This is a genomic window from Pseudonocardia sp. ICBG1293, assembly GCF_020131355.1.
GTDB lineage: Bacteria > Actinomycetota > Actinomycetes > Mycobacteriales > Pseudonocardiaceae > Pseudonocardia.
This window is the reverse complement of sequence record NZ_JAHLEL010000057.1, coordinates 1-114,844: the sequence shown is the minus strand read 5'-3', so window position 1 is coordinate 114,844 and position 114,844 is coordinate 1. Positions and strand designations below refer to the sequence as shown.

At 74.1% G+C, this 114,844-nt stretch carries 103 protein-coding genes, 3 tRNA genes and 6 pseudogenes (1 of these 112 cut by a window edge); 49 read left to right on the top strand and 63 right to left on the bottom strand.

From position 1 onward, the window contains the following. Positions 1–2,467: the 3' portion of an MFS transporter gene (locus KPF47_RS33400; protein ID WP_224392717.1), read on the top strand. Its footprint begins 350 nt before the window's first position; 2,467 of the gene's 2,817 nt are visible here — the last part of the coding sequence; its start codon lies beyond the left edge, outside the window; its stop codon occupies positions 2,465–2,467. A gap of 68 nt (positions 2,468–2,535) precedes the next feature. Here KPF47_RS33400 and KPF47_RS33395 read toward each other — a convergent pair whose 3' ends face one another. Together KPF47_RS33395 and KPF47_RS33390 are read right to left on the bottom strand one after the other, a co-directional pair. After that, positions 2,536–4,353: a gamma-glutamyltransferase family protein gene (locus KPF47_RS33395; RefSeq protein WP_224392716.1), complete on the bottom strand. Its 1,818-nt coding sequence runs from the start codon at positions 4,351–4,353 to the stop codon at positions 2,536–2,538. 39 nt (positions 4,354–4,392) lie between these two features. Next, positions 4,393–6,120 carry a TM0106 family RecB-like putative nuclease gene (locus KPF47_RS33390; RefSeq protein WP_224392715.1) on the bottom strand — a complete coding sequence of 576 codons (1,728 nt, stop codon included), beginning with the start codon at positions 6,118–6,120 and terminating at the stop codon, positions 4,393–4,395. A 156-nt stretch (positions 6,121–6,276) separates the two neighbouring features. Here KPF47_RS33390 and KPF47_RS33385 point away from each other — a divergent pair, with 156 nt between their 5' ends. After that, positions 6,277–7,164 carry a DUF6474 family protein gene (locus tag KPF47_RS33385; protein ID WP_224392714.1) on the top strand — a complete coding sequence of 296 codons (888 nt, stop codon included), beginning with the start codon at positions 6,277–6,279 and terminating at the stop codon, positions 7,162–7,164. 51 nt (positions 7,165–7,215) lie between these two features. On the opposite strand, the pseudogene KPF47_RS33380 reads toward KPF47_RS33385, so the two are convergent. The 3 genes and pseudogenes from KPF47_RS33380 to KPF47_RS33370 form a co-directional block, all read right to left on the bottom strand. Continuing rightward, positions 7,216–8,611, bottom strand: a pseudogene (locus tag KPF47_RS33380) (NAD(P)/FAD-dependent oxidoreductase). Between the two features lie 53 nt (positions 8,612–8,664). Then, entirely contained in the window at positions 8,665–9,324 is a 660-nt protein-coding gene (locus tag KPF47_RS33375; protein WP_224392713.1) for an NAD(P)H-binding protein, read from the bottom strand. A 26-nt stretch (positions 9,325–9,350) separates the two neighbouring features. Next, positions 9,351–9,806: a DUF4442 domain-containing protein gene (locus KPF47_RS33370; protein WP_224392712.1), complete on the bottom strand. Its 456-nt coding sequence runs from the start codon at positions 9,804–9,806 to the stop codon at positions 9,351–9,353. 188 nt (positions 9,807–9,994) lie between these two features. Here KPF47_RS33370 and KPF47_RS33365 point away from each other — a divergent pair, with 188 nt between their 5' ends. The 3 genes from KPF47_RS33365 (at position 9,995) to KPF47_RS33355 (ending at position 12,914) form a co-directional block, all read left to right on the top strand. Further along, complete coding sequence (locus tag KPF47_RS33365; protein WP_224392711.1) at positions 9,995–11,023, top strand: NAD(P)-dependent alcohol dehydrogenase; 1,029 nt, start codon at positions 9,995–9,997, stop codon at positions 11,021–11,023. Positions 11,024–11,106: 83 nt separating this feature from the next. Continuing rightward, the gene (locus tag KPF47_RS33360; protein ID WP_224392710.1) at positions 11,107–12,174 is read left to right on the top strand and encodes an amidohydrolase family protein; all 1,068 of its coding nucleotides are present in this window, start codon (positions 11,107–11,109) and stop codon (positions 12,172–12,174) included. After that, positions 12,171–12,914: an iron-sulfur cluster assembly protein gene (locus KPF47_RS33355; RefSeq protein WP_224392709.1), complete on the top strand. Its 744-nt coding sequence runs from the start codon at positions 12,171–12,173 to the stop codon at positions 12,912–12,914. The genes KPF47_RS33360 and KPF47_RS33355 overlap by 4 nt, the downstream gene beginning before the upstream one ends. Before the next feature lie 305 nt (positions 12,915–13,219). Here KPF47_RS33355 and KPF47_RS33350 read toward each other — a convergent pair whose 3' ends face one another. The 4 genes from KPF47_RS33350 to KPF47_RS33335 form a co-directional block, all read right to left on the bottom strand. After that, on the bottom strand, positions 13,220–13,972 hold the full coding sequence (locus tag KPF47_RS33350; RefSeq protein ID WP_224392708.1) for a class I SAM-dependent methyltransferase: 753 nt from the start codon (positions 13,970–13,972) through the stop codon (positions 13,220–13,222). 46 nt (positions 13,973–14,018) lie between these two features. Beyond that, positions 14,019–14,363: a TfoX/Sxy family protein gene (locus tag KPF47_RS33345; protein WP_224392707.1), complete on the bottom strand. Its 345-nt coding sequence runs from the start codon at positions 14,361–14,363 to the stop codon at positions 14,019–14,021. A gap of 17 nt (positions 14,364–14,380) precedes the next feature. Next, positions 14,381–15,523 (bottom strand): 5-methyltetrahydropteroyltriglutamate--homocysteine S-methyltransferase, encoded by a 1,143-nt coding sequence (locus KPF47_RS33340; protein ID WP_224392706.1) that lies wholly within the window; start codon positions 15,521–15,523, stop codon positions 14,381–14,383. A gap of 79 nt (positions 15,524–15,602) precedes the next feature. Continuing rightward, positions 15,603–16,382, bottom strand: coding sequence for an IclR family transcriptional regulator (locus KPF47_RS33335; protein ID WP_224392705.1), 780 nt, complete (start codon positions 16,380–16,382; stop codon positions 15,603–15,605). Positions 16,383–16,433: 51 nt separating this feature from the next. Here KPF47_RS33335 and KPF47_RS33330 point away from each other — a divergent pair, with 51 nt between their 5' ends. Next, positions 16,434–17,060: a uridine kinase gene (locus tag KPF47_RS33330; protein WP_224392704.1), complete on the top strand. Its 627-nt coding sequence runs from the start codon at positions 16,434–16,436 to the stop codon at positions 17,058–17,060. Positions 17,061–17,199: 139 nt separating this feature from the next. On the opposite strand, the gene KPF47_RS33325 is transcribed toward KPF47_RS33330, so the two are convergent. Next, positions 17,200–17,285 (bottom strand) — tRNA-Leu (locus KPF47_RS33325). Positions 17,286–17,547: 262 nt separating this feature from the next. On the opposite strand from KPF47_RS33325, the gene KPF47_RS33320 reads away from it, so the two are divergent. From KPF47_RS33320 to KPF47_RS33275, 10 genes are all read left to right on the top strand, one after another. After that, on the top strand, positions 17,548–18,759 hold the full coding sequence (locus tag KPF47_RS33320) for a DUF3662 and FHA domain-containing protein (protein WP_224392703.1): 1,212 nt from the start codon (positions 17,548–17,550) through the stop codon (positions 18,757–18,759). A 110-nt stretch (positions 18,760–18,869) separates the two neighbouring features. Beyond that, complete coding sequence (locus tag KPF47_RS33315) at positions 18,870–19,334, top strand: FHA domain-containing protein (RefSeq protein WP_224392702.1); 465 nt, start codon at positions 18,870–18,872, stop codon at positions 19,332–19,334. A gap of 134 nt (positions 19,335–19,468) precedes the next feature. Further along, positions 19,469–20,809 (top strand): PP2C family serine/threonine-protein phosphatase, encoded by a 1,341-nt coding sequence (locus KPF47_RS33310; RefSeq protein WP_224392701.1) that lies wholly within the window; start codon positions 19,469–19,471, stop codon positions 20,807–20,809. Next, entirely contained in the window at positions 20,809–22,296 is a 1,488-nt protein-coding gene (locus tag KPF47_RS33305) for an FtsW/RodA/SpoVE family cell cycle protein (RefSeq protein WP_224392700.1), read from the top strand. Before KPF47_RS33310 ends, KPF47_RS33305 begins: the two co-directional genes overlap by 1 nt. Beyond that, complete coding sequence (locus KPF47_RS33300) at positions 22,293–23,762, top strand: penicillin-binding protein 2 (RefSeq protein WP_224392699.1); 1,470 nt, start codon at positions 22,293–22,295, stop codon at positions 23,760–23,762. The genes KPF47_RS33305 and KPF47_RS33300 overlap by 4 nt, the downstream gene beginning before the upstream one ends. Before the next feature lie 40 nt (positions 23,763–23,802). Then, the gene (locus KPF47_RS41175) at positions 23,803–25,539 is read left to right on the top strand and encodes a protein kinase (RefSeq protein ID WP_374108934.1); all 1,737 of its coding nucleotides are present in this window, start codon (positions 23,803–23,805) and stop codon (positions 25,537–25,539) included. After that, on the top strand, positions 25,536–27,506 hold the full coding sequence (gene pknB, locus KPF47_RS33290) for a Stk1 family PASTA domain-containing Ser/Thr kinase (RefSeq protein WP_224392698.1): 1,971 nt from the start codon (positions 25,536–25,538) through the stop codon (positions 27,504–27,506). Before KPF47_RS41175 ends, pknB begins: the two co-directional genes overlap by 4 nt. A gap of 20 nt (positions 27,507–27,526) precedes the next feature. Beyond that, positions 27,527–28,162 (top strand): aminodeoxychorismate/anthranilate synthase component II, encoded by a 636-nt coding sequence (locus KPF47_RS33285; RefSeq protein ID WP_224392697.1) that lies wholly within the window; start codon positions 27,527–27,529, stop codon positions 28,160–28,162. Positions 28,163–28,365: 203 nt separating this feature from the next. Beyond that, a complete protein-coding gene (gene crgA / locus KPF47_RS33280; RefSeq protein ID WP_224392696.1) occupies positions 28,366–28,626 on the top strand; it encodes a cell division protein CrgA in 261 nt (86 codons plus the stop codon). A 62-nt stretch (positions 28,627–28,688) separates the two neighbouring features. Continuing rightward, positions 28,689–29,165, top strand: a complete 477-nt coding sequence (locus KPF47_RS33275; RefSeq protein WP_224392695.1) for a PH domain-containing protein — start codon at positions 28,689–28,691, stop codon at positions 29,163–29,165. Between the two features lie 279 nt (positions 29,166–29,444). Here the strand turns inward: KPF47_RS33275 and KPF47_RS33270 are convergent, their stop codons facing one another. Then, positions 29,445–30,530 carry a rhomboid family intramembrane serine protease gene (locus KPF47_RS33270; RefSeq protein ID WP_224392694.1) on the bottom strand — a complete coding sequence of 362 codons (1,086 nt, stop codon included), beginning with the start codon at positions 30,528–30,530 and terminating at the stop codon, positions 29,445–29,447. A gap of 34 nt (positions 30,531–30,564) precedes the next feature. Further along, the gene (locus KPF47_RS33265) at positions 30,565–31,110 is read right to left on the bottom strand and encodes a peptidylprolyl isomerase (protein ID WP_224392693.1); all 546 of its coding nucleotides are present in this window, start codon (positions 31,108–31,110) and stop codon (positions 30,565–30,567) included. Positions 31,111–31,153: 43 nt separating this feature from the next. Between KPF47_RS33265 and KPF47_RS33260 the strand changes: the two genes are divergently transcribed. Next, positions 31,154–31,546 carry a hypothetical protein gene (locus KPF47_RS33260; protein WP_224392692.1) on the top strand — a complete coding sequence of 131 codons (393 nt, stop codon included), beginning with the start codon at positions 31,154–31,156 and terminating at the stop codon, positions 31,544–31,546. Here KPF47_RS33260 and KPF47_RS33255 read toward each other — a convergent pair. Further along, complete coding sequence (locus tag KPF47_RS33255; protein ID WP_224392691.1) at positions 31,540–32,733, bottom strand: S9 family peptidase; 1,194 nt, start codon at positions 32,731–32,733, stop codon at positions 31,540–31,542. The genes KPF47_RS33260 and KPF47_RS33255 overlap by 7 nt on opposite strands. 233 nt (positions 32,734–32,966) lie before the next feature. On the opposite strand from KPF47_RS33255, the gene KPF47_RS33250 reads away from it, so the two are divergent. Further along, positions 32,967–33,554 (top strand): hypothetical protein, encoded by a 588-nt coding sequence (locus tag KPF47_RS33250; protein ID WP_224392690.1) that lies wholly within the window; start codon positions 32,967–32,969, stop codon positions 33,552–33,554. Positions 33,555–33,661: 107 nt separating this feature from the next. Here the strand turns inward: KPF47_RS33250 and KPF47_RS33245 are convergent, their stop codons facing one another. The 6 genes from KPF47_RS33245 to KPF47_RS33220 form a co-directional block, all read right to left on the bottom strand. Then, positions 33,662–34,222 carry a GNAT family N-acetyltransferase gene (locus tag KPF47_RS33245; protein WP_224392689.1) on the bottom strand — a complete coding sequence of 187 codons (561 nt, stop codon included), beginning with the start codon at positions 34,220–34,222 and terminating at the stop codon, positions 33,662–33,664. Positions 34,223–34,284: 62 nt separating this feature from the next. Then, on the bottom strand, positions 34,285–35,043 hold the full coding sequence (locus KPF47_RS33240) for a dihydrofolate reductase family protein (RefSeq protein WP_224392769.1): 759 nt from the start codon (positions 35,041–35,043) through the stop codon (positions 34,285–34,287). A 2-nt stretch (positions 35,044–35,045) separates the two neighbouring features. After that, a complete protein-coding gene (folP, locus tag KPF47_RS33235; protein WP_224392688.1) occupies positions 35,046–35,912 on the bottom strand; it encodes a dihydropteroate synthase in 867 nt (288 codons plus the stop codon). A gap of 85 nt (positions 35,913–35,997) precedes the next feature. Then, entirely contained in the window at positions 35,998–36,999 is a 1,002-nt protein-coding gene (locus tag KPF47_RS33230; RefSeq protein ID WP_224392687.1) for a triacylglycerol lipase, read from the bottom strand. Between the two features lie 139 nt (positions 37,000–37,138). After that, positions 37,139–38,347, bottom strand: coding sequence for an acyl-CoA dehydrogenase family protein (locus KPF47_RS33225; RefSeq protein ID WP_224392686.1), 1,209 nt, complete (start codon positions 38,345–38,347; stop codon positions 37,139–37,141). Between the two features lie 32 nt (positions 38,348–38,379). Next, entirely contained in the window at positions 38,380–38,910 is a 531-nt protein-coding gene (locus KPF47_RS33220) for an SCP2 sterol-binding domain-containing protein (protein ID WP_224392685.1), read from the bottom strand. Positions 38,911–39,009: 99 nt separating this feature from the next. Here KPF47_RS33220 and KPF47_RS33215 point away from each other — a divergent pair, with 99 nt between their 5' ends. Then, a complete protein-coding gene (locus KPF47_RS33215) occupies positions 39,010–39,615 on the top strand; it encodes a TetR/AcrR family transcriptional regulator (RefSeq protein WP_224392684.1) in 606 nt (201 codons plus the stop codon). A gap of 48 nt (positions 39,616–39,663) precedes the next feature. Here KPF47_RS33215 and KPF47_RS33210 read toward each other — a convergent pair whose 3' ends face one another. Together KPF47_RS33210 and deoC are read right to left on the bottom strand one after the other, a co-directional pair. Next, positions 39,664–41,439, bottom strand: coding sequence for a hypothetical protein (locus KPF47_RS33210; RefSeq protein ID WP_224392683.1), 1,776 nt, complete (start codon positions 41,437–41,439; stop codon positions 39,664–39,666). Positions 41,440–41,521: 82 nt separating this feature from the next. Then, on the bottom strand, positions 41,522–42,244 hold the full coding sequence (gene deoC / locus KPF47_RS33205) for a deoxyribose-phosphate aldolase (protein ID WP_224392682.1): 723 nt from the start codon (positions 42,242–42,244) through the stop codon (positions 41,522–41,524). A 165-nt stretch (positions 42,245–42,409) separates the two neighbouring features. On the opposite strand from deoC, the gene KPF47_RS33200 reads away from it, so the two are divergent. Next, positions 42,410–42,874, top strand: coding sequence for an STAS domain-containing protein (locus KPF47_RS33200; RefSeq protein ID WP_224392681.1), 465 nt, complete (start codon positions 42,410–42,412; stop codon positions 42,872–42,874). Here KPF47_RS33200 and KPF47_RS33195 read toward each other — a convergent pair. Continuing rightward, positions 42,850–44,298: an NAD(P)/FAD-dependent oxidoreductase gene (locus KPF47_RS33195; protein WP_224392680.1), complete on the bottom strand. Its 1,449-nt coding sequence runs from the start codon at positions 44,296–44,298 to the stop codon at positions 42,850–42,852. The genes KPF47_RS33200 and KPF47_RS33195 overlap by 25 nt on opposite strands. 113 nt (positions 44,299–44,411) lie before the next feature. Between KPF47_RS33195 and KPF47_RS33190 the strand changes: the two genes are divergently transcribed. Then, positions 44,412–45,359: a calcium/sodium antiporter gene (locus KPF47_RS33190; protein WP_224392679.1), complete on the top strand. Its 948-nt coding sequence runs from the start codon at positions 44,412–44,414 to the stop codon at positions 45,357–45,359. A 227-nt stretch (positions 45,360–45,586) separates the two neighbouring features. Here the strand turns inward: KPF47_RS33190 and KPF47_RS33185 are convergent, their stop codons facing one another. From KPF47_RS33185 to KPF47_RS33175, 3 genes are all read right to left on the bottom strand, one after another. Beyond that, the gene (locus KPF47_RS33185) at positions 45,587–47,299 is read right to left on the bottom strand and encodes a SpoIIE family protein phosphatase (RefSeq protein WP_224392678.1); all 1,713 of its coding nucleotides are present in this window, start codon (positions 47,297–47,299) and stop codon (positions 45,587–45,589) included. A 65-nt stretch (positions 47,300–47,364) separates the two neighbouring features. After that, positions 47,365–48,549 (bottom strand): RNA polymerase sigma factor, encoded by a 1,185-nt coding sequence (locus KPF47_RS33180; protein ID WP_224392677.1) that lies wholly within the window; start codon positions 48,547–48,549, stop codon positions 47,365–47,367. Further along, positions 48,546–48,953 (bottom strand): YciI family protein, encoded by a 408-nt coding sequence (locus KPF47_RS33175; RefSeq protein WP_224392676.1) that lies wholly within the window; start codon positions 48,951–48,953, stop codon positions 48,546–48,548. Before KPF47_RS33175 ends, KPF47_RS33180 begins: the two co-directional genes overlap by 4 nt. 122 nt (positions 48,954–49,075) lie before the next feature. Between KPF47_RS33175 and KPF47_RS33170 the strand changes: the two genes are divergently transcribed. Continuing rightward, positions 49,076–49,504, top strand: coding sequence for an SRPBCC family protein (locus KPF47_RS33170; protein ID WP_224392675.1), 429 nt, complete (start codon positions 49,076–49,078; stop codon positions 49,502–49,504). Between the two features lie 19 nt (positions 49,505–49,523). Here KPF47_RS33170 and KPF47_RS33165 read toward each other — a convergent pair whose 3' ends face one another. Beyond that, a complete protein-coding gene (locus KPF47_RS33165; protein WP_224392768.1) occupies positions 49,524–50,393 on the bottom strand; it encodes a helix-turn-helix transcriptional regulator in 870 nt (289 codons plus the stop codon). A gap of 185 nt (positions 50,394–50,578) precedes the next feature. On the opposite strand from KPF47_RS33165, the gene KPF47_RS33160 reads away from it, so the two are divergent. Then, complete coding sequence (locus KPF47_RS33160) at positions 50,579–51,283, top strand: DUF3159 domain-containing protein (RefSeq protein ID WP_224392674.1); 705 nt, start codon at positions 50,579–50,581, stop codon at positions 51,281–51,283. 38 nt (positions 51,284–51,321) lie between these two features. Beyond that, the gene (locus KPF47_RS33155) at positions 51,322–52,308 is read left to right on the top strand and encodes an SDR family oxidoreductase (protein WP_224392673.1); all 987 of its coding nucleotides are present in this window, start codon (positions 51,322–51,324) and stop codon (positions 52,306–52,308) included. A 72-nt stretch (positions 52,309–52,380) separates the two neighbouring features. Here KPF47_RS33155 and KPF47_RS33150 read toward each other — a convergent pair. From KPF47_RS33150 to dnaA, 11 genes are all read right to left on the bottom strand, one after another. Further along, positions 52,381–52,456, bottom strand: a tRNA-Ala gene (locus tag KPF47_RS33150). A gap of 36 nt (positions 52,457–52,492) precedes the next feature. Then, positions 52,493–52,603 (bottom strand): DLW-39 family protein, encoded by a 111-nt coding sequence (locus KPF47_RS33145; protein WP_020628481.1) that lies wholly within the window; start codon positions 52,601–52,603, stop codon positions 52,493–52,495. A 38-nt stretch (positions 52,604–52,641) separates the two neighbouring features. Then, positions 52,642–52,715 (bottom strand) — tRNA-Ile (locus tag KPF47_RS33140). Between the two features lie 96 nt (positions 52,716–52,811). Beyond that, positions 52,812–53,540, bottom strand: coding sequence for a DUF3566 domain-containing protein (locus KPF47_RS40610; protein ID WP_224392672.1), 729 nt, complete (start codon positions 53,538–53,540; stop codon positions 52,812–52,814). A 99-nt stretch (positions 53,541–53,639) separates the two neighbouring features. Continuing rightward, positions 53,640–56,150, bottom strand: coding sequence for a DNA gyrase subunit A (gene gyrA, locus KPF47_RS33130; protein ID WP_224392671.1), 2,511 nt, complete (start codon positions 56,148–56,150; stop codon positions 53,640–53,642). Positions 56,151–56,199: 49 nt separating this feature from the next. Next, on the bottom strand, positions 56,200–58,266 hold the full coding sequence (gene gyrB / locus KPF47_RS33125; RefSeq protein WP_224392670.1) for a DNA topoisomerase (ATP-hydrolyzing) subunit B: 2,067 nt from the start codon (positions 58,264–58,266) through the stop codon (positions 56,200–56,202). A gap of 498 nt (positions 58,267–58,764) precedes the next feature. Beyond that, the gene (locus KPF47_RS33120) at positions 58,765–59,481 is read right to left on the bottom strand and encodes a DciA family protein (protein ID WP_308015561.1); all 717 of its coding nucleotides are present in this window, start codon (positions 59,479–59,481) and stop codon (positions 58,765–58,767) included. Positions 59,482–59,538: 57 nt separating this feature from the next. Then, positions 59,539–60,726: a DNA replication/repair protein RecF gene (gene recF / locus KPF47_RS33115; RefSeq protein ID WP_224392669.1), complete on the bottom strand. Its 1,188-nt coding sequence runs from the start codon at positions 60,724–60,726 to the stop codon at positions 59,539–59,541. A 64-nt stretch (positions 60,727–60,790) separates the two neighbouring features. Next, positions 60,791–61,732 (bottom strand): phosphogluconate dehydrogenase (NAD(+)-dependent, decarboxylating), encoded by a 942-nt coding sequence (gene gnd / locus KPF47_RS33110; protein ID WP_224392668.1) that lies wholly within the window; start codon positions 61,730–61,732, stop codon positions 60,791–60,793. Positions 61,733–61,848: 116 nt separating this feature from the next. Further along, the gene (gene dnaN, locus KPF47_RS33105; RefSeq protein ID WP_224392667.1) at positions 61,849–63,003 is read right to left on the bottom strand and encodes a DNA polymerase III subunit beta; all 1,155 of its coding nucleotides are present in this window, start codon (positions 63,001–63,003) and stop codon (positions 61,849–61,851) included. Positions 63,004–64,046: 1,043 nt separating this feature from the next. Next, the gene (gene dnaA / locus KPF47_RS33100) at positions 64,047–65,792 is read right to left on the bottom strand and encodes a chromosomal replication initiator protein DnaA (protein ID WP_224392666.1); all 1,746 of its coding nucleotides are present in this window, start codon (positions 65,790–65,792) and stop codon (positions 64,047–64,049) included. Positions 65,793–66,296: 504 nt separating this feature from the next. Between dnaA and rpmH the strand changes: the two genes are divergently transcribed. The 8 genes from rpmH to KPF47_RS33060 all read left to right on the top strand — a co-directional run bounded on the left by rpmH (position 66,297) and on the right by KPF47_RS33060 (position 71,674). Next, positions 66,297–66,434, top strand: a complete 138-nt coding sequence (gene rpmH, locus KPF47_RS33095) for a 50S ribosomal protein L34 (RefSeq protein WP_020622600.1) — start codon at positions 66,297–66,299, stop codon at positions 66,432–66,434. A gap of 27 nt (positions 66,435–66,461) precedes the next feature. After that, entirely contained in the window at positions 66,462–66,848 is a 387-nt protein-coding gene (rnpA, locus tag KPF47_RS33090) for a ribonuclease P protein component (RefSeq protein WP_208820459.1), read from the top strand. Beyond that, entirely contained in the window at positions 66,845–67,255 is a 411-nt protein-coding gene (yidD, locus tag KPF47_RS33085; RefSeq protein ID WP_308015560.1) for a membrane protein insertion efficiency factor YidD, read from the top strand. Before rnpA ends, yidD begins: the two co-directional genes overlap by 4 nt. A 40-nt stretch (positions 67,256–67,295) precedes the next feature. Further along, complete coding sequence (yidC, locus tag KPF47_RS33080; RefSeq protein ID WP_224392665.1) at positions 67,296–68,423, top strand: membrane protein insertase YidC; 1,128 nt, start codon at positions 67,296–67,298, stop codon at positions 68,421–68,423. A 112-nt stretch (positions 68,424–68,535) separates the two neighbouring features. Next, on the top strand, positions 68,536–69,066 hold the full coding sequence (locus tag KPF47_RS33075; RefSeq protein WP_224392664.1) for a R3H domain-containing nucleic acid-binding protein: 531 nt from the start codon (positions 68,536–68,538) through the stop codon (positions 69,064–69,066). Beyond that, positions 69,063–69,737 (top strand): 16S rRNA (guanine(527)-N(7))-methyltransferase RsmG, encoded by a 675-nt coding sequence (rsmG, locus tag KPF47_RS33070; protein ID WP_224392663.1) that lies wholly within the window; start codon positions 69,063–69,065, stop codon positions 69,735–69,737. The genes KPF47_RS33075 and rsmG overlap by 4 nt, the downstream gene beginning before the upstream one ends. Before the next feature lie 70 nt (positions 69,738–69,807). Beyond that, positions 69,808–70,701 carry a ParA family protein gene (locus KPF47_RS33065; RefSeq protein ID WP_224392662.1) on the top strand — a complete coding sequence of 298 codons (894 nt, stop codon included), beginning with the start codon at positions 69,808–69,810 and terminating at the stop codon, positions 70,699–70,701. 1 nt (position 70,702) lies between these two features. Next, positions 70,703–71,674 (top strand): ParB/RepB/Spo0J family partition protein, encoded by a 972-nt coding sequence (locus KPF47_RS33060; protein ID WP_224392661.1) that lies wholly within the window; start codon positions 70,703–70,705, stop codon positions 71,672–71,674. 2,504 nt (positions 71,675–74,178) lie between these two features. Here KPF47_RS33060 and KPF47_RS33055 read toward each other — a convergent pair. Both KPF47_RS33055 and KPF47_RS33050 read right to left on the bottom strand, forming a co-directional pair. Next, entirely contained in the window at positions 74,179–75,129 is a 951-nt protein-coding gene (locus KPF47_RS33055) for a D-alanine--D-alanine ligase (RefSeq protein WP_224392660.1), read from the bottom strand. Between the two features lie 86 nt (positions 75,130–75,215). Continuing rightward, positions 75,216–76,586: a PLP-dependent aminotransferase family protein gene (locus KPF47_RS33050; protein ID WP_224392659.1), complete on the bottom strand. Its 1,371-nt coding sequence runs from the start codon at positions 76,584–76,586 to the stop codon at positions 75,216–75,218. A gap of 272 nt (positions 76,587–76,858) precedes the next feature. Here KPF47_RS33050 and KPF47_RS33045 point away from each other — a divergent pair, with 272 nt between their 5' ends. Further along, positions 76,859–77,548 (top strand): GNAT family N-acetyltransferase, encoded by a 690-nt coding sequence (locus tag KPF47_RS33045; protein WP_224392658.1) that lies wholly within the window; start codon positions 76,859–76,861, stop codon positions 77,546–77,548. Between the two features lie 86 nt (positions 77,549–77,634). Here KPF47_RS33045 and KPF47_RS33040 read toward each other — a convergent pair whose 3' ends face one another. The 8 genes from KPF47_RS33040 to KPF47_RS33005 all read right to left on the bottom strand — a co-directional run bounded on the left by KPF47_RS33040 (position 77,635) and on the right by KPF47_RS33005 (position 86,762). Further along, a complete protein-coding gene (locus KPF47_RS33040) occupies positions 77,635–78,795 on the bottom strand; it encodes an N-acetylmuramoyl-L-alanine amidase (RefSeq protein WP_224392657.1) in 1,161 nt (386 codons plus the stop codon). 202 nt (positions 78,796–78,997) lie between these two features. Further along, positions 78,998–79,324, bottom strand: coding sequence for a thioredoxin (trxA, locus tag KPF47_RS33035; protein ID WP_224392656.1), 327 nt, complete (start codon positions 79,322–79,324; stop codon positions 78,998–79,000). Between the two features lie 51 nt (positions 79,325–79,375). Next, the gene (trxB, locus tag KPF47_RS33030; RefSeq protein ID WP_224392655.1) at positions 79,376–80,389 is read right to left on the bottom strand and encodes a thioredoxin-disulfide reductase; all 1,014 of its coding nucleotides are present in this window, start codon (positions 80,387–80,389) and stop codon (positions 79,376–79,378) included. A gap of 191 nt (positions 80,390–80,580) precedes the next feature. Next, positions 80,581–81,381: a hypothetical protein gene (locus KPF47_RS33025; RefSeq protein ID WP_224392654.1), complete on the bottom strand. Its 801-nt coding sequence runs from the start codon at positions 81,379–81,381 to the stop codon at positions 80,581–80,583. Further along, positions 81,378–81,890, bottom strand: coding sequence for a sigma-70 family RNA polymerase sigma factor (locus tag KPF47_RS33020; protein WP_224392653.1), 513 nt, complete (start codon positions 81,888–81,890; stop codon positions 81,378–81,380). The genes KPF47_RS33025 and KPF47_RS33020 overlap by 4 nt, the downstream gene beginning before the upstream one ends. A 77-nt stretch (positions 81,891–81,967) precedes the next feature. Next, positions 81,968–83,719: a protein kinase family protein gene (locus KPF47_RS33015; RefSeq protein WP_224392652.1), complete on the bottom strand. Its 1,752-nt coding sequence runs from the start codon at positions 83,717–83,719 to the stop codon at positions 81,968–81,970. Positions 83,720–83,949: 230 nt separating this feature from the next. Continuing rightward, a complete protein-coding gene (locus KPF47_RS33010) occupies positions 83,950–86,217 on the bottom strand; it encodes a DUF6049 family protein (protein WP_224392651.1) in 2,268 nt (755 codons plus the stop codon). Further along, positions 86,214–86,762 carry an NUDIX hydrolase gene (locus KPF47_RS33005; RefSeq protein ID WP_062399002.1) on the bottom strand — a complete coding sequence of 183 codons (549 nt, stop codon included), beginning with the start codon at positions 86,760–86,762 and terminating at the stop codon, positions 86,214–86,216. Before KPF47_RS33005 ends, KPF47_RS33010 begins: the two co-directional genes overlap by 4 nt. A gap of 194 nt (positions 86,763–86,956) precedes the next feature. Here KPF47_RS33005 and KPF47_RS33000 point away from each other — a divergent pair, with 194 nt between their 5' ends. The 3 genes and pseudogenes from KPF47_RS33000 to KPF47_RS32990 all read left to right on the top strand — a co-directional run bounded on the left by KPF47_RS33000 (position 86,957) and on the right by KPF47_RS32990 (position 89,777). Next, positions 86,957–88,441 carry a CCA tRNA nucleotidyltransferase gene (locus tag KPF47_RS33000; protein WP_374108936.1) on the top strand — a complete coding sequence of 495 codons (1,485 nt, stop codon included), beginning with the start codon at positions 86,957–86,959 and terminating at the stop codon, positions 88,439–88,441. Positions 88,442–88,581: 140 nt separating this feature from the next. Next, positions 88,582–89,179 (top strand): annotated as a pseudogene (locus tag KPF47_RS32995) (YqgE/AlgH family protein). Between the two features lie 88 nt (positions 89,180–89,267). Then, entirely contained in the window at positions 89,268–89,777 is a 510-nt protein-coding gene (locus KPF47_RS32990) for a DUF427 domain-containing protein (RefSeq protein WP_224392650.1), read from the top strand. A gap of 44 nt (positions 89,778–89,821) precedes the next feature. On the opposite strand, the gene KPF47_RS32985 is transcribed toward KPF47_RS32990, so the two are convergent. Next, positions 89,822–90,307, bottom strand: coding sequence for an SdpI family protein (locus KPF47_RS32985; RefSeq protein WP_224392649.1), 486 nt, complete (start codon positions 90,305–90,307; stop codon positions 89,822–89,824). Positions 90,308–90,516: 209 nt separating this feature from the next. Between KPF47_RS32985 and leuS the strand changes: the two genes are divergently transcribed. Further along, complete coding sequence (leuS, locus tag KPF47_RS32980) at positions 90,517–93,360, top strand: leucine--tRNA ligase (protein ID WP_224392648.1); 2,844 nt, start codon at positions 90,517–90,519, stop codon at positions 93,358–93,360. 46 nt (positions 93,361–93,406) lie between these two features. Next, entirely contained in the window at positions 93,407–94,165 is a 759-nt protein-coding gene (locus KPF47_RS32975; RefSeq protein ID WP_224392647.1) for a hypothetical protein, read from the top strand. A 31-nt stretch (positions 94,166–94,196) separates the two neighbouring features. Here KPF47_RS32975 and KPF47_RS32970 read toward each other — a convergent pair whose 3' ends face one another. The 6 genes and pseudogenes from KPF47_RS32970 to KPF47_RS39390 form a co-directional block, all read right to left on the bottom strand. After that, on the bottom strand, positions 94,197–94,652 hold the full coding sequence (locus tag KPF47_RS32970; protein ID WP_224392646.1) for a HEPN domain-containing protein: 456 nt from the start codon (positions 94,650–94,652) through the stop codon (positions 94,197–94,199). Continuing rightward, complete coding sequence (locus tag KPF47_RS32965) at positions 94,649–95,404, bottom strand: UPF0158 family protein (RefSeq protein ID WP_224392645.1); 756 nt, start codon at positions 95,402–95,404, stop codon at positions 94,649–94,651. Before KPF47_RS32965 ends, KPF47_RS32970 begins: the two co-directional genes overlap by 4 nt. A gap of 50 nt (positions 95,405–95,454) precedes the next feature. Then, positions 95,455–95,772 (bottom strand): hypothetical protein, encoded by a 318-nt coding sequence (locus KPF47_RS32960; protein WP_224392771.1) that lies wholly within the window; start codon positions 95,770–95,772, stop codon positions 95,455–95,457. A gap of 63 nt (positions 95,773–95,835) precedes the next feature. Beyond that, positions 95,836–95,934 (bottom strand): annotated as a pseudogene (locus KPF47_RS40605) (DUF1707 domain-containing protein); the annotation flags it as partial. 127 nt (positions 95,935–96,061) lie between these two features. Further along, positions 96,062–96,928: pseudogene (locus KPF47_RS32950) on the bottom strand (DMT family transporter); the annotation flags it as partial. Next, the gene (locus KPF47_RS39390; RefSeq protein WP_255661375.1) at positions 96,925–97,059 is read right to left on the bottom strand and encodes a hypothetical protein; all 135 of its coding nucleotides are present in this window, start codon (positions 97,057–97,059) and stop codon (positions 96,925–96,927) included. The pseudogene KPF47_RS32950 and the gene KPF47_RS39390, both read right to left, overlap by 4 nt. An 81-nt stretch (positions 97,060–97,140) precedes the next feature. Here KPF47_RS39390 and KPF47_RS32945 point away from each other — a divergent pair, with 81 nt between their 5' ends. Then, a complete protein-coding gene (locus tag KPF47_RS32945) occupies positions 97,141–98,055 on the top strand; it encodes a LysR family transcriptional regulator (RefSeq protein WP_224392644.1) in 915 nt (304 codons plus the stop codon). Here KPF47_RS32945 and KPF47_RS32940 read toward each other — a convergent pair. The 6 genes and pseudogenes from KPF47_RS32940 to KPF47_RS32915 all read right to left on the bottom strand — a co-directional run bounded on the left by KPF47_RS32940 (position 98,024) and on the right by KPF47_RS32915 (position 102,524). Further along, positions 98,024–98,776, bottom strand: a complete 753-nt coding sequence (locus KPF47_RS32940) for an SDR family oxidoreductase (protein WP_224392643.1) — start codon at positions 98,774–98,776, stop codon at positions 98,024–98,026. The genes KPF47_RS32945 and KPF47_RS32940 overlap by 32 nt on opposite strands. Positions 98,777–98,847: 71 nt before the next feature. Then, positions 98,848–99,096 carry a C40 family peptidase gene (locus tag KPF47_RS32935; protein WP_224392764.1) on the bottom strand — a complete coding sequence of 83 codons (249 nt, stop codon included), beginning with the start codon at positions 99,094–99,096 and terminating at the stop codon, positions 98,848–98,850. Between the two features lie 6 nt (positions 99,097–99,102). Continuing rightward, positions 99,103–99,450, bottom strand: a complete 348-nt coding sequence (locus KPF47_RS32930) for a hypothetical protein (protein ID WP_224392642.1) — start codon at positions 99,448–99,450, stop codon at positions 99,103–99,105. Between the two features lie 277 nt (positions 99,451–99,727). Then, a pseudogene (locus KPF47_RS32925) lies at positions 99,728–100,585 on the bottom strand (IS5 family transposase). A gap of 213 nt (positions 100,586–100,798) precedes the next feature. Then, on the bottom strand, positions 100,799–101,878 hold the full coding sequence (locus tag KPF47_RS32920) for an inositol-3-phosphate synthase (RefSeq protein ID WP_224392641.1): 1,080 nt from the start codon (positions 101,876–101,878) through the stop codon (positions 100,799–100,801). A 1-nt stretch (position 101,879) separates the two neighbouring features. Beyond that, a complete protein-coding gene (locus tag KPF47_RS32915) occupies positions 101,880–102,524 on the bottom strand; it encodes a PadR family transcriptional regulator (protein ID WP_224392640.1) in 645 nt (214 codons plus the stop codon). Between the two features lie 194 nt (positions 102,525–102,718). On the opposite strand from KPF47_RS32915, the gene KPF47_RS32910 reads away from it, so the two are divergent. The 4 genes from KPF47_RS32910 to KPF47_RS40600 all read left to right on the top strand — a co-directional run bounded on the left by KPF47_RS32910 (position 102,719) and on the right by KPF47_RS40600 (position 108,291). Next, positions 102,719–103,114 (top strand): DUF5318 family protein, encoded by a 396-nt coding sequence (locus KPF47_RS32910; protein ID WP_224392639.1) that lies wholly within the window; start codon positions 102,719–102,721, stop codon positions 103,112–103,114. Continuing rightward, complete coding sequence (locus tag KPF47_RS32905; protein ID WP_224392638.1) at positions 103,107–103,259, top strand: hypothetical protein; 153 nt, start codon at positions 103,107–103,109, stop codon at positions 103,257–103,259. The genes KPF47_RS32910 and KPF47_RS32905 overlap by 8 nt, the downstream gene beginning before the upstream one ends. 113 nt (positions 103,260–103,372) lie before the next feature. After that, positions 103,373–105,832, top strand: a complete 2,460-nt coding sequence (locus tag KPF47_RS32900; protein WP_305080492.1) for a transglycosylase domain-containing protein — start codon at positions 103,373–103,375, stop codon at positions 105,830–105,832. A 131-nt stretch (positions 105,833–105,963) separates the two neighbouring features. Then, positions 105,964–108,291 (top strand): glycosyltransferase 87 family protein, encoded by a 2,328-nt coding sequence (locus KPF47_RS40600; protein ID WP_308015558.1) that lies wholly within the window; start codon positions 105,964–105,966, stop codon positions 108,289–108,291. A gap of 43 nt (positions 108,292–108,334) precedes the next feature. On the opposite strand, the gene KPF47_RS32885 is transcribed toward KPF47_RS40600, so the two are convergent. Beyond that, the gene (locus KPF47_RS32885; protein WP_224392636.1) at positions 108,335–109,321 is read right to left on the bottom strand and encodes an FAD-binding oxidoreductase; all 987 of its coding nucleotides are present in this window, start codon (positions 109,319–109,321) and stop codon (positions 108,335–108,337) included. Then, the gene (locus KPF47_RS32880) at positions 109,222–109,704 is read right to left on the bottom strand and encodes an FAD-binding oxidoreductase (RefSeq protein ID WP_224392635.1); all 483 of its coding nucleotides are present in this window, start codon (positions 109,702–109,704) and stop codon (positions 109,222–109,224) included. Before KPF47_RS32880 ends, KPF47_RS32885 begins: the two co-directional genes overlap by 100 nt. Positions 109,705–109,893: 189 nt before the next feature. Here KPF47_RS32880 and KPF47_RS40595 point away from each other — a divergent pair, with 189 nt between their 5' ends. Then, the gene (locus KPF47_RS40595) at positions 109,894–111,015 is read left to right on the top strand and encodes a response regulator transcription factor (RefSeq protein ID WP_224392634.1); all 1,122 of its coding nucleotides are present in this window, start codon (positions 109,894–109,896) and stop codon (positions 111,013–111,015) included. Between the two features lie 7 nt (positions 111,016–111,022). On the opposite strand, the gene KPF47_RS32870 is transcribed toward KPF47_RS40595, so the two are convergent. Then, complete coding sequence (locus tag KPF47_RS32870) at positions 111,023–111,790, bottom strand: deoxyribonuclease IV (RefSeq protein WP_224392633.1); 768 nt, start codon at positions 111,788–111,790, stop codon at positions 111,023–111,025. Positions 111,791–112,117: 327 nt separating this feature from the next. Between KPF47_RS32870 and rpsF the strand changes: the two genes are divergently transcribed. The 5 genes and pseudogenes from rpsF to KPF47_RS32845 all read left to right on the top strand — a co-directional run. After that, the gene (gene rpsF, locus KPF47_RS32865; RefSeq protein ID WP_224392632.1) at positions 112,118–112,432 is read left to right on the top strand and encodes a 30S ribosomal protein S6; all 315 of its coding nucleotides are present in this window, start codon (positions 112,118–112,120) and stop codon (positions 112,430–112,432) included. An 11-nt stretch (positions 112,433–112,443) separates the two neighbouring features. Further along, complete coding sequence (locus KPF47_RS32860) at positions 112,444–112,968, top strand: single-stranded DNA-binding protein (protein ID WP_224392631.1); 525 nt, start codon at positions 112,444–112,446, stop codon at positions 112,966–112,968. A 54-nt stretch (positions 112,969–113,022) separates the two neighbouring features. After that, on the top strand, positions 113,023–113,259 hold the full coding sequence (gene rpsR, locus KPF47_RS32855) for a 30S ribosomal protein S18 (RefSeq protein WP_020623471.1): 237 nt from the start codon (positions 113,023–113,025) through the stop codon (positions 113,257–113,259). 14 nt (positions 113,260–113,273) lie between these two features. Further along, entirely contained in the window at positions 113,274–113,720 is a 447-nt protein-coding gene (rplI, locus tag KPF47_RS32850) for a 50S ribosomal protein L9 (RefSeq protein ID WP_224392630.1), read from the top strand. A gap of 640 nt (positions 113,721–114,360) precedes the next feature. Continuing rightward, positions 114,361–114,844 (top strand): annotated as a pseudogene (locus tag KPF47_RS32845) (DnaB-like helicase N-terminal domain-containing protein); the annotation flags it as partial.

Here is a 114,844-nt window from a genome sequence, read left to right as displayed (position 1 = left end):
GGCCGCGTTCCGGGCGCTGCAGGGCCTCGGTGCCGGTGGCCTGATGTCGCTGGCGCTGACCATCCTCGGCGACATCGTGCCGCCGCGTGAGCGTGCCCGCTACCAGGGCTTCTTCCTGGCCGTGTTCGGCACGTCCAGCGTGATCGGCCCGGTCATCGGCGGCCTGCTGTCCGGTGTGGACAACATCGCCGGCATCGACGGGTGGCGCTGGATCTTCCTGGTCAACGTGCCGATCGGGCTCGTCGCGCTGGTGGTCGTCCAACGGGTGCTGAACATCCCGCACGTCCCGCGGCCGGCCCGGATCGACTGGCCCGGCGCGCTGGCGCTGGCGCTGTGCCTGGTGCCGCTGCTGATCGTCGCCGAGCAGGGTCGCGAGTGGGGCTGGGGTTCCACCTCGTCGATCGTCTGCTACGTCATCGGCGGTGTCGGCCTCCTGCTGTTCCTGCTGGCCGAGCGCGCCTACGGCGACGCCGCGCTGCTCCCGCTCCGGCTGTTCCGCACCGGCATCTTCTCGCTGTCGGCGGTGCTGAACCTGCTCATCGGTATGGCGATGTTCGGGGGCATCGCGCTGCTGCCGCAGTTCCTGCAGATCGTGCACGGCGCGACACCGATCGAGGCCGGCTTCATGATGCTGCCGCTGGTCGGCGGGATCATGGTCGCGTCGATCGCCTCCGGTCAGCTGACCTCGCGCACCGGCCGCTACAAGATCTTCCCGGTGATCGGCACCGCGTTCATCACGATCGCGATGGTGCTGCTGTGGCAGACCGTCACCCCGTCGATCCCGATCTGGCAGCTCGACCTGACGATGGCCCTGCTGGGCCTGGGCCTCGGCCTGTGCATGCAGACCCTGGTGCTGGCCGTGCAGAACGCGATGCCCGCCCGCGACATGGGCGTCACCACGTCCTCGGTGACGTTCTTCCGGCAGATGGGCGGCACGCTGGGCACCGCGATCTTCCTGTCGGTGGTGTTCTCCACCGCCGGCGACAAGATCGCCGACGCCATCCGGTCCGCGCTCGGCACGAGCTCGTTCCAGGCCGCGCTGACCGACCCGGCCGTGGCCGCCGACCCGGCCAACTCGCAGGTCGTCGGCGCCCTGCAGTCCGGGCAGGCGGGCGGTCTGTCCAGCTCGGTGCTGGCCGACTCCTCGTTCCTGCAGCGGATCGACCCGCGGCTCGCGGCGCCGTTCCAGGAGGGCTTCACCAGCGCGATGACGCTGGCGTTCCTCATCGCGGCCTGCGTCATCGCGGTGGCGTTCGTCCTGGTGCTGTTCGTCAAGGAGCTGCCGCTGCGCACCATGTCCGGTGCGCAGGCCGCCCGGGCCGAGGCCGCGGGGGAGGGTGCCGCCGCAGCGTCGGTCCCGACCGAGGCGCTGGCCACGGTCGCCCCGTCCCCCACCCCGGCCACCCGGGTCGACGGCGGCGGACGCGGGGCCGACGTCGCGCCGGCCACCACGCCGCTGCCCGTCGGCGCCCGGCAGGATCCACAGCCGGAGGCGTCGCACCCGGCGCCGCCCCGGCCGCGTCCGCGCAACGGCACCGTCGGTGACGCCGCCGCGGCCGCGGGTCTGGACCACCTGCACTCCACCGGCGGCGACGGCCCCGCCGTCACCGGCAGGGTCCAGGGCGGCACCGGCGCTCCGGTGCCCGGTGCGGTCGTGACCGTCACCCGACTGTCCGGTGACCAGGTCGGGCGCACCACCACCGACGGCGACGGCCACTACCGCATCGCGGTCGACCAGCCCGGGCGCTTCCTGGTCGTCGCGGCCTCGTCGGCGCTGCCGCCACACGCCGCCACCGTCTCGGTCGGCACCGAGCCGGTCCGCCACGACGTGCGGCTGTCGGTCAGCAGCGGCATCCGCGGCACCGTGCTCGACGCCGCGGGCGCGCCGCTGCCCGGGGTCACCGTCTCGCTGATCGACCACGGCGGCGACGTCGCCGCGGCAGGCCGGTCCGGTGAGGGCGGCCGCTGGGTGCTCGACGGCGTCCCGGCCGGCCGCTACACCCTCACCGCGGCCGGCGAGGGTGTCGACCCGGTGGCGGTCGGGGTCGAGGTGCCGGGGTCCGGCACCGCCGTCCAGGACCTGCGGCTGCCGCAGCGTTCCCGGCTCACCGGCCGGGTCACCGCGGAGCCGGACGGGCACCCGGTGGCGCACGCCCTGGCCACGCTGATCGACGCCGAGGGCGCGGTCGTGGGGTCGCGGCTGTCCGGCCCGGACGGGACCTTCGCCTTCGAGGGACTGCCCGCGGGCAGCTACACCCTCGCGACCAGCGGCTACGCCCCGGTCGCGAACGTGGTCTCCCTCGAGCCGGGCCGGGTGACCCACTCCGACGTGGAGTTCCCGCTCCCGCTCGACGGGCAGGCGTCCACGAACGGCGGCGGTTCCCCGGCGGCCAACGGCAACGGGTCGCCGAACGGCCGGCACGTCCGGGACGGCGAGCAGGGCCTGCGGGACGAGGCACACCGCTGACCCACCCGTTCGTGTTCCACGTGGAACGCCCCGGTCCCCCGTCACGGGGGGGCCGGGGCGTCCGGCGTCTACAGCGCGATCGCCGCACCGACCCCGGACCGCGGGTCGACCGCGGCGTGCAGCGTCCCCGGGCCACCGCCCCCCGGGACGGCGGCGCCGGTCCCGACCGCGCACATCCGGCCCAGGGCCCACGCGCCCGCGTCCTCCACGGCGTGCCCCCGACGGGCCAGCCCGGCGAGGGTGTCGGGCCCCAGCCGGGACTCGACGACGAGCCCGTGCAGCTCCCAGCCGCGCGGCGCGAACGATGCCGGGAACGCCGTCGAGTGCCAGGTCGGCGCGTCGATCGCGGCCTGCAGGTCGAGTCCGCCGTGCATCAGCGCGAGCAGGAAGGCGAGCTGCCACTGGTCCTGCTGGTCCCCGCCGGGCGTCCCGAAGGCGAGGGCGGGCTCGCCGTCACGCAGCGCCAGCGACGGCGACGGCGTGGTGCGCGGCATCCGCCCGGGCGCCAGGGTGCTCGCCAGGCCGTCCTCCAGCCAGAACATCTGGCCGCGGGTGCCCAGGCAGAAGCCGAGCTCCGGGATCGTCGGCGACGACTGCAGCCAACCACCCGACGGCGTCACCGAGATCATGTTCCCGGCCGCGTCGACGACGTCGACGTGCACCGTGTCCCCGCGGGCGACGCCGTCCCGCGACACTGTCGGCTCGCCGGGGCCCGGCCCCTCCGTACCGGAACCGCGACCGGCACCCGGGGTCGCCGCGTGGTCCCCGATCCGGGGAGTGCGTCCACCCGGCGAGCCGGGCCGCAACCCGCCGTCCGAGGCCGGGCCGATCAGACCCCGCCGGGCGGCGGTGTAGTCCTCGGACAGCAGGTCGGCGACGAGGTCGGCGGGTGCGGCGGGTGCGCCGTCGCCGTACCAGGCCTCCCGGTCGGCGAAGGCGAGCTTCGCGGCCTCGGCGGCGGCGTGCACCGTGTCGAGGGTGGCGACACCCCCGGGCAGCTCCAGGTCCAGACCCGCGAGCAGGCGCAGCTGCTGCAACAGGACCGGGCCCTGCGACCACGGGCCGCACTTCGCGACCGACCACCCGGCCCCGGCGTCGGCGACGAGTGCGTCCTCGTAGTGCGCCGACCAGCCGGCCAGGTCGTCGGCGGTGAGCAGGCCGGTGTGGTCGCGACCGGTCTCGTCCCGGACCGGGGTGGCGGCGAACCGGCCGATCTCCTCGGCGACGAACCCGCGGTACCAGGCATCCCGGGCGGCGTCGATGCGCGCCTCCCGGCTCGGGCCGACGGCCTCGCCGAGCAGCCGGCGCCAGGTCCCGGCCAGCACCGGCAGCCGCACCAGCTCGCCCGCGGCGGGGACCCGGCCGTCGGGCAGCCAGGTCGCCGCCGACGACGGCCAGTGCGCGCGGAAGTGGTCGGCGACCGTGCCGATGGCCGCCGGGACCCGCGGGACCAGCGGGAACCCACCCGCGGCGTAGCCGAGCGCCGGTGCGAGGACGTCCTCGAGCTCCCACGTGCCGTGGTCGCGGAGCAGGGTCAGCCAGCCGTCCCAGGCCCCGGGGACCGTCGCCGGCAGCAGACCGGTGCCGGGCACGATCGCGCAGCCCAGGTCACGCAACCGGTCTGCCGTCGCGGCGGCCGGGGCCACGCCCTGGGCGCACAGCACCCGCGGGACCGGGTCGGTCGCGGTGACGAACACGGCGGGCAGCTCACCGCCCGGCCCGCACAGGTGCGGCTCGACGACCTGCAGCACGAAACCGCAGGCGACGGCGGCGTCGAAGGCGTTCCCGCCCCGCGCCAGCACCGTGGCCGCGGCGGCCGTGCCGAGATGGTGGGTGCTGCTGACCGCGCCGTGCGGCCCGATCCGGTCGTGTCCTCTGGGTGCCACGACCCGGATCCTCACACGGTCGGGGCCGCCACGCGGACCTCAGGCGCGGTCACGCAGCTCGCTGACCAACGGGACCTCCAGCACCCGGTCCGAGGACATCCACTCGCGCAGCGCGTGGGTGGCCAGCACGTCGTCGGTGTTGTAGCCGAGCAGCCGCTCCCGCTGCACCGGGTCCGGGTCGCCGCCGTCCAGCGCGACGGCGTCGCGGTACCAGCGCATCGAGTTCTCCCCGCCCGCCTCCGGGTCCCGCCAGGAGAACCCCGCGGCGGGGGCGATCTTCTTCAGCCCCTTGCCCTGCGCGCACAGGAACCAGGTGGAGACCACGCCGTAGAGGTCGACCCAGCACGGGTCCGCGACGAACGCGCGGACCTCCGCCTCGGTCGGCACCCCGGGCATGCCGGCGAACCGCTGCGCCGAGGCGATCATCCAGCGGTTCTCGGCCTGCTCGTTGTAGCAGTACGCGGCGAACGTGCGCCCGGACGCGAGGGTGGCCGCCCGCAGACCGGCGAACCACGTCCAGAACTCGCCGAACGAGCGGCCCTCGTCGCGGGTGGGCAGCGGGTCCCAGGTCGCGAACGCCCGGTAGCCGGGCTCGGGATCCCCGGCACGGGCACCGCCGGGCAGCGTCAGCAGCGCACCCCACAGGTAGGCACCGGACTCGCCGAAGCTCTCCATGTCGACGTCCACCTCGACGTCGGCCCGGGTGACCGGCACCCGCGGCACCCGACGGGCGACGGCGAGACCCCGGCGACGCGCACGCGCCAGCGCGACCAGGTCGGTGAACGGCGGCCCGGGCAGCGGGCCGGTCAGCTCGGCGGGCGGGGCCGCCGGATCCAGCGCGGCCAGCCCGGCGACGGTCGCCACGCCCGACTCCCGCAGCAGCCGCGCCGTCTCGCCGTGGGCGACCAGGCTGACGTCGTCGACCTGCTCCAGCTCGGACTCGCACGTCGGCCACCAGGGGCAGCGACGGCACTCGGTGATCCGCGAGGGGGTCGCGAGCGCGGGTCCGCCGGTCGCGGCCGCCCGGGCGACGGCGGCCCGGTCGGTGAACCGGGCGTCGTACTCCTCCAGCGTGGAACGGCCGCCGGGCCAGTGCCCGGCCCGCAGGTCGTGCCAGACGACCACGTCGGCGTCGAGCCCGATCACCCCGCCGAGCCGGGGGGCCGACTCCGGCGGCGCCCAGCCCGCGGCCTCCAGCAGCCGGGTCAGCTGGGCCAGGGCCAGCAGGTCGCGCGGCTGGGAGCGGACCTTGCGGTCCGGGTCGTACCGGGCGCGCTGCGGCCACGGGTCGGTGACCGCGGTCGTGCGCGCACCCTCGCCCGGGTCGGTGATCCGCCGGCGCACCACGAGCAGCGGGACGTAGCCGCCGGTGGGTGTGCGCACGAGCAGCTCCGCGGTGCCGCGGCGGTCACCGTCGACCGGCAGGACCGCGCCCCAGACCAGCGGCGCACCGGCGGCGACGAGCTCGGCCGTGCGCTCCGCCCGGGCCGCCCGGGATCCGGCGCCGGTCTCGGCGGGCCCGGCCGCGCCGTCCGGCCAGGTGCCGGCCCAGTCCGGGCCCCAGGTGTGCGCGAGCAGCTCGCCGATCCGCACCCGGTGCGCCGCCGCGTCGGCCCGGCGCTGCTCGATCGCCGGGTCCGGCAGCGCCCGCGGCAGCTCCGACGCCGACGGGTCGTGGTCCAGGTGCACCCGCCGGCGGCACCCGCTCAGCGCCGCCGCGTCCAGCAGGACGCCGGGCGCGGTACGGGGTCCGGTCGAGGTGCTCACGGCTCCCGAGGGTAGAGACCACCCCCGACAGGACCGGATCCGCGTGACGCCCCGTTCCCCCACCCGGGTGGTGTCGGTCCTGCGCGTGCGGTGCACGGGGCCCTAGGCTGCGACGACACGGCGATCATCTGCCGAGCCGACCCGGGAGGACACGACATGGGACTGCTGCGCAGGAAGCCGAGCGCGGGCGAGCGCGCCGCGGCGGCGACCAGGGAGGCGGCGGTCGATGCGTCGGAACGGGTGCAGTCGGCCACGGTCCAGACCCTCGAGTACACCCGCGAGACCGCCGACAAGGCCGCCGAGAAGCTGCACCAGCGCGCGGTGAAGGCCCGGAAGAAGGCCGAGACGGCGTCGCGACGGGCGGAGAAGGCGGGCCGCAGGGCCGCGTGCAGCACGCGTCGCGCCGTCGGGGAGGGCACCGCCTCCGCGAACGCCCTGCTGAGCTCGGCCGACCTCAAGGCCCGCTCGGCCGACCGGAAGGTCGCCAGGGCCGCCGCGAAGGCCGACGCGAGCGCCCGCAAGGCCGAGGCCAAGGCCTCGCGGGCCACCGAGAAGGGCAGACTCAAGAGCGAGACCCTGGCCGCCAAGCAGGCCGAGCGCGACCGCCGGGCCCACGAGTGGAACGCCAAGAAGGTCCAGCGCTACCTGGGCATGGCCAAGATCGTCGCGCCGCTGCTGGCGCCGTACGCGATGGCCGCGGCCGGGTCGCTGCGCCACCGTCTCGACGACCACCGCTCGCGGCGCCTCGGGGTCTCGCCGGACGAGCTGGGCGGCTACTCCGGCCCCGGGGGCCGGCTGCACGCACGGCTGTCGCGGGTCGCGCGGACCATCACCGAGCTGCGCGAGGACGGCACCGTCGACCGCGACGAGGCCGCCAAGCGCTTCGCCGACGAGACCGAGCCGCGGCTGCACGACCTGGCCGCCGCCGTCCGGGCCGCCGAGAACATGCCCGCCGCCCGCCGCAAGGCGGCCTACCGGACCGTGTCCGCCGACCTCGACCGCATCGAGGTCCGGCTGCTCGACCACCTGGGCGTCCGTTCCTGACCCCCTGTGGGCCCGGCCCCGGCCGGGCCCACAGCAGGACCGGGGACACCGCTAGGCGCGGTAGTCCTCCAGCACCCGCAGCCACACCTCGCTGATCGTGGGGAACGCCGGCACCGCGTGCCAGAGCCGTCCCAGCGGCACCTCGCCGACGACGGCGACCGTCGCCGCGTGCAGCAGCTCGGCCACCCCCGGGCCGACGAAGGTGACCCCGAGCAGCACCTCCCGGGCCGGGTCGACCACCGCGACCACCCGGCCCGACCAGCCGTCGGCGGTGAGCGACGACCCGGCGACCGCGATGTCGATGTCCACCACCCGCACGTCCAGTCCCTCGTCGCGGGCGGCCGCGGCGGTGCGCCCGACCCACGCCACCTCCGGGTCGGTGAACACGACCTGCGGTACCGCGTGGTGGTCGGCGGTGGCCGCGTCCTCGCCCCAGGGGCCGTCGGCGAGCGCCCGGCCCGCGGCGCGGGCGGCGATCGCGTGCGCGGCGATCCGCGCCTGGTACTTGCCCTGGTGGGTCAGCGGAGCACGGCCGTTGACGTCGCCGACGGCGTAGAGCCAGTCCCCGGCGGCCAGCCCCGAGTCGTCGACGACGATCTCGCCCCGCCGCCCGAGGGCGACCCCGGCCGAGTCCAGGTCCAGCCCGTCGGTGGCCGGACGACGCCCGGTCGCGACGAGCAGCCGGTCCACCTCGACCTCGTCGCCGCCACCGACCAGCACGGTCGCGTCCCCGGACCGGCGGACGGCGTCCAGGCCGGTGCCGAGCCGCAGATCGACGCCCGCCTCCCGCAGCCCGGCCGCGACCCGCTCGGAGGCCTGCGGCTCGGCACCCGGCAGCACCCGGTCGCCGTGGTTGAACAGGGTGACCCGCGCGCCCAGCCGGGCCCAGGCCAGCGCCATCTCGCAGCCCACGACCCCGCCGCCGAGCACGCCGAGCCGGTCCGGGACCTCCCTGGCCGAGGTCGCGTCGCGCGAGCCCCAGTACTCGACGGTGTCGAGCCCGTCGACCTGCGGCACCACCGGGCCGCTGCCGGTCGCGACCACGACCGCCCGGGCCGCCGTCACCACGGTCTCGCTGCCGTCCGCCGCCGTCACGACGACCCGCTTCTCGCCGGCCAGCCGGCCCCGCCCGCGCAGCACCGGCACCCTCGGCCCACCGGACCTGGCCGCTGTCGTCCCAGTCGGAGGTGAACGACGTCCGCCTGGCCAGCACCTCGGCCGGGTCGAACTCGGCGCGCACCCCCGGCAGCCGCCGCGCGTCGGCGACGGCCTGCGGCGTGCGCAGCAGCGCCTTCGACGGGATGCACGCCCAGTAGGAGCACTCCCCGCCGACCAGCTCGGCCTCCACCAGTGCGGCGGACAGGCCGGCGTCCACCGCGTAGCCCGCGGCGTTCTCACCGACCGGACCCGCCCCGATCACGACGACGTCGTAGCTCAGCTCGCTCATGGCACCGAGCTTCCCGCTCCGGACCGGTCCCATGTCACCCCGGGGCCGGTCCGTCACCCCAGGGCGGCGACCGCGTCCCCCAGCTCGGTGTCACCGTGGCGCAGCTCGAGGGTCAGGCCCGCCGACCGCGGTGCGGCCAGCAGCGCGGCGACGGCCGCGGCGGAGTCGTCGCGGGTCACCTCGCCGTACTCCACCGGCGGCGGGGCCAGGGTGACGCGTCCGGTACCCGGGTCGTTCGTGAGCTTGCCCGGGCGCAGGATCGTCGCGTCGAGCCGCCCGTCGGCGCGGATCGCGTCCTCGGCGGCCTTCTTCGCCCGGATGTAGGCGGCCCACACCTCGCCACGCGCCGGGTCGGGCTCGGCGTCCACCCCCGGCGAGGAGACCAGCAGGTAGCGGCGGACGCCCGCCCCGGCGGCCGCGTCGGCGAGCAGGGTGGCCCCGTCGCGGTCCACGGTCTCCTTGCGCTCGACACCGCTGTCCGGGCCGGCGCCCGCCGCGAAGACGACGGCGTCGGCGCCGGTGAGGTGCCCCGTCAGGTCCGCGGCGGAGATCTTCTCCAGGTCGGCCACGACGGGACTCGCCCCGGTGGCCGCCACGTCGTCGGTGTGGTCGGGGTTGCGCACGATCGAGCGCACCGTGTGCCCCTGACCCGTGAGCAGGGTGGACAGTCGCAGCGCGATCTGTCCATGGCCTCCGGCGATCACCACGTCCATGCGGCCACGCTAGGCCGGACGGGGGTTCAGCGCCTGTTCGGCTTGAGCGTCCAGACGATCGTCATCGCTCCGGTCTGCACGCCCTGGGCGTCGGTGAGGGTCACGTCGACGGAGAACTCCGGGCGGTCCCCGGCGTCGAGCTCGGCGAGCACCTCACCGGCCGGACGGGTCAGCACGGCCTCGGCGCGCAGGTCGCCCTTCGCGAGCTTGAGGTAGCGGATCTCGGACCGGACGACCAGCGGCACGGCCCGGTCGCCCACGGAGGCGAACGCGGCCAGACCCACCGCACCGGAGGCCGTCTCGCCGAGGCCGAACATCACCGCGGCGTGCGGCCCGCCGACGTGGTTGTGCTGGTCGGACCGGTCGGGGAGGAACGCCTCCACCCGGTCCGTGGTGATCGCCCCGAAGGTGATCCCCGCCGTGCCCACCCACGGCACCGCCTGCGTCATCGCGTCGGCCACCCAGCTCGCGTCATCAGCCATGGGCCGACCCTACTCGCCGGTAACCTCCGAGGAAAGCGACGCCCGGTTCCTCACGATTCTCATCGTGCGAGAACGAACCCCCTTGTCCGTCGTGCACAACGGGGATGAGATCGGTGTGACAGCAGGCACACCAAGTCCCACCACCACGACGCGCAACGTCGCGCGTCCGAGGCTCGGAGGTACCGCCAGTGAAGGCCGTGCGGGTGCACGCGTACAAGCAGGACCCACAGATCGACGAGATCGCAGAACCCACGATCCAGGGTCCGCTCGACGTCATCGTCAAGATCGGCGGTGCCGGCGTGTGCCGCACCGACCTCCACATCATCGACGGGGACTGGGCCGACATCCAGAACCCCGACCTGCCCTACGTGATCGGCCACGAGAACGCGGGCTGGGTGCACGCGGTCGGCGACGGCGTCACCAACGTGCGGGTCGGCGACACCGTCATCCTGCACCCGCAGCCGTCCTGCGGTCTGTGCACCATGTGCCGCTACGGGCGGGACATGCAGTGCACCGGCGACGCGTTCTTCCCCGGGCTGTCGAACAACGACGGCGGTATGGCCGAGTACCTGCGCACCACCGCCCGGTCCTGCGTGAAGCTCAACCCGGACACCAACCCGGCCGACGTCGCCGCACTGGCCGACGCGGGCATCACCGCCTACCACGCGGTCCGCAAGGCCGTGCCCCATCTCTACCCGGGCACCACCGCGGTCGTGCAGGGTGCGGGCGGGCTCGGGCACATCGGCATCCAGGCCCTCGCCGCGCTGACCGCCACCAAGATCATCGTCGTCGACAAGAACCCGGACGCCCTGGCGCTGGCGAAGCAGATCGGCGCCGAGGAGACCGTGGTGGCCGACGGCAACCAGGTCGAGGCGGTCCAGGAGCTCACCGGCGGCGGCGCGACCGTGGTCTTCGACTTCGTGGCCGAGCAGGGCGCGGAGAACGACGCCTGGGCGATGACCGGGCCGGCCGGCTACAACTTCGTCCTCGGCTACGGCGGCAACCTCTCCGCGCCCACCCTGGACTTCGTCGCCGGCGAGAAGAACATCATCGGCAACATCGTCGGCACCTACAACGACCTCGCCGAGCTCATGGTCCTGGCCCAGGCGGGCAAGGTCACGCTGCACACCGTGCAGTACAAGCTCGACCAGGCGCTCGACGCCCTGCACGACCTGGACGCGGGCAAGGTCCGTGGCCGGGCGATCCTCGTTCCGTGATCCGGTCGTACGTACGTATGAGACGAACGTTCTTTCCCTGACCCACCACCGATCAGCAGAGCTGCTGACGCAGGAGGAACCACATGTACGAGAAGGACGGCGAGAAGTACTTCATCGTCGACTCCCACAGCCACTTCTGGGACGCCTCCCGGGAGAACTGGGTCGAGGGTCGCGAGCAGTACGCCAAGGGCTGGATCGACTGCTTCTACGGGTACCACCAGCTCGGCCCGCCCGAGACCCACTGGGACTGGGAGCACTACCTCAAGGTCTCCCAGGACGACTTCGAGCGCGACGTCTTCATCGAGGGCCACGTCGACCACTCGATCTTCCAGTCGACCTACCTCAAGGAGTGGTACAAGAACGGCTTCAACACCGCCGACCAGAACGCGGCGCTGCTGGAGAAATGGGGCGACCGGATCATCGTCAACGGGCGCTTCGACCCGCGTGACGGCGAGGCCGGCATGGAGCAGTTCGAGGCCGACTGCGCGAAGTACAAGCACAAGGGCGTGAAGCTCTACACCGCGGAGTGGAACGGCGACTCCCGCGGCTTCAAGCTCACCGACCCCGAGTGCTACCGCTTCCTCAAGCGCGCCGAGGAGCTGGGGATCAAGAACGTCCACGTGCACAAGGGCCCGACCATCTGGCCGCTGGACAAGGACGCCTTCGACGTCGCCGACGTCGACCACGCGGCGACCGACTTCCAGGGCCTCAACTTCATCGTCGAGCACGTCGGGCTGCCGCGCATCGAGGACTTCTGCTTCATGGCGGTGCAGGAGCCCAACGTCTACGCCGGCCTGTCCGTCGTCGTCGGCGGCCTGATGCACGCCCGCCCGAAGTTCTTCGCCAAGGTGATGGGCGAGCTGCTGTTCTGGGTCGGCGAGGACAAGATGACCTTCGGCAGCGACTACAACATCTGGACGCCGAAGTGGCAGGTCGAGGGCCTGGTCGACTGGCAGATGCCCGACGACGACCAGTTCGCCGACTACCCGCGTCTCACCACCGCGTCGAAGAAGAAGATCCTCGGTCTCAACGCGGCGAAGCTCTACGACCTGGAGGTCCCGGCCGAGTGCCGGCTGCCCGACACCACGGCCGACGAGCCCATGGCGCCGGGCGAGGAGCTGGTCGACAACAAGGCCGGGGCGCAGGCGTGACCGCGCGGCCTGCCGACAGCCCGCTCCGGCAGGCCGTGTGGTCCGCGCTGGGGACGGTGCTCGACCCGGAGCTGGACGAGCCGATCACCGAGCTCGACTTCGTCGAGTCGTGGACCGTCTCACCCGACGGCGAGGTCACCGTCGGGCTCCGGCTGCCGACGTTCTTCTGCGCTCCGAACTTCTCGTTCCTGATGGTCGCCGACGCCTACGACGCGGTGACCGCGGTACCGGGAGTGACGAGGGCGGAGGTGACGCTGGCCGACCACCACGCCTCCGACGAGATCAACGGCGGGGTCGCGGCGCACGCCGGGTTCGTCCGGTCCTTCGAGGGCTCGATCAACGGGCAGGCCGCGGCCGAGCTGGACGAGCTGCGGCACACCTTCCTGGCCAAGGCCGCCCTGGCAGGCCAGGACCGGGTGGCCCGGCCGCTCGTCGACGCCGGACGGGGACCCGACGAGCTGGCCGGGCTGACGCTCGGCGAGCTGGCCGGGACCGAGGCCGACACCGAAGAGCTGGCCCGGATGCGGTCCCGCCGGGAGGCGATCGGCCTGCCCTCCGGCGACGACGCGCCCCTGCTCGTGCACTCCGACGGCACCGCGGTGACCGTGGAGCAGGTGCCGCTGCACCTGCGCCGCGCACGGCTGCAGCGGGTCGGGATCGAGACCAACGGGGAGTACTGCAAGGGCCTGCTGAAGATCCGCTACGGCGACCGGGCACCCGCCGCGGCCGCCGGGCACTGACACCGCACCACCACGACACGGGCCGCGCCCTCCACCGGGGGCGCGGCCCGTCCGCGTCCACGGTGGTCGGCTGCCCGCACGCACCGGGTCCGCGCTCCGCCGCCTCCCGCGCGCATCACCGCGCCCCGCGCGCATCGCCGGAGTGCGCGCGCGCCACGACACGCGCGGGAGCCCGATCCGCGCGCGAGCTGCGGATCAGCGCGCGGCCGGGTCAGCGCGCGGCCGGACCAGCACGCCGCCGGACCAGCACGCCGCCGGACCAGCACGCCGCCGGACCAGCACGGCCGGACCGGGGAGCAGACGGATCAGCGCGCGGGCGGGGCGGCGTCCAGGACGCGGACGGTGTCGGTGAGGCGGTAGCCGTCGCCGTGCGCGAACGGGGCCAGTGCCTCGAGCAGGGCCGCGCGGACGGCGCCGGGTCCGGCGTGGCGGGCCGCGTGCCGTCCGGGCCCGGACGCCAGTACCCCGGCGACGAGGTCGTCCGGGTCGTCGTGCACGACCGGCACCCGGACGACGGCCACCTCCCGCACCGTCAGACCGGCCAGCTCGGCCAGCCGGGCCAGCCGCCGCGGGTCGGTCAGCGGGGGCGCGCCGACGCCGCTGCGGTCCGGCCCGGGGTTGTTCTGCGGCGGTGCGGGCGCGGCCCCGGTCAGCGGGGCGAGCGCCGCTCCGACGACGGCGGCGTCGCACTCGTCGGGCGTGCCCCAGACCGTGGCCCGCACCGCTCCGCCCGGCGCGCAGACCCGGCCCGCCTCCCGCAGCGCGAGCACCGGGTTCGTGAGGTGCTCGAGCACCTGCACGAGTGCGACCAGGTCGAACGCGGCCCCGGCGAACGGCAGCTCGTGGGCGTCGGCGACGCGCAGGTCCGCGCCGGGCGCGACCGGCCCGGCCGCGGCGAGCGCGCGTCGCTCGGTGTCGACGCCGGTGGCGGCCAGCCCGGCCGCCAGCGCCTCGGCGAGCAGCCATCCGGCCCCGCAGCCGACGTCGAGCAGCCGGGAGCCCGGCCCGGTCCCCGCCAGCACGCGGTCGGACAGCGGGGACGCGGCAGCGGTGCTCACCCCGCAGACGCTAGCCCGGCCGGCGCCCCGGTGGGAGCGGTCCCGCTCAGCGCTTCGGCGGGAGCGCCCACACCACGGCGAGGGCCTCGGCGACCCAGCCGGCGAGCTCCGGGCCGTCGAGGTCGTCGACGTCGGGCTCCCCGGTGACCCACAGCCAGCCGACGCGCTCGCGCCCGCCCATCACCATCGGCGCGGTGCGCGGGCGCCCCAGCAGCTCGGCGGAGCGGTCCACGGGGACCCGCACCAGCAGCCCGCCGCGACCGCTCGCGGCGACGGCCATGTGCCCGCCGACCAGGAACGCCAGACCGCCGAACATCCGCTTCTCGGTCACCACGGACACCTCGGCGAGCAGGACGCGGATGCGGGCGGCGAGACCCTCGTCGTAGGCCACCCGACGGAGTATGGACCTCAGCGCCCCCAGACGTCCTCGGCCACCGAGACGATGAGCGCCAGCTTGCGCTTCTGGTCGTCGACGGTCAGCTCGTTGCCCTCGACGGTGGAGGAGAACCCGCACTGCGGCGACAGGCACAGCTGCTCCAGCGGGACGTACTTCGCCGCCTCGTCGATCCGGCGCTTGAGCGCGTCCGGGTCCTCCAGCGCCCCGGACTTGGTCGTGACCAGCCCGAGCACGACCTGCTTGCCCTCCGGGACGAACCGCAGCGGGGCGAACCCGCCGGAGCGCTCGTCGTCGAACTCGCAGAAGAAGCCGTCCACGTCGAGCGTGCCGAACAGGGCCTCGGCGACGTGGTCGTAGCCGCCCTCGGCCGCCCACGAGGACCGGTAGTTGCCCCGGCACATGTGGGTGGTGACGTACATGTCCGACGGCCGGCCGGCGATCGCGGCGTTGATCTGGCGGATGTAGCGCAGGTGCTGGGTCTCGGGGTCGTCGCCCTTCTCGGCCAGCTGCGCGCGGTGCGCCGGGTCGTTCAGGTAGGCCAGGGCGGTGTCGTCGAGCTGCAGGTACCGGCAGCCGCGGTCGTACATCGCCCGGAGCTGCTCGGCGTAGGCGCCGGACAGGTCGGACCAGAACTCCTCGACGTCGGGGTACACCTCGTCGGAGATCACGGCCCGGCCGCCGCGGGCGTAGACCATGCTCGGCGAGGGGATCGTGAGCTTCGGCGTCGCCGTGGTGACCTGCGAGGCCAGGTACTCGAACGCGGACGCGAAGACCGGCTCGGCGAGGTGGACGCGGCCGTCGACGGCCATGCCCGCCGAGGTGAAGTTGTTCTGCCCGCCCGCGTTGCGCATAGCGACCTCGACCCGTCCGGAGGTCTTCGTGACGCCTCCGAGGGCGTAGATGAAGTCCATGTGCCAGGACGTGCGGCGGAACTCGCCGTCGGTCGCCGAGCGCAGGCCGACCGACTCCTGCAGCGCGACGACGTCGGTGATCGCGGCGTCCTCGGCGGCGCGCAGGCCGGCGTCGTCGAGCTCGCCCGCGGCGTGCCGCTCCCGGGCCGCCAGCAGGGCCGGCGGGCGCAGCAGCGAGCCGACGTGGTCGGCCCGGAACGGCGGGACGGTACGGACGAGCGACTCCACTGTCTTCTCCGGCATGGGGCGAACGTATCGCCGCACCCGCATGTCCGCCGACATCACTTCCGGCAAACGGAAGAGCCGTCGCGCCCGCGGGCACTCAGCCGGATGCGGCGGCCCCCGGCGCGCCCAGGTGGCGGGCCAGCGGCACCGCGGCCTCGCGCACCGCCCGTTCGAGCTCCCAGCGGCGCCCGGTGAAGTCCGCCCGGCTGACGACGACCGACAGCGCGGCCCCGCCCGACGGGTGCGGCACCGCGATCGCGAGCCCGGCCCGGCCGCGGGCGTGCTCCTCCACCTCGACCGCCACCCCCGCCGAGCGGACCCTCAGCAGGTCGCGGTCCAGCAGCCGCCGGTCGGTGAGGGTGTGCGGGGTCAGCGGCGCCAGCGGGCCGTGCCCGACGCCGAGGACCTCGGCCAGCCGTCCGCCGTCGAGCCCGGCGAGCAGCGCCTTGCCCGGCGCGGTCGCGTGCGCGGGCAGCGGCTCGCCGGTCACCGCACCGGGCCCGGGGTGCGCCGCACAGGTCTCGGTGTGGGCGACGACGACGTCGTCGGAGCGCAGCACGGCCAGCACCACCGCCGCGCGGGCCGTGGTGTGCAGCTCGGCGAGCACCTCGCGGGCCGGGGCGGGCGGCACGATCGGGTCGGTCATCCCCCGGTACAGCCCGACGACGCGGTAGCCCAGCCCGTACCCGCGCTCGGCGTGCAGCCGGACCAGGTAGCCCTCCTCGACCAGCGTGCCCAGCAGCCGGTACGCCGACGGGAGCGGCAGCTCCAGGCGCCGGGCGAGCGCCTTGGCGCTGACCCCGTCGCCCGCCTCGGCGACGGCCTCGAGGACCCGCAGCGCACGGCGCAGCACCGCTCCCGCGCCGTCGCCGACCATCCGCCTAGTGTCGCTGCGGGACCGAGGGCACGCCAGGACCGGGAGGACGACATGGCAGGGGCGTTCCGGCCCGTGGACCGGGCGGGGCTCGCGGCGCACCTGGCCGAGCGTGCGCGGCAGCTGCCGGGGCGGGCACGGGTGCTCGTCGACGGCGCCCCGCCCGCCGCCCCGCTGGAGCTGGCCCGGGCGGTCGCGGAGCGGCTGCGCTCCGCGGGCCGCGCGGCGCTGGCGGTCGACGCGGACGACTTCCTGCGGCCGGCCTCGGTCCGCCTGGAGCTCGGTCGCACCGACCCGGACATGTTCCTCGACGGCTGGCTCGACGAGCCCGCGCTGCGCCGCGAGGTCCTGGCCCCGATGGGGGCAGGCGGCAGCGGCCTGGTGCTGCCCCGGCTGCGCGACGTCGCACGCGACCGGGCCTACCGCGACGAGCCGGTGCCGCTCGGCCCGGACGGGGTCGTCCTGCTCGCCGGTGGGCGCCTGCTGGGCCGCGGCCTGGCGGCGGAGCTGACCGTGCACCTGCGCGTCGGTGCGGCCGCGCTGGGCCGTCTCCTGCCCCCCGACGACGCGTGGACCGCCGCCGCGTACGCCCGTTACGAGAGCGAGGGCGACCCCGGTTCGGTGGCCGATGTCCTCGTGATGGCCGACCATGCGGACCGTCCGGCGCTGCGGGACGCCTGATCGGCGCACGGCTTCCGGGCACGGAGCGTGGCCGCGGCCCGGGAAAGAGAAAAGCGAGACCGGATCGGGTGACACCCGGAACCGATCTCGCGATGGCGGTGGTGACCCCCGGAGGGGGAGGATCCCCGAAGAGGGGAGGTGGTGGGCGAGGAGGGAGTTGAACCCTCACGTCCTTTCGGACACACGGACCTGAACCGTGCGCGTCTGCCATTCCGCCACTCGCCCGAGCGACACGGGAAAGTTAGCACCCCGTTCCACCACCGCTCGCAGGGGGGTCCCCCGCCCGTCGATCACCAGCTGACGGGGGTGGTGGCGGCCCGGGCACGGGATGCGTCGCGGCGCCGGGGCGGGTACATCGGAGGAGAGCACGCCGCCGGCTCGGCGGGGCCGCTCGCCCCCTCGTGCCGGGCCCCGCCGTGCCCGGCGGATAACACAGATACGATCGGTCGCACATCACCGACACGCCGATGCGGATGGAGGAGATCTTTTGGGCCGCGTGGACCGCTTCGAGCGCCGACTTCAGGGGTTCGTGGGCGACGCCTTCGCGCGGGTCTTCGGGGGCAGTGTCGTCCCACAGGAAGTCGCACAGGCACTGCTGAGGGAAGCCGAGGACAACGTCGAGCAGCTCGCCGGAGGTCGCCAACTGGCGCCCAACCGGTACACCGTTCTGCTCAGCCCCAGCGATCTCGACCGGATGGCGGGCGACGAGGACGGGGTCGTCCGATCCCTCTCGTCGCACGTGGCGAAGGAACTCACCGACCAGGGCTGGGACACCTACGGTGAGGTCGTAGTCTTTCTGGAGCGCTCCGAGGCGCTGCACACGGGACAATTCCGCACCCGCTCCGCTGTCGACCCCGACGCTTCCCGTCGGGCCGCCAACCGAGCACGCACCGCAGGAGAAGCACCCATGAGCCAGCAACCGGGCCACCCCGAGGAGAACGGGCAGTACGGATACGACCGGGGCGCACCCGGCGGGTACGGCCAGCAGACCTACGCGCCTCAGGGGTACGACCAGGAGCAGCAGCAGGGCGGGTACGGCCAGCAGCAGCAGGGCGGCTACGACCAGTACGGGCAGCAGCAGGGCGGCTACGGCCAGCTCGGCTACGACCAGTACGGCCAGCCCCAGCAGCAGGGCTACGGCCAGCAGCAGCCCGGGTACGACCAGTACGGCCAGCAGGGCTACGGCCAGCAGGGCGGCTACGGCCAGCCCCAGCAGGGTGGCTACGGCCAGCCCCCGCAGGGCTACGCCCAGCCCGGCTACCCGCAGCAGGGTGGCTACGACCAGGGCTACGACGGCGGCTACGGCCAGCAGCAGGGCTACGCCCAGCCGGGCTACCAGCAGGGTGGCTACGACCAGGGCTACGACGGCCAGGGCTACGGCGGCCAGGGTGGTTGGGGCGCTCCGGCGCAGCTGACCGCGATGCTGATCCTGGACGACGGGTCGAACCGCAACTACCAGCTGGCCGAGGGCACCCACGTCATCGGCCGCGGCCAGGACTCCCAGTTCCGGCTCCCGGACACCGGCGTCTCGCGCCGGCACCTGGAGGTCACCTGGGACGGGCAGGTCGCCACGCTGAACGACCTGGGCTCGACCAACGGCACCACGGTGAACAACTCGCCGGTGCAGTCCTGCCAGCTGACCGACGGCGACGTGATCCGCGTGGGTCACTCCAGCCTGGTGTTCCGCACCCAGGGCTGAGCCACCCGCGGAGCGGAATCCCGCGCAGCGACAGCGGTGCGTCCCCGCCCGCCCGGTGATCCACCGGGCGGGCGGAGCGTGCGGAAACACGAGAAGGGCGAACGGACGACGTGCCGGAACTGGTACTGCAACTGACCCGGGGCGGCTTCCTGGCCCTCCTGTGGCTGTTCGTCCTGCTCGCGCTCCAGGTCGTCCGCTCCGACCTCTACGCGGCGTCCGGTCTCCGGGCCGCCGCACCCGGCGGGGGCCGGGCCACCCGGGTCCGTGGCGGTGGCCGCGGCAAGGTGGCCCGCCAGCTGCTCGTGACCCAGGGTCCGCTGGCCGGAAGCCGCATCACGCTCGACTCCCGGCCGATCCTCATCGGCCGCGCCGACGACTCGACCCTCAAGCTCGACGACGACTACGCCTCCACCCGGCACGCGCGCATCTCGCAGCAGGGTGACGACTGGTACGTCGAGGATCTCGGGTCGACGAACGGCACCTATCTGGAACGTAATAAGGTCACCGGGCCCACCCGGGTCCCGCTGGGGACACCGGTCCGCATCGGCAAGACGGTGATCGAGCTGCGATCGTGACGGACACGGACCGACCATGAGGTACCGACCGTGAGCCCGGCGCGACCGACCGCTCCCCCGGTGCCGCGGCCGTCCGACCGGTCCCGCGGCGCGGGATCCGCCCGACGTGCCCCGACCGAAGCCGGAGCCGCCCCGTGACACTGGTGCTGCGCTACTCGGCCCGCAGTGACCGCGGACTGGTCCGGCAGAACAACCAGGACGCCGTCTATGCGGGCCCCCGCCTGCTCGCCCTCGCCGACGGCATGGGCGGACACGCCGCGGGCGAGGTCGCCTCGTCCCTGGTGATCTCCGCGCTGGCCCCCCTCGACGACGACGTGCCCGGCGACGACCTGCTCGCCGAGCTCCGCGAGGCGACCCACGACGGCAACGAGGCGATCTCCCGTCACGTCGCCGACGCCCCCGACCTCGAGGGCATGGGGACCACCCTGACCGCGATCCTGTTCGCGGGCTCGCGCCTGGGCATGGTCCACGTCGGTGACTCGCGCTGCTACCTGCTGCGCGACGGTGAGTTCGCCCAGATCACCAAGGACGACACGTTCGTCCAGTCGCTGATCGACGAGGGCCGGATCACCGAGGAGGAGGCGCACACGCACCCGCAGCGGTCGCTGCTGCTGCGCGCGATCACCGGGCAGGACGTCGACCCGTCGCTGTCGATCCGCGAGGCCCGCGCAGGCGACCGCTTCCTGCTGTGCTCCGACGGCCTGTCCGGTCCGGTCAGCGACGAGACGCTGCACGACACGCTGACCGACTACGCCGACCCCCGCGAGTGCGCCGACCGCCTGATCGAGCTGGCGCTGCGCGGTGGCGGGCCGGACAACATCACGTGCATCGTGGCCGACGTGGTGGATGTCGACTACGCCGACGACGCCCCGATCATCGGGGGCTCCGCCGGCCGCAACCCGCGTGCGGGCGACGGCGACTACCGCCACGACGAGCGGACCCCGCACTCCTCCGCGCAGCGCGCCGCGGCCACCACGCTCCCCCGCACCGAGCCGGTGCGCCTGGAGCCCGCCGCCACCGAGCAGCCGCGTCACCGGCGCGGCCTGCGCCCGGTGCTCGCCCTGCTGGCCGTGCTCGTGGTGCTCGTGGCGGGGGTGTTCGTCGCCCGTGCGCTGGTGCTGCAGCAGTACTACGTGGCCGTCGACCAGAACCAGGTCGCGATCTACCAGGGCGTGCGCGGCAACGTGCTCGGGATCCCGTTGCAGCGGGTGGCCGAGTCCACCGACATCGGCCTCGAGGACCTGCCGCAGGCGGTCCGGAGCCAGGTCACCGACGGCATCGTGTCCGACGAGGGCGAGACGGGTGCCCGGGAGACCGTGGACCGGCTCCGGGAGCGCATGCTCCCGCTCTGCTCCACGCTGAACCCGCCGCAGCCGCCTGCGGTCGTCCTGGTGCCCGGGGCGCCGCCGGTGACGACGACCCCGCTACCGACCGCGACCCCCGAGCCGGGCCGGAACTGCCGGCTCGACGGCTGATGGCCACGGGCAGCTCCGCCGCGGAGCCGACCACGCCCACCGGCCGCGGCATCGAGCTGTTGATGCTGGGGCTGGCCGCCGTACTCACCACGGGTGCGCTGGTGCTGGTCGAGGCGAACCAGGAGCAGTCGCTCACCACCGACCTGCTGTGGGTGGGGCTGGCCTACCTCGTGCTGTTCGCCGGGGCGCACGTGGCGGTGCGCTACCTGGCGCCCTACGCCGACCCGCTGATCCTGCCGTCGGTCGCACTGCTGAACGGCATCGGCCTGGTGATGATCCACCGGCTCGACCTGGCGAAGGCCGCCCGCGCGGAGGCCACCGGGAGCCCGGTGCCCAGCGGGCTGATCGGTGCCCAGGTCACCTGGACCGTCGCCGGCCTGGTGCTGTTCGCGCTGGTGCTGTTCTTCGTCCGCGACCACCGCACGCTCGCCCGGTACGGCTACACCGCCGGCTTCGTCGGCCTGGTCTTCCTGGCGCTACCGGCGTTCCTGCCGTCGTCGATCTCCGAGGTCAACGGCGCCAAGCTGTGGATCCGCATCCCGGGTGGTCCCGGCATCCAGCCCGGCGAGTTCTCCAAGATCCTGCTGATCATCTTCTTCGCGGCCTACCTGGTCCAGAAGCGCAACCTGCTCTCCACCGCGGGACGCCGCTTCCTGTCCATGGAGCTGCCCCGCGCCCGCGACCTGGCCCCGCTGCTCGTCGCCTGGGGGCTGTCGGTCGGCGTGCTCGTGTTCCAGCGCGACCTCGGCAGCTCGCTGCTGATCTTCGGCCTGGTCCTGGTGCTGCTCTACACCGCGACCGAACGCGTGTCGTGGATGGTGATCGGGCTGCTGGCGTTCTCCGGCGGTGCCGTCGTCGCCTACAACCTGTTCGACCACGTCCAGACCCGGGTGCGGATCTGGCTGGACCCGTTCGCCGACTTCAGCGGCGGTGGCTACCAGCTCGCGCAGGCACTGTTCGGGCTCGGCACCGGTGGGGTCGGCGGGACCGGGCTGGGTGCCGGACGGCCGGACATCGTGCCCTTCGCCGAGTCCGACTTCATCTTCTCCTCCCTCGGCGAGGAGCTCGGGCTGATCGGGCTGGCCGCGATCCTGCTGGTCTACCTGGTGCTCATCACCCGCGGACTGCGCTCGGCGCTGGCCGTGCGCGACTCCTACGGCAAGCTGCTGGCGACCGGGCTGTCGTTCTCGGTGGCGCTGCAGATCTTCGTCGTCATCGGCGGCGTGACGAAGCTGATCCCGCTGACCGGCCTGACGCTGCCGTTCCTGTCCTACGGCGGGTCCTCGCTGCTGGCCAACTACGTGCTGGTCGCCATCCTGCTGCGGATCTCGCACGTCGCCAGGGCCCCGCTGCCCGTGCGGCCGGCGAAGCCGAGGGCGCCGATCGCCGAGGCCAGCACCGAGCTGGTCCAGCGCCCCGGGGCGGGCCGTTCGGACACCCGTGACGACAACCGCGCCGACACCGCCGCCCAGAGGAGCGAGACGTGAACCGCCCGGTCCGCCGCGTGGCCCTGGCCGTGATGGTGATGATCGTCGTCCTGCTCGGCAACATCACCTACGTGCAGGTGGTGATGGCGGGGCAGTACCGGGACGACTCGCGCAACCAGCGCTCGCAGATCGACGAGTACTCCCGCCAGCGGGGTCAGATCGTGGCCGGCGGGCAGGTCCTCGCGCAGAGCGTCGAGAGCGACGGCAGGCTGCGCTTCGCCCGCCAGTACCCGCAGGGCGAGATGTTCGCGCCGGTCACGGGCTTCCTGTCGACCGTCTACGGCAAGACCGCGCTCGAGCGGTCCACCGACGAGGTGCTCAACGGCACCGACGACCAGCTGTTCGTGCGCCGGCTGTCGGACCTGATCACCGGGCGGGACCCGGCGGGCGGCAACGTGGTGACCACGATCGACCCCGAGGTGCAGCGCACCGCCTACGACGGCCTGGCCTCCCGCGGGTACACCGGGGCCGTCGTCGCGCTGGTCCCGCAGACCGGTGAGGTCCTCGCGATGGCCTCGACACCGTCGTTCGACCCGAACGCGCTGGCCTCGCCGGATCCCGCCGAGCAGCAGCGGGCCTGGCAGCGCTACGGCGCCGACGACGGCGAGCCGCTGACCAACCGGGCCGTCAACGAGATCGAGCCGCCCGGCTCGACGTTCAAGCTCGTCACCACCGCGGCCGCGCTGCAGAACGGCTACACCCCGGACAGCCAGCTCACCGCGGCCCGCAACATCCAGCTGGCCGACTCCACGACCACGCTCGAGAACTACAACGGCTCGGCCTGCGGCGGCGGCGCGACGGCGTCGCTGCGCGAGGCCCTCGCCCGCTCGTGCAACACCGCGTTCGCCCAGCTCGGCGGGGAGCTCGGCCCGGACAAGCTGCGCGCGCAGGCCGAGGCGTTCGGCATCGGCCGCACCGACCTGCAGATCCCGATGCCCGTGACCGCGTCGCAGGTCGGGCCGATGTCCGACACCCCCTCGACCCAGCAGTCCGCGATCGGGCAGCGCGACGTGCGGCTCACCCCGATGCAGCTGGCGATGATCGGCGCCTCGATCGCCAACGGCGGCCAGACGATGGCCCCGCACCTGGTCAAGGAGATCCAGAGCCAGACGCTCGACGTCGTCTCCACCACCGACCCGGAGCGGCTGTCCCGGTCGATGCCCGCCGACGTGGCCCGCACGATGACCGACCTGATGGTCGGCTCGGAGGACCGGACCTCGGGCGGCGGCAAGATCACCGGTGTCCAGATCGCGTCGAAGACCGGTACCGCGGAGCACGGCACCGACCCGAAGAACACCCCGCCGCACGCCTGGTACGTGGCGTTCGCGCCGGCCCAGAACCCCCAGGTCGCGGTGGCGGTGCTCGTCGAGAACGGCGGCGACCGGGCGCTGGAGGCCACCGGCGGCTCGGTCGCGGCCCCGATCGGGCGCGCCGTGATCGCCGAGGCGCTGCGGGACGCCCAGTGAGCCCGCGGGACCCGGCCCGGCGCAGGTCCCCGGCGGCCCCGTGAGCGCCCTGTCGGCCGGGCAGCTGATCTCCGAGCGCTACCAGCTGGACCGGCGGATCGCGGTCGGCGGGATGGGCGAGGTCTGGGAGGCCTCCGACACCCGGCTCGGGCGCAGCGTGGCGGTGAAGGTCCTCGAGGCCGACCTGTCCGACGACCCGGAGTTCCTGCACCGGTTCCGCATCGAGGCCCGCACCGTCGCCTCGCTCGACCACGCCGGCATCGCCGCCGTGCACGACTACGGCGAGGACGACAGCCCCACCGGCGGCGGGCGCACCGCCTACCTGGTGATGGAGCTGGTCCGGGGTGAGCCGCTGTCGTCGCGGATCGGTCGCGGCCCGATCCCGGTCGACGAGGCGCTCGACATCCTCGAACAGGCCGGCCGGGCGCTGTTCGCCGCCCACGAGCGCGGGTTCGTCCACCGCGACGTCAAGCCCGGCAACATCCTGCTCCGCACCGACGGCGTGGTGAAGCTGACCGACTTCGGCATCGCCAAGGCCGCCGACGCCGTCCCGGTGACCCGCTCCGGGATGGTCATGGGCACCGCCCACTACATCGCGCCCGAGCAGGCCTCCGGCGAGGAGGCCGGGCCGTCCGGCGACGTGTACTCGCTGGGCATCGTCGGCTACGAGTGCCTGGCCGGGGTCCGGCCGTTCCGCGCCGAGAGCGCCGTCGCGGTGGCGATGATGCAGGTCCGCGACGACCCGCCGCCGCTGCCCGACGAGATCCCCGAGCGGGTGCGCGAGCTGGTGTCCTCGGTGCTGGTCAAGGACCCGGAGCAGCGCTACACCGACGGCGCCGAATTCGCCGACGCCGTCGCCGCGGTGCGGCGCGGGCACCGTCCGCCGCCGCCCGGGATCCCCGCCCCCGGCGGGTACGCACCCGGCTTCCGCGGCGACGACGGCACCGGTGCGCGGCAGGCCCCGCACGAGACCGGCCCGGGGACCGCCGACGGTCCGTCCACCGGGGGTCCCGCCACCGCCGACCGAGGCCCGCGCACCGCAGAGCCCGGTCCGGACGGCGCCCGTCGCACCGGGCCGGACCAGGCCGGGTCCCGCCCGCCCACCGGTCCGCCGCCCGGCGTCGCGCCCGGCCGGGTGCAGGGCCCCCGTACCCCGGGAGGCACCCCGTCCTGGTCCGGGCCGGTCCCGGTGCCCCCGGGCTCGCCGCCCTACGGCGCCCCCCTGCGACCGCCGCCCACCGGGCCGCACAGCGGCGGTCTGCCGGGCGGCCGGCGCCCGGGTGTGCCGCCCGTCGGTCCCGGCGCCCCGGGGCAGCAGCGCTCGGCGCCGGCACGTCCGCCGTTGCGCCGCAACGCCTCCGCGGACCGGATGCCCGAGCAGCACCCGTCCGGCCCGCTCGACCTGGGCCCGAAGCGCTCCGGACGGGCGAAGGCGTGGCTCGCGGTGCTGTTCGTGATCCTCACCCTCGCCGCCGTCCTGCTAGCGGTGATGATCTTGAGGGACACCTCGCCCGACGACATCCGGCCCGGTTCCCTGGGCGTCGCGCCCGGTACCGTGACGATCGCCGCCGGACCCACGGGACCGGCGGTGCCGGCGGAGCCGTTCGCCGTCCCCCGAACTCAAGATCGACCGGAGGTGCCCGGTGATGTCCCGGTGATCCCACCGAACGGTCGCTCCGGCGCACATGTCGCCCGTACGGGACCGGCAGCGGGCGCCGACCGGCATGATGAGCACGCCCCCGACGGACTCGATGAGTACGGGAATCTGAACCGATGACGACACCACGACTGCTCTCCGAGCGCTACGAGCTGGGCGACCCGCTCGGCTACGGGGGCATGTCCGAGGTCCACCGCGGCCTCGACACCCGGCTCGGTCGGGACGTGGCGGTCAAGGTGCTGCGCGCCGACCTGGCCCGCGACCCGCAGTTCCAGCTGCGGTTCCGCCGTGAGGCGCAGAACTCGGCGTCGCTCAACCACCCGGCGATCGTCGCGGTGTACGACACGGGTGAGGTCGAGTCCGAGTTCGGCCCGCTGCCCTACATCGTCATGGAGTTCGTCGACGGGCAGACGCTGCGTGAGATCGTCAAGACGACCGGTCCGATGACCCAGCAGCGGGTCGTCGAGGTGATGGCCGACGTCTGTGCCGCGCTCGACTTCTCGCACCGGCACAACATCATCCACCGCGACGTGAAGCCCGCGAACGTGATGATCAACGGCGTCGGCGCGGTCAAGGTCATGGACTTCGGCATCGCCCGAGCGCTGGGCGAGGGTCAGAACGTCACCCAGACCGCCGCCGTCATCGGCACGGCGCAGTACCTGTCCCCGGAGCAGGCCCGCGGCGAGGCCGTGGACGCCCGGTCGGACGTCTACGCCGCGGGCTGCGTGCTGTTCGAGCTGCTGACCGGCGAGCCCCCGTTCACCGGGGACACCCCGGTCGCCGTCGCCTACCAGCACGTGCGGGAGGACCCCCGGGCCCCGTCCGAGCTGAACCCGTCGGTACCCCCGGCGCTGGACGCCGTGGTCCTCAAGGCGCTCAGCAAGAACCCGGCCAACCGCTACCAGTCGGCCGCCGAGATGCGCGCCGACCTGGTCCGTGTGCGCAACGGCGAACCGGTGCACGCGCCGCTGGTCATGAGCGAGCACGAGCGCACGCACATGATGGCCCACGACGGCGCGACCCAGGCCACGGCGACGCGCCGGCTCGATGCGGGCGGGCCGCCCACCGGCCGGCACACGATGCCGCCGCACCACCCGGACTACGCCGACGACGAGCGGCGCGGGGGCGGGCGCAAGGCCCTCCTGTGGATCGCCGCGCTCGCCGTGATCGGCCTGCTGGGCTTCGTCGGCTTCCAGCTCTTCTCCTCCTCGGGCCCCGATCAGGTCTCGGTGCCCGACGTGCTCGGCCAGTCCCCGGACCAGGCCCGTCAGACGATCACCCAGGCCGGTCTGTTGTTCTCCCAGCAGGACCAGCCGTCCGACGTCGCCCAGGTCGGGAAGGTCGTCCGGACCGACCCCGGTGGCGGTAACCAGGTCGCCGAGAACAGCCGGGTGACGGTCTACGTCGGCAGCGGGCCCGCGCAGGTCACGGTGCCGAGCGTCGAGGGGCTGTCCCCGGAGGAGGCCGAGGCCAAGCTCCGCGAGGCCGGTCTGCAGGTCGGCGGGCGTACCGAGCGCGACACCAGCGACTCCGGCCAGGTCGGCAAGGTCATCACCTCCGACCCCGGTCCGGGCCAGCAGGTCTCGGGCAACACCGCGGTCTCGCTGGTGGTGGGTCGCGAGCAGCAGACGGTCGCGGTACCCGACGTGGCGGGCCAGTCGGCCGACGCCGCCCGGGCGACGCTGCAGAACGCCGGCTTCCGGTCCATCTCCACGACCGAGGTCGACAGCAGCGGCTCCGCCGGTCAGGCGGTCGGCACGAACCCGTCGGCCGGGACCCGCGTCGCCCCGGACCAGACCATCACGATCCAGGTCAGCCGCGGGAACCAGAACCAGGTACCCAACGTCGTCGGCCAGCGGGTCGACAGCGCGATCAGCACGTTGCAGGAGGCGGGGCTGAGCCCGTCGATCCGCCAGGTCGACGTCTCGGACTCCTCGCAGAACGGCATCGTGCTGCAGCAGAGCCCGTCCGGCGGGTCCGAGGCCTCGAGCGGCCAGACCGTGACCCTCACCGTCGGCAGCTACTCCGGTGGCAGCAGCAGCGACGGGGACAGCGGCGGGACCAGCAGCGGGTTCCCCTTCAACTGACGATCCTCCCGGGAGGGACCGTGCGCGTACTCGTCGTCGACAACTACGACAGCTTCGTCTACAACCTGGTCCAGTACCTGGCCCAGCTCGGTGTCGAACCGGTGGTGCGGCGCAACGACGAGGTCGAGCTCGACGAGCTCGACGAGGTCGGTGCCGTCCTGGTCAGCCCCGGTCCGGGGACCCCGGAGCGGGCCGGTCGCAGCGTCGAGGTCATCCGGCGTGCCGCGGAGCGGACCACGCCCCTGCTGGGTGTCTGCCTCGGCCACCAGGCGCTGGCCACGGCCTGGGGCGGGGTCGTGGAACGGGCGCCCGAGCTGCTGCACGGCAAGACCTCCGAGGTCTTCCACGACGACACCGGCGTGCTCACCGGGCTGCCGTCGCCGTTCACGGCCACCCGCTACCACTCCCTGACGATCTCCCCCGACGGGCTGCCGTCGGAGCTGGAGGCCACCGGGCACACCGAGACCGGTCTGATCATGGCCGTGCGGCACCGGGAGCTCCCGATCTCCGGGGTGCAGTTCCACCCGGAGTCCGTGCTGACCGAGGGTGGGCACCGGATGCTGGCGAACTGGCTGCGCCAGTCCGGCCACGACGTGCCGGAGGACCTGGTCGTGCGGCTGTCCGACGAGATGGCCGGGCTGGTCGCCGGGGTCTGACCCGGTCCACGCGGCGCACCGTCGCCGTGACGTGTGACGCCCGTGTTGCCGGGGTGACCCGGACGGCGGGCCGCTCGCGCTACCGTGGTGGCGGATCTGTCCGGGTCGCCCCGCCCGTCGGCCACGACGCCCCGTCGCAGGTCCCGCCCCCGGCCGGCGCACCGGCCGGACCCGTGTCCGACTCCGACAGGCGATGAGGTCAGATGCCGAAGTCGAAGGTCCGCAAGAAGGCGGCCTACACCCCGCCCCCGGTCAGCCGTACCCCGCAGAAGCTCGCGGGGCCGACACACCCGGCCTACATCGCCGTGATGGTCGCGATGTGGGTGCTCGGTCTGGCCTGGCTGGTGGTCAACTACCTGGCGGGCCCGTCGATCCCGTTCATCGCCGCGCTGGAGAACTGGAACTTCATCATCGGGTTCTCACTCATCGTGATCGGGCTCCTGATGACGATGAGATGGCGTTGACCAGCAGAAATACACGGATGTGAGTTGTCCACCTTGTGGATGGAGCCTGTGGACAACTTCACATGACCACACAGGGTGATCGACTTCGGTGGTCGACGCCGGTCGGCGCGGTCGTCGCGCTCTGGGCCCTGGCCGCCGCGGCGACCGGCTGGCTGGTCGCACTGCTCGCGTCCGGGGCGGATCCGGCGGGTGCGCTCGTCGCGGGAGTCGCCGCGGCCGGACTGGCGCTGGCAGCGGCGTCGGGCACCCGCGCCCGGCCCCGCCTGGAGGCCGGGCCGGAGGGCGTGACCGTCCGCAGGCTGACCTGGACCCGGCACGTGCCGTGGGGCCGGGTGGACGAGCTGCGTCTGCTGCGGACCAGGCGCCTGGGCCGCGAGTCGGTACTGCTGGAGCTGGAGCTGCGCGACGTCGACGACGGCGAACGGCTGGTCGTCCTGGGTCGGGCGGAGCTGGGCGCCGATCCGGTCGACGTGTTCGACGACCTGGTCGCCCTGCGCCCGGGCCACCGGCCCGGCGACACCGGCCCGTCCGTGGTCTGAGCCCGCCCTCTCGGGGGCCACGGGTCCCGACCCACCCCGCGCGTCCCCCGCCCGTCACCACGACCCCACGGCACCGTCCGGCGGTCCGGGCCGGGTCCCGCACGGACACGGCGTCGGGAGGCCGTCAGGGGCGCCGTCCGCAGCCCTGGGCTGCATCTCGGCCGCTGTACCCGGCCGCGCCGGACGGGGTGAGCCCGTCAGCGCCGCGGAGCGGTCCCGGAGCGGCTCTCGCACCCCCGGACCGGGCCAGCGCGGTCCGTCCGGTCGCGCCGTGACGCGTCAGACCCCGGCGGCCGCGAGCAGCCCCGCGGCGCGTACCGCGATCATCACGAGCGCGAGCGCCGCCAGACCGGCGACGGCGAGCAGCTGGGTCCTCCTGCGGTGGGCGGACCCGGTGCCGAGGTGCACCAGCGCCGCGGTGACCGCGGCGCCGAACACCAGCCCGCCGAGGTGCCCCTGCCAGGAGATGCCCTGGATGGTCAGGCTGATCACGGCGTTGATCGCGATGAGCGCGACGACCTGCCCGGTCGGCAGCTTCAGCCGCCGCAGCAGGACGAACAGCGCGCCCATCAGGCCGAACACCGCCCCCGATGCACCCGCGGTCGCCCCGACCGGGGAGCTGAACAGCATGACCGCGGCCGCGCCACCGAGCATGGACACGCCGTAGACGGCGACGAACCGGGCCCGGCCCAGGACGGTCTCGACCTCCCGGCCGATGATCCACAGGGCGTACATGTTGAACGCCAGGTGCAGCGGGCCGATGTGCAGGAAGCCCGAGGTGATGATCCGCCAGTACTCGCCGTCGGCGACCAGGAGCGGGACGAGCCCGCCGGCGTCGAACAGCGGGGACCGGAAGTTCGACATCACGCTGCCCGCCGTCAGCGCGGTGAGCACGTAGACCACCACGTTGGCGACGATCAGCCCGGGGACGATCACCGGCTTGCCGGTGCGGCTCGCGCCGGCGACGTTGCGCCACCGCGGGGTCGTCCGTGCCCCCTCGGCGAGGCAGTCCACGCAGTGCTGCCCGACCGGGGCCGGTCGCAGGCAGTCCGGGCAGGCCGGCCGGTCGCAGCGGGAGCAGGCCAGACCGGTGGGCCGGTCGGGGTGCCGGACGCACACCACGGCGGCGCCGGGGCCGCCCGGGGCGGGCTGCGCGGATCCGTACGGGGTCTGCCCGTGCGGATCCACCGGTCCGGGGCCGCCCGGCGGCGGACCGCCCGGCGCGCCCGGCGGCGGCCACTGGGGCTGCGGGTAGCCGGGCGGCGCCGGGTAGTACGGCGTGCCTGCGGGGCCGGGGGTACCCGGCCCGCCCTCGGGCTCGCCGGGTGTCCCGGATCCGGTGCTGTCGGGTCGTCCGTTCACCACGGCCCGTCCACTCGGTGGTCGGAGACCTGCGGGGTCAGGACCGCTCGATCTCGATCTTCTCGATGACCACGTCGGTCAGCGGCCGGTCGGCCTGGCCGGTGGTGGTCTGGGCGATGGCGTCCACGACCGCGCGCGACTCCGCGTCGGCGACCTCACCGAAGATGGTGTGGCGCCGGTTGAGGTGCGGGGTGGGGCCAACGGTGATGAAGAACTGCGAGCCGTCGGTCCCGGGGCCCGCGTTCGCCATGGCCAGCAGGTAGGGCCGGTCGAACTTGAGATCCGGGTGGAACTCGTCGCCGAACTGGTAGCCCGGTCCACCGCGACCGGTACCGGTCGGGTCGCCGCCCTGGATCATGAAGCCGCTGATCACCCGGTGGAAGATCGAACCGTCGTAGAACGGCCCGGAGTCGCCGCCGCTCGCGTTCGGGCCCGTGTAGTCCTTGCTGCCCTCCGCGAGACCGACGAAGTTCGCGACCGTCTTCGGCGCGTGGTCGCCGAACAGCTCGACGCGGACGTCGCCCTCGGAGGTGTGCAGGACGGCCGTCGTCTTGGCGTTGCCTGGTTCCGTCACGGCTACCATCGTGCCAGTAAGCAGCCGCATCCGTGGGAAGCAGGTCCGGAACATGAGTGCCGAGAAGACGCGGGCCCGTGCCCGCAAGGACGCGGCCGAGGCCGTGCACACCTTCGCCGACGCCGGTCGGATCGCCGGTGGCGCGGTCGTCGAGGGGGTCTCGACCCGGCTGCCCGACCTGTCCGGGGTGGTGTCCGGCTCGGTGCACGACGCCCGGCACGCGCTGGCCGAGGTCGTCGAGCCGACCCCGGCGCGGGTGCGCCGTGCCCCGTGGATCATCGCCGTGCTGCTGCTGACCGCGGCCGCGGTGTGGGGCTGGGTGACGGTGCTGCAGCGCGAGCGCGAGGTGGACCCGGGCACCCCGGTGCCGACGACCCCGCCGACCGACGACCAGATCCACGGCAAGCCGATCGGTCAGGGCAGGTCGCAGACCGGCGGTCACTGACCCGGGGCCGGGACGACGCGGGTGGGTCGGGCCGGACGCACGGTCCGCAGGAAGCCGGTCACGGCGGCCTCGTAGCCGTCGGGATCGGCGTTCCAGCTGCCGGTGTGCTCGGTACCGGAGAACTCCCGGTAGGTCACCGGCCAGCCGAGGTCCGGAGCGGACGCGGCCAGGTCCCGGCTGAGCGTGACCGGGACGGCGGTGTCGGCGTCGCTGTGCAGGACCAGCGTCGGCGGGCGGACCGCGGGGGGACGGCGGACCAGGTCGAAGCGGTCGAGCTCGATCCCGATCCGGCGGGCGGTGAACCGGGCCGCGACCCCGGCCAGGGTCGGCGGCAGCCCGCGGTTGCGGGCCTGGCGGCGCAGCGTCCGGCGCCAGTCCAGCAGCGGCGCGTCCCAGACCACGGCGTCGACGAGATCGGCCTGCGGGGACCGGTCGAGGAACGCCCCGCCCACCGCGGCCCCCATCGACCAGCCGACCAGCACCAGCCGGCGTGCGCCGTGTGCCCGGGCGTAGCCCGCGGCGGCGTCGACGTCGCGCCACTCGGTGTCGCCGAGGTGCGAGCGACCGTCCGGCGCCTCCGGGGCGGTCCCGTCGCCGCGATAGCTGACGACGAGCTGGGTCAGCCCGGCCGCGTGCAGCGCGGGCAGGATCCGCAGCGCCTCGCGCCGGGTCCCGCCGCGGCCGTGCACGCACAGCGCCCAGGTGTGCGGGTGCCCGCCGGCCGGGGCGGGGATGCGCCAAGCCGGGGCCGGGCCGAGGTCGGTGGGCACCTCGACGTCGTCGAAGGGCAGGTCGCGCGCCGAGGGGTCCGGGTCGAACGGGCCGGCGTCGAGCACCGCGGGGCCGGTCACCGGGACCGGACCCGCCCGCAGCTCCCGGACGACGGTGCGGCGCCCGCGGTCCACCACCGGTCCGACCACGGCCAGCCCGGCCGGGCCGCGCAGTCCCCACACGCCCGGCTGCGCGGACAGCCGGGTCCGCACGAGCTCGACGGTGCCGTCCCCGGCGCCGACGACCCGCTCGGGCAGCCCCGGGTGCGGCGACGGGTGCAGCAGGATCGTCGAGTAGTGCCAGCCGATCGCGGCCGCAGCCGCACCCCCCGCCCCGCCCAGGGCCCCGGCCAGCGCACCCGCGACGGGCGCCGAACGACGGACGGAGCGGCGGACGGAGGGGCTCGGCGCGCGCACGCGCTCATCCTGCTCTCCCGCCGACCGGTGCCGCGAGCGGACCACCGTAGGTGAGTCTCAGTGACGACGAGGGGCCCGTACGTGCGAGACCCCTCTCAGGTTGCCACTCGTACGAGTGAAGATCGCAATCGGATGGCTGCGGAACGCAACCGGCCGTGGCGGTTCTCGTTGTCCCCCGGCGAGGGTCGCCCGTCGTCCCTCCGCTCCCCGCCCCCCATTGGAAGGACGTGCGCATGAACTCGCTCGCCCGTACCGCTCTGCGGCTGTCCCTCGCCGGCGCCGGCATCGCCGCGCTCGGCGCCGGTGTCGTCGGCCAGGCCTCGGCCGCCGAGCTGCCCGAGCTGCCCGAGGTCCCCGACGCCCCGGACACCTCCGCCCTGCCGTCCTACGAGGACGGCACCCTGTCCGACGACGCGAACAGCGTCTCCTTCGGCGAGCTGCAGGCCCCGCACGGCGAGACCTCCGGCCTGCCGGAGCTGCCCTCGTCCGACGCGCTCCCCGGTCTGCCGTCCACCGACGCGCTCCCCTCGGCCGACGACCTCCCGAGCACCGACAGCCTGCCGAGTGCCGACAGCCTGCCGAGCACCGAGGACCTCCCGAGCACCGAGGCGCTGCCGTCCGCGGACGACCTCCCGTCCGCCGACGACCTCCCGACCGGCTCGCCGCAGTTCGCGGACGCGCCCGAGCTGCCGTCCACGGACGACCTCCCCGAGCTCCCCTCGACCGACGACGCCACCCTCCCGTCGGCCGACGACGCCGGTGAGCTGCCCGTGTTCGAGGTGCCGGGCGTGCTGTACCTCGAGGCCCCGACCGTCTCCTGACCGTCGGACCACCGGGCGCCGAACCCCCGACCGGCGCTCGCCACGGCCGCCCGTCACCGCCCCGGACCACCGGGTGCGCGGGACGGGCGGCCGTGTCCGGGGCCGGGTCAGTGCCGCCCGTGCCGCGGATGTGGCGGCGGCGCGGGCACCACCGGGGCGCGGACGACCAGCTCGTAGCGGTCGAAGGCCCCCTCGTCGTCGAGGACGTGGCGCAGGAACCGGAACCCGGCCCGCCGCGCGACGCCGACCGAGGCGGTGTTCTGCGGGTCGACGTCGATCGAGATCCACCGCACGTCACCGCGTTCACCCAGGTAACGGGCCGCGAGCCGGACCGCGCGCGTCGCGAGCCCGCGACGGCGGTAGGCCGGGTAGACGCCGTAGGACAGACCGGCCCGCTCCCCCGCGGGGTCGAGGTCGACCTCGATCGTCCCGGCGAGGACGGCGCCGCCGTCGACCCGGATGCCGAAGCTCAGCTTCGGCCCGCCGTCGGCCCAGCGCTCGATGGCGCGACGCACGTGCGCCCGGACCGTCGCCGGGGTGCCGGGGGCGCCGCCGAGCCAGCGGACGATCTCGGCGTCCTCACCCGCCAGGTGGGCGGCCACGTCGTCCCAGCCGAGCGGGCTGAGGACGACGACACCGTCCGCCAGCATGTTCGAGGGCAGGGCCACGTCACCATCCTGCCGCAGGCGTCGCCGTGCGTGATCGGGCACTCCCCCTCCGGGGTGCCCCGTCAGGACGACGGCGCCGCGCGCACCCGGTAGCGCATGAGGAGGGTGTCGTCCCCGGTGACCACGCTGACCAGCTCCAGGCGGGCGGGATCCATCCCGGAACCGCGGGCGATCCGGCCCGCCTCCCCCGACACCAGGAACGGGGCGAGGGTCAGGCGCAGCTCGTCGACCAGGCCCGCCTCCGCGAGGCTGCCGAACAGCGCCGGCCCGCCCATGCAGTTGACCCGGCGCAGCCCGCGCTCGGTGAGCGCCGCGAGCGCGACGGCCAGGTCGACCGACTCGTCACCGGTGAGCACCACCTCGGCGCCGGCGTCGGTCCACCGGCCCCGCAGGTCGGCGGGGACCGACTCGCAGGTGAGCACGATCGTGGGGACCAGGGTGTCGGTGAGCACCGGGGCCGACGGGTCGAGCGACTTCCCCGAGGAGGTGACGACCGCCGTCGACGGCAGCTCCGACAGTCCGAAGCGGCGGCGCCGGTCGTCCATCCGGTCGTCGTGCTTGACCCCGGTGAAGCCCTCGGACGTGGCCGTGCCCGCCGCGACGAGCACCACGTCGGCCAGGTCGGTGCCCAGGTCGAGCACCGCGCGGTCCGGCGGTGTGGAGAGCCCGGCCGAGCCACCCTGCACCTCGACGGCCCCGTCGGCACTGGACACGAAGTTGACCGCGACCCGGAGCCGGTCGTCGGGGTAGGCGTAGAGCCGCTCGAGCTGCTCGGTCGACAGCGGGCCTGCGGCGGCGGCCGGGAAGATCTGGTGGATCATGCTCACGCGAGCAGTCTCACCGCCCGCGACGAGTTCCGCTCGCCACGGACGGTGGCGACCATCTCGCAGGTCTCGCGGGTGGCCCGCGCCTGGTGGGCACGGACCATCGCGACGCCGCGGTCCGCGGCCAGCGCGGTCGCGGCCAGCGTCCCGGTCAGCCGCTCCTCCAGCGGCACCCCGAGGGACTCCCCGACGACGGTCTTGTTCGACATCGCCAGCAGCACCGGCCAGCCGGTCGCGACCATCTCGTCGATGCCCCGCAGGACCTGCAGGCTGTGCAGGGTGTTCTTGGAGAAGTCGATCGCCGGGTCGATCAGGATCCCCCCGGCGGGCACGCCCGCGGCGACGGCCTTCTCGGCGAGCGCGACGGTCTGGTCGATGACGCTGCCCAGCACGTCGGTGTAGCGGGGCCGGTGCGGCTCGGTGCGCGGGGTGACGTGGTCGGTGTGGGCGCTGACGTAGCCGGCGCCGTACCGGGCGGCCACGTCGAGGATCGCCGCGTCGGCGGCGGCCCAGTTGTCGTTGACCAGGTCCGCCCCGGCGGCGCAGACGGCGTCGGCGGGCCCGGCGCGGAAGGTGTCGACCGAGATCGCGACGTCGGGGAACGTGTGGCGCGCCCACTCCACGGTCGGCACGACCCGGTCGATCTCCTCCTGCTCGGAGACCTCGGTGCCCGGGCTGGCCGGGACGCCGCCGATGTCGATGACGTCGGCACCCTCCCGGACGACCGCGGTGATCCGGTCCCGGGCCGCCTGCTCGGCGAAGGTGACCCCGTGGTCGTAGAACGAGTCGGGGGTCCGGTTGACGATCGCCATGACCATCGCCCGGTCCCGGTTCCAGGTACGGCCGCGGAACGTCACGCTCGGCACGGGGTCTCCTCACGACGGGCCGGGCCCGCTGCAGGACCCGGTGGGATCTCCATCCTCCCCGGGCCCCCGCGGGCACGCCCACCGGTCACCCCCGGGCGTAGTCCCGCAGCGGCGGTTCGGCGGCCACCCGGGGCTCGGTGGCGACGCTGGTCGCGACCTGTCCCAGCAGGCGTGCCTCGTTCACCGGGAGCTGCGTCCGGTCGACCGCGGGCATGACGTCGCGCAGGCAGACCGCGCGGTCGATCCGGCGGGTGTCGGCCGGGCCGTCGTGGTCCAGCGCGTCGGCGACGACGGCGTACCCGACCGGGTCGGTGGTGCCCATGCTCAGGTGCTCGGCGACGTGCACCGGGCAGATCGACTGGACCGCGACGTTCGCGACCCGGCCCGCACCGTCGCGCCGCAGCTCCGAGCTCGCCGCGGGCGGCAGGTTCGGGACGACGACCTCGTCGGTCACCGTGTAGACCACGGTGTAGTCGATCCCGGCGAACGTCTCCGGCCCGTCGTTCAGGGCCGTCAGGAACCGCGAGCCGGTCCGCTGCTGCCAGAACGCGGGGACGCAGCCGGGCCCGCAGACCGGGTACGCGTCGAGCGTGCCGTGGTTCGACGGGTCGATCCCGATCACGTCGGTGACCATGGCGCGGGTGTCCGGCCAGTACTTCAGCGCCCAGCGGGGGACCATGCCGCCCTGGCTGAACCCGACGACGGAGATCCGGCCGCCCGCCTCGTCGTGCAGGGTGCGGATCGCGTGGACGACGTGCTCCGCCGCGATCTGGATGTCCCCGGTGGCGTGCGCCGGCAGCTGCACCCAGCAGTAGGCGCGCCCCTCGCCGGCGAAGGCACGGGCGTAGTTCCAGTCGAAGTTCACGTCCGGGTCCAGCGTCGTCCCGGGCACCAGCAGGACGGGGGCACCCGCGGAACCGGCGGGGTCGCCTTGGCAGGTGAGGCTCTCGTCCAGGCCGGGCGCGGTGAGCGCGGGACCGGGGTCGGCCGCGCGCTCCGGGGAGGCCGCCGCCACCCCCGCGGCGCCGGTCAGGCAGGCCGCCGCGACGGCCAGCGCGAGCAGGGTGGACCTCGTCGTCCGTGCCATGTGTTCCCCCCGTTACCGATCTTCCTGACCGGTGAACGAGGGCGATGGCCTGCGGTGACGCGTTGTCGTCGAAGTGACGATGAAACGTGTGTGCCGGGCCGGGCCGGTCCGCGGTGTACGGCGGACCGGCCCGCCGGGCTCAGGCCAGGTGCCTGCCCGAGATCGCGCGGGCGATCACGAGCTGCTGGATCTGCTCGGTACCCTCGAAGATGTCGTAGATCTTCGAGTCGCGGTGCATCCGCTCCACGGGGTGCTCGCGGGAGTAGCCCGCACCGCCGAGGATCTGGATGGCGCGCTCGGTGGCCCACACCGCGACCCGGCCGGCCTTGAGCTTGGACATCGACCCCTCCCCCGCGGTGAACGGGACGTTGTTGCGTCCCATCCACGCGGCCCGGTGCACGAGCAGCCGGGCGGCGTCGATCTCGGTCTTCATGTCCGCGAGGGTGAAGGAGATCGACTGGTTCTCGATGATCGGCCTGCCGAACGCGACGCGGTCCTTGGCGTACTCCAGGGCGTACTCGTAGGCGGCCCGGGCGATGCCGATGGCCTGCGAGCCGACCGTCGGGCGGGACAGCTCGAAGGTCTGCATCGCGGCCGAGCCCTTCGACCTCTCCCCCGACCGGGCGCGGGCGAGCCGCTCGTCGAGCTTCTCCTTACCGCCGAGCAGGCAGGAGCCGGGGAGCTTCACGTCGTCGAGGAAGACGTCCGCGGTGTGCGACGCGCGCAGACCCATCTTCTTGATCTTGCGGGTGGACTCCAGGCCGGGCGTGTTCGGCGGGACGACGAACGCGGCCTGCCCCTTGCTCCCCAGGCCTGCGTCGACGACGGCCTGCACGACGTGGATGTTCGCGATCCCGCCGTTCGTCGCCCACGCCTTCTGGCCGGTGAGGGTCCACTCGTCCTTCGCCTCGTCGTAGACGGCGCGGGTGCGCATCGCCGAGACGTCCGAGCCCGCCTCGGGCTCGGAGCTGCAGAACGCGCCGACCTGCGGCTCCGAGGCGTCGCCGTAGCACTGCGGGATGAACTCGACCATCTGCTCGGGCGTGCCGGAGGCGAAGATGCCGGCCACCGCGAGGGTGGTGCCGAAGATCGCCATGCCGATGCCGCCGTCGCCCCAGAAGAGCTCCTCGTTGACCAGCGGCATGGACAGGCCGGTCTCGTCACCCCAGAAGGAGGCGAGGGTCTCGAAGTTGTAGAGCTCGATCTTCGCGGCCTCCTGCAGGATCGGCCACGGGGTCTCCTCGCGCTCGTCCCACTCGGCGGCGGCCGGGCGCACGACGTCGGCGGCGAAGCCGTGCACCCACTCCTGCAGCTCGCGGTGCTCCTCGGACAGTTCGAAGGAAGTCATCTCAGCTCTCCGCTGGTCGGTCGCGGTTCTCGTCAGGCAGACGGGATCTGGAACATCTTCTGCAGGGCGGTCGCGAAGCCGACGTCGCCGGAGACCTTGAGCTTGCGGGTCATGAACAGGGTCACCGGGTTGGCGTTGTTGGTCGCGACCTTGAGGAACTCGGTGCCCGGCATCGTGAGTGCGGTGCGGGGGTCCTCGTCGGTGCCGTGGGTGACCGTGCAGGTGCCGTCCTGCAGGACGGTCTGGAAGCTGTCGACCGTCGAACCGTCCTTGATGTGCCAGTGCACGACCTGACGGTTCGAGCTCGCACCCTTCGACGAGTAGAACTCGCTCATCCGCCCGAAGATCGCCTCCAGTACCGGCCGGCGGACCTCGGAGGACATGACGGTCGCGAGCTGCTGCTTGGAGGCGCTCTTCACCAGGCGGGCGAACGGCGACGGATCGACGTCCTTGGGATCCCCGTCGCGCAGCGCGGTACCGAGGGTGGCGATCAACTGCTCGTCGGACAGGGACTTGGGGTCGACGCTGCGCCCCAGCTCGTTGATGTCGACCGTGTCGGCCATCGCTCGTTCCACCTCGCCGTGGTTCACACAAGTGTCCGGTACTCGCCGTACCGGATCAGGACGGGGCGTACTTTACGCAGCAGTAGCTATGCTGTCGAGATGGCACTCCCACCCCGCCGCAGGCTCCCGCCGGCACAGCGGGAGAAGCAGGTTCTCGACGCGGCGGTGCGGGTGTTCTCCCGGGACGGGTTCCACGACGCGTCGATGGACGCCGTGGCCGACGAGGCCGGGCTGTCGAAGCCGATGGTCTACACGCACGGCGGGGGTTCGAAGGAGGAGCTGCTGCGACGGTGCATCCGTCGCGAGTCCGAGCGGCTGCTGGAGTCCGTGTCCGGCGCCGCCGCCGGGGCACCGGCCGACGCCGAGATCCGCCTGCACCGCGGGCTGCGGGCGTTCTTCACCAGCGTGACCACCCATCGCGACGGCTGGTCGGTGCTCTACCGGCAGGCCCGGACCGGGGCACTCGCGGACGAGGTGCACGCGGCGCGCCACCGCATCGTCGACCGGGTGGCGCAGCTGCTGGCCGCCGAGCTGGCCGTCCCCGCGGGCGTGGACCCGGCGACGGTCACCGCCCCGGTCGCGGCGGCGCTGGCGGGCGCGGCCGAGGGACTGGCCGACTGGGCGGGCGACGGCGGGGACCCCGACGACCTCGCCTCGACGCTGATGGCGCTGGTGTGGCCCGGGCTGGAACGCCTGCGCGAGTGATCCGGGGCCGTCCTGCCGGTGCGGACCCCCGGATCGGCCGGACGGCTGTCAGCCCTCCGTGGCCGGGCGCGTCACCAGACGCCGGGTGCGGTCCGGGAGCCGGTCGACGATCCGGCCGATCCGCTCGGTGGTGCCCTGCAGCGGGGCGAGCGCGTCGGCCAGCACGCCGATCTGCCGGTCGAGCGCGTCGATCCGGGCCGCGACCGACCGCAGGTCCGGGGCGACGGCGGTCAGCTGGCTCGCGGCCTGCGCGAGGTTGACGTCCAGCGCGGCCAGTCGCGGGGTCCCGTCCGCGTCGGCGTCCGCGACGGCCGCGGCGATCCGCCGGACGGCGCCCTGGTCGCCGGTGGCTGCGGCCAGCGCGGCGAGGTCCTCGCGCACGGTGGCGAGCACCCGCAGCGGTTCCACCGCGCCCGCGAGGGCGGCGAGGTCTCCGGGGGTGCGGGCAAGCTCCTGCAGCGGTCCGACCGCCTCGGCGAGCCGCGCGAGGTCGGCGCGGGTCGCGGCCAGCTCGTGCACCGCGGGGACGGCACCGGTGAGGCTCTCCAGGTGCTCGCGGGCCGAGGCCAGCTCCCGCAGCGGCTCGACGGCGCCGGCGAGCTGCGCCAGGTCGGCGCGGGTGGCGGCGAGCTCCCGGAGCGGGGCGACAGCGTCGGCGAGGCGCTGCAACGAGGTGACGGCACCGGCGAGCGCGGCGAGGTCGCCCGCGGCCGGGGCCAGCTCCCGCAGCGGCGCCGCGGCACCGGCCAGCTCGTGCAGGTCCCCGCGCACCGCGGCCAGCTCGGACAACGGCCCGACGGCGGCGCCGAGCTCCCGCAGGGACTCCACGGCCCCCGCCAGCTCCGACAGCGAACCGACGGCCGTACTCAGCTCGCGCAACGGGCCGACCGCGGTACTGAGCTCGGTCAGCGGTCCGACGGCCGTACCCAGCTCACGCAGGGGCTCCACCGCCGTACCCAGCTCACGCAGCGGTTCCACCGCCGTGCCCAGCTCGATCAGCGGACCGACAGCGGTGGCGAGCTCACGCAACGCGTCGACCGCGCCCGCCAGCTCCGACAGCGGCCCCACCGCGGCCCCCAGCTCCCGCAGCGCCTCCACCGCCCCCGCCAGCTCCGACAGCGGCCCCACGGCGCCCGCCAGCTCCTGCAGCGAGGCCACCGCCGCGCCGAGCTCGCGCAGCGGCCCGACCGCAGCGGCGAGCTCGTGCAGGTCGCCGCGGACCCCGGCGAGCTCCCGCAGGTCCTCCCGCATCCCCGCCAGCTCGTGCAGGTCCCCCCGTACCGCGGCCAGCTCGTGCAGGTCCCCGCGGACCCCGGCGAGCTCGTGCAGGTCCTCGCGCACGCCCGCGAGGTGGTGCAGGTCCTCGCGCACCGCGGCCAGCTCGTGCAGGTCCTCGCGGACACCGGCCAGGTGGTGCAGGTCCTCCCGCAGACCGGCGAGCTCGTGCAGGTCGTCGCGGGCGCCGGCCAGCTCGCGCAGCGGTCCGGCCGCTCCCGCCAGCTCGACCACGGCCGCGGTCAGCCGGTCGATCCGCTCCACGGTCACCGGGTCGTCCCACAACGTCACGACCCGGCCGAGCACGTCGTCCAGGACCGGGGCGATGCCGGTCAGCGCGGCGTCGACACCGGCGATGCGGCGCGGGAGCGCGGCGACGTCGGCCGCGACCGACGGCAGTGCCTCGACCGCCCGCGGCGCCCCGGCCAGCCACCCGGGCAGCCGGCGACCGACCTCGACGGCCGCACCGACCGTCCCGAGGGCGGCCCCGATCAGTGTCCCGGTGACCCCCGCGGGCGACCAGGGGCTCGGGAGGGGCTGCGTCGCCATCGGTCTTCCTCCGGGGCTCGCGGGAACGTGCTCGGGTCAGCTTCGCAGATCGGACGGCCCGGCGTGCCCCTCGGTGGACCCCTCAGTACGACGCGTCGTCCACCCGGGCCGCCGCCGCGCCACCGGCGTCGCGGGCCGCGGCGTCGTCGAGGATGGTGGCGGTTCCGCTGGTGCCGAAGCGGGTGACACCCGCGGCGTGGAAGGCCAGGACGGTGTCCAGGTCCCGGACCCCGCCCGAGGCCTTGACCTGAACCTGCGACCCGACCGTGGCGCGCATGAGCGCGACGTGCTCGGGGGTCGCACCGCCGCCGGCGAACCCGGTGGAGGTCTTCACGAAGGCCGCGCCGGCCGCCTCGGCCGCCCGGCAGCCCGCGACCACGTCGTCGTCGGAGAGCAGCGCGGTCTCCAGGATCACCTTCACGACCCGCCCGTCCGCGGCCTCGACCACGGCTCGGACGTCGTCCCGGACGTCGTCGGTCAGTCCGCTGCGCAGCCGGCCGATGTTCAGCACCATGTCCAGCTCGGCGGCACCGTCGGCGATCGCCTGCCGCACCTCGGCGACCTTGGCCGCGGTGCTGGTCGTGCCGTGCGGGAACCCGATCACGGTGCCGACGGCGACGCCGGTCCCCGCGAGCCGGGCGACCGCGTGCGCGACGTCGGACGGGCGCACGCACACGCTGAAGATGCCGTAGCGGGCGGCGACGTCGAGCTGGGCGTCGACCTCGGCGCGGGTCAGCTCGGGCTTGAGGATCGCGTGGTCGATCATCCCGGCGATCGCGGTGGCGGAGAGGGTCGTAGCGCTCACGGTGGTCCTTCGGGGCCCGGCGGGAGGATCACCCCCGCGGGTGGTCGGCGGTCGTGCGAAGGCTACGCGCCCACGGGGCCGCCGATCAGCACATGCGGTCACGGCCACCCGCTGCAATGCTGGTCGGACGTCCCGGAGATCCCGGTGGCGGAAAGGGGCCCGACCATGGCGGACGACGACCGCTCCGCTCCGGATGCCGCGCAGGCCGCAGTTCCCGGACCGACGTTGCGCTTCGAGCAGTCCAGCCACCCGGCGGGCGCCACCGTGCTGCACGCGATCGGCGCGATCGACGACGAGACCTCCCCCGACCTGTGGGTCGAGATGGGCATCTGGTCCGAGGCGGGCTCGGAGCTCATCCTCGACCTGACCCGGGTGGACTTCCTGGGGACGGCCGGACTGAACTCGCTGCTGCAGTCGCGGGACATGCTCGGCGCCGAGGGCAAGCGGCTCCGCGTCCACTGCGGGTCGAGCCGCGCGGCACGCCGTGCGCTGCAGGTGACCGGCGCGATGGACCTGTTCGACGTGGTGGACCGGATTCCCGACGAGCCCGTCCCGTCGCGGACGATGCTGTTCGGCGTGCCGGACCCGGACGTCCGGCTCGACGGTCAGCGCCGCTCGAACGACGGGTAGCCCGCGGCGGCCTCGTCGTCGCAGGCACGGGCCACTCCGGCGACCCCGCCGGGCACCGCGTACGGCGGGACCGGCTCCGCCGGCGCCGTCACGGCCTCGATCGTGGACAGGCCGTCGGCGTCGAGGTCACCGACGGCCCGGTCGACCCACTCGACCTGGGCCTGCAGGCAGGCCGCGTCGTTGCCGTACCCGAGGGTCGGCGCGAGCGGGGTGAACAGGTTCGGGAAGCCGGGGTGCACCATCCCGAGCAGGCCCGCGCCGGTGCCGAGCGGCCGTCCGCCGCGGCCGACGACCTCGATCCCGGCCCGGGTCGCGGACGGGTCGAAGCCGGTGGCCAGCACCATCGCGTCCAGCCCGACGACGGTCCCGTCGGCCAGCTCGACCCCGTCCCGCCGGATCCGCACGACCGGGTTCCGCCCGACGGGGACCACCTCGACGTCGTCGCGGTGGAAGCTCTCCAGCCAGCCCTGGTCGGTCGCGACGGGTCGGAGGCCGTAGTCGTCGCCGTCCGGCACCAGCGCGGCCGCGAGACGGCCGTCGGCCAGCCGGGCCCGCATCCGGTCGCGGACGACGGCGCCCACCGCGGCCCGCAGCTCCGGGTCGGCCGCGAGGCCGGGGAGCCGGGCCGGGTGCAGCGCGAGCGGGTCCCCGTCGTACGCGCTCCCCAGGCTGTGGAGTCCTTTGTGGACAAATGAGTGCCCGGTGCCGGAGGGGGTCGTCCGGACCGCCTCGCGCATCGCGGGCAGCCGGTCGCGGTAGGCCGCGCGTTCCGGCCAGCCGTACATCGGGTTGGCCGCGGGCAGTACGTATCGCGGCGTCCGGGCCAGGACGGTGAGCCGGCCTACCCGTCCGACCAGCGCCGGGACCAGCTGGACCGCACTCGGCCCGCACCCGAGCACGCCGACCCGCAACCCGTCGAGACCGGGTCCGCGGGCGGGCCATGCTCCGGTGTGGACGACCGGACCCGCGAAGTCCGACCGGCCGGGGACGGGGTCGGTGCGGGGCGCGGTGAACGCACCCGTGCAGCGCAGCAGGAACCGGGCCGACAGGATGCCGTGGCCGGTCCGGACCCGCCACCGGCCGCCGTCCCAGCGGGCACCGGTGACCGGTGTGGACAGTCGTAGGTCACGGTGCAGACCGAGCCGGTCGGCGACGAAGCGCAGCCAGCGGAGCACCTCGTACCCGGCGGGGAAGCGCTCGCTCCAGCCCCAGTCGCGGTAGAGCTCCTCGGAGAACAGGTACTGGTAGGCGGGGCCCTCGGTGTCGATACGGGCCCCGGGGAACCGCTGGTGGTGCCAGACACCGCCGAGCTCGGGTGCGACGTCGACACAGGTGACCCGCAGACCACGCCGGCGCAGCAGGTGCAGCGCGTACAGCCCGGCGACCCCCGCGCCGACGACCACGACGTCGTGCTCGTCCTCCACCGGACCAGGGTGGCCGATCCGGGGGCGCACCGGACGGACCTGTCTCAGATCGACACGCGCCGCCCGGTGGGCGAGGCTGTCCCCGTGGGTTCCGGCGGGGCGCGGTAGCGCCGGTGGACGCGATCCTCCTCGGGGTCGGCGGCCTGGTGCTGCTGCTCGTCGGTGCGGAGCTGCTGGTCCGGTCCGGCAGCAGACTGGCGACCCGGCTGGGCCTGTCCCCGATGGTCATCGGGCTGACGGTCGTGTCGGTCGGCACGAGCCTGCCCGAGCTCGCGATCGGCATCGATGCGGCGCGCTCGGGAAGCCCCGGCATCGCCACCGGCAACATCGTCGGGACCAACCTGGCGAACCTGCTCCTCGTGCTCGGCCTGGGCGCGCTGCTGCGGCCGGTCGTGTTCGACCGGCGCACGCTGCGCCACGACCTGCCGGCGATGGTCGCCGCGGCGCTGCTGCTGTTCGCGCTGGCGCGCGACGGGTCGATCGGCCCGGTCGGCGGCGGGGTGCTGCTGCTCGCCGCCGTCGGCTACGTCGTGCTGGTCCTGCGCACCTCCCCGCGCGAGGACGTGGCGGCCGAGGCCGACGCCGGGGACGCCCGCGGCGGCCCCCTGGTCCAGCTGCTGGTGCTGGCGGTCTCGCTGGTGCTGGTCGTGCTCGGCGCGGAGTGGCTGGTGGACGGTGCGGTCCAGGGTGCGCTGGTGCTGGGTGTCGACGACGCGGTGATCGGGCTGACCGTCGTGGCGCTCGGCACCTCGGCACCCGAGCTGGTGACGATGCTGGTCGCCGTCGCACGCCGGGAGACCGGACTCGCCGTGGGCAACCTGGTGGGCTCCAGCGTCCTGAACATCGCGCTCGTGCTGGGCGCCACCGTGCTCGCCGCCCCCGGGGCGACCGTCGAGGTCCCGCCGGACGTCGTCGACTCCGACCTGGTCCTGCTGGTGGTCGCGACCCTGGGCACCGGGCTGGCGATGCGGACCGGGGCCCGGCTGTCGCGTCCGGAGGGCGGGCTGCTGGTGCTGGGATACGCGGCCTACCTGACCTGGTTGGTCCTCACCCGGGTGTGAGCGGGTGCCGCACACTGGACCCATGAGCACTCCCGACGACGCCTGGTCCTGGCCCGACCCGACCCGACGACCGCGGCGCACGACCTGGCCACGCACCTGGAGGACGCCGCCCGCGCCCTGCGCGAGGGCCGCGCCCGGGTCGGCCGGTCCGCGACCGGCACCGGATCGGACGGCCACCGGCAGCTGGAGATCGACCTGACCTGGCGCGACGACGCCCCGTAGGCCGGTCAGCGGGCGGCGAACTCGGCCCACACCCGCGTGCCGCGGCCGTGGGTGTGGTGGCCCCAGGCCCGCGCGACGGCGTCGACCAGCTGCAGGCCCCGCCCCCGCGCGGCACGCGGGTCGACCGGCTGGATCGACGGGCTGCCCGTGCCGTCGTCGTCCACCTCGATGCGCAGGGCCCCCGGTCCGCGGACCAGGGTCAGGCGGAACGCCGTCCGGGCGTGGTCGACGACGTTCGCGACGAGCTCCTCGATCACCAGCATGGCGTCGGCGAGGGTCGCGGGGGCGAGGCCCCAGCCGGTCAGGACGCGTTCCGCGGAACGCCGTGCCTCCCGTCCGGCGCGCGGGTGCGGGTCGTACTCGGTGACCACCCGGTCGTCACCGTCGGCCGTACCGGGCTCCTCGACCCGGACGACGACGACCCCGGCGTCGTCGCTGAGGTGGGTGCCGCAGTGCGCGAGCGCGGCACCGGTGAGCGCGCGGGCGATCGTGTCCGCGTCGGCGTCCGGGGGGAGCGCGGCCAGGGTGCGCCGTGCCCCCTCCTCCCCCAGCTGCTCCCAGTGTCCGCGCGTGTGGGCCTCGGTGATGCCGTCGGTGTAGAGCACCAGGCTGTCGCCCGGCGCGAGGGTGACGGTCCCGCCGGCGACGATCGGGGTGATCCCGATGCCGAGCACCAGTCCGCCGCCGCCGTGGAACCCGGCGCTGCCGTCCGCCCGTCGCACGAGGGCCGGCGGGTGCCCGGCCGAGGCGAGGTCGGCCCGCCAGGTGTCGGCGGGGCCGCGGCGCAGCGACGCCAGCGCGGCGGTGACGAAGCTGACGCGGCCGTCGAACCAGACGTGCAGGACGTCGTTCACGGTGCGCAGGACGGCGGCCGGGTCGTTCTCGAAGTGCGCGGCGGTGCGGGTGGCCGAGCGGGCCAGCGCGGTGGTGCGGGCGGCGGCGGCGCCCTTGCCCTGGACGTCGCCGATCACCACGGCGACGCCGTCGGGGGTCGGGACGGCGTCGTAGAAGTCGCCCATCACCTCGACGCCGGTGCCGCCGGGCAGGAAACGGGCGGCGATGTCGACCCCGGGCAGCCGCAGGGGCTGCGCCGGGAGCAGCGACTCCTGCAGGGTCCGGGCCAGTGCCTCGGTCTCGGCGGCGGCACGGGCGGCGGCGAGGGCCTGCCGTTCGGTCCGGCGCAGGGACAGCCGCAGCGCGATCTCGCCCTCGACGGCGTCGGCCAGGGTGCGGATCGTCTCCCGGTGCAGCGCGGTCCACTCCCGGACGACGACGTCCATCGCGCAGAGGTTGCCCACGACCTGGCCGTCGGGGTCGTGCACCGGTACCCCGAGCCAGGCGGCCGCACCGAAGCCGGTCATCAGCGGCAGGTCGCGCAGCCGGGGGTCGGCCGCCACGTCGCCGGCGCAGATCTCGTCGTCGTACTCCACGACGACCTTGCACCCGCTGTCCTCGACCGGGGCCGACCAGACGCCGTCCGGCCCGACGACGTGCACCGGGTCGGGCGTGCCCTTGAGGAAGGTCCGCATCTCGTCGACGACGGTCAGCGTGACCGTGGGGGTGCCGAGGACCACCGCGACCAGCCGGGTCAGGCGGTTGAACGCCTCCTCCGGGCCGGTGTCGAACAGCCGTGTGGCCCGTACGGCGGCCAGCCGGGCCGGGGACCGCAGCGACGACGGTGCCGCGACCGCAACGGGATCGTCCGACACCAGGCTCATTCCGGTGATCCTCGCACCGCGGCGCGCCGCCGTCGCGTCGGTGCAGCCGTGGGACCGCGCGTTCGTCAATTCTGACGATGCGTTCCCTCCGTGGAGGCGGTGTGCAGGCGGGCGGCACACCGTGTCAGGTGGTCCCGTTCGGCCGTGTTCGACGCCAGCGCCGCCGCCTCGACGTACAGCCGCGCGGCCGTGGCCCGGTCTCCCGCGCGTGCGCACAGGTGGGCGCGGACCGCGGTCCAGCGGGGCAGGGCGGGATCGAGCTCGTCGAGCGCGGCCAGCCCGGCCCCCGGCCCGTCGGCCTCCCCGACGGCGACGGCACGGTTGAGCCGCGCCACCGGGCTTCCGGTGAGCCGGACCAGCTCGTCGTACCACTCGACGATCTGGGGCCAGTCCGTGTCCTCCGCCCTGGGCGCGTCCGCGTGCAGGGCGGCGACGGCCGCCTGGGCCTGGAACTCGCCGAGCCGGTCGCGGGCCAGCGCCGCCTGCAGGACCGCGACCCCCTCGGTGATCAGCGCGGTGTCCCAGCGACCACGGTCCTGCTCGGCCAGCGGCACCAGCTCGCCGGCCGGTCCGGTCCGGGCGGCGCGGCGCGCGTGGTGCAGCAGCATCAGCGCGAGCAGGCCCGCCACCTCGGGATGGTCGACCGACTCCGCGAGCCGCCGGGTCAGCCGGATCGCCTCGGCGGCCAGGTCGACGTCGCCGGAGTAGCCCTCGTTGAACACCAGGTAGAGCACCCGCAGGACGGTCGCGACGTCACCGGGCCGGTTCAGCCGCTCCCCGGCGACGGTGCGCTTGGCACGGCTGATCCGCTGCGCCATCGTCGCCTCCGGCACCAGGTAGGCCGCGGCGATCTGACGCGTGGTGAGTCCGCCGACGGCGCGCAGGGTGAGCGCGACCGCCGAGGACGGCGACAGCGACGGGTGCGCGCACAGGAAGTACAGCTCGAGCGCGTCGTCGTGGTCCGACGCCGGCCCCGGTACCGGCTCGGCCTCGACCCGTTCCTCCCGGCCGCGACGTGCGGTCTCCGACCGGGTGGCATCGAGGAAGCGGCGCCAGGCGACCGTCACGAGCCAGCCCTTCGGGTCCCGCGGCGGGTCCGCCCGCCAGGTCCGCAGGGCCTCGACCAGCGCGTCCTGTACGGCGTCCTCGGCCGCCGCGAAGTCCGCCCCGCGGCGGCCGAGGATCCCCAGCACCTCCGGCACGAGACCACGCAGCAGCGCGGCGTCGGCCCCCACCGGTCCGCCGGTCATTCGGTGACGGTCGGCGGGGCCTCGAGGAACGGGCGCAGCTCGATCCACTCGTGGATCGGCTCCCCGCCGGCGCCGGGCGCCGCCGACAGCGCGCCGGTCAGCTCGACGGCCCGCTCGTAGCTGTCGACGTCGATGATCATCCAGCCGGCGACGAGGTCCTTGGTCTCGGCGAAGGGCCCGTCGGTGACGGGCGGGCGGCCCTCGCCGTCGTAGCGGACGAAGGTCCCCTCCGGCGCCAGCGCCTGGGCGTCCACGAACTCGCCGGTCTCCTTCAGGGAGTCGGCGAAGTCCTGCATGAACCGGATGTGCGCGGTCACCTCCTGGGGCGCCCAACGGTCCATCGGCACGTCGTTCTTCGGGGCCGGTGCGCCGCGGTAGTGCTTGAGCAGCAGGTACTTGGCCATGGTTGGTCTCCTCGGTGCTCGTCGCGGCCCATCCTGGCCGCGCACACCCCGGGGACGGAACCGGACGCGCGTCCTCGACATCTCCGGTCGATTTTTCTCGTACTCGTCAGTAGGCTCCGGACATGATCAGAGAGACGTCCGTCCGCGCCGTGTCCGCGACACCCGAGGCGGTGTGGTCGGTGCTCTCCGACCACGAGGGCATGTCGACCTGGGCGCCCGGGCTCAAGGTGGCGGTGACGAGGGCCGGGACGCCGGAGCCGAACGGTGTCGGTGCCGTGCGCAAGGTCGGCATCGGGTCGCCCGGTCCGATCGTCGAGGAGGTCACGACCTTCGAGCCGGGGCGACGTCTCGGCTACCGGGCCCTGGCCGGTGTGCCGCTGCGGAACTACCGCGGCGAGGTCACGCTGCGACCGGTCGGTACCGGCACCGAGATCACCTATGCGGTCGAGGCCGACAAGCGGCTGCCGGCGGGCGAGGCGCTGCTCGTGAAGGGGCTGTCGAAGGTGCTGCTGTCCGGGCTGGTCCGCGGGATCGGCGCCGGGCCGCGCTGACCGCCCGCCGCCCCACGGGTCACGGCCCGGCCGGCTCGCCGTGCCGGTGCCAGGCGGCGGACGGTGCCCCGAGGACCGAGAGGAGCTGCAGCTTCTCGTGCGTCTCGCTGCCCGGGACGGCGGTGTAGACCAGCAGCAGGTGGGACTGCTCGGGGTCGAGCAAGGTCTGACAGTGCAGTTCCAGCGCGCCGACCTCGGGGTGGACGAGCCGTTTCAGGTCGTCGGACCGGACGCCGATCTCGTGGGCGTCCCACAGCGTGCGGAACTCCTCGTCGTGCGGGTGGAGGAGATCGGCGAGCCGGGCCGCTCGGGAGTCCGGCCCGCGCCGGGCCGCGACCGCGCGCAGGCCCGAGACGTAGCGCCGCGACAGCAGCGCGTGGTCCTCCGGTGGGTAGAGCCTGCGGGCGCCGGGCTCGGTGAACCAGCGGTAGCCCACGCTCCGCCTCGGCCCGGTGAACCCGGTCGTGTCGCCGGTGAGCGCGACCCCCAGTGACGTCTGGCGCAGCGTCTCCCCGAGTTCGGTGACGATCTCGGCGGGGGTGTCGACGAGCCGGTCGAGGATGCGCAGCAGTCCGGGTCCGATGTGGTCGCCGCCGGCTCCACGGGCGGGCGGGTGCTGCCCGGCGAGCCGGAACAGGTGGTCGCGCTCGTCGAGCGACAGGTGCAGGCCCTGGGCGATCGCGGCGATCATCTGCTCCGACGGCCGCGGGCCGCGCTCGCGTTCGAGGCGCGCGTAGTAGTCGGCCGACATGTGGCACAGCGCCGCGACCTCCTCCCGGCGCAGCCCGCTGGTGCGGCGGCGCTGCCCCCGCGGGAGCCCGACGTCCTCCGGCTGCAGCACCTCACGACGCCGGCGCAGGAACTGCGCCAGGCCCGTCCGGTCGATCATCCGTACCGCCTCCCGGTCGCTCACGGATCCGTTCCTACCGCGACCCGCTGCGCGCAGCCACGGACTGCCGATCCACCCCACCGGCTCCGGGCGGTCCGCTCAGCCACGGATCGACAGGCCGTGGCTACCGGCCCGCGTCGCGACGAACGTGGTCGGCACACGGCCACCGACCCGAGGAGTCCACCGTGCCGAACGAACTCGCGTCCCTCGACCCGACCGCGACCGTCCCACCGGGTCGCCCGGAGGACCACCGCTCGGACGGGCGGGCACCGGCCGCGACACTCGGCGCCGCGATGCGCACCGGCCTGGAGCGGTCCGGTGGCGTGCTCGGCATCCTCCTCGCCGCCACGCCGGCCGTCGCCTTCGTGCTCGCCGACGCTGCGGGCGGTCTGAGCTGGGCCTTCGTCGCACTCGCCGTGACGGCACCGGTGACGTTCGGGGTGCGACTGGCACGCCGGGAGTCCCTGCGGGGTGCGGTCGTCGGTCTGGCGGTGGCCGGGGTGTGCGCCGCCGTCGCCGGGTTCTCCGGCGAGGCGCGGGCGTTCTTCCTGTTGCCCACGCTGGTCCCCGCCGCGCTCGGCGTGCTGTTCCTCGGCTCGGTCCTCGTCCGCCGGCCGGTGACCGGGACGTTGTTCAACCGCCTGGCCGGCGGCCCCGACGACTGGCGCGACCACCCCCGGCTGCTGCGCGTCTACACCGTCAGCACGCTGGCCGGTGCCGCGCTCCACGCGCTCAACCTCACCCTGCGCGCCCTGGCCTACCTGGCGGACCAGCCCGCCGTCCTCGCCGCCCTCGGCGTCGGGGCCGTTCCGGTCTTCGCCGCACTCGCCGCGGCCACTCTCGTCGCCGCCCGCCGCGCGATCGGCGACCGCAGCGCCACCGCCGCCTGACCACCACCCGACCTCGAACACCCCACCAGGGAGACACCGTGTCCGACACCCGCGACATCATCATCGGCGACCTGACCGGCCGGCTCGCCGTCGTCACCGGCGCCAGCGACGGCATCGGGCTCGGCATCGCCACCCGGCTCGCCGCAGCAGGGGCCGAGATCGTGCTGCCCGTCCGCAACCGGCGCAAGGGCGAGGCCGCGGTCGGTGCGATCCGCATGCGGGCCCCCGGCGCGACCGTGTCCCTGCGCGAGCTCGACCTGTCGTCCCTCGGCTCGGTCGCCGCGCTCGGCTCCACGCTGCGGGGCGAGGGCCGCCCGATCCACATCCTGGTCAACAACGCCGGTGTCATGACCCCGCCCCGGCGGGCGAGCACCGTCGACGGGTTCGAGCTGCAGTTCGGCACCAACCACCTCGGTCACGTCGCCCTCGTCGCGCACCTGCTGCCCCTGCTGCGTGCCGGCCGGGCACGGGTGACCTCCCAGCTCAGCGTCGCCGCCCGCCGCGGCCGGGTCGTGTGGGACGACCTCCAGGCGCAGGCCGCCTACGGCAACGGGATGGCCGCGTACGCCCAGTCGAAGGTGGCGCTCGGGCTGTTCGCCCTCGAGCTCGACCGCCGCAGCCCCGCCCGGCGCTGGGGCATCACCAGCAACGTGTCGCACCCCGGGATCGCCCCGACCAGCCTCCTCGCCGCACGTGCCGAGGTCGGGCGCGATCAGCCCGCGCGGGGACGACGGGTGATCGGCGCGCTCTCGGCGCGCGGCGTCCTCGTCGGGACCCCGCAGAGCGCCGGGCTTCCCGCGCTGTACGCCGTGACCTCCACGGACGCGCACGGCGGGAGGTTCTACGGGCCCGACGGGTTCGGGGGTCTGGGTGGTGCGCCCGCCGAGCTGGGCCTCTACCGGCCCCTGCGCAGCACGGACGACGCCGAGCGCATCTGGCGCGTCTCGCAGGAGCTCACCGGCCTGAACTGGGACGACGTCGTCGTCACCGCCACCGACCACCGCGCGGCGGACCCGCGGTCATGACGGCGTGGTGATCGGGTCCGGACGACCGGACGTCGTCCTGGTCCCGGCAGCGCCGGGCACGGCAGTCACTGCTGGTGGAGACAAGGGGAATCGAACCCCTAACCCCCGCCTTGCAAAGGCGGTGCTCTGCCAATTGAGCTATGTCCCCTGGTGGGTCCCGATCACGGTACCCCGGGAGGCGGGGTCAGCGGGTGGTGGCCTCGTGCCACAGGTCGTCGGACCCGACACCGCGGAGGCGGGACCAGCCGAAGTAGGCGGCACCGGCGGCTACGGCCAGCACGAACAGCTTCTTCACGGAGGTCTCCTCACGAGTGACCATCGGAGGGGGAGGTGTGGGCCTAGCTGGATTTGAACCAGCGACCTCATCGTTATCAGCGATGCGCTCTAACCAACTGAGCTATAGGCCCGTGCAACAGGAGAAACACTACCGCACGGGGTCGAGCGGGTGACGAAGGGGGTCCCCCTCCGCCCGGCCCCGTGCGGGGTGCGCGACGACGCTCCGGTCAGTCCCGCTCGGACAGCGTGACCTCGATGCCGCCGACCAGGTCGGCGGCCACGTTGTAGACGAACGCGACCACCGTGATGGCGACGGCGAACAGCAGGCTGTTCACCGCGCCGACGACGGCGGCGAGCCCGAAGACCCGGCCGACGCTGATCAGTGAGCCCCCGGTCTCCTGCTGCGAGGTGACGAGGTCGGCGTAGGTCCCGTTCAGCCGGTCCCAGACGCCCATCCCGCCGAGCACCCCGTAGAGGACGCCCGCGGCGACCATCCACACCAGCCACAGCACGACGGCCAGGGCCAGCGCCATCTTCAGCACCGACCACGGGTCGAGCCGTTTGAGCTGCAGCAGCGCCTGACGCGGCGGCCGGTTGCGGACCGAGGCACGCGGTGTCTCCGCCGGGGCGGTGCCGTTCTCCCGCTGCTCCGGGTCGCGGACGGCGGTCGTGGTGCCGCCGGCCGCCCCCGGGCCCGGGGCGGTCATGAACGCGGTCGGGGCCTCGCTGAGCAGCGAGTCCGCGACCGAGCCGCCGTCGCGGTCGTCGTGGGTGTCGGGCACCCGGCGCCACGGCGGCGGCGAGGCCGCGGTCGGATCGGCCGCGGGCTCGGCGTCGTCGCGCGGGCCGGGTACGTGGTCGGCCGGGGCCGCCGTCGTCGTCGCCGGGTCGTGGTCGGCGTCGGTGGCGACGGTGCGGGCCTCGTCCTGCGACGGGGTGCGGTCGTCGGTGCTCACGACTGGGAGCTCTCCTCGCTGGTCGTCGCTCGGTACTGCCCCGGCCCCACGGCGTGTGCCGGGTGGCCGGCCCCTGGGGACCGGCCACCCGACCTGGCACTACGCCTGCTGGCCCGGGTCCTCCTCGGTCTCCTCCGCGTTGCGGGCGACGGCCAGCAGCGTGGAGGTCTCGCCCAGGTTCATCAGGCGGACTCCCTTCGTCTGCCGGCCGGCCTTCCGCACCTCGCGGGCGGAGGTCCGGATGACCCCGCCGGTGGAGGTGATCGCGTACAGCTCGTCGTCGATGCCGACGATGAGCGCACCGACCAGCGTGCCACGCCGACGGTCGTACTGGAGGGTCAACACTCCCTTCCCGCCACGGCCCTGAACGGGGTAGTCCTCGATCGGGGTGCGCTTCGCGTAGCCACCGGTGGTCGCGACGAGCAGGTAGGTGTCGGACCGGATCACGCCGAGGGCCAGCAGCTTGTCGCCCTCGTTGAACCGCATCCCCAGGACACCGGAGGTGGCGCGGCCCATCGGGCGCAGCGCGTCGTCGGACGCGGTGAACCGGATGGACTGACCCTCGGCGGACACGAGGAGCAGGTCGTCATCACCCGAACAGAGGACGGCGCCGACCAGCTCGTCGTCGTCGCGCAGGTTGATGCCGATCAGGCCGCCTGCCCGGTTGGAGTCGAAGTCGGTCAGGCGCGACTTCTTCACCAGGCCGTTGCGGGTGGCCAGGACCAGGTACGGCCGCGCCGAGTAGTCCTTGATCTGCATGACCTGGGCGATCTCCTCCTCCGGCTGCAGGGCCAGGAGGTTCGCCAGGTGCTGCCCGCGGGCGGTGCGGTTCGCCTCGGGCAGCTCGTAGGCCTTGAGCCGGTAGACCCGCCCGCGGTTGGTGAAGAACAGCATCCAGTCGTGCGTGGAGCACACGAAGAAGTGGTTGACGATGTCGTCCTGCTTCAGCTGCGCGCCCTGCACGCCCTTCCCGCCGCGCTTCTGGGCGCGGTACAGGTCGGTCTTCGTGCGCTTGGCGTAGCCGGTGCGGGTGATCGTGACGACGACGTCCTCGACCGCGATCAGGTCCTCGTCGGTGACGTCGCCGTCGAAGCCGACGATGCGCGTGCGCCGGTCGTCGCCGTGGGCCTCCACGAGCTCGGCGAGCTCGTCGCGGACGATCTGCCGCTGGCGCTCCGGACGGGCCAGGATGTCCTGGTAGTCCGCGATCTCGCGCTCGATCTCGGCGAGCTCGTCGATGATCTTCTGGCGCTCCAGCGCGGCCAGCCGGCGCAGCTGCATGTCCAGGATCGCCTGGGCCTGGATGTCGTCGACGTCGAGCAGGTCGATCAGACCGGCGCGGGCGACGTCGACCGTGGCCGAGGCCCGGATCAGGGCGATGACCTCGTCGAGCGCGTCCAGCGCCTTGACCAGACCACGCAGGATGTGGGCCCGCTCCTCGGCCTTGCGGAGCCGGTAGCGGGTCCGCCGGACGATGACCTCGATCTGGTGCCGGACGTAGTGCCGGATCATCTGGTCGAGGCGCAGGGTGCGCGGCACGCCGTCGACGATCGACAGCATGTTCACACCGAAGCTGTGCTGCAGCTGCGTGTGCTTGTACAGGTTGTTCAGCACGACCTTGGCGACGGCGTCGCGCTTGAGCGTGACCACGATCCGCATGCCGATGCGGTCGCTGGACTCGTCGACGATCTCGGAGATCCCGGCGATGCGGCCGTCGCGCACCATGCTCGCGATCGACTCGATCAGGTTGTCCGGGTTGACCAGGTAGGGCAGCTCGGTGACGACCAGGGTGGTGCGCCCCTTGGTGTCCTCCTCGACCTCGACGACGGCGCGCATCCGCACCGAACCGCGCCCCGTGCGGTACGCCGACTCGATGCCGTCGCGGCCGACGATGAGGCCGTGGGTCGGGAAGTCCGGGCCCTTGATGCGCTCCATCAGCGCTTCGAGGAGCTCGTCGTCGGTGGCGTCGGGGTTGTCCAGGCACCACGCGACGCCGGCGCCGACCTCGCGCAGGTTGTGCGGCGGGATGTTGGTCGCCATGCCGACCGCGATGCCGGAGCTGCCGTTGATGAGCAGGTTCGGCACCCGCGAGGGCAGGACGACCGGTTCCTGGGTCTTGCCGTCGTAGTTGTCCAGGAAGTCGACGGTCTCCTCGTCGATGTCCTGGAGCATCGCCATCGCGAGCGGCGAGAGCCGGCACTCGGTGTACCGCATGGCCGCGGCGGGGTCGTTGCCGCGCGATCCGAAGTTGCCCTGCCCCTGGATCAGCGGGTAGCGCATCGACCAGGGCTGGGCCAGCCGCACGAGGGCGTCGTAGATCGCCGAGTCGCCGTGCGGGTGGTAGTTGCCCATCACGTCGCCGACGACGCGGGCGCACTTGACCGGGGCCCGGTCGGGCCGGAACCCGTTCTCCCCCATCGAGTAGAGGACGCGGCGGTGGACCGGCTTGAGCCCGTCCTCCACCAGCGGCAGCGCACGCCCGACGATCACGCTCATCGCGTAGTCGATGTACGAGCGCTGCATCTCCTGCTGGATGTCGACCGGTTCGACCCGGCCCCCACCCTCTCCGCCGCCGGCCGCGGGCGCGGCGGGGTCGATCGTGTCCGTCACGAAGTCTCCTCGTGCAAAGTCATACGTCCGTCTGGATCAGATGTGTGGATCACACGTCCAGGAAGCGCACGTCCTTGGCGTTGCGGGTGATGAAGGACCGGCGGGACTCGACGTCCTCGCCCATGAGCACCGAGAAGAGCTCGTCGGCGGTGGCGGCGTCGTCCAGGCTCACCTGCAACAGCAGCCGGTTCGTCGGGTCCATCGTGGTCTCCCACAGCTCCTTGGCGTCCATCTCGCCGAGACCCTTGTAGCGCTGCACGCCCTGGTCCTTGGGGAGCTTCTTGCCCGCCGCGCGGCCGGCCTCGATCAGGCCGTCGCGCTCGCGGTCGGAGTAGGCGTACTCCGGTTCGGCGCCGCGGCCGCCCCACTTGATCTTGTACAGCGGCGGCTGGGCGAGGAACACGTGCCCGTTCTCGATCAGCGGGCGCATGAACCGGAACAGCAGCGTGAGCAACAGCGTCCGGATGTGCTGGCCGTCGACATCGGCGTCGGCCATCAGCACCAGCTTGTGGTACCGCAGCTTGGCGAGGTCGAAGTCGTCGTGGATGCCGGTGCCCATCGCGGTGATGATCGACTGGACCTCGGTGTTCTTGAGGACGCGGTCGATCCGGGCCTTCTCGACGTTGATGATCTTGCCGCGGATCGGCAGGATCGCCTGGTGCATCGAGTCGCGGCCGGCCTTCGCCGAACCGCCCGCGGAGTCACCCTCGACGATGTAGAGCTCGCAGCTCTCCGGGTCGCGCGAGCGACAGTCCGACAGCTTGCCGGGCAGGCCACCGATGTCACCGGCGCTCTTGCGCCGGACCAGCTCGCGGGCGCGGCGGGCGGCGAGCCGGGCCTGGGCCGAGGAGACCGCCTTGGTGACGATCGTCTTGGCCTCGGTGGGGTTGCGCTCGAACCAGTCGGCGAGCCACTCGTTGGACACGCGCTGCACGAACGACTTGACCTCGGTGTTGCCGAGCTTGGTCTTGGTCTGGCCCTCGAACTGCGGCTCGGAGATCTTCACCGAGACGATCGCGGCGAGGCCCTCGCGGATGTCGTCGCCGGACAGCGCCGGGTCCTTCTCCTTGATGAGCTTCTTGTCCCGGGCGTACCGGTTGACGGTCGCGGTCAGCGCGTGGCGGAAGCCCTCCTCGTGGGTGCCGCCCTCGTGCGTGTTGATCGTGTTCGCGAAGGTGTAGACCGACTCGGAGTAGCCCGAGTTCCACTGCATCGCGACCTCGACCTGGTGGCCGGGGCCCTCGCCGGTGTAGCTGACGATCTTGCGGTGGATCGGGTCCTTGGACTTGTTCAGGTGCGCGACGAAGTCCTCCAGCCCGTTCGGGTAGTGGAAGACGTACTCCTTGGGCTTGGCCTCGTAGCCCTCGGCGTCCGGCTCGGAGTCCGCGTCGGCCTCGGGCACCGGGGCCTCGATCGGGTTCCCGTCCTCGTCGACCACGTCCGACGACGGGATGCCGGCCGGCTTCTCCGGGCGCCGCTCGTCGCGCAGGACCATGGTGAGGCCCTTGTTCAGGAACGTCTGTTCCTGCAGCCGGCGGCGGATCGTCTCCAGCGTGTAGCTGGTCGTCTCGAAGATCGTGGGGTCGGCCCAGTAGGTGATCGTGGTGCCGGTGTCGGACTTCTTCGTGGTGCCGGCCTCGATCAGCTCGCCGGGCTTGGCGTGGTCGTAGTGCTGCTTCCAGACCACGCCGTCCTTGCGGACCTCGACGTCGAGTGCCGTCGACAGCGCGTTCACGACCGAGACGCCGACGCCGTGCAGACCACCGGAGACCGCGTAGGACTTGTCGTCGAACTTGCCGCCGGCGTGCAGGCTGGTGAGGACGACCTCGAGGGTCGGCTTCTTCTCGGTCGGGTGCATCTCGACCGGGATGCCACGGCCGTCGTCCTCGACCCGGACCCCGCCGTCGGCCTGCAGGGTCACGACGACCTTCGTGGCGTGACCGGCCATCGCCTCGTCGACCGAGTTGTCCACCACCTCCCAGATCAGGTGGTGCAGGCCCCGCTCACCGGTCGAGCCGATGTACATGCCGGGCCGCTTGCGGACCGCCTCCAGGCCCTTGAGGACCGTGATGGACGACGCGCCGTAGGCGTTGCTCGCTGCCTTGTCGGAAGCCACGGATAGCTGCTTCTCCTCGCCACGTGAACCGCCCACCCCTCGCGCGCACCACCGGTGCGACGACGACGGAGCGGTTCCACCGACCGGGCGCTCGGGTCATGTCTTCAGGAGCCACCCGGGAATACCTCTCGATCCTACCCGTCGGGACCGACGGAAAGGCGGGAAGGATCCACCTGGAAGCGCCACAGACGGGCGAACGGCGTCCGGTGCGGGATCGGACGTGCCCCCACGGCGCCGAACGGATCGGCGGCCGTGTCATCCCGCGCTCACCGGCGACGAGAGCACCGGGCCCGCCCCACGGCAGCTCCCCACCCGATCCGGGCCCCCGCACGCGTCCGTGACGCCGTGACGCGTCCGCAACGTGAGCAGCCCCCGGCGCGTACCCCCGTTCCGCCGCCTCCGGGGGTCACTCCGGCAGCGCTCCGGGCCACGACGGTGACACCGGGAGCACGACCGGGCGAGGGCGCGGCGGGCCGGACGGGGCCGCGGGACGGGTGCTCAGCCGTAGGTGTCGCGCGGTCCGCGGCCGCGGACGTGGCGTGGGCCGTGCCGCCAGCTCGGCCCGCTCGGTCCGACCACCCGGATCCGGCGCACGACGTCCGGGCCGACCGCGGCGGCCAGCCGGGTCAGCAGCTGCCGCTGCAGGGTCCGCAGCTGGGTGGCCCACGCCGTGGACTCCGCCTGCAGGGTCAGCTCGCCGTCGCGCAGCGAGACGGGCGTGCAGTGGTCGGCGACGTCCGGGCCGACCAGCTGCGGCCAGCGGCCGAGCACCGTCGCGTCGGTCAGCCGGTTCGACCAGCCGCGGTCGACCGACACCCGCGACACCAGGCGTCCGAACGGCTGCGGGTCCCGGTCGTCGGGCCCCGACCCCGACCAGCGACGCCGGCGTCCCCGCCCGGAGACCACGCGCAGCTTGGGCCGGTCGGCCTGGGCCCGCTCCTCGGCCTTGCGGGCCGACGCCTCACGGGCCGCGCGCAGCGCCTCGCGGGCGAGGTCGGCCCCGCGCAGGTTCGCCCGGTCACCGGCGAGCAGGTCGCCCTGCTCCCCCGGGACACCGCCGCCCGGGACGTCCGCGCCCGTGACCGCGTCGTGACCCGGACCGGTGTCGCGTCCGTCCCCAGGCCCGGGACCGTCGGTGCCCGGTCCGCGCCGCCCTGTCCTCCGATTACCGGTTCCGGAACGACGTCCGTCCCCCGGTCGGTCCGAGTTATCCACAGTATCCACAGCCTTGTCCCCAGAGTGCCGTGATGCGTTCGAGACCGGCCGGGGCGATCACGCGGGCACCTCGCCGTCGCGGCTCACCGTCCGGTCGCCGACGGCGAACCGGACGCCGTCGAGCTCCGCCGGGACGTCCTCGGCCACCGCGGCGGTCACCAGGACCTGCTCGGCGCCGGCCACCAGACCGGCCAGTGCCCGGCGGCGGGCCGAGTCCAGCTCGGCGAAGACGTCGTCCAGCACGAGGACCGGCTCGACGTCGTCGGCGTGCAGCAGGCGGTAGGACGCCAGCCGCAGCGCCAGCGCGAACGCCCAGGACTCGCCGTGGCTGGCGTAGCCCTTCGCCGGCCCCTCGCCCAGCGCGAGGTCCAGCTCGTCGCGGTGCGGGCCGACCAGGCAGACCCCGCGCTCGACCTCCTGGGACCGCACCTGCGCCAGGCGCTCGAGCAGCAACGCCTCCAGGTCCCCGCTCGACGACGGCAGCTCCGCGACCCCGGCCGTCCCGAGGCTGGACCGGTAGTCCAGCCCGATCGGGTCCGACGACGGCGCGATCGCGGCGAACGCCTCGCGGGCGTAGGGCGCCAGCGCGACGACGAGCTCGCGCCGCCCGGCCAGCAGTGCAGCGCCGGTCCGGGCGAGGTGGCCGTCCCAGACCTCCAGCGTCGCGAGGTCGTCGGGCAGCTCCGGGTCGGTCGCCACCGGCGCCCGGGACCGGCCCCGTGCCCCGCGCAGCGCCGGTTTCGCGGACTTGAGCAGGGCCGAGCGCTGTCGCAGGACCTTGTCGTAGTCGGCGCGGACGCCGGCGTAGCGCGGGAACCGCGCGACGAGCAGCTCGTCGAGGAAACGCCTGCGCTCCGACGGGTCGCCCCGCACCAGCGCGAGGTCCTCCGGCGCGAACAACACGCTGCGCAGGATCCCCAGGATGTCGCGGGGCCGCGAGACCGGTGAACGGTTGACCCGGGCCCGGTTCTGCTTCCCGTTGTTGATCTCCAGCTCGATACCGAGCTTCCGGCCGTGGTGGTGGACCTCGCCGCGGACGACGGCCTGCTCCGCCCCGCGCCGGATCAGCGGTGCGTCGGAGGACACCCGGTGCGACCCGAGACTGGCGAGGTAGCCGATCCCCTCGACCAGGTTGGTCTTGCCGACGCCGTTGGACCCGACCAGCACGGTCACGCCGGGGTCGAGCTCCAGCTCGGCCTCCGGCCAGGACCGGAAGTCGGTGACCGAGAACCGCCTGAGGTACACCGCGTCGTCGACCTCCCCACCCGGATCGGTGCTGCTGGGTTCGGTGCCGGCCCGGAGGCCGGGGTCAGTGGGTGGAGCCGCCGCCGGACGACGGGCCCGCTTTGTCACCGGGGGCGCCCGCCGGCCCGGCCTTCTTCACCGCGTGCCCGCCGAACTGCTGGCGCAGCGCGGCGACGGCCTTCATCGCGGGCGACTCGGCCTGCCGGGAGGAGAAGCGGGCGAACAGCGCCGCGGAGATGACCGGGAGCGGTACCGCGTGCGCGATCGCCTCCTCGATCGTCCAGCGGCCCTCTCCGGAGTCGTCCACCCAGCCCTCGAGCTGGTCGAGGCTGGGGTCGTCCTTGAGCGCGTCGACCAGCAGGTCGAGCAGCCAGGAGCGGACGACGGTGCCGCGCGACCACGCCTGGATGACCCCGGGCACGTCGGTGACCAGCTCGCTGGCCTCCATCAGCTCGAAGCCCTCGGCGTAGGCCTGCATCAGGCCGTACTCGATGCCGTTGTGCACCATCTTCGCGAAGTGACCCGCGCCGACCGGTCCGGCGTGCGCGAAACCCTCCTCGCGCACCCCGTCGGGGCGCAGCGCGTCGAAGATCGGCATGGCACGCCGGATGTGCTCGGGCTCGCCGCCCGCCATCAGGCCGTACCCGTTGTCCTTGCCCCAGATGCCGCCGGAGACACCGCAGTCGACGTAGCCGATGCCGTGGGCGTCGAGCAGGGCGGCGTTGGGCTGGTCGTCGGTGTAGCGGGAGTTGCCGCCGTCGATGACCAGGTCGCCCGGCTCGAGCGTGGTCGCCAGCGTCGCGACCGTGTTCCGGGTCGGCTCACCGGAGGGCACCATGACCCACACGACGCGCGGCGCGGCCAGCGCTCCGGCGAGCTCCGCCAGCGAGGCCACGTCGCTGACCTCCGGACGGGGGTCGTACCCGACCACCTCGTGTCCGGCGGCGCGCAGCCGCTCCCGCATGTTGCCGCCCATGCGGCCGAGTCCGATCATGCCGATCTGCACGGCAGAGGCCCCCTTCGCGTCCGTGCCGCCGGCATGCCCCGCAGGGCGCCGGTGGCCCTCGTCGATCACACCGGGGAGGAGTCTTCCCCGTCGCCGGGGCGACCGCCCGGCGGGGGTCAGCCCGGCAGCCGCACCGGCATCAGCAGGTGCAGGTAGCCGGACTTCTCCGGCGACGGCGCCTCGCCGGCGTCGTCGGTGGCGGGCTTGGGCACCGGGCGGACCAGCGCGGGCCGGTTCGGCGTGGTGAACGTCAGCTGGGCGCGGTCGGTGTGCAGCGCGCCCAGCGCGTCGAGCAGGTAGCCGGGGTTGAACGCGATCGTCAGCGGGCTGCCGTCGAGCGCGCAGGGCAGCTCCTCCTCGGCGGACCCGACGTCGTCGCCGCCGGCGGCCAGCCGCAGGCCGTCCTCGCCGAACTCCATCCGGATCTGGGCCACCCGGTCCGCGACGAGCGAGACCCGCTTGATCGCCTCGACCAGCAGCGCCACGTCGAGCTCGGCCGCGGTCGTGTGCTCGGCCGGGATCAGCTGGCGGAAGCGCGGGAACTCGGCGTCGAGCAGCCGGCTGGTCGACCGGCGGCCGCCGCCGGTGAGGCCGAGCATCCCGTCCCCGGCCGACAGCGCGATCTCCACCGTGCCGGACCCGGCGAGGGTCTTGGCGACCTCGGCCAGGGTCTTGGCCGGGATCAGCACCGCCGTCGAGATCGAGGCGTCCTCGGGGGACCACTCGAGCTCCCGGACGGCGAGCCGGAACCGGTCGGTGGCCGCCAGCGTGAGCTGCGCCCCCTCGATCTCGAGCCGGATGCCGGTCAGCATCGGGAGCGTGTCGTCGCGTCCGGACGCGACGGCGACCTGCGCCACGGCGGCGGCGAGGGCGTCGGCGGCGATCGACCCCGCCCGCTGCGGCATCTCGGGCAGCTGCGGGTAGTCCTCGACCGGCATGGTCGGGAGGCTGAACCGCGAGTTGCCGCAGTTGATCGTGGCGCGTGACCCGTCGACGGTCAGGTCGACCGGCTTGGAGGGCAGCGCACGCGTGATGTCGGCCAGCAGCCTGCCGGAGACGAGCGTGCGGCCCGGCTCCCCGACCGTCGCGTCGAGCTCGACGCGGGCCGAGGTCTCGTAGTCGAAGCCGGACACGGTGAGCTTCTCGCCGGACTCGCCGTCGGACTGGATCAGGACCCCGCCGAGCACGGGCACCGGCGGACGAGCCGGGAGGCTGCGCGCCACCCAGGCGGCCGCGTCCGCGAGGACGTCGCGTTCGACCCGGAACTTCATCTGGAGACCTTCCCCGGTAGCGCCCGGTTCGGACCACGGCGCGGGGCCGGGACGTCGACGGGACGGCGGTGCTGCGGCGGACCGGTTCCTCCTCCGGGGCCGGCCGGCTCGTGGGCCCGGAGCGGGCTGCGGAGCGGAGTGGCCGGAACGGGATCGGGAACCGGGGTTCGCCGGGACGCTCACGGTAGAGCCTCGCCCCGACAGTTTCCACGCCACCCCGGCGCTCGTCGGGTGTCCCCGTTCGTGACCCCCGTCCGGGGGTCGGTCCACACAGGTGTCTTCAGGAAGAAGAGATAGAGAGAGATAAACCGTCGTAGTACTAAGTCCTGTGCACAGTGTGGATGGGTCGCATCCGTGCTGGTCAGCAGGCCGCGTCGGCTGGGGACGTACCGGTGGGGGCACCCGTTGACAGGTCCGGGGAGCGGTGGACCGAGGGCGTCGGCGGCCGTCCGTCCCCGGTTCATCCCGGGTTCACCACAGAGTTGTCCACGGATTCCGGGCGATCCGTCCACGGGCCTGCGGCGGTCCATCCACAGAGTTGTCCCCAGATGTGGGTGGAAACGTGGTGGATCGTGGACCCAGGGTGACCGCGGGCACAGACCGTTCGGCACTCCCGCGTTGCGCCATGAACCCACAGACGTCCCACCCGTCACAGGACTGTCGACGGAGCGTGACCGGGGGGTGGGCGCAAGCGATCACCGGGACGAGTGGCGAAGCGCCGAGTGCCCATTACCGGACGACGAACGGGAGCGGTGGGACCGACACGCGGGTGATGCCGCGCCCGACCCGATCGGTACCGCTCCGGTGGGCCCGGACGGCACGGACGTCCGCGGGGACGGGGGTGCCGATCGCCCCGGGTCGGCCCGGAACGCGCCGCAGCGGCGATCTGGGAGCCGTTGCCCCTGTGGGTTGCGCGGGATCGGTCCCGGTGCGGGCAGTGACCACGTCGACCGGGGTCCCGGCTGGTCACGGCGACGCCGGCCGGGCTGTGGAGAAGCGGCGCGGCCGGTGGACAACCCGCGTCGGCGGGTCGCGGACGCAGGTCAGTGCCGGGCGCGCAGCTTGATCCGCGCCGTCAGCTCCTGCACCTGCTCGAAGGTCTTCCGCCGGAGCGAGATCTCGTTGCGGATCTTCTTGTCGGCGTGCATGACGGTCGTGTGGTCCCGGCCGCCGAAGGTCTGTCCGATGCGCGGCAGCGACAGGTCGGTCAGCTCACGGCACAGATACATGGCGATCTGGCGGGCCTGGGCGAGCGCCTTGGTCTTGCCCGGCCCGGACAGCTCGTCGAGCGTGAGGCCGAAGAACTCGGCGGTGACCGCCATGATGGTCGGCGCGGTGATCTCCGAGGCGGCGGAGTCGGGGATGAGGTCGCGCAGCACGATCTCGGCGAGCTGGGTGTCGACGGCCTGCCGGTTCAGCGACGCGAACGCCGTGACCCGGATCAGCGCGCCCTCGAGCTCGCGGATGTTGCGCTCGATCCGCTCCGCGATGAACTCCAGGACCTCACCGGGGACGGCGAGCCGGTCCTGCGCGGCCTTCTTCCGGAGGATCGCGATCCGGGTCTCCAGCTCGGGCGGCTGGATGTCGGTGATCAGCCCCCACTCGAACCGGGTCCGCATCCGGTCCTCGAGCGTCTCGAGCCGCTTGGGCGGACGGTCGGAGGACACCACGATCTGCTTGTTCGCGTTGTGGAGGGTGTTGAAGGTGTGGAAGAACTCCTCCTGCGTCCCCTCCTTGCCCTCCAGGAACTGGATGTCGTCGACCAGCAGCACGTCGACGTCGCGGTAGCGCCGCTGGAAGGCGACCTTGCGGTCGTCGCGCAGGGAGTTGATGAAGTCGTTGGTGAACTCCTCGGTACTGACGTACCGGACCCGCATCCCGGGGAACAGCCGCTGGGCGTAGTGCCCGACGGCGTGCAGCAGGTGGGTCTTGCCCAGCCCGGACTCGCCCCAGATGAACAGCGGGTTGTACGCCCGCGCCGGTGCCTCGGCCACCGCGACCGCGGCGGCGTGGCTGAACCGGTTCGACGCACCGATGACGAAGGTGTCGAAGGTGTAGCGCTCGTTGAGCCGGGTCTGCGACCGCGGCGCGACCGGGTCGCCCGCCTGCGGTGCGGTGTAGGCGGGCCAGGCGGTCTGGCCGTCCCGTGTCCCGTGCTCCGGCCGGCCGGTGGACTGCGGCGCCCAGCCGCCGGAGGACGACGGTGCCGGCTCGGCCGACCAGCCGCGGTCGGTCCCGGCGGCGGCGTCGTCCTCGGCACGGCGGGACCCGCCCGCGGCGCCGTCGTCGGCGGTCCGGGGTGCAGGGCCCCCGTCGTCGGCGGGGGCGTGCCCGTGGGCCTGCTGCGCGGGTGCGGGACGGTCACCGCGGTCCCCGCCGGTCCCCGGAGCCGGGTCGTCGCCCGGACGGTCCCCGGTCCCGGTGTCGCGGACGCTGTCCCCCGCGCTCACGCCGCGGTGCATGCCGAACCCGGGTGGGTCGGGGACCTCGGTGCCGCCGGAGGCCGCGGAGGCGTCGACGACGACGGCGAGGTTGACCGCCACGCCGAGGTGGCGACCGAGGGCGTCGCTGATCGGCCGGCGCAGGATCCGCTCGATGGCGTCCTTCGCGAACTCGCTGGGCGCCGCGAGCAGCGCGGTGCCGTCGAGCAGGCCGAGGGGGCGGGTCAGGCGGAGGAACGCACGCTGCTGCGGGGAGAGGGCGGGTGTGCCGGACTCGACCGACGCGCCGGAGAGATCGGCGATGACCCGGTTCCAGACCGCGCCGAGATCGCCCGGCTGGTCGGTCATCCGCGTTTCCCCCTCCCGATGGGCCGCCGTCGGCGACTGCTCCCCCCCGGGAGCACTGGCGGTGAGCCGTCCGGACGCACGGACTCGGCCTCAGGGGCGATGTATCCCCAGAGTTGTCCACACTTGTGCGTAAAGGTACGCAGCAGGCCTCGGCCGGTGCGCATCGGGGCGCCGGCCGTCGGTCGTGCGGAGGTCTCGGTCGGGGTGCGGGCTGTCGTGACCCACCCGCCGGTCCCGGGCGGGGTCGGCGACGCTAGCAGCAGCCCGCGCGGCGGCCGTCCGGCGGGGTCACGGCGCCCGGTGGGGGCGGTTTGACCCCCTCGAAACCCGCTGCGTACCCTTGACGACCGGACACCTGGTCGGATGGGCGTGTCACGCCCGTCGAACGCGACTCTCCGCTTCTCCGCGGTGCGTGGCGTGGCCGGTGGCCCACGAACCCGAGCCAGTGACCGTAGAGATCTCGGCGTCGCAGGACGCCTGCGAACCGCCGACCAGGAGCCGACCGTGAGCAAGCGTACTTTCCAGCCGAACAACCGCCGCCGGGCCAAGACGCACGGCTTCCGGCTGCGCATGCGCACCCGCGCCGGCCGCGCGATCCTCGCCGCGCGCCGTCGCAAGGGGCGCGGCAACCTCTCGGCCTGACGGCCGGCGCCCCCACCGGCCCGCGCCGTGCTGCCGGCACACGCCCGGCTCACCCGCCGGCCCGAGTTCGCCTCGACGATCAGGCGCGGACGACGCGCCGGCCGGTCGAGGCTGGTGGTGCATCTCGACCTGACCCGCCCCGGCGGCGTGCCCGAGCACGCCTCGCCGAGGGCGGGTTTCGTCGTGAGCAAGGCCGTGGGCAACGCCGTGGTCCGGCACCGGGTGTCCCGGCGGCTGCGGCACCTGGTCGCGGACCGGCTGACGGCGCTGCCCGCCGGCGCCGCACTCGTCGTCCGTGCGTTGCCGCCCGCCGGTGACGCCTCGTCCGCCGAGCTGGCGGCCGACCTCGACTCCGCACTGCGCGCGGCGCAGCGGCCGCGCCGTCCGCGCCCGGCCGCGGACGGCCCGCGATGAGCACGCCCCGTGACACGGCCCGGACCGGTGAGGAGGCCCCGATGGACGACGGGCAGGCCCCCGGTCCCCGGCCCGGCGTCGGCGCGCGCGCCGCGATGGCGGCCGTGCGCTGGTACCAGGTGTGGATCTCCCCGAACCTGATGCCGAGCTGCCGGTTCCACCCGAGCTGCAGCGCCTACGCGGTCGAGGCGTTCCAGGTGCACGGCCTCGTGCGCGGCCTCGGCCTCACCGTGTGGCGCTTGCTCAAGTGTGCTCCGTGGCACCCTGGCGGGTGGGACCCGGTGCCGCCGCGCCGCAGGCGCAGCGACGGGGTCCCGCACAGCGGCACCGAACCCGATCCCGGGCCGGAGCAGACGTCCATCGACCCGCACCGGACCGAAGGCCTCTCACGCGGTACGGACCGCTGACCCGCGGGCCCCGCCCGAGACCACGAGGAGCAACGCAGCAGTGCTGGACTTCATCTACTACCCCGTCAGCTGGATCATGTGGGTCTGGCACAAGGTCTTCGGCTTCGTGCTGGGCGACGACAACGGGTTCGCCTGGGCGCTGTCGGTCGTGTTCCTCGTCTTCACGCTGCGCGTCATCCTCTACAAGCCGTTCGTCGTGCAGGTCCGCTCCATGCGCAAGATGCAGGAGATGGCCCCGGAGATGCAGAAGCTCCGGAAGAAGTACGCGAACGACCGCCAGAAGCTCGCGACGGAGATGCAGAAGCTCCAGCAGCAGAACGGCGCCAACCCGCTGATGGGCTGCCTGCCCATCCTGGTGCAGATCCCGGTGTTCATCGGTCTGTTCCACGTGCTGCGCGAGTTCAAGCCGGGCAAGACCGAGAACTACGTCTTCAACGCGGCCGAGAACGCGTCGTTCGTCGACTCGAGCCTGTTCGGCGCGAAGCTGGGCTCGGCCGTGTGGCCGCTGCAGAACACTGCGTCGGTCGCCGAGCTCGGCGGGAACCTGGTCTCGCAGTGGATCGTGATGATCCCGCTGATGATCGCGGCGGGCATCTTCACCCACATCACCGCACGCCACTCGGTCGCCCGCCAGCAGGCCCAGATCGCCGCCGGCACCGTCGCGGCGAACCCGCAGGCCGAGATCATGCAGAAGCTGATGCTCTACGTGTTCCCGATCGGCGTCGTCGTCGGTGCGCCGTTCCTGCCGCTCGCGGTCCTGTTCTACTGGGTCGCCAACAACCTGTGGACGCTCGGCCAGCAGTACGTCGTCTACCGCAAGATCGACGCCGAGGAGACGGACAAGGCCGAGAAGGCCACCGAGTCCGCGAAGGCCCGCGCCCCGCGCCCCGGCCAGAAGCCGATCCGCGACGCCCGCCGTGGTACCGCCGAGGACGTCCGCGAGATCGCCGACGAGCCGATCCAGCAGGCCGAGGAGGAGGCCGCCGAGGCGGCGTCCGGGTCCCGCGCCACCGGATCCGACGGCGCCTCCGCCGACACCGGCACGGCAGGCACCGGCGCGGCCCGCAACGGAAACAGCAACGGGAACGGCAACGGGCAGAAGAAGCCCGGGGCGAAGCCGGTGCAGAAGCGCCCGGGTGCGAAGGCCCGGCGCGGTAAGCGCCGCTGACGGTCCCGCACCACCCCGAGAGACCCGGCGCGTCCCGCCGGCCCCGGCGGACCCCACCGCCGCGCGGGCCCGGGCGCGGCCGACCGCGAACCGTTCACGAGAGGAGTTGCGCGTGCCCACCACCGCCAAGGAGCCCGCCGAGGGTCCGGACGTGCAGGACAAGCCGTCCGGCGAGAGCCTGCTGATCCAGGAGGGCGACGTCGCAGGTGACTACCTGGAGCGCCTGCTGGACATCCTGGACTACGACGGCGACATCGACCTCGACGTCGAGGGCGGCCGCGCCATCGTCAGCATCGAGGGCGCCGAGGACGACGACGACCTGCAGAAGCTCGTCGGCGACAAGGGCTCGGTGCTGGAGAGCCTGCAGGAGCTGGCCCGGCTCGCCGTCCAGCAGCAGCTGGGCAGCCGTAGCCGTCTCATGCTCGACATCGCCGGCTGGCGGCGGCAGCGCCGCGACGAGCTGACCGCGCTCGGCCTGGAGACCGCCGAGGAGGTCAGGACCAGCGGCGAGTCCGCGCGGCTGCGGCCGATGACGCCGTTCGAGCGCAAGGTCGTGCACGACGCCGTCGCCACGGTGAAGGGCGTCGTCTCCGAGAGCGAGGGCGAGGAGCCGCGCCGCCAGGTCGTGGTCCACAAGAAGTGACCACCTCCCCCATCCCGACCCCGGAGGTCGCGGAGAAGGTGTTCGGCGACCGGACCGGGCTGGCCGTCCGCTACGTCGAGCACCTCGCGACCTCCGGGACCGAACGCGGGCTGATCGGCCCGCGCGAACGGGACCGGCTGTGGGACCGGCACGTCCTCAACTGTGCGGTCCTCGGGGAGGTCGTCCCCGCCGATGCCCGGGTCGCCGACGTCGGCTCGGGCGCGGGGCTGCCCGGCATCCCGCTCGCGCTGGCCCGGCCCGACCTGCAGATCGTGCTCATCGAGCCGCTCGCCCGTCGCGTGGAGTGGCTGGACGAGGTGCTGACCGATCTGTGCCTGGACATCGTCGTCGAACGGGGGCGTGCCGAGGAGCGGCCCGTTCTGCGACGATGGGAGGGGGCCGACGTCGTCACCGCCCGGGCCGTCGGACCGCTGGCCCGGCTCGCGGGCATCTGCCTGCCGCTGCTGCGGCTGGGGGGTGCGATGCTGGTACTGAAGGGCGCCTCCGCCCCGGACGAGATCGCCCGCGACGCCGCGGCGGTCCGTGCGCTCGGAGGGGGCGAGCCCCGGATCCACGAGACCGGAGCCGGTGTGGTCGATCCGCTGACCACGGTGGTCGAGATCCCGCGGACCGGCGCGCCCCGCCGCAACCGGAGGAAGGAACGGCGATGATGGGTGCCGGAGCGCCGTTTCACGTGGAACACCGACCGGGCACGAACCGTCCAGGAAGCGAGGGTCGCGCATGAGTGCCGGATGGACCCCCATCGCGGACGAGGCCGAGCGGGCCGCACGCGTCCTGCACCCCGACCGGCACGGCATGCCCCGCCCCGCCGCGCGCCGCGTCATGGGCGTCGCGAACCAGAAGGGTGGGGTCGGCAAGACGACCAGCACCGTCAACCTCGCCGCGGGGCTGGCCCTGCACGGGATCCGCGTGCTGGTGATCGACCTCGACCCGCAGGGCAACGCGTCCACCGCGCTGGGCGTCGAGCACCGCACGGGAACGCCGTCGGTGTACGAGGTGATGCTCGGCGAGATCCCCCTCGAGGAGGCCGTCGCGGTCAGCACCGCGTCGCCGAACCTGCTCTGCCTGCCGGCCACGATCGACCTGGCCGGCGCCGAGATCGAGCTCGTCAGCATGGTCGCCCGTGAGTCCCGGCTGGCCCAGGCGCTCAACGACGAGACGCTGTCCCGGCTCGACGTCGACTACGTGCTCATCGACTGCCCGCCGTCACTGGGCCTGCTCACGGTCAACGCGCTCGTCGCGGCGTCCGAGGTGCTCATCCCGATCCAGTGCGAGTACTACGCGCTGGAGGGTCTCGGGCAGCTGCTGTCCAACATCGACCTCGTCCGGTCGCACCTGAACACCTCGCTGCACGTCTCGACGATCCTGCTGACCATGTACGACGGCCGCACCAAGCTCGCCGACCAGGTCACCTCCGAGGTCCGCCAGCACTTCGGCCCGACGGCGCTGCGCACGGTCATCCCGCGCAGCGTGAAGGTCTCCGAGGCCCCCGGCTACAGCCAGACGGTGCTCGCCTACGACCCCGGCTCCCGCGGCGCGATGAGCTACATCGACGCGGCCCGTGAGATCGCCGAGCACGGGGCGAGCGGCGCCTACCGCCCGGACGGTCACTGAGATGGCCGAGCGCAAGGGCGGACTGGGACGCGGCCTCGCCGCGCTCATCCCCACCGGACCGCCCGAGTCCGGTGCCCGGCCGGGCACCGGCGGTCCCGGCGCACCGCTGCACCGTCCGGCGCCCGCCGTCCAGCGCGAGGACCACGATCCCGAGACCGCGGTCGTCGACGGCGGTGCCGAGTACCGCGAGATCCCGCTGCGGCGGATCGTGCCCAACCCCAAGCAGCCCCGTCTGCAGTTCGACGACGAGCAGCTCGCCGAGCTGGAGCACTCGATCCGCGAGTTCGGTCTGCTCCAACCGATCGTGGTCCGGCGCTCCGGGGTCGACTACGAACTGATCATGGGTGAGCGCCGCTGGCGCGCCGCCCAGCGCGCCGGGCTCGAGACCCTGCCCGCGATCGTCCGGCACACCGCCGACGACGTGATGCTGCGCGACGCGCTGCTGGAGAACATCCACCGCGTCCAGCTCAACCCGCTCGAGGAGGCCGCCGCCTACGAGCAGCTGCTCGCCGAGTTCGGTGTCACCCACTCCGAGCTCGCGGACCGGCTCGGGCGCAGCCGCCCCGTCGTCACCAACATGATCCGGCTCCTGAAGCTGCCGGTCTCGGTGCAGCGCCGGGTCGCCGCCGGCGTGCTGTCGGCCGGGCACGCGCGCGCCCTGCTCGGTCTCGAGGACGCCGGGCAGCAGGAGGACCTCGCCACCCGGATCGTCGCCGAGGGCATGTCGGTCCGCGCGACCGAGGAGGCCGTCGTGCTCGCGCGCCACACGGGACCGCCGCAGGAACGCCGGGCCCGTCGTCGCGGCGAGCAGCGCCCGGAGTTCGTCGAGCGTGCCGACCGGCTTGCCGACATGTTCGACACCCGGGTGAAGGTCGAGATGGGTCAGCGCAAGGGACGGATCGTCGTGGAGTTCGGGTCGGTCGAGGATCTCGACCGGATCACCGGGCTGATGGGGATCAGCGAGCGCGACTGACCGCACGGATCTCCCGCCCCCGACGGCCGCCGTCCACCCGGACGGCGGCCGCGGTCGTTCCTCGGGTGTCCGGACGTTCTCCGGTTGCAGCGCGGTACGGGCGATCTGAGGGCGCGTTGAGACGGCCGTTGCGGGGTCGGCGACAGTGTTCGCTGATGGGGAGGCCGGGCAGGGCTTTCGTCGGCCCTGTCGGCTCCTCAGGGGCGGATCGGCACCTGAGGGTGGCGGTCGACGGGGTCAGACCCTTCCAGAGCTCGCGATCGATCGTCTCGGTCATACGTACGTATGAATTCGGCACCGCGACGCGGTGCGCAGCGTGCGATCCGGGGCGGCCGTGCCCTTCGGCGGTGGGGGCCGGGCGTGTGCGGTGGTTCGGCAGCGGGGCCCACCCGGCGTCGGCGGCGGCACCGGTGCGAAGGGGTCTCGTCGCCGTGGTGCCGTCGGGGCGGTCCGTGCGGCGGGGATCGCGGGACCGCTCGCGTGGTGGTCCGTGCCCCCGCTGCCCTGTCCGGTGACCGACCGCGCGTCGCGGCCGGGTGTGCGCCTGCATCCGAGACGGCCGCGCCGTCCCGGTCGATGCACCTCGTGGCTCCGACGCCCCCGGGAGACGGCGGGAGCCCTCCGGGTGGTCTCGACCGCGGGCCCGGTGGTGGCCGGGTAGAGGACCCAGGGCGACGCACCGCGTGGTGTTCCACGTGAAACCGGGACCTCCGTGTCGGGCACCGGAGGTCACCGGCCCCGGGCCGGGCCGGCGGCATCAGGCGAGGAACACGCGACGTGCCGTCCCGTGGTGTGGGCGTTCGGCGTGGGTGGATCGGCTGTGTCCTGCCGTGGCCCCAGTGCTCCCGAGCGCCCGGCCGCAGCGCGCGTGGTGGATGTGGTGGCCGGACACCGGGCGCGGGGTGCCACCCGTCGGCGCCGGGCGCGGCGGAGGGGGAACCGGCGCCGACCGGATCGCGTCCGGCGGCCGCGGACAGCGGCTCCGCCGCCGCGCACGTCGTCCTCGGGGCGGGTCGTGGCCGTGGCGCCCGGAGCGGTTCCCCATCGGGACCGTCGCACTCGGGCGGGGCGCTGTGTGTCCCCGCGGCAGCGGAGCGGTCTCCGGGTGCGAGTCGTGGCGGTCGGGGTCGCGATGGCGTCCGGGGCCCGGGGCGGGACGCCGGGCCCCGCCCGGTCCGCAGCGGTGCCGGGTCCGCCTGCCGAACACTGCCGCTCCGAGAGGGCATCCCGCTCGCCGCGGCAGGACCGGCACCGGGCGAGGGCCCGCTCGGCGGACGACACGCCGGCGGCGTGTCCTGACGTGCGTGCCTCGCACTGCAGGCGGCAGCCAGGTCGCCCGCACGACGTGTTTCACGTGGAACACCACCGTGCATCCCGGCGGACCGCGGCGTTCGCGCTCGTCGCGGACCAGTGGCCGACGTGCACTGTGTCGGGGGTGGCGACACCTCCGGGTAGCTCCGGGTCCGGACCTGCGAGCAGGCGCAGCTGGTCGTCGACGCAGCGGGTGCCGTGATCGTCGGCGGCGCGGCTCCCGCCGCCCCGGGACCCGTCCCGTACCGCCCGTGCCGCCGAGGTGATCGTGCCCGGCTCCCGGGTGAATGGGTACTCCCGGCCGGTCCGGCTCGCCCGGCACGGCCGGTCCCCTGCTGTCGGCGTGCCGACCCGGGCTCGGAGCGTTCTCCCACCCGGCCCCTCCCCCGCGTCCCGGGCGGGAAGGTGGGGCGGCCGACCGTCGTCCGTCACGGATCCGTCGGCGCGTGCCGTCCGCCGGCCCGCCCGGTCAGGATCGCCGGTCCCGCGACGACGCCCCGGGATCGGGCGGATGTCCTGGCCGGGCGCCTGCTGTCGCCGCCCTGAGCGGGGAGACGACGACCGCACGCCGCACCGCGTCCCCGCCCCGTCGGACCGATCGGGGTGCACGGGGTCGGAGGTGGACGTCCGTCGGTGCTCGGAGCTCTCCGGCCGGACACCGGCCCGGCGACCCGGCCGATCGGGATCGGGCCCGGCGCGGGTGGACGGCGCTCCTGCGCATGCCGTGAGACCTCGCCGGAGTGTTATCTCAGCCGGCGCACGGGACCCGATCGCCGTCGATCCATCACCACGCGTCGCTGCGAGGAGCCCTGCGGCCTCCGGACGGCCTGCACGGGACCGATCCGAGCACCCCGGTGTCGGACCGGTGAGGCGGGAGCCGAGGCCCGCCGGGCCGGACGGCGCCGCCCCCGAGCGGCCGGCCACCGTCCCGGCGCCACTCCGCCCGCGACCGTCCGAGGCGGAGCGGCTGCGCCCGACCGTCGGGTGCGTGGTGCTCGGCCGGCTCCCGTGACGTCGCGACGACGGACGGGGAGGAGTGGGCCCGGGACTGCCCACCCCGCGGCATCCCTCCCTCGGTGACGGGCCAGGGGGTCCGCTCCGGGAGCCGGGGCGGGAGTCCCGGTCCGGCGACGGCGCACGCGGCGGGTGTTCCACGTGGAACCACAGCGGTGTGGTTCCACGTGGAACATCGCTCAGCCCTGTCGTGCTGCCGCGCGCTCGACCAGCGCCTGGTACACCGTCGCGAGGTCCGATCCGTCCGCGGCGACCGCGGTCGGCAGCAGCGAGGTGTCGGTCAGTCCCGGGGACACGTTCATCTCCAGCACGTGGACGTGCCCGTCGGTGTCGACGATCGCGTCGGTCCGCGACACGTCGCGCATACCCAGCAACCGGTGCGCGGCCAGCGCGGTCTCGGCCAGCGCGTCGAGGACGTCCGCGGGCAGCCGAGCCGGGCAGTGGAAGGTCGCGGCTCCGGGGGTGTAGCGGGAGGTGTAGTCGTAGAACCCGGACGGCACCTCCACCTCAACCGGAGGCAGCGCTCGGGCCCGCTCCCCGTCGTGGACGACCGACACCGCGACCTCGGTCCCGGCGACGAACTGCTCCACGAGCACCGTCTCGGCGTAGGCGAAGCAGCTCACCATCGCCGCCGGGAGATCCGATGCCTCCCGCACCACCTGCACCCCGAGCGCCGAGCCACCCTGGTCCGGCTTCAGCACGAGCGGAAGCCCCAGGCGCTCGACGATGGCCCCGAGGACGCCCTGGGCGCCGAGCTCGCGGAACGTCGAGTGCGGCAGCGCGACCCAGTCCGGTGTCGACAGGCCCGCGCGGACGAGCTCGGTCTTCACGCTGGGCTTGTCCCACGCCCGCCGGCAGGCGCCGGACGGTGTCCCGACGAACGGGATGCCCAGCAGCTCCAGGACCTGCTGCACCGCGCCGTTCTCCCCCTCGCCCCCGTGCAGCGCGACGGCCACCGCGTCCGGCCGGTCGGTCGACAGACGCTCCAGCAGGCGGGAGTCGACGTCCCACTCGCGGACGTCGACTCCGTTCGCGCGCAGTGCACCAGCCAGCCGACGACCGGATCGCAGGGACACCTCACGCTCGTGGGACAGGCCTCCGGCCAGTACGGCCACCGTTCGATCGCTCACCCGGGCATTCTGCGCCATGAACGGGAACGCCCCGGACCGGGAGCCGGTCCGGGGCGTTCCACGTGAAACATCGACGCCGTCGCGCCTCAGGTCGTGTCCGGCGACGGGCTCTGGGTCCCCCGGGTCAGCCCGGGCCGGGCCGGTGTCCCGAACGTCCGCACCACGTCCATCTCGGCCTCCAGCACCGCCGCCAGCCGCCGCACGCCCTCGGTGATGCGCTCGGGCGTCGGGAAGCAGAACGACAGCCGCAGCTGCCTGCTGCCGAACCCGTCGGCGTAGAAGCCGGTGCCGGAGGCGTAGGCGACCCGGGCGGTGACCGCGCGGGGCAGCATCGCCTTGGTGTCGACGCCCTCCGGGACGGTCAGCCACACGAAGAAGCCGCCGTCGGGGACGTTCCACGTGCAGCCCTCGGGCAGGTAGGTCTCCAGCGCGGCGAGCATCGCGTCACGGCGCTCGCGGTAGTTCTCGCTGAACGTCTTGATCTGGCTGCGCCAGTCGTGGTGCGACAGGTAGCGCGACACCAGCATCTGCGTGAACGACGGCGGGCACAGCGTCGCCGACTCCGCCGCCAGCACCAGCCGGTCCCGCACCAGCGGGGGCACCAGCGCCCAGCCGACGCGCAGGCCGGAGGCGAACGTCTTCGAGAACGACCCCAGGTACAGCACGTCCGGGTCGTACGAGCGCAGCGCCGGGTGCACCTCGCCGTCGAACCCGAGCATCCCGTACGGGTTGTCCTCGACGACCATCACGCCGTAGCGACGGCACAGTTCCAGGATCCGCGGACGCCGTTCGTGTGCCAGTGTCACGCCGGCCGGATTGTGGAAGTTCGGGATCGTGTACAGGAACTTCGGGACGATCCCGCGCCGGGACAGCGACTCCAGCGCCTCGTGCAGCAGCTCCGGGACCAGTCCGTGCTCGTCCATCGCGACGTGCACGACCTGCGCCTGGTAGGCGGCGAAGCTGCCCAGCGCGCCGACGTAGGACGGGCCCTCGGCGAGGACGACGTCCCCCGGGTCGACGAAGATCCGGGTCAGCAGGTCGAGGGCCATCTGCGACCCGACGGTGACGACGACGTCGTTCGGGTCGGCCTCGATGCCCTCCTCCCGCATGACCTCGCAGATCTGCTCACGCAGCTGTGGGACCCCCTGGGCGGAGCCGTACTGCAACGCGGACATGCCGTCGGTGTCGACGAGCTCGGCGACCTCGCGGGCCAGCGACTGGAGCGGCAGCGCCGCGAGGTTGGGCATACCGCCGGCCAGCGACACGACCTCGGGCCGGCTCGCGACCGCGAACAACGCCCGGATCTCCGACGCCGTCATCCCGGCCGTCCGGGTCGCGAAGCGCTCGGTGGGGGCGAGCGGGACCACGGCCCCCTCCCCTGCCGCCGCTGCCTGCGCGGCCGCCGCGGCCGCGGAACGGCGGACGTCGGGCTGCTGCGGGCGGTCGGGCAGGGTCATCGCATGCTCCTCTGCGAGGGGAAACGGCTCGCCGAGTGTAACCGCGACGGGTGATCGCCCTGCCCTTCGTCGTGACGTTCGTACCGGTGGGCCCTTACGGGGTGCCGGGATCGTGGAAATCCACCTAGTCTCGGGCTGCGCGGGTCCGGAAGGACCCGGGGGCGGCCAGGGGGACGGTCGCTCCGGCGCCGGGGTCGGGGCCACGCCCTGACGGGCCGGACCGTGCAGCAGCGCGTGCACCGCGCGACGACGACATCCGGAGGTCGGATTCCGTGTCCTGGCACGTTGCCGCGCTCAACCTCGACAACCTCGGCGATCTGCCGAAGCGCTGTCGGAACTGTGTCTACTGGGAGCTCTCGCCCCAGCCGGCCGACCAGGCCGAGGAGTACGGCACCACCGATCTGGAGAAGGAGGCCTGGCTGTCGGAGGTGCTCCTGGAATGGGGCTCGTGCGGCCGGGTCGTCTACGTCGGCGGGGCGCCCGCCGGGTACGTGCTGTTCGCGCCGCCGGCCTCGGTCCCCCGCGCCACCGAGATGCCGACCGGCCCGGTCAGCGCCGACGCCGTCCTGCTGACCACGATGCAGGTGGCCCCGGAGTTCGCCGGGGAGGGGCTGGGCCGGGCACTCGCCCAGGCCGTCGTGAAGGACCTGACCCGGCGCGGGGTCAAGGCCGTCGAGGCGTTCGGCGACGCCCGACCCGGCACCGAGGCCGACTGTGTGGTCCCCGCGGACTTCCTGCGGTCGGTCGGATTCAAGACCGTCCGCCCGCACCACCGCTGGCCGCGGCTGCGGATGGAGCTGCGCTCGGGGCTCGAGTGGAAGTCCGACGTCGAGGCCGCGCTCGAACAGCTGTTCAACACGGTGACGATCCCGATGCAGACCACGGCGCCCCGGCCGACGGCCACCCCGGTGCGTGCGGGGTCCTGCCAGCTCTCGTTCGTACCAACCGCAGGGACGATCTGAGGGCGCTCTGAGCGGCCCGTGAGCGGCTCGTCCCACCCGGCCCCGGGTCATGGGGCCGGGCGTGGACCTCGGCGCCGTGAGGGGCCTCAGACGGCCCGGATCTCGTCCCTGCCGTACTCGCGGGCCAGCACGTCGTTGAAGGTGAACGTGCCGGTGGGCTGGTCGTCCTGTCCGAGCAGGTACAGGCGCTTGACGGCGACGAGGATGCCCTCGGCGACGACGTCGCGGAAGCCGGGGTCGAGCAGCTTGCGCCGGTCCCCGAGATGGGTCAGGTAGCCGACCTCGACCCGCACCGCGGGCATCCGGGTCCGGCGGACGAGCTCCCAGGTGCAGGTCTGGCTGCGGCAGTCGAGCATCGAGGTGCGGGTGAGCAGCTCGCGCTGGATCAGCCCGGCGAGCGCCTCGCCGACGTTCGAGGTCGTGCCCGACCCGTTGCCGAAGTAGTAGGTGGCCAGTCCCTGGGCGTGCGGGCTGAAGCTCGCGTCGGTGTGCAGCGACACGACGAGGTCGGCGCCCACGTCGTTGGCGAACTGCGCGCGCTCGCCGTCCGGCGGGTTGCCGTTCTCCGGACGGGACAGCAGGGCCTCCATGCCGGTGGCCGACATGCGTCCGACGACGCGCCGCGCGAGATCCCACATCAGGTCGGCCTCGGTGACCCCGCCGACGTCGACGCCGCGGTCGTGTCCGCCGTGGCCCGGGTCGATGACGATGCGCTTGCCACGCATCCGCGGGCCGGCACGGCGCAGCAGCTCCTGCTCACGCATGAGGTGCGGACGGCCGCCGGTGACCTTGCGGCCGAGCTGGCGCAGCGCACGCAGCGTCTCCGGGCCGCAGACGCCGTCGGGGGTCATGCCGTAGTCCCGCTGGAAGCGGATCAGGGCCTGCTCGGTCTGCTGGTCGAACAGCCCGCTCGGGCGGCCCGGGTTGTACCCCAGCTCGAGCAGACGCTCCTGCAGGTGGGCGACGTCGTCGCCGGTGGTGGGGGTGGAGAGGGTGAACGACAGCATCCGGTCGCCGAGGCTCCAGCCCGCCTCCCGCAGCGCGCGGGCGGTGTCCGGGCCGACGATGCCGTCGGTGATGAGCCCGCGGCCCTGCTGGAACATGCGGACGGCGCGGTCCACGCCGTCGTCGAACATGTCCTGAGCGCGCGAACCCGGCGGAACCGCCGGGAGCAGACCGAGCTGTCCCAGCGTCGTCCGGATCTCGCGTACGGCCGGACCGCAGTCCCCGCGCCGGAGCAGCTGCATGCACCCCTCGCTCGCAGTCGTGAGGCGCCGTGCGGCGCCCGTGATCAGTCGGTTCCGCCCGGTGACCGGACGCGTACCGGACTCATTGTGCCCTGCGTGGTCCCCGAAGGAGTGCAGCGGGGCGGATACGCGCGTGTCCCGGTTGTGATCAACCGGGACACGCAGCGTGATGTCGGTGCGCTACACGGCGCACGGACAGTGATCAGATGTGGTCGGACAGGTCGGCGAGGAGAGCCGCCTTCGGCTTCGCGCCCACGATCTGCTTCACCGGCTTGCCGCCGGAGAACAGGATCATGGTCGGCACCGACATGACCTGGTAGTCGCGGGCGACCTCCGGGTTGGCGTCGATGTCGAGCTTGGCGACGGTCAGCTTCTCGGAGTTCTCGCCTGCGATCTCGTCCAGGACCGGGGCGACCATCTTGCACGGGCCGCACCAGGTGGCCCAGAAATCGACGAGGACGGGCTTGTCGCTCTTGAGGACGTCCTGGTCGAACGAGCTGCTGGTGACGTCGACGGTGTTGTTGCCCATGGGGTTCTCCTTCGATCGCGGTGCGGATCTGTCGGGTGGCCGGTCGGGCCGTCAGTGCGCGGCGTCGGCGACGGCGGCCGCCGGGGCGGTCTCCTCCGAGCCGTAGCCGCCACCGGCCAGCTCGGAGCTGACCTCGTGGCCGGCCAGCCAGCGCTCGGCGTCGATGGCGGCCGAGCAGCCGGAGCCGGCGGCGGTGATCGCCTGGCGGTAGGTGTGGTCGACCAGGTCGCCGCAGGCGAAGACGCCCGGGACGTCGGTGTAGGTGGTACGTCCGTCCACCGTCACGTAACCCTCGTCGTCGACGCCGACCTGGCCCTTCACCAGCGCGCTGCGCGGGTCGTGCCCGATCGCGACGAACATGCCGGTGACGTCGAGCGTGTCGGTCTCGCCCGTCACGGTGTCGCGCAGCTGCAGCTGCTTGACCGAGCCCTCACCGGTGACCTCGGTGACCTCGGTGTTGGTGCGCCAGCGCATCTTCGGGTCGTTCCGTGCCCGCTCGTACATGATCTTCGAGGCGCGGAACTCGTCGCGGCGGTGGATCACGGTGACGGTCTCGGCGAAGCGGGTGAGGAAAGTGGCCTCCTCCATCGCCGAGTCGCCACCGCCGATCACCGCGATGTTCTGGTCGCGGAAGAAGAACCCGTCACAGGTGGCGCAGGAGCTGACCCCGCGGCCGAGCAGCTCCTGCTCGCCGGGGACGTGCAGGTAGCGCGGTGCGGCACCCATCGCGAGGATCACGGCACGGGCGCGGAAGGTCTCCTTGCCGACCCGCACCTCCTTGACGTCGCCGTCGAGGCTGACCTCGTCGACGTCCTGCGGGCGCAGGTCCGCGCCGAAGCGCTCCGCCTGGCCGCGCATCTGCTGCATGAGCTCGGGGCCCATGATCCCTTCGGTGAAGCCCGGGTAGTTCTCCACCTCGGTCGTGGTCATCAGGGCGCCGCCGAACTGGCTGCCCTCGAACACGAGCGGGGCGAGCTGGGCCCGCGCGGCGTACACCGCAGCGGTGTAGCCGGCCGGCCCGGACCCGATGATGATCAGGTTGTGCACCGTGTCGTCGGTGGTCACCGGTACCGATCCCTCCTGGCACGCCCGGGCGACGGGCGCGATGACGGGGCCTGCGGGTGCCGGCCCGGATGGCCGGCTCCTGCGTCGTGGCTGCCGTATGGCTCGAACGCGATCCTAGACAGGGGCATTCCCGCTCGTCGGTGCCGTCGAACGTGCGGGGTGTGATGCCGGTGTCGCCGGCGCCCGGCGGGTCAGCCGGTGGTGGTCTCCGCGAGCACCCGTGCCGATCCCGGGCGGCAGTCCGGGGGGACGACGACGTGCCGGTAGCGGCCGCGTTCCGGTGCACCGAGGACCAGCAGGACCGCCCGCCCGCCGTCGACGGTGTGCGGACGGACGGCCAGCAACGGCGCGTCCGGCCGGGGGTCGCCGGCGGCGGCGAGGCAGGCCCGCACCCGGGCGGGCTCGTCGAGCGCCCCGACGGGCGTGGGGGCTGCCGCCGCGGCGGACCGGAGCTCCTCGGGGGTGGTCCCGGCGACCGGGACGACCTCCGGCGCGGTGGGCGCGAGTGCGGACGCGCCGACCCCGGCGACGACGAGTGCCGCCGCGGCGATGGCGAGTGCTCGCCACGGGGTGCGGCGGACGCCGGTGGCTCCGCGGCGTGCCGTCCTCCCCCGGCCGGGCCCGGGTGCGCCGATGCCCGACGTCGGTGTGCCGGTGCCCTTCGGTGTGCCGGTGCCCGACGGTGTGCCGGGGCGCGTCGGCGGGCAGGTCTCCGACGGTGTGCCGGTGGTCGACGGTGGGCGGGCGGCCGCCGACGCCCCGAGCTGCTCCGGTCCGGGAGCTCCCTGTGGCACCTCCGCGAGGAGCCGCGCCCGCATCCGGGCCGCCACGTCGTCGGGCATCACCACCGGCCCGAGCTCGCGGGCGACCTGCGCCCCGACCTCGGCGAATCCGTCATCGTCGAGATGACACGAAGCAGCTAGGGACCCGTACTCGTCGTCCTGACGGTTACCGCAGGACGTGTTGTCGTCGAACTGCTGAGAACCACTCATCCCTCGTCCTCCCGCAGCACGGGGGCCAGCCGTGCCCGCGCACGGGCCCGGCGGCTCTTCACCGTCCCCGGCGCCACCGCCAGCATCTCCGCCGCCTCCGCGACGCCGTAGCCCAGCCCGTCGACGAGCACCAGCGCCGCCCGCTGGTCGACCGGGAGCAGCGCCAGCGCGTCGGACACGGCGAGCCGTACCACCAACCCGCCAGCGTGCTCCCGGGCCGCGACGACGGCGCCCGGCGCCCGCAGCCGGTCCCGCCGGCGCCCGGCCGCGCGGAGCCGGTCGACGCAGTCGTTCACGACGATCCGGTGCAGCCACGTCCCGGTCGCGGCGTCACCGCGGAACCCGGGTGAGCGCAGCGCGGACAGGAACGCCTCCTGCACGGCGTCCTCGGCCTCGACCGGGTCGCCGAGCATCCGCAGGGCGACCGACCAGAGCCGGTCGGCGTACGTCCGGAACATCTCGTCCAGGTCGGGCGGGGCCCGGTCCGGGATCCGGTCGACGGTGGTCACCCGCGCACGGTAGGCAGCGGGCCCGGGGGCGCGCGGGTGTTGCCGGGCCGGTCCGTCGCGATCGCGAACGGGTCCGCTCAGGGTGCGGTGCGCCGGAACCCGATGTCGTCGATCTGCGCCTGGTTGTCCGGCCCCAGATTCGTGATCCACAGCAGCACGTGCTGGGTGGGCCGGCCCGGGTCGAGCCCGACGGTCGTCCGTCCCGCGGAGAGGGTCACGGTGTCGAGCAGGGTCGTCTGCGCGACCGACGTCGGCTCCGCGGACGGGGCCGAGCGGACCTCCACGACCGCGCCCGCGGTCGGCGAGTCGATGGTCAGCCCGGTGAGCGGCAGGGCGTCGTCGAACGAGGCCAGGACCCCGATCCCGGGCTTGAGCGCCGGGAAGGGCTGGAAGTACCGGCTCGTGGTCCACACCGTGGCGGGGTCGCCGTCGACGAGGTTGCCGACGGTGCCGGCGTTGTCCGCGTCGCCGACCGGGTCGAACACCGTCGCCGTCACGTCCTGCACCGGGGCGCCGGCACCCGACGGCGCGGCCGGCTCCTGCGGGGCGGGCACCTGCACCGGTGCGCTCGCCGCCGGTGGGATGACCACCGGCGGGGTACCGCCGCCACCGAACAGCATGCCCAGCTGCACCGCGACCCAGCCGAGCACGACCAGCACACCGACGGCGAGCACGCCGAGTCCGATCCGCAGGTTGCGGCGGCGCCGGGGGTCGTCACGGGTGTCGGGCAGCCGGTCGGAGTCCTGCCACACGTCGTCGGGCTCGGCGGGGGCGCCGTCGTGGACCGGGGGGAAGAAGGCCTGGTCGGCGTCCTCGGCGACGACGTCGGCCAGCATCCGGTGCATCGCCGCGGCGGTGTGCACCCGGCTGACGCCCTCGCCCTGTCCCAGCGCGCCGCTGCACAGCGTGTCGAGCTCCAGGGGAATCCCGGGCCGCAGCTGCGAGGCCGGCCGGAGCCGTCCCGCGGGGGTGCGGTCGGCGGCGACGAGTCCGGCCCGGGCGGCGTCGGACACCGACAGCGGCCAGCGGCGGGTGAGCAGGCAGTAGAGGATCCCGCCGAGCCCGCGGACGTCGTCGGCGGCGGACACCGACGGGCGAGGGAGCAGGAAGGCGAGCATCGCGCGGCCGTCCGGGGTGATCCGGACGCGCTGCGGGTGGTCGCAGCCGAGGACCAGGCCCTGCTGGTGTGCCTCGGTGGCGGCGGCGGACAGGGTCTCGACGGCCTTGGCGGCCCGCTGCGCGCGCACCGGGCCCTCGGCGACGGTCTCGGCCAGCGAGCGGCCCGGCACCCACTCGGCGACGGCGGCACCCAGCACGTCGGTGGGCAGGCCGTGCGTGCCGGGGGCCAGCACGTCGAGCAGCCGGGCGCTGCCGGGGTGCTCGAAGCAGCCCGAGCGCAGGGCCCGCACGATCATCTCGCCCGCACGGGCGGTGCCCTCCGGGTCGTCGGAGCGGTCGTCGGCGGGCAGCCTGCGCAGCAGCGTGACGCCGACCGGGCGGCGCAGCACGGTGTCCTCGGCGCGCCAGAACTCCGCCCCCGCGGCGGGGTCGGACCCGATCCGCTGGCGGAGCACGTAGCGCTCGGTCAGTGGCGAGCCCGCGGCGGTGCCGGCGGTCTCGCGGACGGGTGGGATCCGCTCGGTGGGCCGCGCCTGGGCGGGCACGGTGGCGGTGGGCTGCTCGTCGGCGGGCACGCCGGCGGCTCCGGGCGCGTCGGCGGTCGCCGCGGCGTCGGCGGGGTCGAGCGACGGGTGCGGACGGGGTGCCGCGTCGTCCTCGACGGGGTGGGGGCCGGTCCGGGCAGTGCGCTCGCCGATCTGCCCGCTCAACGGCCTCGCCCTCCCCTGGCGCTCGGTGTCGTGTCCGGCGTCAGCCTACGGCACTCGGTCGGATGCGGACGAGCCGAGAACACGCCTCCGCACCCGTCCTCACTGTCTTCGGAGGGCCGGACCGATCGGTTTGCCTCACGGCCCCCCGGATTCGGCCGGTAGCACCTGTGGTGCGACGAACGGTCAATACCGCACGGCGAGCGACACGAGTGTTCCTCGTCTCGCCGGTCTCACGAGCGGTGCGCGCGTCCGGAGGGAGCCGGACCCCGCGGTGCCGGGGCGTCTGCGCCGGAGCCGGCCCCGGGATCGGGGCCGGCTCCGGCGGACGGGCCGGGCGCGGCGGCGGGCCGCAGCCTGCGCAGCACCCGCCGGACCACCAGGACCACCAGGACCCCGCCGGCGATCGCGGTCAGCCAGACCGTGACCGTCCCGTAGACCGTGGACCGCACCCGCAACCGGGTGTCCGGACCGAGCGCGACGCCGTCCGGGGTGAGCAGACCGGCGTCGACGCTGAACACCCCGGAACGGGTCACCTGGGCGCTGACCCGTACCTGGACGCGGCCGCGCGGCGGAACCGCCTGCACCTCGATCGGGGCGACCCGCAGCCCGGTGGTGCTCGACAGCACCACCCGTACGTTCATCGTCACCGGCAGCCCGTTCGCGACGGTGATGAGCAGAGGCGCGTCGCTGGTGCCGAGCGAGTACGGGCTGGGCGGTTCGACGACGCGCACCGACGCACGGATCTGCGCGATCCGGTCGGCGACGACGGCCTGCTCCCGATCGGCGCGGGCCGGGTCCCCGCGCCACCACGACGACACCGCTCGCAGGGTGCCGGTCACCAGCGGGTCGAACACGTCCGCGGGGCTGGCCCCGACCCCGGTCCGCGCCTCGGCCGCGGCCCGCAGCGCCTCGATCGTGCGGACCCGGTCGGCCACCCCGGACACGACCGTCCCGGGGATCTCCGCACCGCCGGCCTGCGGCGGGTAGAACAGCTGGGTCCCGCCCGGTGGCGCGTCGCCGCCGGTCAGCGTGGTCAGGGCGGTCGGGGCGAGCCGGCCGTCGTCGATCAGTGAGGTCAGGGCCGTCAGGACCCCGGCGGCGGCCGGTCCGCCTGCCGCCCACCGGTGCGGTGGCGCGATCACCAGGGGCCCCGTGGCGTCCCCGGCCCGGAACGCGAGCGCACCCGCGAGGTCCTGGCCGGCGAGCCCGCCCGCGTCCCCCTGCTGCACCTCGACGCCCGTGGGCCCGGTCGCGGCCTCGGTGAGCAGCGGGTCGGTGAGCAGGGCGGAGTCGTCGGCGTCGCGGCCGGTGCCGTCGGACCCGCCGACCCGCACCCGGCCGGAGGTCACCGTGCCGGTCACCCCGTCCGCGGAGAGCAGCAGCCGGGTACCGCCACCGAGCGCGTCCAGCGTCGCCTCGTCCACCACCCCGTCGGCCGGCCACACGACGTCGTCGAGGATCGTGGTCCCCAGCTCGGTGGACAGCGTCCGGCGCCCGCGGTCCAGGGCGTCCCGGGCGAGGTCGGCCTGGCCGCCGCGGACCAGGGCGACCAGGTCGGCGTCCGACGGCGGCAGCGCGACCACGCAGGTCCCGCGGGCCGCCGCGGTCAGCGCCGCCAGCCACTGCCCCGCCGCCTCCGCGCCACGGCCGGGCACGGACTCGTCGGGGCCGGTGACGACGCCGTAGCCCTCGCGCATCGCGGCCGCGGTGGCGACCAGCTCGGGGTCCACCGCGAGGCAGAGCGCGGCCCGGGTCGGGGACCCGGCGGGCGCCGCCGCCCCCAGCGCCTCGACCAGGCCGCGCAGCCTGCCGCCCTCGGCGAAGGAGCCGGCGAGGTCGTCGTCGGTGAGCAGCGGGGGCTCGCCGGGCAGCGGCGGGACCCGGCGGGGCGCGTCGGTGATCGGGTACAGCATCGTGACCGGCGCGGCGGCCGGCGCGGGCGGCGACACGGCACCCGGCAGCGACGAGACCGGCAGCATCGTGCGGACCCCGGCCAGCCGGGACGGGGTGCCGTCCACGGCGCCGTTGAGGTTCACCAGCAACGGGTAGGTGCCCGGGCCGGGCAGCGCCAGGGTCGACTGGGGCGGCCCGGTGAGGGGGACGGCGTAGCGGAACGGCACCGACGCGCCGGGGGCGAGCGGACCGAGGTCGGCGAACGCCGGGGTCGCGTCGTCGACGGCGGCCTCCCCCGCGAGCGCCGTCCGCAGCGCGGCCTCGCCGGCGAGCGCCGGTCCGCGCTGTACCCGCACGGACAGGTCGTCGATGACGTCCGGGCCGGTGTTGGTGACGGTCCCGGTGACGACGAGCTCACCCGGCCCCGTCGACGTCACCACCCGGGGCGCCATCGTGCCGACGTCGAGCCGGACCGGGGCGGCGGGCTGCTGGCGCGGGCTGTCCCGGGCGGCGGCCGGGGTCGCGCCCGCCGGGAGGGCAGCGGGCAGCAGCAGTGCCACCACCGCGGTGAGCACGATCGCGACCAGGGCCGCGACCCGGCTCACGCCGTCTCCTCCAGCAGGTTGGCCGCATGCCGGATCAACCGGCGTTCGTCGGCGTAGGCGAGGCGGCCCTCGAGCTCGTCGAGCGGCACCCAGGCCACCTCGGAGACCTCGACGTCCTCGTCGCACAGCTCGCCGCCGAGCGCGCGCATCAGGTAGTGGTGCACCGTCTTGTGCACGCGCCGGTCCTCGGCGACGAACCAGAAGTCGATGGTGCCCAGGGGAGCCAGCACCTCACCGATGATGCCGGTCTCCTCCTGCACCTCGCGCACCGCGGCCTGCTCGGCGGTCTCACCGGCCTCGATGTGGCCCTTCGGCAGCGACCACAGCAACCGGCCCCGCCGGTCCAGCCGGCCGATCAGCGCGGCGGCACCGGTACCGGGGTGCACCACGAGACCGCCCGCGGACGTCTCGTCCACCGTGCGCAGCCGCCGGCGCCGGTCCGGGGACCGGTCGGCGCGCCCGGCACGGCCGGCGCGTGCGCTCCGGCCCTCACGACCGGGTTCCGCGCCGCGCCCTGCCGAGGAGCGGCCGCGGGAGGTGGACATGTGGCGATGGTAACGAGGAGGTGGCCCGGAGGGAGGTCGACGAGCCGCCCGGGGGCGCGCGTCACCCGGTCGACCCGCCGTCGATCAGCGGTCGGAGCACGCGGCGTGACGCCGGACCCGTGCCCGCCGTCCGGGCGCGTTGCCTAGACTGGCCCGTCGTGTCCTCGTCGTCCCCGTCCTCCACCGCCCGACAGGTGATCCCGCCCACCCGGCCCCCGGCCGGCTCGGCCCCGGACCCGGACGAGCTGCAGCGAGCACAGGAGGATGCCGTGGTCGCACTCCTCGACGTCCCGTCCGTCGCCGACGAGCTGGCGGCCCGCTTCGCCGCCCGCGGTCACCTGCTCTACCTCGTCGGCGGCAGCGTCCGGGACGCGGTGCTGCGCGGTACCGGGGCGTCGGCCCGCGACTCCGGTGATCTCGACTTCACCACCGACGCCCGCCCGGAGCAGATCCTGGCGATCGTGCGCGGCTGGGCCGAGGCTGTCTGGGACACCGGGATCGCCTTCGGCACGGTCGGCCTGCGCCGCGACGGCCAGACGCTCGAGGTGACGACCTTCCGCGCCGACACCTACGACGGCGCCTCCCGCAACCCCGAGGTCCGGTTCGGCGACACCGTCGAGGGCGACCTGGTGCGCCGCGACTTCACGGTCAACGCGATGGCCGTCGAGCTCACCGGGCCGGACCGCCGCTTCGTCGACCCGCACGGCGGGTTCGCCGCTCTCGCCCAGGGCGTGCTCGACACCCCGGACCTCCCCGAGCGCTCATTCGCCGACGACCCGCTGCGGATGCTGCGCGCCGCCCGGTTCGTCTCCCAGCTCGGCTTCTCCCCCGCCGAGCGGGTCACCGCCGCGATGACGGGGATGGCCGACGAGCTGACCCGGATCACCGCGGAGCGGGTGCAGGCCGAGTTCAGCAAGCTGATGCTCGGGGAGCACCCCCGGCGCGGGCTGGAGCTGCTCTGCGACACCGGCCTGGCCCGGCACGTCGTGCCCGAGGTCCCGGCCATGCAGCTCGAGACCGACGAGCACATGCAGCACAAGGACGTCTACACGCACTCGCTGGTCGTCATGGAACAGGCCATCGAGCGCGAGGACGACGGCCCGGACCTGGTGCTGCGGCTGGCCGCGCTGCTGCACGACATCGGCAAGCCGGCGACCCGGCGCAAGGAGCCGGACGGGCGGGTCTCGTTCCACCATCACGAGGTGGTCGGGGCGAAGATGGCCCGCACGCGGCTGCGTGCCCTGAAGTACCCCAAGGCCCTGGTCGACGACGTGTGCCAGCTCGTCTACCTGCACCTGCGGTTCCACGGCTACGGCAAGGGCGAGTGGACCGACTCCGCGGTGCGCCGGTACGTCACCGACGCGGGCCCGCTGCTGGACCGGCTGCACAAGCTGGTCCGGTCGGACTGCACGACCCGCAACCGGCGCCGGGCCTCGGCGCTGCAGCGCAACTACGACGGCCTGGAGGACCGGATCACCGAGCTGCGCGCGCAGGAGGAGCTCGACGCGATCCGCCCGGACCTCGACGGCAACCGGATCATGGAGCTGCTGGGCATCCCGCCGGGCCCCGCGGTCGGGAAGGCCTACCGGCACATGCTGGCGCTGCGGATGGAGCAGGGCCCGATGGACGACGGCCAGGCCGAGGCGGCGCTGCGGGCCTGGGCGGCCGAGAACCTCTGACCCGGACACCCGTCCTGTACGTACGTCCACGAGGGTGTACGTACGTATTACACGAACGTATGGATGATCGTGCGGAGGTCTCCCACTACGGCGAACGGGTGGCGGCACCGCGTCCGCGTCGCAGGTGCGAACATGGACCGGTGCGGGAACACCGCGCCACGCGAGGCGCCGCCCTTCCCCCGGTCACGCCGGGGAGTCTGCTCGTCGCCGCCCCCGGCCTGGGCGACCCGAACTTCTCGCGGACGGTCGTCTACATGATCGAGCACCGTCCGCAGGGCAGCCTCGGGGTCGTGCTCAACCGGCCGGGCCAGGCGGCCGTGCGGGACGTGCTGCCGCGCTGGGCCGGGCTCACCAGCGACCCCGGGACCATGTTCGTCGGCGGACCGGTCGAGACGCGTACCGCCCTCTGCCTGGCCGCCCTGCGCACCGGCGAGACCGGCCGCGGGATCGGCGGCCTGATGCCGGTGCGACCCCCGGTGCAGCTGGTCGACCTGGACTCCGACCCGGCCCCGCTCGCGCAGCGGGTGCGCGGCCTGCGGATCTTTCGCCGGCTACTCCGGCTGGGACGCGGGCCAGCTGGGCGGCGAGATCGCCCGGGGTGACTGGTACGTCGTCCCCGGCCTGCCCGACGACCTGCTGACCACCGTCTACGACCAGCTGTGGGAACGGGTGCTGCGCCGCCAGGGCGTGCCCCTGGCGCTGCTCGCCACCTTCCCCCGGGATCCGGCCTGGAACTGACCCCGGCCGGACCGCACACGGTCGTCGCCGTGTCGCAGGGCGACGCCGTGAGCGGGCCGGGGATCGTCGACCGGCCTACCGTGGGGTCGTGCCGTTCGACCGTCGCCCGCAGCCCGACCCCGTCGGCCCCGGCCAGGAGTCGGTGTGGGACTACCCGCGCCCCCCGCGCGCGGAGCGGGTCGCCCGGCGCGCTGAGCTGTGGCACGGCGGGACGCTCGTCGCCGCCTCCGCGGACCTGGTGCGGGTGCTGGAGACGAGCCATCCGCCGACCTGGTACCTGCCCCGCACCGCGTTCGGGGACGGCCTGCTGGTCCCCGGGGAGCAGCGGACCTTCTGCGAGTGGAAGGGCGTCGCGCACTACTGCGACGTGCGCGTCCCCGGCACGCCGGTGCTCGCCGACGTCGCGTGGTGGTACCCGCAGCCGGATGCGCGCTACCCGGAGCTGACCGACCGGGTCGCGGTGTACGTGGCGCCGTTCGAGCGGGTGCTCCTCGACGGCGAGGTGGTCCGCCCGCAGCCGGGCGGCTTCTACGGCGGCTGGGTCACCGACGACGTCGTGGGCCCGTTCAAGGGCGGGCCGGGCTCGCGGGGCTGGTGAGTCCCGGGGCGCACCGGCGGCTCGGGCGCCGCGACCGGTGCGGGTCAGGCCTCGCGGGCGAGGCCGGTCCGGGCCCCGGGCTCCGATCCCGGCTCGGTGCCGGTCGCGTCACGGCAGCCCGCGACCAGGTCGCAGCCGGCGCAGACCCCGCCGCAGCTCGGTGCCGCGGTCTGCGCGGCGATCGCCGCCGCCGCGGCCCGCGCCCCGACCGCACCGCCGAGACCGGCCAGCACGACCGTCCCGACCAGCGCGATCGCACCCAGCACCCACGGGGCGGCGCCGGTCCGGTCCAGGAACACCAGCACCGTGCCGCCGACGAGCGCGACCGCCCCGGCGGCCCCCACCGGAGGCGCGGCCACCCGGTTGGCGACGGTGAACGCGTCGGCGGTGCGCAGGCTGTCCGCGGTGCGGACACCGAGGAACCGGTTGCGGGGCAGGCGGCCGGTCGCCCCCAGCACGGCGAGGACGACGAGGACCACCCCGGCCAGCAGGAGCAGGGCGGCGAGGAGCAGGCGGAGCGTCGTGGGCACGTGACCAGGGTAGAACCCGTCAGAACCGGTTCGCCCGCCCCGGCTACCCTGGTCACATGTGCACGGCTCGCCGACTTACCGGCGCGGCGTCGTAGCGACCACAACGGCGCCGCGACGACCCCTCCCGCCCGCACGGTGCGAGGGGTCGCGACGTGTTCGCCGGCCCGGGACGGGCCGTCACGACAGGTTCCCCCCGAGGTGAGACGGACATGAGCACCGAGACCAGCACTGCCACCGAGTCGCGCGCGGACCGCCCGGCGTACCGCTACGACGCCGAGATGGCCGCCCGGATCGAGCGGAAGTGGCAGGACTTCTGGGAGACCGAGCAGACCTTCCACGCCCCGGACCCGGGTCAGCCCGGCTCCGAGAAGCCGAAGGTCTACCTGATGGACATGTTCCCCTACCCCTCCGGGGCGGGGCTGCACGTCGGGCACCCGCTGGGCTTCATCGGCACCGACGTGCTGGGCCGCTACCTGCGGATGAACGGCCACAACGTGCTGCACCCGATGGGCTTCGACGCCTTCGGGCTGCCCGCCGAGCAGTACGCCGTCCAGACCGGGACGCACCCGCGCACGACGACCGAGGCGAACATCGCCCGCTACCGGCAGCAGCTGCGCCAGCTGGGCCTGGGCCACGACCCGCGCCGTTCGGTGTCCACCACCGACGTCGAGTTCTACCGCTGGACCCAGTGGATCTTCCGGGAGATCTTCGAGTCCTGGTACGACACCGAGGCCGGCCGCGCCCGCCCGATCACCGAGCTGCGCGAGCAGTTCGCGGCAGGCACCCGACCCACCCCGGACGGCCGCCCGTGGGCCGAGCTGTCCGAGGCCGACCGGCGGGCCGCCGTCGACGGGTACCGGCTGGCCTACATCTCCGAGGCGCCGGTGAACTGGTGCCCCGGCCTGGGCACGGTGCTGGCGAACGAGGAGGTCACCGCGGACGGCCGCTCCGAGCGGGGCAACTTCCCGGTGTTCCGCCGCAACCTCAAGCAGTGGATGATGCGGATCACCGCCTACGCCGACCGGCTGGCCGACGACCTGGACCGGGTCGACTGGCCGGAGTCGGTCAAGGCGATGCAGCGCAACTGGATCGGCCGCTCCGAGGGCGCCCGCGTGCGCTTCCCGGTGGTCGCCGGTGACGCCGCGATCGAGGTCTTCACGACCCGCCCGGACACCCTGTTCGGTGCCACCTACATGGTGCTGGCGCCCGAGCACCCGCTGGTCGGCTCGCTGGTCCCGCAGGAGTGGCCGGCCGGCACCGACACGCGCTGGACGGGCGGCGCCGCGACGCCCGCCGAGGCCGTCGAGGCGTACCGGGCCGAGGCCGCGCGCAAGTCCGAGCTGGACCGCCAGGAGAACAAGGACAAGACCGGTGTGTTCACCGGCGCGTACGCCACCAACCCGGTGAACGGCGCGGCCGTCCCGGTGTTCGTCGCCGACTACGTGCTGATGGGCTACGGCACCGGCGCGATCATGGCCGTGCCCGCCGAGGACACCCGGGACTGGGACTTCGCCGAGACCTTCGGCCTGCCGCACGTGCGCACGGTGCAGCCGCCCGCGGACTGGGCGGGCGGCGCGTACACCGGCGACGGCCCGACCATCAACTCCGCGAACGACGAGATCAGCCTGGACGGGCTGGGTGTCGACGAGGCCAAGCGCACGATCATCGACTGGCTGACGGCGCGGGGCGCGGGCGAGGGCGTCGTGCAGTACAAGCTGCGCGACTGGCTGTTCTCCCGGCAGCGCTACTGGGGCGAGCCGTTCCCGGTGGTCTGGGACGAGCACGGTCCGATCGCGCTGCCCGAGGACCGGCTCCCGGTCGTGCTGCCCGACGTCGACGACTACGCGCCCAAGACCTACGCCCCCGACGACGCGAACTCCGAGCCGGAGCCGCCGTTGTCCCGGGCGCACGAGTGGGTGGCCGTCGAGCTGGACCTGGGCGACGGCCCGAAGCAGTACCGCCGCGAGACGAACACGATGCCGCAGTGGGCCGGGTCGTGCTGGTACTACCTGCGCTATCTGGACCCGGAGAACGCGGAGCGGTTCGTCTCGCCCGAGGCCGAGAAGTACTGGATCGGGAAGGACGCGGCCCGGTCCGCGGCCGATCCGGGCGGCGTCGACCTGTACGTCGGCGGCGTCGAGCACGCGGTGCTGCACCTGCTGTACTCGCGGTTCTGGCACAAGGTGCTGTTCGACCTGGGCCACGTGACGAGCGAGGAGCCGTTCCGGAAGCTGTTCAACCAGGGCTACATCCAGGCCTGGGCCTACACCGACGCCCGCGGCACCTACGTGCCCGCGGAGGAGGTGGTGGAGTCCGACAGCGGTTTCACGTGGAACGGGCAGCCCGTCACCCGGGAGTACGGGAAGATGGGCAAGTCGCTGAAGAACGTGGTGACCCCCGACGACATGTGCGACCGCTACGGCGCGGACACCTTCCGGCTCTACGAGATGTACACCGGCCCGATGGACGCCTCCCGTCCGTGGTCGACCCGCGACGTCGTCGGCCCGCAGCGGTTCCTGCAGCGGGTGTGGCGCAACCTGGTCGACGAGGACACCGGTGCGGTGACCGTCGTCGAGGACGCGCCGTCGGAGGAGATCCTGCGCGCGCTGCACAAGGCGATCGCCGGGGTCCGCGCGGACTACCCGGCGCTGCACTACAACACCGCCGCGGCGAAGCTGATCGAGCTGAACAACGCGCTGACCAAGCGCGGGACGCCGGTCGAGCGCGAGGTCGCCGAGTCGCTGGTGCTGATGCTGGCCCCGCTGGCCCCGCACATCGCCGAGGAGCTGTGGCAGAAGCTGGGCCACGACGACACCCTGGCCTACGCCCCGTTCCCGGTCGCCGACGAGCGGTACCTGGTGGCGGACACCGTCGAGTACCCGATCCAGGTCAACGGCAAGGTCCGCTCGCGGGTCACCGTCGCCGCCGACGCCGGTCAGGACGACATCCGGGCGGCCGCGCTGGCCGACGAGAAGGTCGTCGCCGCACTGGACGGGGCCGAGCCGAAGAAGGTCATCGTCGTGCCGGGACGCCTGGTCAACGTCGTCCGCTAGGGAACGCAGCCGGCCTCCTGCCCGTTGGACGGGCAGGAGGCCCGCCATGAGCACACTGCTGACCCTGATCGTCGTCCTGGCCGTGGTCGCGGCCGTCGTCTGGCTGGTGCGACGGCACAACGCCGACACGGCCGCGGCGCTCGCCGACGCCCAGGCCGACGCCCGGCGCTGGGTGGAACGCCTCGGCGGCCAGGTACTGGCCCTGACCGGGACCGACGACCCGAGCCGCCAGGCACTGGCCGACGCCGCCGAGCGCTACACCGCCGCGGGCTCGCAGATGGAGCAGGCGCGCACGGCCGCGCAGTGCAGGCAGGTCACCGAGACCGCCTACGAGGGTCTCTACTACGTGCGCGCCGCGCGCACCGCGATGGGCATGGACCCCGGCCCCGAGCTGCCGCCGCTGCCCGGCCAGTCCCGCGCCGGTGAGGTGACCGAGGACCGCGAGGTCGAGGTGGAGGGCCGCACCCTCGGCGCGTCGCCGCGACCGACCGGCCGGAACAGCCACTACTACCCCGGTGGGACCGTCGCCGGGCGCCCGGTGCCGCGCGGCTGGTACTCCGAGCCCTGGTGGAAGCCCGCGCTGGTCGCCGGGGCCTGGGGGGTCGGTTCGGCGCTGCTGTTCACCTCGCTGTTCAGCGGGATGGCCGGTGCCGACCAGGCGGCCTACGCCGACGGGTTCGCCGACGGCGCCGCGCTCGACGACCCCGGCCTCGACCCCGGTGGCGTCGACGGCGCCGACCAGGGCGGGTTCGACGGCGGTGGCCTGTTCGGCAACGACTCGGACTTCGGCGGGGACTTCTTCTGACCCCGCCGGCGGCCCCGGGGAAGCCCGACGGTCAGGTGCGCGGGCCGCGTCGGAGCGGCTTCTCCGGCCGCCGGGTCGCCCCGTTCCCGGGGTCCGGCGGGCCGGACAGGGCGGGCTCGGCGAGCCAGGCCTCCACGGCGTCGACGACGAACGCGGCGTCGTCGAGGGCCGCGCGGGCCTCCGCCGCCGGTGCGGTGACGTCCGAGTGGTCGGCGAGCGCCCGGCGGTTGTAGAGCGACCGCAGGAGCCGTCCGGCCCGCGGGTCCAGCGACCGCTCCCGCACCACCCGGCGGACGAACGCGCTCACCACCTCGGAGTGTTCGGCACGGGTCTCCCCCAGCACCAGCAGCGCGGTCTCGGCGGCGCGGAACGCGGCGTGGAAGGCGCGGGAGACGGCGGCGTCGCCGAAGCCGTTCTCCGCCAGCACCCGGGCCCCGCCCAGCTCGACCCGGGCCCGGGCGAGCCCGCCGTGCACCCGCCGCGTCACCGGACCCGCACCGCCTCGACGCGGGCACGCACGACGGTCGGGTCGTTCGCCCGCACGAGCTCGCCCTGGCCGACCGGGAGCACGCTGATCGTCAGCCCGGTCCGCCGGGTGTGCTGCCACAGCACGTCGTCCATCGCGCGGACCTCCTCCCAGGGCAGGATCGGGAACCCGTCGTCGTCGAGCACGACGAGCAGGTCGATCGCGGACTCGACCGAACCCTCGCCGCTGGCCCAGGACCCGAAGAGCAGCACCTGTCGCAACCGGGGGCCGTAGAGCACGGCGAGGTCGTCGGCGACGGCGGCGGGCACGTCGTCGTTGGACGGGTCCGGATCGGGGTGGCGGGCACGCAGCCGCTCGCCGTCCTCGGGGTCGATCAGCCCGGCCGCGACCAGCCAGTCCGCCGCGCGCCTGCGGGAACGGGCGTCGCGGAACCGGTACCACTGGTCGCGGACCTCGGGGAACTCGAACAGGGTGTTCTTGAACCGGCGGAACGCGCCCCGCCCGACGATGGCGCGGTCCAGCAGCGCCGCGGCGCGCCGGTGCTGCACCCCCGCGGTGAAGTCGGACATGTCCCGGTAGGACTCCCGGGTGGTCACCGGCCGGATCTCCACCCAGTCCGGGCCGGGCCGGTCGCCGTCGGACAGGCCGTGCACCTCGGCGTCGGCCGGGTCGAGGTACCAGGTGAGCCCGGGGGTGCGGTCCTCGAGCGCGTCCGCGAGTGCGGACAGGTCGAGGCGGGCGGGGTCGAGCACGGGGCGACTCTATGCCCGGCCCGGGTCACGCGGCAGCCGTCGCGGGACGGTCAGTCGCGTTCCCGCCGGCGCGCCTCCCGGCCGTCTCCGCCCCCGTCGTCCTCGTCGTCGTCCTCGTCGTCACCGGTGCCGAAGAAGAACTGTGCGACCAGGACCGCGCCCCAGATCCCGATCGGGAGGATCGGCCAGAAGAACGGCAGGCCGTCCCCGTCGGAGGCCGACGCGAACGCGGTGACGACCCAGATCCCGGTCAGGACGACCGAGGTGCCCGCCCACGAGCGCCACTCGGTGAGGTGCTCACGCCGGGTCTCGGCCTTCTCCACCTGTGCGGCCTCGGCCCGCACCGACGGCAGCGTCGTGCGCTCCACCGGGGGCAGGTCGGTGACCAGCCGGTCGAGGTCCGCGCGGACGGTCGCGGCGTAGGCCTGCTGCAACCGCTCGTCGTACTCGGTCAGCGACAGCCGGCCCTCGTCGTGCGCCAGCTTCAGCCGTTCCGCGGTCTCGCTGCGGTCGGCGTGCGACACCCGCATCACGAACCGCTCGTCGTCCCCGGGCTCCCCCATGGGCGTCGAGCGTAGCGCCGGGACCCGCCTCGGGGGTCCGTCGTCCGGACGATGCCCCGCGCCGGACCGGGGCCGGCCGGGTGGCGACGGCGACACCGGTCAGGCACAGCAGTCCGCCGACGAGCGCGGCCGGCGCGGGCACCTCACCGAGCAGGGCCCAGGACAGTCCGACCACCAGCGGCGGGATCGCGTAGGTGGTGGCGGCCAGCCGTCCCGCGGTCGTCCGGGTCAACGCGAATCCCCAGGTCAGGAACGCGACTCCGGTCGGGAACACGCCCAGGTAGACGACGCCCGCGGTGGCCGTCGGCGGCGCGGCGGCGAGCTCGCGGACCAGCGGCGGCAGGAACGGCAGCAGTGCGACGGCTCCGGCGACGGCACCCGTCCAGGTCATCGTCAGGGCGTCGACCCGGGGCAGCAGCCGCTTCTGCGCCACGGCCGCACCCGCGTAGACCAGCGCGGCGAGCAGCCCGAGCAGGACGCCGGACAGGTCGACGCCCCCGGCCGACGACGCCGCCGCGATGAGCACCACCCCGACGAAGGCGACGCCCATCCCGGCCAGCAGCCGTGCCGGGAAGCCCTCGCCGAGCAGGAGCCCGGCGAGGACGGCGACGACCACCGGCGCCACGTTCACCAGCAACGCGGTGGTGCCCGCGTCGAGGTGCCGCTCGGCCGCGTTCAGCGCGAGGTTGTAGACGCCGAACCAGGCCGCGCCCCAGATCACGACCGCCGCCAGCAGCCGTCCGCGGGGCAGGGGTGGGCCGGAGGTGCGTCTGCGTGCGCGGACGACGGTCAGGATCGCGGTCAGGGTCAGGGCCCCGACCAGCATCCGGCCCAGGGCCAGCGCACCCGGGGACAGGTCGTGACCGACGGCGCGGATGCCGACGAACGCCGACGCCCAGAGCACGACGGTGGTGGCCGCGGCGGCGAGCGGCAGCAGCCCGGACCGGGTCGCGGCGCTCACAGGGTGGGCCGGCGGGTGTCGTAGCCGGTGCGGACGGGCAACCGACGCGGTCGTTCCCGGAACAACCGGTACAGCGCGGCGAGGGTGGCGGGCGCGGTGAGGGCGAACAGCCCCAGGTGCACGGTGGTCATGAGGACATCGTCGGACCGCTCACGGTTCAGCACCAGCGATATGTTCTGTTCCTAGATTCAGTTCTGCTGTACGGTCGTCCCGTGCTCGACGCCCATCGCCTGATGATCTTCCGGTCGGTCGTGGCCGGCGGTTCGGTGCAGTCCGCCGCCGCCAACCTGGGGTACACGCCGTCGGCGGTGAGCCAGCACGTCACCGCGCTCGCCCGGGAGACCGGTCTGGTGCTGTTCGAGCGGGTGGGCCGCGGGCTGAGGCCGACCGCGGCCGGGCTGCTGCTGGCCGAACAGGCCGACGCGGTACTCGCCCGGCTCGGTGAGGCGCAGGTGCTCGTCGAGGACCTGCGTACGGGGCGTACCGGGTCGCTGTCGGTGGCCTACTTCGCCTCCGTCGGGTCCGCCTGGATGCCGCGGGTCGTGCGCAGGCTGACCGGCGGCTTCCCGGGTGTCCGGCTCGACCTGGCCCTGCGCGAGTGGCTGCCCGACGACCCGGCCGACCGGTCGGACCTGCAGATCGCCGTCGAACGACCGGAGTTCGAGGCCTGGCCCGGGTTCTCGGTGCACCACCTGCTCGACGACCCCTACGTCGTGGTGGTGCCCGACGGTCACCCCCTGGCCGGGGCGGAGCAGGTCGACCTGGGGGAGCTGGCCGGGCAGCGGTGGGTGGACAACGACTTCGCCCGCGGGTGGTGCCGGCGCAACCTGGTCGAGGCCTGCGCCGCCGCCGGGTTCCGCCCCCCGTTCCACGTCGAGGCCCACGACTACCGCACGGCGCTGGCCTTCGTCACCGCCGGCATCGGTGTCACCGTGCTCCCCCGGCTCGGGGCCGTCGACCTGCCGGCCGGGACCTGCGCGGTGCCGGTCGTGCGCCCCACACCGGTGCGGACGATCCTGGCGGTGGTCCGGGACGCCGCCGCTGCCGCGCCGCCGCTGCTGGCCGCGCTCGACGAGCTGCGCGAGCAGTCGGCCCTCAGCCCTGCGGGCGCACCACGATCTCGGTGAGGTGGGCGTCGCGGGTCGCGGTCAGCGCGGCCAGGATCGCGGCGCCGACCGACTCCGGGCGCAGGAACCGCGAGCCGTCGTACTCCCCACCTGCTGTGCCGGTGCTCGTTCCGCCTGCGCTCCTCTCGTGCGCGACGACCCGTTCCTGCATCGCGGTGTCCACCCGGCCCGGGTGCACGGAGGTGACCCGGATGCCGTGGCCGGGCTCCTCGGCCCGCAGCGCCTCACCGAACGCGCGCAGCGCGAACTTGCTGGCCGCGTAGGAGCCCCAGCCCGCGCGGGCGGTGAGCCCGGAGCCGGAGTTGACGAGCACGACGTCGGCGCCGGTGTCGGCCCCGGCCGCGCGCAGTGCGGGCAGCAGCAGCCGGGTCGTCTCGGCGACCGCGACCACGTTGACGTCGAACTGGTGGCGCCAGGTCTGCGCCGGGGTCTGCGCGACGGTGCCCAGCTCGCCGATCCCGGCCGAGTGGACGAGCGCGTCCAGCCGGTCGATGCCGTCGAGGGCCGTGGCCAGGGCGTCGTCGTCGGTGAGCTCCACCGCCAGGGTGCGGACCGCGACCGGGCCTGCCTCGGTCAGCTCGCCGGCCAGGCTCTCCAGCTGCTTCTCGTCCCGGCCGCCGAGGACCAGGTCGTAGCGCGGTGCGAGCAGCCGGGCGGTGGCGGCGCCGATGCCCCGGGAGGCACCGGTGATCAGGGCGAGCGGGCGGCGGGGAGCGGTCACCCGGTGAACCTACGACGACCGGCCCCGTCCTGCGCGAGGACGGGGCCGGTCGTTCCGGAAGGCTGCGGGCTCTAGACCCGGCGGGCCGAGTTGAACGGCATCCGGTCGATGTCGGAGATCTTCACCGGCTGACCGCTGGTGGAGGCGTGCACGATCTGACCGTCACCGATGTAGATGCCGACGTGGCTGACCGGGCTGTAGAAGAACACCAGGTCACCGGGCTTCAGGTTCGACTTGGACACCTCGGTGCCCACCCGGGCCTGGGCCCGGCTGGTGCGGGGCAGGTCCTTGCCCGCCTTGCCGAAGGCGTAGCTGACCAGGCCGGATCAGTCGAAGGCGCTCGGACCGGTGGCGCCCCAGCGGTAGGGCTTGCCGAGCTGGGCCGTCGCGGTGGCCATCGCGCCGCTGCGCGCGGCGGCGGCCTGTGCGGCCGGGGCTGCGGCCTGCGCGGCGGACGAGACCGACATCGCGGCCGGGTTCGCGCCGAGTGCCGGCAGGACGTTCGCGGCCGGGGCGACGTCACGGGTCACGGTCTCCGCGGCGGGTGCCGCGGATGCGGTGGCGTCCGTGGGGGCCGCGGTGGCGGCGGGGAGCACGGACAGAACAGCGGCCGCGGCGGCGGTGGTGGCCACGACGGCGACGCGGAGCGCCGGAGCGGAATGACGCTGGGGCACGGTGGGGTCCTCGGGATGTCGCACCACCGGAGGAACGGTGGGGGCGGGACCCGCGGGCGCCGGTAGGAAGGGGGAGTTCCGGTGGGGACACCGGCGGCGCTCGCGACCCGCCCGCGTCGTCGCCCGGCGGTGACCCTGCACCCCCCACCCCGGACGGGCGGTGGTCGTGCACGGCCGGACCGTACATTACGAACAGATATCGCTCGGATAAATGACGCAGAACACATTCAATGCATGACTGCGCTCACGACAAATAAGAGCGTCCGGCGATTGATGGTTATCGGAGTCGACGGGTCGTGGGTCGGGTTGTCCAGCGGTAGCGGCTGCGGGCACGGTTGATCAGCCGGCGGATCACGGTGAGCGCGGCGGCGAGGTTGAGGTAGAACTCGACGATGATCTTCCGGCGATCGGTGAACCGGCGCAGCTTGCCGTAGCCGTTCATCCAGGAATGGGTGCGCTCGACCGGCCACCGCTTACCGACCTGGATCGGGGCGGGCCGGCCCTTGGTGGCGATCTGTGCGTCGAACCCGAGTCGTTCGAGCAGATCGCGGGTCTTGCCTGAGTCATAGCCCCGGTCCAGGTGCAGGCACGGTCGCTCGGGCAGCGGCCCGATCATGTCGTAGATCCCGATCAGGGTCGGTTTCAGCAACGGCGAGTCGTGGTCATTGGCGCGGGCGCTGATCAGGTGCAGCGGGATCCCCGCACCGTCGCAGACCACGGAGCGTTTGGTGCCCTGTTTGCCCCGGTCGACCGGGTTACAGCCGGCGACCTCGCCACCGCAGGGAGCCTTGGTGATCGCTCCGTCGGCAGACAGATCGTCGAGGTCGAGACCGATCATCTAGTCATAGCCGGCCAGCGCGGCCCGAAGGACCTGCTCCCCGACGCCAGCGGCGGCCCACTGGGCGAGACGGCGGCGGATCGTGCGGTCCGAGCAGCCGGGGGTGGCAATGCGTTCGTAGCCGCTGCCGTGCACCAACGCCGCGAGCACGTGCTCGAACACCAGGCGGTCGGGGATACGGCGGCGGTGACATCCCCACGGATGGGCCGGGTCGAACTCCGGGCGCCGCTCTGCCTCGATCAGGGCAGCGAACTCGACCCAGAGGGGGTCGATCAGCGATTCTGGCAATAGAGGCACGGACCCTCCAGGCGACCATCAGGACATCAGCAATCCCATGATCACTTGCAGGTCCGTGTCTCTACCAACACCGACACACGGCCACCTCTACTGCCGGACGCTCTAACGAGAACATTCCGGATCGGTAAGTTCAGGTTCCGGAAAGGCTCCGATACGACAGCGGCCCGGGGATGACCTGCGTGGTCGTCCCCGGGCCGGTGTCGCCGGAAAGGATCAGCTGTCGATCTCGCCCCGAATGAACGCCTCGACCTTGTCGCGCGCCTCGGAGTCCCGGTACTGCTCCGCCGGCGACTTCATGAAGTAGCTCGACGCCGACAGGATCGGACCGCCGATACCGCGGTCCTTGGCGATCTTGGCCGCCCGCACGGCGTCGATGATGATGCCCGCGGAGTTCGGGGAGTCCCACACCTCGAGCTTGTACTCCAGGTTCAGCGGGACGTCGCCGAACGCGCGGCCCTCGAGCCGCACGTAGGCCCACTTGCGGTCGTCCAGCCAGGACACGTAGTCCGACGGGCCGATGTGCACGTTGCCCCGGCCCATGTCCCGGTCCACCTGGGAGGTGACGGCCTGGGTCTTGGAGACCTTCTTGGACTCCAGCCGCTCGAGCTCCTTCATGTTCAGGAAGTCCATGTTCCCGCCCACGTTGAGCTGCATCGTGCGGTCCAGCTGCACGCCGCGGTCCTCGAACAGCTTCGCCAGCACCCGGTGGGTGATGGTCGCGCCGACCTGGGACTTGATGTCGTCGCCGACGATCGGGACGCCGGCGGCACGGAACTTCTCCGCCCACTCCGGGTCCGAGGCGATGAACACCGGCAGCGCGTTGACGAAGGCGACGCCCGCGTCCAGCGCGGCCTGGGCGTAGAAGCGGTCGGCGTCCTCGCTGCCCACCGGCAGGTAGGACACCAGCACGTCGGCCTCGGTGTCGCGCAGCACCGCCGCGACGTCGACGGGCTCGCCGTCGGCCTCGGTGATGGTCTCCCGGTAGAAGCGGCCGAGACCGTCGAGGGTCGGCCCGCGCTGCACGGTCACCCCGAGCGGCGGCACGTCCGCGATCTTGACCGTGTTGTTCTCGCTGGCCGAGATCGCGTCGGCGAGATCCTGACCGACCTTCTTCGCGTCGACGTCGAACGCGGCCACGAAGCTCACGTCCCGGACGTGGTACCCGCCGAAGTCGACGTGCATCAGGCCGGGGACCTGGGTCGACGGATCGGCGTCCGCGTAGTAGTGAACCCCCTGGACCAGCGACGCCGCGCAGTTGCCCACGCCGACGACCGCCACCCGAACCTGGCTCATGTCAGGCTCCTCCTGTTGTCTCGTCCTGTCGTACCCCGTCGATCGCGGGCCGGGATGGCCCGCCACCGGGGAAGGTCCTCTCGTCACGACCGTCCGCGGCGCCCTGCTCGGCCCGTTCGGTCGCGATCAGCTCGTTCAGCCAGCACACCTCGCGCTCGGAGCACTCCAGCCCGCGCCGGTGCAGCTCGCGGGTGTAGCGGTCGACCCCCTCGCAGGGTCGGCCGAGCGCGGTGCGCAGGCCGTCCCGGCGTTCCTCGACGGCCCGTCTGCGGCCCTCCAGGATCCGGATCCTGGTCTCCGCCGGTGTCCGCGCGAAGAACGCCAGGTGCACGTCGAAGCTCCCGTCCTCCCACGCCTGCGGGCCGGCCTCGGCGAGCACGGCGGCGAACCGGTCCCGGCCCGCGGGGGTGATGCGGTAGACCCGCCTGCCCCGTCGCAGCCGTCCCGGAGCGCGCCCGTACGGGTCGCCCGCCTCGTCGGTCGTCTCGGCGATCGCCCCGGCCCGGAGCAACCGGCGCAGGGCCGGGTACAACGAGCCGTAGGAGAACGCACGGAAGCCGCCGAGCCGGCGGCCGAGCTGCTTGCGCAGCTTGTAGCCGTGCAGCGGACCGTCCTGGAGCAGGCCGAGTACCGCGAAGTCCAGCATCGCGACCTCCTCCGTGCCGACCGCCGACCGGTCATCCTATCGGTCCGATACATCGATCCGCCCCAGTCATGATCGTCATCACAGGCGGTCACGGACCGGACGAGTGCCCCGACCAGGCACGCACCGGTCGCGCCCGCGGGACCCCGTGCGGGACGGCGATGGGTCCGCGGGCCCGTCCCGCGTACCCTGGCCGGGTGCTCAGCCCGCGACAGGTGGTGGACTACGCCCTGCAGCGCCGTGCTCTGCTGGCCGACGTCCGGGCCGGCCGGACCGGCCGTGAGGAGGTGTGCGATGCGGGTGAGTACCTGCTGCGCGCCGCGCGCTACCACGGCACCCCTGCCGGACGGGCCTGCCCGGTCTGCCGGCACGACGGGCTGGCCCAGGTCGCGTGGGTGTTCGGCGAGAGCCTGCGCCACGTCTCCGGCTCGGCCCGCTCCACCGCGGACCTGGAGCAGCTCGCGGCGCAGGTCGCCGACTTCTCCGTGCACGTCGTCGAGGTGTGCACCGAGTGCCGCTGGAACCACCTGGTCCGCTCGTTCGTCCTCGGCACCGGCCGTCCCCGCCGCGGCCGGCGGAGTGCGGGTGGCTGAGTCCCGTGTCCCCGCACCCGACGAGCACCACCACCCGGACCGCGCGCACCGCGTCGGTCCCACGCCGGACCCCCTCGGCCCCGGGCACCCCCGGCCCGGGCTGCTGCGGATCCGGTCCATCGCACCCCACGGAGCCGCCCGGTGAACGACCGTGACCCCCGGCGCACCCCGCCGCCGCCCCCGCCCCCCGGTCCTCCGCGGTCCCGTCCCCCGATGCCCCCGCCGGCACCCCGGCCGGGTGCGGGTCCCCGTCCCCCGATGCCGCCGCCCCCGCCCCCCGGTCGTCCGCCGGCGGGTGGCCGCCCCGCGCCCGCCGGGCCGCCGCCCCGGCCGGTCCCCCAGCCGCCCCCGCCGCTGCTGACCCACGACGACTCCGGGATCGGCCACTTCGATCCCGTCGTGCGGCCCGCCCAGGCCGGCCCGGGTGCGGCCGCCCCGCAGCGCGTCGGTCGTCCGCCGGCCCGCGGAGCCGCGGCGGCCGCGGCGGCACCGGCCGCGCCCGGCCGTCGTGGCGCGGGTGGTGGCCGTCCGCCCGGTCCGCCCGGCCGTTCCGACGGGCGTGGCCCCGGTGACGGCGGGGACGGGGGGAAGAAGCCCGGCCGACGCCGTCGGCTCCGGCGCTGGCTGATCGGGCTCGCCGCGGTCGCGGTCGTCGGCCCGCTGGTCGCGTTCGCGATCGGGTGGCTCGTGCTCCCGGTCCCCACGGCCGACGACATCGCCGTCACCCAGGTCGCGACCTTCACCTACACCGACGGCGCCCCGCTGGCGACCGTCCGGCCGGACAACGTCAACCGGACCAGCGTGGACCTGGCCCAGGTGCCGGTCCCGGTGCAGCAGGCCGTGCTGGCCGCGGAGGACCGCACGTTCTTCTCCAACCCCGGCTTCGACATCACCGGCATCGCCCGGGCGGTGATCAACCAGCTCTCCGGCGGGATCGGCGGCGGCTCGACGATCACCCAGCAGTACATCAAGGTCACCACCGGCAACGACCAGTACTCGTTGTTCCGCAAGTTCCGCGAGGTCGTGCTGGCCGCCAAGATGTCCAAGGAGATGACCAAGGAGCAGATCCTCGGCAACTACCTGAACGCGATCTACCTGGGTCGCGGCGCCTACGGCATCCAGGCGGCCAGCCAGGCCTACTTCGGCAAGAACGTGCAGGACCTGAACGCCTCCGAGGGCGCGATGATCGCCGGGCTGATCCAGTCGCCGTCGCGCTGGGACCCGGCGAAGAACCTCGAGATGTCCCAGCAGCGGTGGAGCTTTGTGCTCGACGGCATGGTCGCCCAGGGCTGGATGACCCAGGCAGACCGGGCGCAGCAGCGGTTCCCGCAGTGGCGCGAGGCCTCGGCGGCCGAGGGTGGCGGCATCCCCGGCGACGACAAGGGCCACATCTACAACGCGGCCCGTGCCGAGCTGGAGAAGCTGGGGATCTCCGAGACCGAGATCAACACCCAGGGCCTGACGGTCACCACGACGATCGACCCGAAGGCCCAGGAGGACGCGGCGACCGCCGTCGGGAAGGTCATGGACGGCCAGCCGGACAACCTGCGCTCCTCGCTGGTGTCGGTGAACCCCAAGACCGGCGCGGTCATCGCCTACTTCGGCGGGGAGAACGGCGTCGGCCTCGACTACGCCTCGGTGCTCAAACAGCCCGGCTCGTCGTTCAAGCCGTTCGTGCTCGCCGCGGCGTTGCAGACCGACCCGCCGGTCGGGCTCGGCGCGGTCTACGACGGCTCCTCCCCGCAGGAGCTCGCCGGCACCACGGTCACCAACTCCGAGGGGGTGAGCTGTGGCCGGTGCTCGGTCAAGGAGGCGATGACCAAGTCGATCAACACGGTCTTCTACCGGATGGGCCTCGACGTCGGCCCGCAGCGGGTCGCCGACGCCGCGCACCAGGCCGGTATCCCCGACGACCTGCTGCCGAACCCGACCGGTGGCATCTCCCTGGGTGACCGCGAGGTCCACCCCGAGGACATGGCCGCGGCCTACGGCACGTTCGCGGCCGACGGCATGAAGCGCGAGCCGTTCCTGATCGCCAAGGTCACCGCCAGCGACGGCCGGGTCATCTACGACCGCGGCAGCACCGACAACGGCCAGCAGGTCATGCCGGCCGAGGTCGCCCGCAACGTCACCGAGTCCATGACCGACGTCGCGAGCTCGTCGCGGATCGGACTGGACGGCCGACCGGTCGCCGCGAAGACCGGCACCGTGCAGAGCAGCGTGCAGGGCCAGAACAACGACGCCTGGACCGTGGGCTACACCCCGTCGGTCTCCACCGCGGTCTGGGTGGGCACCGACGACAACAGCCCGATCCAGAACTCGGCGGGGCGCCCCGTCTACGGCCGGATGCTGCCCGGGTCGATCTGGCAGTCGTTCATGACCGACGTGCTGCAGGGCACGCCGGTGGAGCAGTTCTCCGACTTCCAGCCGATCGGGCAGGCCCCGGCCCGGGCCGTCTCGAACGACTCGGGCAGCAACGACGAGCAGTCCACCTCCACCCGGGAGCCCGGCGACGGCCGCGACCGCGGTGACGGCGAGCGCGGTGACCGTGGCGACGGTGGGGACCGGGGCGACCGGGGTGACTCCTCGGGCGACGGCTCCGGTGACGGTTCCGGGGACGACGGCAGCAGCAGCGACCCCGGTGACGACGGCGGCGGTGACGGTCCCCCGGGTTCCGACGCGGGCCGGGACCGCCCGGGCCGCGGGGGCGACAACTGACCGCAGGCGGCCGGCCCGGAGCGGCACCGCCCGCCCCTCGCGACGCACCGGGGGCGGGCGTCCGGGACCGGGAGATCCCGACCTGGACCGAGCCGCTGGCGCGCGCCGCCGGCCGGGTCGTCGGCGGCCCGATGGGCCGGCACGCCCTCGTCGGCCGGTCGCGCTGGTGGACGCCGCTGCGGGTGGTGCTGCTGTTCGCCGTCGTCGTGCTGGCGCTGGGCTGGCTGGGCAAGGCGGCCTGCCTGCAGGAGTACCGCACCGAGGACGGCGCGCTCGCGCTGGACTGGCGCAACGACCGCCAGTACGTCGCGATGTGCTACTCCGACACCGTCCCGCTCTACGGCCTGGAGGGGCTCGCGGACGACGCCGTCCCCTACCGCGACGCCTGGTACGAGACCGGAGCCGACGGCTCCCGCACCGCCCGGTACATGGAGTACCCGGTGGTCACCGGGGGCTTCCAGTACCTGAACGCGCAGCTGACCGACGGCTGGCAGTGGCTGGCCCAGCGGCTCCCCCTGCCGACCGCGCTCGACGTCGTCGTCTACTTCGACGTGACCGCGATCTGGCTGGCCGCCGCCTGGCTGGTGGTGGTGTGGGCGGTAGTGATGCTGCGCCCGGAACGGCCGTGGGACGCGGCGCTGGTCGCGCTCTCGCCGCTGGTGGCGGTGCACGCGTTCACCAACTTCGACACGCTCACCGTCGCGCTGGCGACCGGGGCGCTGCTCGCGCTGCGCCGGGACCGGCCGGTCTGGGCCGGGGTGCTGCTCGGGATCGGCGGGGCGGCGAAGCTCTACCCGCTGCTGATCCTGCTGCCGGTCCTGCTCGTCGGCTGGCGACGCCGCGACGACGGCGGCCTGTCCCGCGCCGCGTGGACGATCGGCGCCGCCGTCCTCGCCTGGGTCGCGGTGAACCTCCCGGTCGCGCTGGCCTGGCCCCGTGGGTGGGCCGAGTTCTTCCTGCTCAACCGCACGCGCCCGGCCGACCCGGACTCGATCTGGTACTCGCTGTACTGGTTCACCGGCTGGTCCGGCTTCGACGGCCCGCTCGGTGACGGGCAGTCCCCCACCGTCCTGAACGCCGTCACCGCGGTGCTCATGGTGCTGGCGTTCGCCGCGATCGCCGCTCTGGCGCTGCGCGCCCCGCGCCCGCCCGCGCTCGCCGAGCTGGCCTTCCTGACCGTGGCGGCGTTCCTGCTGCTCAACAAGGTGTGGAGCCCGCAGTACTCGCTGTGGCTGGTCCCGCTCGCGGTGCTCGCCCTGCCCCGCTGGCGGCTGTTGCTGGCGTGGATGGCGGTCGACGCGCTGGTCTGGGTGCCGCGGATGTACCAGTACCTCGGCGTCGCGAACAAGGGACTGCCGCCCGAGCCGTTCCTGGTGACGGTGCTCGTGCGCGACGCCGTGGTGGTCGCGCTGTGCGTGCTGGTCGTCCGGCAGGTCCTGCGGCCCGGCACCGCCCCGGGACGGGACCCGGAACCCGTGTGGCCGGTCGGGCCGCGCACGTCCCGTCCCGTCCCGCCCGCTGTCGCGGCCTCGCCGGTCACGGTCCCCGCGCGGGGCGGGCGGCGGCGCCGGGACGGCGGCTCCGGTGCCGGCTCCGGGCGGCGTGGCTCCGGTGCCACCCGCGCCGACGGCCGCGCGGGCGCGCCCGCGCCCTGGCCGTCCCGGGCGACCCGCCCACGGCACGACCCGGCGGACGGACCCGCGGCGCCGCCCCCCCGGGGTGTGACGTGCGCGGCCGCGCCGGGACCTGTGCGGCGGCCGGCCGGGTGCGACGATCGGTCCATGGCCGACGACGTGGTGGTCCCCGACCGGGTGCAGCAGCGGCTGCGGGAGCGGGTCGAGGCGGCACTGACGACGCTCCCCCCGTCCGAGCGCCGGGCCGCCTCGGAGGCCGACCGGGCGGGGAAGCGGGCCGCCGCGGTCACGCTGACGCTGATGCCGGTCCCCGGCGCCACCGGTGCGGGCCGGCTCGCCGAGGAGGTCGCGTTCGTCCTGACCCGGCGCGCCCGGTCGCTGCGCGCGCACTCCGGGCAGTGGGCCCTGCCGGGCGGCCGGCTCGACCCGGGTGAGACCGCCGAGCAGGCGGGACGCCGCGAGGTGTCCGAGGAGATCGGCCTGGAGCTCGGCCCGGACCGCGTGCTCGGCCTGCTCGACGACTACCCGACCCGGTCCGGCTACGTGATCACCCCGGTCGTGCTGTGGGCGGGCGGTGCCGGTGAACCGACGCCCAACCCGGACGAGGTCGCCGAGCTGTACCGCCCGCCGCTGGCCGAGATCGACCGGGAGCCCCGGTTCCTCACGATCCCCGAGTCCGACGCCCCGGTGATCCAGGTGCCGCTGTTCGACCGGTACGTCCACGCCCCCACCGGGGCGGTGCTGCACCAGTTCCGCGAGGTCGTCCTGCACGGGCGCGCCACCCGGGTGGCGCACCTCGAGCAGCCGGTGTTCGCCTGGCGCTGATGCGCTGATGCGCTGATGCGCTGATGCGGTGCGCGACCGCGCGTCAGGCCGTGACGGGGCCGCCGAACACGCCCGCCGGGTCGACACGGCGCTTCAGCGCGGCCAGCCGGAGCCGGGTGTCGTCGTCCCAGTAGCCGGCGACGGTGTCCGGTGCGGCCTGTCCGGCCAGGTTCACCAGCCCGCCGCGGGTCCAGGGGGCGACGGCGTCGAGCAGCGCCGCGGCCCGGGCCGGGACCTGCACCGCCGCCTCCGGCCCCGCGGGTACGCCGAGGCAGTACAGAGAGACGGCCCCGTGCCGCCCGGCGACCGCGTTCGGCACCGTCGCGGGCCGGGCGAGCGCCCCGCCGAGCAGCCGGAGCTCGACGAGCACCAGCGGCGACGAGCTGTCCGGGCCGGATTCGGTGAGGACAGCGTCGACGGCGTCGGCGGGCAGCGTGTCCAGGACGGCGCCGCGGTCCCACACCGGCATCGGGTCGGTCGGGTCGGAGTGGACGGCGTCGACGGCCGCCCACGGCAGCTCACCGACGCCGTCGAGCAGCGGCACCGCGGCCGCCCGCATCGGTGCGAGCAGCGCCTCCCCCTCGGCGGCCGCACCGAGGTGGGCGAGGCGCAGGTGCACGACGAACCGGCCCCGCAGCTCCGGCGGCAGCGCCGGGTCCGGCGGGAGCGCGAGCAGGGCGATCGAGGTCGACGTGTCCTCCCCCAGCCCGGGGGCCCACTCGCGCCAGGCGTGCAGCAGGCGGGGCGCGTCGCCACCGTCGAAGAAGATCCCGCCGCCGTGGAACCGTGGCTGCTCGACCAGCCCGAACTCCATCCAGGTGACGATGCCGAAGCTCTCCCGGCCACCGCGGACCGCCCAGAACAGGTCCGGTTCCGACCCGGCGTCGACGGTCCGGACGACGCCGTCGGCGGTGACGATCCCGAACCGGGTCACGTGGTCGGCGGCGAACCCGTGCCGTCGGCCGAGGGGGCCGAGGCCACCGCCGGTGGTGAACCCGACGACCCCGACGCCCGAGCTGGACCCGCACACCGGCGCGAGCCCGTGCGGTGCGGCGCGTCGAGCACGGCCCGCCAGCGCACGCCCGCCTCCACCCGGGCCCGGCGGGCGACCGGATCGACGGCGAGACCGGTCAGGCGGCGGGTGGAGACCAGTACGACGTCGTCGAGATCACCGGTCAGGCCGTGCCCGGTGGCCTGGACGGCCACCCGCATCCCCTGCGTGGCCGCCCAGCGGACGGCGGCCGCGACGTCCTGCTCCCCGGTGGCGCCGACGACGACCGCCGGGGTCGGGACGTGCGCGAGGTTGAACCCGCCGACCTCCTGCGCCCAGCCGGGGTCGGTGGGGAGGAGGACCGGCCCCGCGACGGCGGCGGCGAGCGCGGCGACGGGTCGGGCGAGGGACGAGGTGGTCATGGCGGGCTCCGTTCACGGGGGTCGTGCGGTCCCCACGAGCCTGGGTCGCCGCGGTCCGCCGCCCCATCCCCCGGACCTGGTCGGCCGGCACCCCAGGAACCTGGGACACCCGATCCGGGCAGCGTGGTCGCGCCCGCTTCCCCACTTCTGACGATGGAGATCGACGGTCGTGCTCCCGACACTCGGACGGTGCCCACCGCCGCCCCGGCGCGCGTCCGCGAACGCCTCGCCGCCCTCGCGTCGGCCGGCCTCGACGCGCCCGCCTTCGGACTGACCGCGCTGGACCTGCTGCGCTCGGCACTGCCGTTCTCGGCGGCCTGCCTGGCCACCGTGGACCCGGCGACCGAGATCGTCACCGGTGTGGTCAAGGCCGACCTCACCGACGAGAACGACGACCTCTGGGCCCACCACGAGTACGAGGTCGTCGACCTCTACAACTCCTTCGACGTGTTCCGACGGCCCGGCGGGGTGACCACCGCGCTCGCCGAGACCGGTGGTGACCTGAGCCGCCTGCGCCGCTTCGACGAGTTCTTCTCGCCGGTCTACGGGTTCGGTGACGAGCTGCGCTTCACCGCTGCGACCGACGACGCGCGCTGGGGCTTCGTGGCTCTGTTCCGCGACGACCGGCGCGGCTTCAGCCCCGCCGAGCAGGAGTACGCCACCGACGTCGGACGGCTCTTCGGGCGCGGGATGCGGGCCGGTCTCGTCGCGGGCGCCGTCGCGGACGGGCCCGGGGTCGCCGACGGTCCGGCGGTGCTCGTGGTCGGGCGGGACGGCGCGGTCACCCACGGCGGACCCGGTGTCGGGGAGCGGCTCACCGACCTCGGTGGCGATGCCGGAGGGGCGCTCCCGTTCCCGCTGGTCGGGCTGATCCGGGCAGCCCGCCGCTACGCCGCCGGGCACCTGCCGCAGCCGCCCCGGACCCGGCTGCGGACCCGCTCCGGGCACTGGGTGGTGGCCCACGCGTCGCCGCTGGCCGGGCCGGACGGGACCGGGGGGCAGGTCGTGGTGACGATCGAGGAGGCCCGGCCGCCGGAGATCGTCCCGCTGGTCACCGCGGCGTTCGGGCTGACCCCGCGCGAGCGCGACGTCGTCGGCCTGGTGCTGCGCGGCGCGGACACCGCGGAGATCGCCCGCACCCTGCACCTGTCCGCGTGGACGGTCCAGGACCACCTCAAGTCGGTGTTCGCGAGGGTCGGCGTCCGCAGCAGGCGGGAGCTCACCGCGCGGGTCTACTTCGACCAGTACGCCCCGCGGCTGCAGATCGGGGCCGGGCTCACCCCGTCCGGGTGGTTCGCCGGCACCGCCTGAGCCTGCCTCAGGCGTTCTCCCGCAGGTAGGCGATGTCGCGGGCCTGTCCCTCGGCGGGCGTCTCCACCACGACCGGTGCCCCGGCCGCCGCGACGACGGCCGCCAGCTCGTCCGGCGGGATCGTCCCGTCGTCGATGTTCGCGTGCCGGTCGCGGGCCGAGTCGAACGCGTCGCGCGAGTTGTTCAGATGGACCAGGTCGATCCGGCCGGTGATCGCCATCACCCGCTCCACGATCCCGGCCAGCTCCTCGCCGCCGGCGAAGGCGTGGCAGGTGTCCAGGCAGAACCCGACGCCGAACTCGCCGACGGCGTCCCACAGCCTGCCCAGCGCATCGAACCGGCGGGCCATGGCGTTGTCGCCGCCCGCGGTGTTCTCGATCAAGACGGGCACGTCGAACCCGTGCTCGCCGGCCTGGCGCTCGACGAACTTGCGCCAGTTGTCGATCCCGACGGCCGGGTCGTCGTCCCTGGTCACGTGGCCGCCGTGCACGACCAGGCCGAACGCGCCGACCTCGGCGGCGCCGGCCAGGTGCTGCTGCACGATCTTGCGGCTGGGGATGCGGATCCGGTTGTTGGGGGACGCGACGTTCGCGACGTAGGGCGCGTGCACCACCACCGCGACGTCCGAGGCGGCCAGCTCCGCGGCCCGCGGGTGCGGCGGCGGCTTCTTCCAGCCCTGCGGGTCGGACAGGAACAGCTGGATCACCTCGGCGCCGACCTCGGCGGCCGCGGCCAGCGGGTCCTCGGCGTCGCGGACGTGTGCTCCGATCTGCATGCGGGCACGGTAGCGAGGACCTCCGACAGCGGTCGGCCGCCGGTCACCGGGCAGGCCGGCCGCACCGGCCCGCCCGGTCCCCGGTGGTGTGCCCGGTGGGGACCCCGGACACCGCCGGGCAGGCGCCCGGTGTCGCCCCGGACCCGTCGAGGGGATCCGGGGGAGCGCGTACCCGCAGGTCGGAGCCGGAACGGGCGTTGCTAGCCTGTACCGGCATCCCCGCAGCTCCCGTGCATCCGCCGGAAACTGTCGGGGTGCACTGAGAACCTCCTGTCACGGCCGTCCGGGTCGTGACCGTTTCGAGTCCACAGGAGGTGAGTGGTTCTCATGCGTCATTACGAGGTCATGGTCATCCTCGACGGCGGCCTGGACGAGCGCACCGTGCAGCCGTCCCTGGAGCAGTTCCTCACCGTCGTGAAGAACGACGGCGGATCGGTCGAGAAGATCGAGGTCTGGGGCAAGCGCCGCCTGGCCTACGAGATCAAGAAGCAGGGCGAGGCCATCTACGCGGTCCTCGACATCACCGCGGAGCCGGCGACCGTCACCGAGCTGGACCGCCAGCTGGGCCTGAACGAGTCCGTGCTGCGCACCAAGGTCCTGCGCAAGGACATCACCCGCACGCCGGCGCCCGCCGCCCGCTGATTGGAGCCGTCATGGCCGGCGAGACCGTCATCACCGTCGTGGGCAACCTGACGGCGGATCCCGAGCTGCGGTTCACCCCGTCCGGCGCCGCGGTCGCCAACTTCACCGTGGCGTCCACCCCGCGCACCTTCGACCGCCAGTCCGGCGAGTGGAAGGACGGCGAGGCCCTCTTCCTGCGCTGCAACATCTGGCGCCAGGCGGCGGAGAACGTCGCCGAGTCCCTGACCCGCGGCGCGCGCGTCGTGGTCCAGGGTCGCCTGCGCCAGCGGTCCTTCGAGACCAAGGAGGGCGAGAAGCGCACCGTCGTGGAGATGGAGGTCGACGAGGTCGGCCCCTCGCTCCGCTACGCGACCGCCAAGGTCAACAAGGTCAACCGGGGCGGAGGCTCCGGTGGCTTCGGCGGCGGCGGCGGTGGCGGCCGACAGGGCGGCGGTTCCGGCGGCGGAGGTAACTCCGGCGGCGGCTATGACGACCCCTGGGGTTCGGCCCCGCCCGCGGGCAGTGGCGCCGCGTCCGACGACGAGCCCCCCTTCTGATCCACGCACCTCTCCGCCCGTGACGGGCGGAGGACGATCTCCAGGAGCACCACCATGGCCAAGGCCATCGTGCGCAAGCCGAAGAAGAAGGTCTGCGCTTTCTGCAAGGACAAGGCCCAGCTGATCGACTACAAGGACACCGGTCTGCTGCGGAAGTTCATCTCCGACCGCGGCAAGATCCGCGCCCGCCGGGTCAGCGGCAACTGCCGGCAGCACCAGCGGGACGTCGCCGTCGCGGTCAAGAACTCCCGCGAGGTCGCCCTGCTGCCGTACACCTCGACCGCTCGCTGAGGAAGGGGAGACAGATGAAGCTCATCCTCAACGCCGACGTCCCGAACCTGGGTGCCCCGGGTGACATCGTCGAGGTCAAGGACGGCTACGGCCGCAACTACCTGCTGCCGCGCAAGCTCGCGGTCGTCGCCACCCGTGGTGCCGAGAAGCAGGTGGAGCAGATCCGCCGGGCCCAGAAGACCCGCGAGATCCGCGACCTGGGCCACGCCCAGCAGGTCGACTCGCAGCTGCGCAACATCAACGTGAGCGTCCCGGCCAAGGCCGGCGACACGGGCCGTCTGTTCGGCTCGATCACCCCGGCGCAGGTCGTCGACGCCGTCAAGGCGGCCGGTGGCCCGCTGCTGGACAAGCGCAGCATCGACGTCCCGGGTCACCTCAAGACCCTGGGCAAGCACCAGGTGCAGGTCCGCCTGCACCCGGAGGTCACCACCGAGCTGCCGATCGCGGTCGTCGCGAGCTGAGCGGTCCGGTGGTCGCACGACCACCGACAGTGAACAGGGCGGTGTCCGGAGCCACGTGCTCCGGGCACCGCCCTGTCGTCTGTCCGGGACGTCCCGGACGGGCGTCGCACACACGGTCCGCAGTCCCGGATGGACGATCGACACCGATCGGACGACCCCGGACGGAATGTCTTGTCACGCAGCCGACACGCCGTCCGGTGACGCTCCACTCGTCGGGCGGGCCTGTGGACGCGCCGGGCGGCGAACGGCCCGCCGGGCGCTCCGACACGCCCGTACGGGGCGTGCGACGACACGCCAGAGCAAAGTTGTCCACAGCTGTGAACATGCCCCTGAGCAGGCAAGACAGCCCGATCCTGTGCGCTGTCCCCAAGTTGTCCCCAGCACGGTCCCGGGACGGGCGGCATCCGTGCACAGTTCATCCCCAGATCGATCACCAGGTCGGTTCGCCAGGCGCGGTCCGGCCGACCTACTGTCGTCGTACCGGGACGCGAGCGCCGTGTCCCACGGGTCGCGTCCGTCGCGGCCCGTCGGGCACCGGGCCGGCCGGTAGATCACCGACGACGGTCGCGGGTGGGCAGGACGCACCACTCGCGCGTCGAACGTGCGTTTGGTACCGTGTCCACCGGGGGTGACGCTGCGTATGGCTCTGACGGACGATCGTCCCGGCAACAAGCCCCGTGCGGTCCGTGACGGCGAGAAGGCCTCCGGACCGGGCGAGGGTGCGACGTTCGACCGTCAGCCCCCGCAGGACCTCACCGCGGAGCAGGCGGTGCTGGGCGGGATGCTGCTGAGCAAGGACGCGATCGCCGACGTCGTGGAGGTGCTGCAGCCGGAGGACTTCTACCGGCCCGCGCACCAGACCGTCTACGAGGACGATCCTGGACCTCTACAGCCGCGGCGAACCCGCCGACGCGGTCACTGTCTCGGCGGAGCTGCAGCGGCGCGGTGAGCTCGTCCGCCTCGGCGGCGCGCCCTACCTGCACACCCTGATCGCGACCGTGCCCACCGCGGCGAACGCGGCCTACTACGCCGAGATCGTCGGCGAGAAAGCGATCCTGCGGCGGCTGGTCGAGGCCGGTACCCGGATCGTGCAGCTGGGCTACCACGGCAACGAGGGCGGCGAC

Bases quoted from the DNA above. Each gene is read 5' to 3' on its own strand.
- KPF47_RS33170 (WP_224392675.1), top strand. From the start codon at position 49,076: ATGATCAGAGAGACGTCCGTCCGCGCCGTGTCCGCGACACCCGAGGCG.
- KPF47_RS33335 (WP_224392705.1), bottom strand. From the start codon at position 16,382: ATGGTCGGCGACGGCGCGGGAGCGGTGCTGCGCCGTGCGCTGCGGGTC.
- KPF47_RS33360 (WP_224392710.1), top strand. From the start codon at position 11,107: ATGTACGAGAAGGACGGCGAGAAGTACTTCATCGTCGACTCCCACAGC.
- dnaA (WP_224392666.1), bottom strand. From the start codon at position 65,792: ATGACCGACCAGCCGGGCGATCTCGGCGCGGTCTGGAACCGGGTCATC.
- KPF47_RS33225 (WP_224392686.1), bottom strand. From the start codon at position 38,347: ATGACTTCCTTCGAACTGTCCGAGGAGCACCGCGAGCTGCAGGAGTGG.
- KPF47_RS33065 (WP_224392662.1), top strand. From the start codon at position 69,808: ATGAGTGCCGGATGGACCCCCATCGCGGACGAGGCCGAGCGGGCCGCA.
- rpsF (WP_224392632.1), top strand. From the start codon at position 112,118: ATGCGTCATTACGAGGTCATGGTCATCCTCGACGGCGGCCTGGACGAG.
- KPF47_RS33265 (WP_224392693.1), bottom strand. From the start codon at position 31,110: ATGGTAGCCGTGACGGAACCAGGCAACGCCAAGACGACGGCCGTCCTG.
- pknB (WP_224392698.1), top strand. From the start codon at position 25,536: ATGACGACACCACGACTGCTCTCCGAGCGCTACGAGCTGGGCGACCCG.
- leuS (WP_224392648.1), top strand. From the start codon at position 90,517: ATGAGCACCGAGACCAGCACTGCCACCGAGTCGCGCGCGGACCGCCCG.
- KPF47_RS33220 (WP_224392685.1), bottom strand. From the start codon at position 38,910: ATGGCCGACACGGTCGACATCAACGAGCTGGGGCGCAGCGTCGACCCC.
- rpsR (WP_020623471.1), top strand. From the start codon at position 113,023: ATGGCCAAGGCCATCGTGCGCAAGCCGAAGAAGAAGGTCTGCGCTTTC.
- yidD (WP_308015560.1), top strand. From the start codon at position 66,845: ATGAGCACGCCCCGTGACACGGCCCGGACCGGTGAGGAGGCCCCGATG.
- KPF47_RS32915 (WP_224392640.1), bottom strand. From the start codon at position 102,524: ATGCTGGACTTCGCGGTACTCGGCCTGCTCCAGGACGGTCCGCTGCAC.
- KPF47_RS32870 (WP_224392633.1), bottom strand. From the start codon at position 111,790: ATGCAGATCGGAGCACACGTCCGCGACGCCGAGGACCCGCTGGCCGCG.
- KPF47_RS32880 (WP_224392635.1), bottom strand. From the start codon at position 109,704: ATGACCACCTCGTCCCTCGCCCGACCCGTCGCCGCGCTCGCCGCCGCC.
- KPF47_RS33275 (WP_224392695.1), top strand. From the start codon at position 28,689: ATGACCACACAGGGTGATCGACTTCGGTGGTCGACGCCGGTCGGCGCG.
- KPF47_RS33305 (WP_224392700.1), top strand. From the start codon at position 20,809: ATGGCCACGGGCAGCTCCGCCGCGGAGCCGACCACGCCCACCGGCCGC.
- KPF47_RS33340 (WP_224392706.1), bottom strand. From the start codon at position 15,523: ATGCCGGAGAAGACAGTGGAGTCGCTCGTCCGTACCGTCCCGCCGTTC.
- dnaN (WP_224392667.1), bottom strand. From the start codon at position 63,003: ATGAAGTTCCGGGTCGAACGCGACGTCCTCGCGGACGCGGCCGCCTGG.
- KPF47_RS33240 (WP_224392769.1), bottom strand. From the start codon at position 35,043: ATGATCCACCAGATCTTCCCGGCCGCCGCCGCAGGCCCGCTGTCGACC.
- KPF47_RS32975 (WP_224392647.1), top strand. From the start codon at position 93,407: ATGAGCACACTGCTGACCCTGATCGTCGTCCTGGCCGTGGTCGCGGCC.
- KPF47_RS39390 (WP_255661375.1), bottom strand. From the start codon at position 97,059: ATGACCACCGTGCACCTGGGGCTGTTCGCCCTCACCGCGCCCGCCACC.
- KPF47_RS33330 (WP_224392704.1), top strand. From the start codon at position 16,434: ATGGCAGGGGCGTTCCGGCCCGTGGACCGGGCGGGGCTCGCGGCGCAC.
- KPF47_RS33005 (WP_062399002.1), bottom strand. From the start codon at position 86,762: ATGTCCACCTCCCGCGGCCGCTCCTCGGCAGGGCGCGGCGCGGAACCC.
- KPF47_RS33180 (WP_224392677.1), bottom strand. From the start codon at position 48,549: ATGACCGGCGGACCGGTGGGGGCCGACGCCGCGCTGCTGCGTGGTCTC.
- KPF47_RS33370 (WP_224392712.1), bottom strand. From the start codon at position 9,806: ATGGCTGATGACGCGAGCTGGGTGGCCGACGCGATGACGCAGGCGGTG.
- KPF47_RS33025 (WP_224392654.1), bottom strand. From the start codon at position 81,381: ATGAGTGGTTCTCAGCAGTTCGACGACAACACGTCCTGCGGTAACCGT.
- crgA (WP_224392696.1), top strand. From the start codon at position 28,366: ATGCCGAAGTCGAAGGTCCGCAAGAAGGCGGCCTACACCCCGCCCCCG.
- KPF47_RS33385 (WP_224392714.1), top strand. From the start codon at position 6,277: ATGGGACTGCTGCGCAGGAAGCCGAGCGCGGGCGAGCGCGCCGCGGCG.
- KPF47_RS33375 (WP_224392713.1), bottom strand. From the start codon at position 9,324: ATGGACGTGGTGATCGCCGGAGGCCATGGACAGATCGCGCTGCGACTG.
- trxA (WP_224392656.1), bottom strand. From the start codon at position 79,324: ATGGGCAACAACACCGTCGACGTCACCAGCAGCTCGTTCGACCAGGAC.
- KPF47_RS33250 (WP_224392690.1), top strand. From the start codon at position 32,967: ATGAACTCGCTCGCCCGTACCGCTCTGCGGCTGTCCCTCGCCGGCGCC.
- KPF47_RS33040 (WP_224392657.1), bottom strand. From the start codon at position 78,795: ATGCAGCTGCTCCGGCGCGGGGACTGCGGTCCGGCCGTACGCGAGATC.
- KPF47_RS33060 (WP_224392661.1), top strand. From the start codon at position 70,703: ATGGCCGAGCGCAAGGGCGGACTGGGACGCGGCCTCGCCGCGCTCATC.
- KPF47_RS33200 (WP_224392681.1), top strand. From the start codon at position 42,410: ATGGCGGACGACGACCGCTCCGCTCCGGATGCCGCGCAGGCCGCAGTT.
- KPF47_RS33175 (WP_224392676.1), bottom strand. From the start codon at position 48,953: ATGGCCAAGTACCTGCTGCTCAAGCACTACCGCGGCGCACCGGCCCCG.
- KPF47_RS33230 (WP_224392687.1), bottom strand. From the start codon at position 36,999: ATGGCACGGACGACGAGGTCCACCCTGCTCGCGCTGGCCGTCGCGGCG.
- KPF47_RS33185 (WP_224392678.1), bottom strand. From the start codon at position 47,299: ATGAGCCTGGTGTCGGACGATCCCGTTGCGGTCGCGGCACCGTCGTCG.
- KPF47_RS32860 (WP_224392631.1), top strand. From the start codon at position 112,444: ATGGCCGGCGAGACCGTCATCACCGTCGTGGGCAACCTGACGGCGGAT.
- KPF47_RS33165 (WP_224392768.1), bottom strand. From the start codon at position 50,393: ATGATCGACCGGACGGGCCTGGCGCAGTTCCTGCGCCGGCGTCGTGAG.
- KPF47_RS32900 (WP_305080492.1), top strand. From the start codon at position 103,373: ATGCCGCCGCCCCCGCCCCCCGGTCGTCCGCCGGCGGGTGGCCGCCCC.
- KPF47_RS33050 (WP_224392659.1), bottom strand. From the start codon at position 76,586: ATGACCCTGCCCGACCGCCCGCAGCAGCCCGACGTCCGCCGTTCCGCG.
- KPF47_RS40600 (WP_308015558.1), top strand. From the start codon at position 105,964: ATGGGCCGGCACGCCCTCGTCGGCCGGTCGCGCTGGTGGACGCCGCTG.
- KPF47_RS33260 (WP_224392692.1), top strand. From the start codon at position 31,154: ATGAGTGCCGAGAAGACGCGGGCCCGTGCCCGCAAGGACGCGGCCGAG.
- KPF47_RS33215 (WP_224392684.1), top strand. From the start codon at position 39,010: ATGGCACTCCCACCCCGCCGCAGGCTCCCGCCGGCACAGCGGGAGAAG.
- KPF47_RS33210 (WP_224392683.1), bottom strand. From the start codon at position 41,439: ATGGCGACGCAGCCCCTCCCGAGCCCCTGGTCGCCCGCGGGGGTCACC.
- KPF47_RS32920 (WP_224392641.1), bottom strand. From the start codon at position 101,878: ATGAGCCAGGTTCGGGTGGCGGTCGTCGGCGTGGGCAACTGCGCGGCG.
- rplI (WP_224392630.1), top strand. From the start codon at position 113,274: ATGAAGCTCATCCTCAACGCCGACGTCCCGAACCTGGGTGCCCCGGGT.